We start from the raw sequence: 92,396 nt of genomic DNA, 5'->3' as shown, positions 1-92,396 counted from the left end.
ATAAATCCAACCATAGTATCGAGCTTAAACTCTAAAATTACAATTTATAAAATACTGAGAATACTGGAGAAAACGCGAGTTTTCACTTTGTTTATTGAGGGAGTTCTTTACACAATTCCCACAAATATTACACTCTGCACTCGAATCCATTGTCCGAGGAAATTGGAACATCGGACATCCTTCCGCTTTGTCGCTCCCCTTAAAGCACGCTTGTGTTTTACAAGTCTTACATATATCTGGAGTACCTCTTAGTTCTAGTGCACCTGATCTTGAATAGTTTCCTGCTAGTCCTCCAAGAAAACAAAGAGTCTTACAAAAAGTTCTTCGTTCATAAAATACCGATGTCGCTACAACCATTGTTACTAACAATAGTAGCAGATAACCTGAACCTCTTGGAGACTCTACAATGCCCCAGACATGATCGCTATAAGTTATCGCAATAAAGAATAAATCAATTAGCCAGATTCCATACTTTCTTAAAAATTTTGGCATTGGCCGCTCGCTACCGACTAGTTTTCTTATAATATCACTAACTTTACCGAATGGGCATATAGCACACCAAAATCTCCCTGTAGCTATAAAAAGAATAGGAATTAACGGCCACCAGAGAACCCAAGTCATGGTTGTACCAAAGTTACCATGCGGACTTACTGTTCCTGCAACTAATTCAAATACAATGATAGAAAAGACAATTAACACTATCCATTGAAAAATACCTGGATACCACTTACTTTTCATGAATTTTTTTAGGATTGGTATAGATAATAAATTGAATGGAGTTTTTGGTACTGGATTATTTGGCATAGACATTTTTGTTTCCTCTCCTTCTAATCAATTTATTCCATATGCCAATGAGAATAAATGTGAGATTAATTAGGCCAAATATGGATAATACTAAATAATTCGGAGCACTTTCAGTAATTTCTTCAGATCCGTGCCCTTCCTCGGCCGCGTGGTCGTCTTCTTCTGTATTGTGACTATCTTCTTCCACAACTTGATCACTGTGTTCGGAACTATGATTGTTTTCTACTTCATTCCCCTCTTCTTGTTGATTATCTTCTGAACCTAAATTTTCATTAGTTTCTTCTTCATGACTAGCATGAGTCTGATTACTACTCTCCTCATCAGCACTTGTTTGAGTTGAAGGGTCATTATGGCTTTCTCCTTGACCTTCATCTGCAAAAGATAGTGAACTATTAAATAACAAAAAGAAGAAAATTACGATTGCTAAAACCCTCTGCATTACTTTCAACCTCCATTAAAATGTTCTTTAACATAATCACACTCTATAGTGGAGGTTTGCATATTCCATGATTTTTATTTGTATAAATTAAGAACAGATTTTCTAAAATGTGATAAACGTCATTTTTTAATTAAAAAAGAAAAACACGCTTCCAATATGAAAGAGTGTTTTCAGTACAATTTCTAAGGGGCCTATTTTAAGAATTAAATATAACATATCCTTGTTCAAAAAATATCCATATTTGAATGGAGTTTGTAACAAATTGGAGATTAATTCTTAATATTAATAGCCTAAACATTTTCTTTAAATTCCTTCATTTTCTGCACAGTTTCTGAACACTTACCTATTAAACTAAAACTACTTTTATTAATCATAAAAAAGTTGGTGAGCAAAAATGTTTTATAGACGTTTACTCAAAACTGGGCAAATAACAATTCCAAAAGAAATAGAAAAAGAACTTAACATCAAGGAAGGTCAATATCTATCATTATATAAAGAGCAAGGAAAAATTTTCATAGTTAAACACCACTCTAATCCCACATTGAACCAATGTATTTATAGGTACAGTCGAATCTCCTTACCCGTAGAATTACGTAGATTAACGGGATTCAACGATGGAATGCTACTTGCAGTGAATTTCTGCAAGAATGAACAAAAGATAATAATTGAGGGCTAGTATCCGTAGGAGCATTCTTATGAAGCTCATATAAAATATGATTTTTTTCAAAAATCATGGTCTGGAGGTGGATATTATTACTACGGTACTTGTTCTTGGGGATGTAAAGTTATTAGGTGAAGATAGTTATCTACTTCTACATGAATCAAACTTTCTTATTGTTCGAAATTCCCTTATAGATGCTAGTAGTCTTATTCAAAAAAAATCTCTAGACCTAATTATAGTACTTGGTCAAGGTCCGGTTAGTATATGCAAGAGTATTAGAAAAATCACAAATACACCTATAATTGTTGTTAGGTCGTTACTAGGTAGTAAAGAAGAAGGAATCCAATCCCTTAACTCGGGTGCCGATGATTATCTATATGGTAACGCTCATAAAGAGGAATTCTTCGCAAGAGTTGCAGCTGTATTAAGGCGCGCAGGGAATCACAAACCAATAATTGAAATCAACCAACTGGTCTGGAACAAACTATCATTTGAATTAAAATACAATAAAAGATAGTTCCACTTGCTCCAAAAGAGTTTAATATCATTGGTGTATTCTTAAAAAACCCTAATAAAGTCCTATCTAACGAAAACCTTATCCAGGAAGTATGGGGAAAGAATAAAAAAGTAAACTCAAGAACATTGCATTCTTACATTAGAACTATAAGGAAAAAAATGAGAACAGTTGAATATCCCATCGATTTACATTTGACCACCGTTTGGGGAATCGGCTATCGATGGGATTCGTTAGAAGAGATTTCTACTGTAAATAATGTTTATTAGTTTCTAAGCCTTTTACTTATATAATTTGAACTTTTTATGAAATACCACTTACAATTCACTAAATTATTGTCTTTCGGTGATTTAAATCGTTTAATTTCAAAAATTAGTACCATTTAATCAACAGTTTCTGCATTTTTTAATTTTAATATTATTCCTGTAAATCAAATTGGGGGATTCTATTATGAAAACAAAACTTGTTTTACCATTATTTTATTGTTGTTACTTCTTTTGCTGTCAGCATGTTCTACTACCAAAGAGGAAGCCTCTACTAGAAATAATAGTAAAAATAATATCTAAACCAGCACAACCTCAACTCTCACTGACAATGAATTTACTATTGTAGCTAAAGAGGCTATGCATGAATTAAATAATAATGTGTCAGTAGAGGCTTGGACATTCAATGGTTCTGTTCCCGGCTCTCAAATACGTGTTCAAGAAGGAGAACAAGTTAAAATACGACTTGAAATTGAGCTTCCTGATCCAGTAAGTATTCATTGACACGGAATCCCTGTGCCTAATACTATGGATGGAATTCCAGGGGTAACACAAAATGCCCTTCAACCAGGAGAATCTTTTATTTATGAATTTACAGTAACGGAACCTGGTACTTATATATACCATACTCATTAAGATGGGGTAAATCAGTTAGATAAGGGACTTTATGGTTCCTTTATCGTTGAACCAAAAATAAAATCATATGATCGTAATTATTAATAAATAAATCTTCAACAGATGATCACCCGATGCATTTACATGGACACTTCTTTCAAGTGCTTAGTAAAAATGGAAAACCATTAGAAGGTTCCCCTATTGTAAAAGATACTATAAACCTTAAACCTAGCGACGAATTTGTTGTTGCCTTTAAGAAGATAATCTAGAATCTAGGTAACTGGTTATTTCACTGTCACGATCTACACTATGCCACAGCAGGAATGGTGTAGATCGTTCAATATGACGATTTTAAATCAGAATTTGCTCCTGACCCGGATGCTAATAACTCACCGGAATAAACCTGATAATAAAAGAATGCGACAGTTTATTGCAGTCGCATTCTTTATTGTATCTAAATAATATGTCACTTACTTATTCGCTTAAATCACCTCTAAGCCATTTAAAAGATCTTAATGGAACACTATTAATATTTTCAAGTTTAAGTTCAATAAAAGATACATCACTATCCCACTTACCTTCCATCGTTAGAACCCCCTTCGTATGGTGACTATCAGCACTTATTGTTTCCCAAGTAAAATTGCTCACATTCTGTCTCTGACCAAAAGAAACCTTCGCAACTTTATCTAACTCATACTGTAACAAATCAACAGAATGTGTGTTCATCTCCACTTCAAATGCAATTCTCTCCTTTTCTTCTTCAATTAATGGAGTAACACTGATTGTTACTTCTCCTTGCGAATCAGATTTCTCTATATGATTAGTAACGTTTGTCTCAACCTCTGTTGTTTTACTCTCTTCCTGTTTTTCAACAATATCCTTAACATCCTTACCAACAGCAGAAACCACAGCAAAATAACTCGCAACGGCTATTATTCCAAATAACATAATCAAACTGGATACCCGTATCAACTTTTTCATATTTCCCACCTCTTTACCTTAATAGGTATAAAATCTCATAAAGATATGCAGAAACCTTAGAAAAACGTTGAATTATTTATGAATTTCTTTACGCATAACACTTAAAGTTTTTATTATTAATAAACTTCACGATACAGTTCTATTGGAATTATAAATAGTGAGAGGTAATTATATTTGTCTATCAAAAATGCATTTGAATACAGCTTTTGAGGTTTAAATATACATACTTTTTGATACATACTTTTCATTTCTTAGAGCGAAAACAGTCGGAGATATGGAAACATACAAAGGAAAAATATAGAATCAAGGTAACACAAACAAACTGGAACACATTTACCTTATTAAATCTATCAGTTATGGTATTCAAAATTAATGTCCGGAGGTAAATATGAAAGTAATTGAAATTCATCTCCATACTCCGGCCTCCTATGATTATTCCCTTATTGAAAGAAGAAACTATCCTTTTAGAGATTGCTAAGGGGAATTATGATGGAATTACTTATATAGAACAACTAAGGGGAAAAAACATACTTTTGAGTCATTCATCTATTACTTGGAATTGAAATTACATGTTCAGATAAAAATCATGTCGTTGGCATATTTAAAGATAGTTTCTATAAAGAGGTGCAAAAATTTATAGATAAATTTATCTATTCTATTAAAGATGGAACACTAGAAATAAGTTTAACGATAATTAACCAAATAGCCAATTGTTTTAGCCTTACCGAAAGAACATCATTTAGCTTCCGATACTTCTCCAATTAATCTTGCTGATATAGCTAATGAGCCGTTTATTTTAACTGGTAGAGATGCAAATCCAAGACATTATGATGGGATGATTAACAGTTGTTTTCAGGCAGGGTTTAGCCCAAAGATCGTACAAGAGACAAAAGAAATGTCTAGTGTTATATCTTTAGTTTCATCAGGAATTGTGTAGCGATAGTACCAACATCCATACAATTATTACTAAATAATGTGATTGTTTACCGTGAAATTGAGAATATAACGTTTAATACTACTACAGCTCTAGCATGGGAGAGTGGGAATAGATCACCACTTGTAAAGGCATTTATTGAATTAACAAAAAACAAAGTCATCCCGTTATTTAAATAATAGAAGACTGATCTTCCTAAAAAACTCGGTTTTCTTCAACAAAGAGGGCATTAATCCTTCTTGGACTATTAAGACAGGTTATCGTCTGATAGATACAGCTGCTGTTTATCAAAACGAGGAAGCTGTTGGCATAGCAATTAAAAGGAAGAAATAACATGTTTGGAAATGAAGTTTTGGTTTCTATAGCTAAAAAATCCGAGCCCAGGTGATTTTACGCTGGTTAACCCAAAGAGATGTAGTAGTGATTCCAATTAAAAAGGAGATGTATAAGGTAGACGTTAAGATTCAACCTTTATACACCTCCTCAACTGGTGCGGCTCCCCAAGTATCTATAACTATACCCCCTGTTTCAGCTAAAGCTCTGAATCCACGCTTTTTTCATGAAGCAAGCTTTTAACAATGCAAACCTCCTACTAACCAAGGCCGGTGTTGATAAGAACCAATGGGAATCTGGATGAGAGCCGTATTTCCTTCAGTATCCAATCTATACAGGTGATCACACAATTTCACATCATATCCGAGGAGAGGGTGCCCTCCTAATCCTAAAGCTGATGCAACGATGAGTAATCGTTGCACGAGCATACCTGCCTCCATCTGCTGGATACGATATCCTCTATATCCAAATGCATCTTTATCGTAATCCTTCTCTCCTGTAACATGAAAGCAGAGTGGGACTTGGAGTAAATTGACATTATCCATTGACATCCCGGATTGGAGCAGGAGTCGGTGATCCCCGGGTTGGACCTGTCTTAGTGCATGGACATGACGTTCATAGTGATATGCACCATCAGGGATCCCTTCTACATTATACATACAAACACTTAGAGTGACGCGTGGCTCATGGTTATGATACACAGCTTCCAAATCATTTCGATACGAAAAGGAGTCCGTCGTCTCCTGCAAGAGATAAGCTACTAACTGTTGACTGACTTTTCCCAACACGAAATCCAGGCTAGGAGAAAATCGATTTCGACTTGCAGTTGCCAAATCATATGACATCCACTCTGTTTCTGGCAGTGCTAACAGTTTACCTTCAGCTTTCACATTTTGCTTTTCCTTGACAAATTCAAACGAAGAAGGAGAATTTTGCATGGTTGCTTGATTTAATTTGGTTAACATAGGGAATTCTTTAACCTTCTTTGAGCGGACATAGTGATCAGGCTGAATCGCTTGGTATTCCCGGATCAGCTCTTCTGAGGATACCACTCTTTCCCTTTCACTCCCGTTTGCTGACCAAATGGTAGGTTCAACCGATAACGGGATGACCGCATAAACGCTTTCCTCTTTTTCCGATAAACCTAGCAAATGATTTACGGCCTGATCCAGATATTGAAAGTACACCCCTGATTCCCAGCTAAACCGTTTAGATACTTCCAAGAGCTGCCCCATCAATACACCCGCATCCAAACCCTGCAGTCGGTATGCAAAGTTATTATATTTGAAAAAATTTTTCCAAAACATCGTCGACACAAAAACCGTACTAAAACAAGAAGATACGTCACAGCGATAACCAAGAGCCCGGGTAATATATGAATCGAAATTACCTTCTCGCAGCAAGACCAAGCGGTGGTGTGCCACATCGTAATGGTAAACCCCGTGGGGCAAATCATCCATTTTCAGATATACGTATAATTCGTTTGGATACAACCCTCCACCCGACGGAGCAAATCTTCGGAACGATTGCATCATGTCTGTGTGGTTCTCTCCAGAACTTGATGAGAAAACAGATTGACTAAATTGAGTCAGCCCGAAGACATACCATAGAAAATGACTGATTTCACGAAGATCGGGCTTTACGGGAGGTTTAGAACCTTCAAGTGTCAACGGTACATTTAGAGATAATGGTACGACAGGCAAACCGCGGTATAGTTTATAGGCAAGTGGTCCATCCTCCCAATCCACCTCCCAATTCGGGATGCTTGCCTTCTCAATATCGAAATGTAAATTGTGCAAAAACTCATCACAATTCATAACAATCGCCTCCTAGTGACTGCTTATGGAAACGGATGAGGATGGGGATTAAGCTGTTCGGTCGTCAGCGGTTCCGTTGTATATCCCAATTCCATCGGGACCCTTAACACCCTCTCGAGTCCGGTTATTCGTGTAAGATGCTGTCCGAATGTCATTGGAAGCATTCCTGGAATCAGCACTTTTACACAATATAGGTTGTTTTGAAGCGTTTCCGATGTCGACTGATCCACCACAATCACATCGAGGTTTAATCGGCGAAATTCTTGAAGAAGTTCCAATAGATCATCGGTTAGATTTAAATGCTTACGTCTAGAACCATATTCCTCATCAAAGGTTCTTAATGGGCGATTGTCCTCTAACAAAAACTTTAGGCGCTCTTCGGCCTCCGGTAATCCATACAACATCCCATGATCGTCCATCTGTCTTACCAAGCTTGAGTCATGTAACATACGCACATACTCCGACTTGTTTTTCTCCAATTTCTCATCCAATGACAACATCATCCCAGCTAACTCGTGAACCGCCGTTTTTACCGCACGTACGGGGTCCAAATGAGCTCCAGCCGCACATATCAGATTCAAACCTGTTTTCTTTCTATTTTTTGCGATCGCTAAAATACTCGGAATTCCGTTCTCCATGGTCGAGTTATATAAATGTAAATCATAGCCGCCAACCGTTTGCATCCGGTCAATCATTAACAGAAGCTCTTGATCTGCCGTGGAGTATGGATCAAGACGCGGCAAAGGAAGCTGCGCATACCAAGTCATTAAGAACGAATCCCGCTCCACCACTTCCAAAATACCATAGAAAATAGCTTCTTCTAAACTACCTCCTAGCGCACATCCGTTGGAAGTCTCATAGACGAACCCTCGCGATTCGCAACCCAAACTGTAATAAGCCAGCAACTCTGGGACCAGTATCGGACGCTCCTGCAAAAATGAATATCCCCATACCCAATTGATCGGGCGATCGGGATCAAATTCTTCAAATGGAAAACCAGGCCTTTGGTACTGTTCTTTTTCGTGCACACCTACTTCAATCGGAAGGAGTGCCTGATTTTTCAACCGGTTATAACTATCATGGACCACGGTCCGTTTACCACGGGGCTGAAGTCCACAGTACCGCTCCAATCCTTCCAATATCGCCGTTAACTCACTTACCGCGTAGGAGTTGGTCCGACCCGCTGTTCCCTCATCTCCTTCGAACAAAGGCAGATTAACACTTACATCCGCAAAGGTATGAACAAGGTTGACATGTTTTTCATTTAAAAGCCCTGTACGAGGATCTAGATAGTCTTTCACTAAAACTGTACTCAGACTATCTAACGAACGGGTGCGGAAATGGTCACGGTTAAACTTCGGAGTATGTCTCAATGAAACACCTGCCATTTCGGGTGAATCGACTGGTATTGAACTGCAAACGGGACACGAAGGGACAGGTAGGAACTTATGCCAGGAACAATTCAAGGTTTTCAGATTGAGAAAACAGACTTTTTCTTCGGAGGCCGCCTCTTTTCCTTGTATGATTCTTTTTACCTCAGCTTCGATTATGTGTGCCAACTGTTGGAGTCCTGTACGTGATGCCCAAGCTTCCTGGTGTATTCCCCCATTTGATTCCAACCGCCTCTTTATCTCCCGCATGTCTCTACGGTCGTGTCCTGTCAAAAGACGTCTTGTCTCCACACATTGAGTGCAACCCGGGGTACCAGGCCGAACTAGAGGACCTATGATTCCTTCACCAAAAGAAACAAAACCTCGCAGCCATGGAGTGTTGATACGACGAAACATCTGTTCTGCTTGTTGATAAACAGAGGGATTCCAAACATCCTGCAGCACCAATGCCAAATCGATGGTGGCTGGTAGGATGCTCTCGAAATTAGATTTACGAACCACTAGGTATTGAGAGGACATTTCTTCACATATGAAGTCTGATAATATCCCTTCTCCGACCATTAACACAACGGCACTCACTTGAATCCCTCCTCTTCAACCAATACCCCGAATACCCCGACCAATTCCTGTTTAAGAAAAGGTTCCACATCAAGTTCATACACCTGAAGCTGCTTTCTGTTCCGTTCAAGGACTTTAATTGCTTCCTGGAGGTCCTCAGAACTAATCCTGTCTTCACACGTAAGAATTTCTATACTTTGCGGTTCTTTTTCATCCAAATATAATGAGGTAAATTCCAATGATCGCGGTGTTTCCGATTCTCCATGGTTTTGGCCTTTTGCAATTGCCTGCTGCAGCGCGTTTCGCAGTGCCAAGGATCTATTAATATCTACACTGCCATACCATCCGTCTCTTGTGCCAACCCACACAACCGGAAATCCCGACACATTCTCCCCTAAGGCAATGGTCGGTGCACCTTGCATAGTCGTTAGGGACTGTAAATAAAAACGGCAGCGTTGATCCTCCACCTTCCTGAACTTCACTATAGAAACGGAATAACTCGGCTCGAGGCTTTGTCGGATTAACTCCTCTTCCAAACATTTTTGCAGCCCCCGCCAAACCCCTTCCGCTAACATAACACCAGCAGCTATTTTCACTTGTGGAGGCAGTTCAAAGATGTCGGCCATTTTTGAGACATACATTTCAATTCCGGTCAGCCCTGCTTCTATTCGCGCTTCCTGATGTGTCAGTGCTGAACATACCCTCTCCTGCAATAGGTCAGTTGGTCCCTCGGTTAATGGATTAACCGCCTGAACCGAGCACTGCGATAATGGTAGCTGCTTTAAATCTCCTTCCTCCCATTTGTGAAAAATCCCTGATACCTTGGATGTTAGCTGATTAAAGTGAACCAGTAATGAACTCGGATCACGATTTTCTGTTCTCTGTTCCAGTCTTACATTGATATCCTCTACTAATCTAACAGACAGATGTCCAGTTACTAGTGGATGAGGAATGAACGGATGCCAGTTACCTTCAAGTGTTTCTAAATCTAGAAGAAAGAATCGTTCTTTCTGTTCCTTTTCAGACACACCTGTAACATGCTTATACAACTCAAATACAATCACATTGGCAAGCATGGATCCTGCTGTTAGAGAATATGCGGAAAATGGCTGCTCATTAGTGAGAGCTGTTTGGTGAAGACGGCGCCATGCAGACTCCCAACACCCCTCTGAATTTGGATGCACGAACGGTCCAGCTAACCCGACCTGTTCCAAGCAAATAGCAGGGAGAAACACCTTCTTTCCCTCCCTGCTAACCTTATGTAGAAGTCGTAGTTCCTCTACATCAGCCTTTTCTGAAACATACAAAATGTAATCAAACGGTTTCATCACTTCCTGCCAATCTCTTTCCTTGTTTTTGGTAAGCTCCTCTATCTCCACTTCATCGTCTGTTTTACGGGCACGCGCCACAAGTTCGTTCAACCGTCGTCTATTGGTCTGATCCGTATCCATTATCAGGATTTTGAACTTGGGATGTCCGGAAGTAAGTAACGAAGAAATCAACGAAATAAAAAATGGCCCTGATCCTACAGCCAACACATTCGACTGTCGATAGCATTGAAAACGGAACGCTCCTGAATCTATTAAGTTATCGACAAATTCGATTTGAGAAGCATGGTTTTTTATAACCTGTTCTGTCAATTGATGCGGACGTTCTTGGCTTACATCGCGAGCAAAACCGTTGCTTACTAGTGTTTCTGCAATTTCAAACACTCTGTCCCGGTATGGACCCGGTAATCCGGTTGTCAAATACTCCAAAGTGTGCTGGCCATTAAACATCGGCATTAACTTTTCAACCCACTTATCGATCATACTACCTTCCATTCGGAAGGAACTTACATTGTTCCGAAAAAACACACCGCTGTTGGGGTATGGGAGAAAAAACGTGTCCCTTTTTACTTTCAGACGCGCAGAAGGGGTTAAATTTGTCACTTTCTTTCCTCCTTAGGTCCTCATCATTAATTATCATCACTATTATCCTATGTACTGCAATTTGTCCCTTATGTTTATACTTATAGAGAAGAGCCCCTGCGACAATTGCAAGGGCTCTTCTCTATAAGTAACTGATTTTCCGTTTATCAAGTGAAAACTACCTTCCTCCGCAGCGTTGTCCTCCACCGCAACGATGTCCGCCGCCGCAATTATGACCGCCGCATCGATGCCCACCGCAATTAAAACAGTTAAAGCAACTGAAACAATTAAAACAATTAAAACAATTAAAACAGTTGCTAAAGCAACTAGAACAACGACCAAAACTACCCACACCTAGGATTAAACGGTCCTGATTACCATAGAATTGGTTAGGATCGTACGTCACTGGTTGGGAAGCTTGAAAATCACCGAGATTTAACGCTTGAAGTTCATTTTGAAAATCGTACATTTATTTAACCTCCTAAATAATTTAACCAAGGGCAGTTTCATTTTTTTAAAACGAGGTATGACAAAAGTACTTTAAATATAGGTGATTATAATGATTTCGAATCCTCCCCAACAAAATATGTACAATGGGTGGGTGTTGCTACTGATATAAAAGCCTATTTTGCTGATTTTTAGGAACTTCTCGAGTTACAAAAAGGGGTGCCTCCAAAAGTTTTTATTTTGGATCATTGGAGGATTTCATTAAGGGAGTTGAGCATGTTTCAGGCAAGCGCACGCCTGTTGAATATAACAAAACCCACAAAGAAAGAGTCTTTGTGGGTAAAACTTCGTATGTATCGCCACAAACAGGATTCTACTTAGTGCTGCTACCTTCCGGTCCTGACACATTTTCATAGCTCTGTCTTGGCTTGTTTATATAATAACAAATATTATGGTGAAGATAAATAACAAATAATGTTAACTCCCTCAGAGTTAAAATAGAAGTATTGTCTTTGTAAAATGATTAAAATCTACTATATGATTCTCTAAAATTTTCTGCAGTATTTCTAAATTAAGATCTTGATAATCATGAACAGCAATGTTCCTAAATCCAACCATAGCTTTCATTTTACTTGATAATGAAGATGATATAATATTCTCTTGCTCTAATAATGTAAAAGCATCACGACTGTTTTGCGGTAGACCAAGCTTTTTTTCAGCTACTATATGCATAGCAAGATCTATACTTGCTTCACATGCTCGTTGTAGGTTTAATACTATAGAGTCTTGTTTAGTAATATTTTTTAGATGCTCTGGGTTATTTCCATATTCTTCATGAATACGCTTAATACAGCGTTCAACAATATTTATTTTATTTAAAATGACATCATTTTTCATAGATTGACCCGCTTTCATCTATTTGTTTTAAGATGGGAGCTCTTTCCTCATTTAATTTGGCATACATCTTGAACGTTTTGAGTTCAAATTCTGCCTTTATATGTTCGTCTTCACAATATATTGTTCTTCCTGTATGAATAATCTGTGCTTGGAACACAGTACTTGCCTTTGATAGATCAATAAGATCAACTTCGATATTTATTGTTGAAGCTAATTCTTGTGCTATTAAAAATAGATCATACTTCTCTATTTCACTTTCTGATAGAAAAGCAATATCTATATCGCTATCCTTATTAGTTCTTCTTCCAGTCACTCTCGATCCGAAGAGAATGATTAGTACAGGAGCTATTTTATTGGATAAAAATTGGATTATTATATTTTCAATATGTTTTTCCAATCTTAAAGTCCTCCAGACTTCTTTTTTTCAATTATAGCAAATATTCCCTATAAAGTCTTATCGTTGATCTCTACAGTCCTATGAAAAATTGCAATAGCATCAAATGGTAAATTTCCTACCCTATATAAACGCTGAGGATCTACTTATATCCTAACCCTTCTTGTGTTATTTAATTTTCCTGACAGCTTCCATCGTTTAAATAATATAAAAGGCAAATAAAGCAATATACATAAAACGAGTGCAACTATCTCAAGTGAAATAATATACCAAGGCCATGGTCCAAGAAAATCAAGCAAAGATACAGTGTCAGGTTTTCTTGCAAGAAACATATAATTTGCTCCTGTTAATGCATTTACCGGGATCACAAACACCATTAGAACATTTAACCATAGCATCGTCCTTGCAACTGATGTCCAAGTCGGTCTAAAACTTTCTACTGCAGTCATAAAAAGCGCCGTTAACAAGATTCCCCCGTGTCCGATAAAAAAGTAAAAATACCAAAAATGCGGAAAAGCAACATCAAGCACTGGGGTTAATAACGCTTGCATCGCACCAAGGGTTCCTGCAAAAAAGACGAATTCATACAAGTAGAAATTACGAAAAAACAGCAGTAAGATCGATAAAAGTAGGGTTAATGTACATAGATGAAACGGAAGCGATTGCTCTGCTGTCCAATTGCCGGTAGTGATGTACCATAAATGTAAACCACCATGCAATAGGAGCATAAGCAATGCTAATCCGTAACGAAATTTACGGTTCCACCCGGGTTTACGTAAATGTGCTCGGAACCAAATGACTGTACCTAAGACCAATATAATAAACAAAAGCGCCACACCATGCTGGAGCGAATACATTTCAAATGGGTTGCCATAATGACCAAAGAATGTTTCCATAAGCCCCCTCCTATTTCACTAAGTAGTATACTTCCTTCCAAATATTAGTGATTTCGAGTTATATAATAATTCTTAACCAAATGTACTAAAAGCTTTTTGTTGTTGTTTTTCTTTTTTCTTTTTTCTTTTTTTATTTTCCCCACGTATCGTATCATGACCCAGGGACGTATCGTCTTAATCTTCACATACTATATCTACATATGTATCTGTTTCGTCTTAACTGTCTTTCTCATTAGAATATCTCTCTGCTTGTTTATAAAAGGATTCATATATATAGGCTAAAGATTTCTGGTTTTTAATGGACTGTGACACAAATTGAATGAGCGAGTGATCCTCAACTTCTTTTAATTCGGAATAAATAAAATCCATCACGGGTTTCCCACCTCTTTGGAGATTATATTTTCCCCAATTCTTAATGGCTAGTTCTCTAGTTTCAGGATTGTAACGAATCAATTGGTGAGGTACGGAGAATCGTTCCATTAATGAATGCACACTTTCGATGGAGTAGCCCAAATCAAAAGCCATTTGCTTTTTCGTAATTTTATAGATTCCAATTCGTGTCGTATCTGGATTGGTAATTAGATACAGGTAAAAGTATTTGTCCTCTGGCGTCATCTCCTCAGAGACAATCGGGTTCTTCCAAAAATCAGTTCGTACCATTCTATATTTTTCCATTTTAAACCACAGTCCTTTCATCTATTAAATTCCTCTCATAGATGATATATAGGGAAATGTGGCAAATGGTTAGGTATTTTTCAAAAAAAAATCTATTTATTTAATGACAGCGATATCAAAAAATGGAACCACGAAACCCCTGAACCTCTATTTAAGAGACTCAGGGGTTTCAATTTATATACTATTACTTAAAACCAACAATTTGATGTGGTACGTACGGCTCTTCTAAATAAGCAATTTCTTCAGGTGTCAACTTAATCAAAAGAGCAGCTACCGCATCTTCTAGGTGAGACAACTTCGTAGCACCAACGATTGGAGCGGTTACAGGCTCCTTCTGCAGTACCCAGGCAAGTGCGATATGTGCACGTGGAACTTCATGTTTCACGGCCAACTCTGCCACTCTTTCAACAATTAAACGATCTGTATCTTCATTGTAAAAAGTACTCTTCGTACTGCCTTTTTCAGATCGAACCGTTTTATCTTCCCAATTTCTAGTCAATTTCCCGCCTGCAAGCGGGCTCCACGGTATTACAGCGATCTTTTCTTCTTTACATAGCGGAAGCATCTCCCTTTCCTCTTCACGATACAAAAGGTTTAGTTGATTTTCCATGGATACAAAACGAGTCCATCCATTTTTTCCAGCTACATGTAACGCCTTTAAAAATTGCCATGCAAACATCGATGAAGCACCAATATATCTTACCTTCCCAGCCTTAACCACATCATGTAAAGCTTCCATCGTTTCCTCAATAGGGGTGTTATAATCCCAACGGTGAATTTGATATAGATCTACGTAGTCTGTTCCTAGTCTCTTAAGGCTATGATCAATCTCCCTCATAATTGCTTTTCGAGAAAGACCTTTACTATTAGGACCGTCAGACATCGGGAAATAAAGTTTGGTTGTGATAACTATTTCGTCCCGATTTGCATAATCCTTTAATACACGCCCAACAATTTCCTCGCTCGTTCCATTTGAATAATAGTTTGCTGTATCAAAAAAGTTAATTCCTAAAACAAGAGCTTTTTTAATAATGGGACGACTATTCTCTTCATTTAATGTCCAAGCAGGATATCCTTGATCCGGTTCACCAAAACTCATACATCCAAGACAAAGTCGAGACACATCCAAACCAGTATTTCCAAGTTTTACATAATCCATTTTATCTTCCTCACTTCCAAAATATCATCTAAGGGTTAAGACCAATTGTGGGTGCTACATCCTATTTTAAACAGCGGCATCAAGATCCCTATTTTTCTGTACCAACCTATTCACATAAAATCTAAAGACTACCAATGCACACCCTACAGACACGGCACTAACGATGAAAAGTACTGAATAACTTGTGTACTGCGATATCCATCCCATCATAATTGATCCAAGTCCAATACCTAGATCCGTTGCAGTAAGCAAAGAAGCATTAGCTATGGCTTTACGATCTGGACGAGCAAGACGTACGGTGGCTGCTTGTAAAGCAGGCGATGCCGAACCGAAACCTATCCCGTATAAAACAGCTGAAACGAGTATTCCAATTAACCCTTCCGCTAGACTCAAGGAGATGAGCGCTATAATTGTCATACCAAGAGCTGGAATAATCACAAACTTCTCTCCATGTTGGTCCGAAAGTTTTCCTGCAATAGGGCGACTAAGAACAAGAGTTGCAGCATACACCATAAAAAAGGCACCAGAATTAACGGCAAGAGAATTCGTATATAAAGGGACGAAAGCTGTAATCCCACCATAGGCAACATTTAAAAAGAAGACACAGATAGTAATAGGTAGGACTGATTTTTCAAAAAGCTCTATTTTTTGCATCCCCGTTTTCTTCGGTTGGAAAGGTATTTTAGCACCGAACATCAACAATAGCGCAACTACAGAAAGAACGACTGAGATGAAAAACAACGCTTGATAGGATATGTTTTGTGTAATCCATATTCCGCACATTGGCCCAATTGCCATGGCGAGGGTCATAGCTGTGCTGAACCAGCCCATTCCTTCCCCTCTTCGTGTAGAAGGTATGATATCTGTAATGGCGGTAAAAATGGCAGTGGTTGAAACGGCCCAACTAAATCCTTGTAAGATCCGTAGGCCTAGTAAAACAAAAACTCCACCAACCCAGCTATAGAAATACATAGCCAATGTAAAAATTAGAAGACCCCATAAAATAAATGGTCGCCTACCGTAACGATCTAATAGCCCTCCGATGATTGGTCTAAGAATAACAGCAGATAGCATAAACGCACCCACTACCAGACCCACCTGACTTTCACTTCCCCCAATGTGTTTAATAAACAGCGGCAGTGTTGGTAGAAGCATATAAAACCCAGTAAAAAGGAAAAGCATACTTACGGTCATTAAAATAAATGGCTTCGTCCATAATCGTTCCATGTTGTCATTCCCCCTAGATTACTAGTTAAATAGAAGCGACTGATTCTTCTCTCCTGAGTCTTCAATACAAAGCCATTATGAATCTTCACTTTATCACCTCTACTAATAGAAAAAGCAAAACCTTACCCTTTTTAAGGTAACGGTTTTGCCTGATTTATCAGTTACAACCCGTGTCTCATGTTTCCAATTATATATAATTGGAAAGCACTTTCAATTGTCAAAACAAAGGGGTTTGTAAATTAATAAACAAATGGTTGATTTTTGTTCAATATCTTTAAATAAATCATGTTACATTATTAGACATTTGTTTATAATTAAAGATAATTTATTAAAGTTGGTGAACATATAATGAGTAAAATCGATAGAAGAATACTTAAATCCCGAGAAGCTATTAAAAATGCAGTTATTCAATTAATGTCAGAAAAAAATTTTGATGATATTACAATTCAGGATATATCTGATAAGGCAAATGTAAGCCGAGGAACTATTTACCTTCATTATGTTGATAAATATGATCTATTGGAAAAACTAATTGAAGAACATATTAATAAGCTACGGGAGCTGTGCGAATCTGCATCTAATTTAGAATACGGAGAAGCAAATTTACCGTGGTTTAAATATCTAGGAAATAATTATTTGTTTTTTTCTACCATGTTAGCAAGTAAAGGGGCTCCTTCGTTTCGTAAGCAATTCATTGAATTCCTTATTGAGGAATTTACTGATGAAGTAGATGCTATAACTGGAGTAAATTCCGATGTAAATAAAGATATTATTCTACAATTTATTGTTACTTCATACGTAGGGATAGTAGAATGGTGGTTCAAAAATGGAATGCCGTATTCCCCGGAAGTGATGGCAGAACAAGTGGGAAAATTATTAGAACGAAATTTATAAGCAAACGATATAATAAAAACACTCGTGATCCCGCGTGGTTGACACTACCGCTGACATTAATAAGGATGCAAGATTTAACTTAAGCAAAAGAATGCCTTCACATTAGTGCCCCTTCAAACATGCTCTATTGTTTGTGAAATTCCTACATCCTATTTTTTTGTGCTACCATAAGGTAAATACCTAATAATGGAGTGGATCAATAAACATGTATAAATTGCTTGCAATTGATATCGATGGAACCTTAATCAATGATCGTAAAGAGGTAACAAAGGAAGTAAATGAGGCAATCCAAGCAGCTAAGCGAAAAGGAGTCAAAGTGGTCATTTGTACAGGGAGACCTATCGGAGGAGTTCATGGGTTCATAGAAGAGTTAGACCTTCATGACCAATATGTCGTGACATTTAATGGCGCACTCGTTCAACATTCCGAAACAAAGGAAGTGGCGTCAGAAATTTCTTTAACACATGATGACTTAATGACACTTTATGGAGTCAGTCAGGAACTCCATACATCCATGCATTTCTTTGATTCACAAAGAATATATACTCCCAATAAAGACATTAGTCCATTTACCGTTGTGGAATCATTTGTAAATGGTGTGCCTTTGCACTATCGTGAAATTGAAGAAATTCGATCAGACATCTTAATACCGAAAGTAATGTTTGTGGGAGAACCTGAGCGTTTAGAAAAAACGATAGCTACAATCCCAGCAACTCTTAAGGAAAAATATACGATGGTGCGCAGTGCTCCCTATTTTTATGAAATTTTACACCCAAGTGTAAGTAAAGGAAATGCCATAAAGCTTCTTGCTGATAAATTAGGTATATCTCGTGAAGAAGTCATCTGTATTGGAGATGGCGAGAATGATTTAACAATGATTGAGTATGCAGGTTGTGGCGTTGCAATGGGTAATGCCGAGGAAAGTGTCAAAGAAATCGCTCAATTTCATACACGATCCAACAATGAGCATGGAGTCGCCTATGCGATTGAACAATTAATATTAAATACATAATATAGAAAGGCTTTAATATAACGAAAACCCGCTTTTCCGAATAAGGATTAAGCGGGTTTTAATTGGTTTTACAAACTCAGTCCGTAGATGTAAGAGACGCCTGAACTTCTGGAGAGATTGTTGGAAAAGGATAGTTAATTTCTTCATCAAATTCCACCCAATCAAGATTTGCCATCATGAGCAAGTAGCGTTTGCCGCTTGTTGGATCACTTATGATGATATGGTCACGACCAGCTGTTTCTACTCGCCCGTGGTAAACCATCGCGTTCCATTTGCTATTACCTTGGTAAGTAAAGTAAAAAGTTCCAATTTTACCTTTGTTATAGCGTATTATATTTTCGATAAATGATTCCTCCACCGCTCCTGCCACAAGCTGCTGTCCAGTCCCCATCGGAACCACTGGGACAGAATACGTTGGTCCAGAAGGCATGCCCGCCGGGAAGCCAGTAGGCATAGCCATAGCCGCTGGGAAGCCAGCAGGTTGTGTGCCACTTTCCCTGGTCATAGAAGAAGGATAAAAACTAGAATAGTAGTTCATGGGATAATAATTAAAATCTTGACAAGACATAAAAAATCAACTCCTAAAAATTTTATCTATAAAACTCTGTGCAGTAACCCGGTACAGCGACATAGAAGCAATGATTTCGGTACGCAAAATCAAATTTCGTCATAGGTGATCTAGGCATAGTAGCGCCACAAGGTGCTCGAAACTTTTTCCCGGGACTTGGGTTATAAAACCACAAATTCATTCTGGCACGAGGTTCCCTATGTCCATGCAACAAATTCCTAGCTCTTTGGAGGTCTTCTTCACTGGGCCGTTGTGTATACAATGATCCATTTAAGACGGGTTCGAAATGAGGGACCCCAGTTCCAGGTATCGTTTGATAAATGGCATGCCTGATATTACGTAGGTTTTTGAAATCAGGAGCACAGTTGGCCTCAACTCGATTGGCCACAACCGTTCCCACCTTGTTCATGCCTTGAACACCTTCTCCAATCGCTTCAGCCAACATGAGCCTTGCCAACTCTTCCACGTCACGTGAATTATGCTTAATTCGTCTGCCCATTTTCTCACTCCTTCGGCTTATACAATTAATTTATTAACCGAAGCTGGGTTTGGTAGCTTGCCTATCTGCCTATATTTTATAAATTATAATTACCAACATAATCACTCACCAAATTATTCAAAAGAAAAAAACCTTATAATTAAGGCTTTTGCTCAGCAATATTTTATAATCTTATAAAATACTTTCTATATAATTTGCGGTAATAAAATGATAAATTCTGTTCCCTTATCTTGTACACTATTTACTTTTATTTTTCCTTTGAAAGACCGGATTATTTGAAAACTTACCATCATACCTAATCCTGTTCCCTTTTCCTTTAAGGAGTAAAACGGAGATCCAAGTCTGTCTATTTGTTTTTTTGTCATACCAATTCCTTGATCCTTAATGATAATCTTTATATATCCATCATCTGTTGGAGTACAGCTAACCCAAACCGTTCCCCCATTCGGCATAGACTCTACAGCATTTTTCAAAATATTAATCAACGACTGGTTCAGTTTTTGAGGATTAGCATAAATATAACAGTTAGTAAGAATATCCATTTTAACCACAACATTGTGATTTATGCTGTAACTTCGAATGATATTTACTACACGTTCTATCTGATACCCTACTTCGATTTTTTCAATGTTATTGATTGAGGGTTTTCCAAAGGATAAAAAATCATCAATAATTTCATTTGCACAATCTAATTCTTCAATTGATATTTTGATATAATTTTTCTTTAGGCAATTCGCCTTCGTTAAGAAGTTGTAAAAAACCACGTGTAACTTGCATTGGATTTCTGATTTCATGAGCAAAAACACTTGTTAACTCACTTATTACTCGTAATTTTTCCGTATTTTGCACCTCTAGACGAAGCTGGTGAATCTCCCTGATTGTTTCTATTAACATTGTGAAGAACCAAGTAACAACTACTACAAAAATAAGATGAACAATCTGTACTTTTAGATAATCATAGGAAAAACCTCTTAAAATACCGAAAATAGTAAGACCGATAAGACAGTAGTAAAAGGAAAGACCCACCGCAATATTAACCCTTTTGTCCTTTTTCGAACGTGAAAACCTTCTTTGAAAATAAAATATTACAGGAAGTGATAAAAATAAAACAAGAATCGTATTGTAAAATCCTATACTGATGCCAAAGGACAAGCGAAAAAGTACAATTAAGACAGATAAGAAGATTCCTGGCCAAAATCCACCATATAACGTCCCAATTAAATGAGGAATGATTCTTAACTCCAAACGAGCATTTTCACCAAAATCCACTGGAAAGGACATGCAAAATATAATTGATATTCCCCACAAAACAGTCATTATGATGTTTTTATTTTTAGCACTTTTTACCTTTTCTGTAATAAATGTATAGTAGATAAATATGGGTATTACCATAAGCGTGAGTTGAAACAAAAAATCTTTTATAATACTCATCTTTGTGACCTTTCTTATGTATAATCATTCTGAATTTGAGATATTTATATTATCATTATCGACCCATTTCCCCTAAAGTACAGTATTTCTGTAAAATTTTTATACAAAAACTAAAAAAAGGACATTAATCGTAATGATTAATGCCACTAATTACAAAGAATATTATATCAGCTAAATATCAGACTCTAACCGTTGTATAAACTCCTCCGCTGCACTGTATCCTTGCTGTTTCAGAAGCCAGTTATTTGCCGCTGCTTCAATTAGACCAGCCACATCCCGACCCGGTTGAAGCTGAATCTCTATATGGGGAATTTGTACTCCCATATATTCGGTGTATTTGGCTTCGTGATCCAACTCATTATTGAGTGAATTCTTCTGCCATTTTGTCAGTTCTATATCAAGTGCAATCCTCGTCTCATCTTGAAAAGCTTTTCTGCCATATAAGCGGACCACATTTAGAAGCCCGATACTCCGTAGAGCTAGGAACTCTTTTGTTTTTCCATCATGGGTTCCTAGAATCGTACGTGGACTGAGTTTTTTCAATACAACAATATCATCAGCCACAAGCCTGTGACCCCTACCAATCATCGTATGTGCCGTTTCGCTTTTACCGACACCTGAATTTCCCCGAAGTAAAATGCCCATTCCATATACATTGATACAAACCCCGTGTACTGCTATTGCTGGAGCTAATGCTTTTAGCATATAATCATCAAGATTTGTGATAAATTCAGAAGTAGGCTGAGGCTCATTTGTACATAACAACGGAATTCCCTCTTCAAGGCAATACTGAGTTAAATAAGTTAGCCCCTCCTGTCCAGCAGTAACGATAAAGCAGGGTGGATGGTATTTTACAATATTACCTATACGCATCTGACGTTCCTCTAAACTCAATTTGTGCAAATATGTAATTTCTTTTCTACCAAGAATTTGAACACGTTCCGTCGGAAAAAAATCAAAATGACCAACAAATTCCAAGCCGGGACGGTGGGATCTTGATTGTTTTATTTGTTGCTTTAATTTATTTTCCCCTGTTAGTATTTTTAATGAAAATTTTCGAACCAAATCTTCAACCGTTAAAATTTTCACATTCTATCTCCCTTTCATTCCTTAAATACGTTCTATGAAAGAATATATAATATTATATCAATGTATATATCCAAAGACTATCTAAAACACAAGTGACACTAATAGCTGTAAAAGAAAAAACCGTAGATTAAATCTACGGACATACCTACTTTTCCAATATTACTATCATTTGTTTACAGCCAGTATTTTGGGTATTGTCTCTTTGGAAATAGATTATTATATACCATGGAAACAAATACTAGTAAAAAGATGCCTATGAAAACTGGAATAAGATATCCCCATCCTGTTTCAAAGTTAATCGCAACTAGCGCACTAGCTGCTGCGGGTGGGTGAATGGTTTTTGTAATAGCCATTAAAATTAGTACAATAACTAAGGAAAGTATTATGATAAACAGACTCTTTCCAAATATACTCCATATGAGAATCCCCGTAACAGTGGAAAGTATGTACCCCCCAATTACTTGCCTCGGTTGAGATAAAGGACCGTTATGCGCCGCGAATACTAAAATACAACTTGCTCCTAAAGGACCTATTACCATAGAATAATTTGAGGAAAAAGCTAAAATACAAATGATACTAACAGCGAGAAAGACCCCTACAACACTTATGATAGAGTCTAAATAATCAAACTTAGACTCTTTTCTCGTTTCACCTTTTATTTTATTAAAGTAAACAATTAATCGTTCTAACGATGGATTTTTTATATGATCATTCGACTTTTGTAAAGTATTCATTGAATTCCCCTATACTATCTAAATTATCTAATAATATCATGTTTATATCTTTTAGGAATACTATGAATTTTTAAATACTTTTTTTAAAAATGTTAGCCCCATTGAAGAACATTACTATAATCTCAATTAGAATTAGTTTAAGAAGGCGGGGACATATTTACAAAAAAAAGCCAAGGATTTCTTCTCCTTGACTTTTTTTTGTAAATATGAACTTTTAGGTTATTTATCAGAAATGAAATCATATTTGTTATATTGAGGATTGTTCGTTAAATATTCTTCACTTCCACGTTGCTCTTCCGGTAATTCTCCTTCGATTATGTTACCGTCACCCATTAATGCATATAGCTCCATCAATGGTAATGACTGTTCTTGCTTTTGAAGCTTGCTTATTCTTCAGGTTTTACAGCATTCTCTTTAACACTAACATTCTGGTTACTAAAACCGCTCGGAAAAGGTTATTGATTAATAACGTAATAGATAAAATGAAAGAACTCCTAAAAATGTAAGAGTTCTTTCATGTTTAAATTAAATTGTCTATTATTTAAATCTCATTGAATACTCAGTATGGAAAGTATTTCCTGGTTCAAGCATATTATTACCAATCTTTTCACTAAAGTTCCCTGATGTATCATATGTATCGGCCACCCCGTACCAAGGCTCTATGCATACAAATGGTGCAATACTGCCATCTTCATCGATATATTTTGACCAAATTCCAACAAACGGAAAATTTTCAAACATAACTTCTACACCATGACTGGATTTATTTGATACCAATGTAATCTTGTCAATATTGCTGAATACGAGAGCGTCATGCGCAAATAATGAATTCGTTAATGGCAGCATTTCAATATCATTAACACTCCCTTTCTCGTGAAGCAAAGAGTTCTGCAACTCATATTCCATTACACTCTTATCTTCAGCAGGAGTAAAGTGTAGACGGTAATCCTCAATGGTTTCATTTTCTAATAGAGGAATCTTAAATGCAGGATGAGCACCAATAGAAAAATGCATTTCCTTCTCATTTTCATTCACAATTTCCCAATGTACAATCAGTGAGTCGTCCTCAAGCATATACCGGATAATCGCTTTAAACTCATAAGGATACACCTCTCTAAAACGTCCAGCCGATTCAAAAATAAACGTAGCATTTGTTGCTGTCTGCTCTAGTACATTAAATTCAACGTCACGTAAAAAACCATGTTGTGACATCTTATACGTTTGACCATCGATTTGATATTGATCATCTTTTAATCGTCCTACGATCGGAAACAATACTGGAGACACTCTTCCCCAGTATTTGTTGTCCCCTGTCCACATATAATCTAGTCCATTTTTCTTATGCTTTACTTTACGCACTTCTGCTCCATGACTGTCTATATCTACCTTCAACCATTCATTTTCAACAGTAATCATATTCTCATTCCCTCTTCTTTCTAGTCTGATATGTATAAATTCTATACTAAAAGACTCACTCCCAAAAAGAAAGGCTTAGTGATTTGATACCAATAATAATTTTTCCCTAAACAGAACAGATGTTTTGTAGTAGAATATACAAAGTGTTTTGATTTACTACATAATAGATTTATAGAGGTGGAAGAATTGAATGGTACATTGCATGCAGCAGTAGGTTCAGCAACAGGATTTGTCGTCGCAAATTCATTACAAACATCACCGACTGCAACACTTTTGTTAGTCGGTTTGGGAGGAATTTCAGGTTTAATCCCAGACCTGGATATTGACGGAAAGCTTCGTGGTAAAATTACCCTTTCACATAAAGTGATTCGGCTATCTGCTCTAATCATTGGAATAATGATGGTTATCTATAGTTTCTTTGAGAAGTCAGAGATTGAGAGATGGTTAGGAGTAGGTATCGGTTTAATGATCATGTTGATCTCATCATTAATTAGGCAAAAACATATGTTAACTATTACTGGAATAGCTGTATTTGTAGGTGGATTTTCTATAGAGGAGCTTTGGGTCATTTTATTGGGTATTTATATTATGATAGCATCTGTATCTTCGCATCGAAGCTATACCCATTCATTAGTTGGAGTGGCTTTCTTTGGCTTTATTGCTTCCCTTTTTGAGTCCTCAATTAGAATTGAGGGAGTGTTCTATGCTTGTCTAGGCGGTTACATTAGTCATTTGATTGGAGACTTAAAATTACTTCCGTTTAATAAACGAGGAGTAAAGATGTTTTTACCACTTTCATCCAAGGAAATATAAATCCGCACTTTGGCAATAATATGAAGGAAAAAAAACGCCGATCACCAAAATAAGGTAATCGGCTAGTTTTCTATTACTTTTAATAAACTCAGGTACGGTTGATTAATAGGCTGTCAGTGCCTCTTCTGTTGGTCTTTCACCTCTTTGCAATTCATTAAGACTTAGACCAAAATCTAGTTGTAGATGGGGGTAATCTTCGAATCCATTCCAATCTCCTCCCCATTCAAATCCAAGTTCCTTAGCCCTTTCAACCACTTCCATCCAATCTGCCGATCCATTTCCATTTCCATCAAACTCCATATCCCAAATAACCTGTCCTGCTTCTGTCTTTAGAGCAAAGTCGACTGCAAGTCCAAAATTATGAAGTGACTCTCCACCCTTTGCATACGTAACAATACTACCTGCTGTCGTACGACCTTGTTCATAGAGTCCATTTTGTTCCTCCACACTGCGGAAGCCATCCGTAATAACGACCGTAATTCCTTGATCCGCCATATTTTGAATGAGCTGATTTGTCCGTTCTTCTACTACTGGATGAAGAGTGGTTGGTAATGGGACATCTTCTTTTTTTATATATTGGTAGTATATAATAATTGCAATCAGAATCATGCAAATGAACATCCAAAAACTTTTCATGGCTGCCTTTCCTTTCAAAAAGTAGATCATACAGTATATAGACGTTCGAGAGTATGAATAGTTTCATTTTTTCATAGAAATTAAAAATCGACAAGAGGGTGACTTCACCCTCTTGTTTTACCCATTCAGCCTTGTCATCACATCTGAGATTGTAAAATCTACTACGATAGTGCCATCGCTATAATCGCTGTCAGTGAATAAACCATTCGTTTCCGTTCCTGTTGAAGAACCTCCTGAATATAATGTATAGCTAGAATCTTTTGCTAAGTCCGGTGAACTAATATATAGGGACTGATAATCTTTTTCTGGTGCAAATGTGGCGATCGTGTTTCCTTCACTATCTTCTAGATGTACCATTGTTCCTGCCGCCTGCGTTTCTGGATATGTCATCATAATTGAATATTGACCAGACGTCTCGGAGCTAGTTTGTGTTTTCGTACTTCCAGCTGCTACTAATACTCCTCCCGTTATTTCAAACGTCTCCACATAGTCTATTTGACCATTTCCATCATCCGTTGGTCCATTCACAACAACTGTACCATCCGTCATAACAAATGATCCGTTGGAATCCAGTCCATCTCCCAGTGAATTTACAGATACATATCCGCCTGTAATCTGAATAAGATGATCCTCTGTAGTACTTTCCACCATGTTCTCTCCTGAGGAGTCAGCTCCACCACCCACATTTAGTCCATCATCAGCAGAAGTAATGTCGATTGTACCACCCGCAATCGCAACAATTTTACTTTCGATTCCTTCATAAGTCTTTGTAATTGTAAGATTTCCACCTTTAGTTACTACCGAAGAATCGGCGTGAATCCCATCATCTCCGGATGCGATTGTAAGTTCCCCAGCTTCGAATAAAACACTATTGCCACTGTGAATGGCATCATCATATGAATCAATCGTAAATGTTCCTCCACCAATTGCAAGCTCTGTTGTTGCCTTCAGACCTTTTGAGCTCGTTGTTTCTGTAGTGGTTGTGGAGTCATCGGAGTGTCCTCCACTAGCAAACTCATTTATTCCAATTGTTTCAGGACTTCCACCACCCGTTGCAATGGTATAATCTCCATCTAATACATACAGGGAAGTTTGAGCTTGGATCCCGTCATTGTCTGCTACAATGTTATATGTTCCACCTTCAAGGGCAATATTTCCTTTTTCAGCATCTTCATCATTTGTTGATTTGATTCCATCACCGCCGGCTGTAAGTGTCAAATTCCCATCTTGAACAGCTACTAAGTCTCGTCCAACAATCGCATCATCTTCAGCCGTAACCTCAATATTGCCACCTGTAATTCTTAATTCATCTTTTCCAATTATTCCATCATTAAAGTTCGCCTCTACATAAAGCTTACCATCACCATTAATGGTTAAATGATCTTTACTAAAAATAGCTGAATTGGGTTCCTCTTCTTCTGTATCATCGTATACATATTGCGTTCCATCAGAAATTGTATTCTCTGTCCCCTCCGGTAACGATATCACCGTCTTTTCAGCATCCTTCACATAAATGGGAGCGGAAGTACTGCTATGAATGTCTACTCCATTTAAGACAAGTCGAACGGTACTTTTATCCTCCGCTTCCACAATGATTTGACCATCATCTAATGTTCCACTTAGAACATAGACCCCACCCGTACGGATGTAAATCGTACTTTCAGACACAACCACAGCTCCTGCTCCTTCATAGGAGGCTGTTGTCCCATTTAATTGAATATACGTTGGGTCCTCATCTTTCCACTCTGTATAAAGATCATCATCGCTGTATGTAGCTAGCTCACTTACAACTGTTTGTATATTCCCATCACCAATCGTACTTAATGTGTCAATATTTACTCCAGATGCGGTACTAGTTGATGTTGAAGTAACTGACTCCTCACTATTGCTACAAGCAAATAACAAGGTTGCACATACCAATGGTGCCATCCACTTTGTAAATCTATTATTTTTTTTCATTATTCGGCTCCTTTTTTTCTTGTTGAGCCTATTATGTTATATCAACCTTAACAAAACCTTAAAGATAGAAAGTTTATGTAAAAAAACAGGACAGTTTAATTCACTGTCCCGGCTTATTTCATATATCGATATTCTCGCAAACTATTCAAAATAGATATTTCCTGTAATAACTCTTCTCCCACATTTGTTTCTCTTACCTTTTTTCTTTCGAGCTCTTTATCTACCAATCTTTTTACTGATAGAACATCTGTTCCATTACATAGAACATCTTGTTTTGAATTAAATTGCTTATGAGCCACCAGCTGCATACCGTACGAATTATATAATAACGTGTAACCCGCTATCCCTGTTGTTGATTGATACGCTTTGGAAAATCCTCCATCTATGACAAGCATTTTACCATTTGCTTTAATTGGATTTTCTCCTTCGATTTCTTTTACTGGTGTATGGCCATTGATAATATGACCTTGATCGGGATTCAGACCAAACTCGGCTAGAATTTTACGGCATATGTCCTCGTTTTCACGTAAATAGTAGTATGGGTTCTTTTTCTCTTTATGGGTTTCCTTATCTTTAATGAAGTATCGCTCAAAGGTTGTCATGGCTCTTTTTCCAAAGAGAGAGGAGTACTCTCCTGTCCATAAATACCAGACCATATCTGTCGCCAGATCATCTGTCTCTTCAGGATTTGCAAAAGAATGACGTAAATAATGTTCAAATTTATCCAGTAATTCCCGACCAGCATAGGTTTTATTCTCAATCACCATTTTCTCCATATGTCCTTCTTCATCTAAAGGAATACAGCCATGGATTAATAAGTTTCCGTTATATCTCAAATAAAGACTGCCTTTTTTCATTAGAAAATTCATATGTCTTGCTAACTTTTCCGAATGCTGGACAGAAAATAACAGTCTTTCGATCACTTGAGCTTCTTCCTCTAATAATTGATCGGGTTGTTCTGGATTCACTGTAGCAAAGCAGCTGTTTTCCAGTTGGTATGTTTTCCCATGGATGGTAATTTCATTTCTGTCATAATCAATTTTCTCGAGCAAAAGTCTCTCTGACATATTAAAGTTCGGGCGTCTCTTTATGATCGGCATCTCTAGTTTAAACTGAATCATGGAAATGGCTTGATGAATTTTTGTAATTTGTAGTCGTTCATGTTCTGATAGTTTCTTATCTGAATGTACCTTTGGTCTAAAAGCGGGATTGTCATTATAGTATTTCTCCGCCAGATTAAGAAGCGGTCTAAGATTGATTCCATAAACATCTTCAATAATATCCAAATTATCATACCGAGCACAGATACGTATAATATTAGCGAGACAAACCTTTGAACCAGCGAATGCACCTAGCCATAGAACATCATGATTTCCCCATTGAATATCAACAGAATGATAATTGATGAGAGTTTCCATAATTTTATCTGGTTCAGGTCCACGGTCATAAATATCCCCAACTACATGAAGATGGTCAACTACCAATCTTTGAGTAGTATAAGCTAGACCAATTATGAGCTTTTCTGCCTGACCTAAGGAAGTAATTTGTTGAACAATCTTCGTATAATATTGTTCCTTATTGTTGGAATCATCTGCTTTATAAAGTAATTCTTCAATTATGTAAACAAACTGATTGGGCAATGCTTTACGTAATTTCGAACGTGTATATTTGGATGAGGCATATGATATGAGCTTTATCATACGATAGATGATGACTATATACCATTGGTTAACTTCTTGATCACTTCTAAAAGTATTTTTAACTAACTGTAATTTTTCTTCTGGATAATATATTAATGTAGCAAACTCATTCATTTCTTTTTCAGTTAAAACATCTTGAAACAGGTCTTTTATTTTTTCCTTTACATTTCCCGATCCATTTCTTAATACATGCTGAAAAGCTTGATACTCCCCATGCAAATCACTAACAAAATGTTCTGTTCCCTTTGGAAGATTAAGGATCGCTTCTAAATTAATAATTTCCGTTACTACTTTTTCTTCACAATCATATTTTTGGGCCAGTAAATCTAGGTATTTTGGATTCAAGGTATGTATCCCCTTTCATTGTTCACCACTATTTTACACTTTAATAGATTTAGAGGAAATACTATATTTCAAAGTCAACTATATTCTTCAATAAAAAAGCAGTGATCTCCCTATAGGATCCACTGCTTTCAAGTCACTATTTTTTATGGAAGATACTTCATTTTTTCCTGTATAGACGTTCTTTCTTTTGGTTGACTAATCTCTTCTGGATAACCAATGCCAAATACCCCGATACAATCGTACCCATCTGGAATACCCATGATTTCACGGTTTTTAGCTGCATTCCCCATGGAAGACCAGAAAGTCCCTACGCCTTCTGCCCAAGCAGCTAAATTTACGTTCTGAACAAAACAAGCGGTGGCAAGAACATTTTCATATGTCTCTATTTCCGTGGATCCATGTTTGGATAGAACGGCTAGTACAACAGGTGCATGACAAAAATTTGTTTTATGGTTTAATTTTGTTCTTGTTTCTGACCCAATCATATACACTTCCCATGGCTGAGTCATTTTATGATTTGGAGCCATCGTTCCTGCTTCTAACCATTTGTTGATTTGTTCCGGTTCAACCATATCTGGTTTAAAATTTTTGATATTTCGTCTAGAATATATAGTTTCTAAAATATTCAATGTAGTTCCTCCCCTTTGTTCTGTTCATTAACTTACACGTTTAAACTGACTGGTATAAAGCTCATAATAAAATCCTTTTTTCTCCACTAATTCATTATGAGTCCCTTGTTCGATAATCTCACCTCCATTAATAACTAAAATTTGATTCGCTTCACGAATGGTGCTCAAACGATGAGCAATGACAAAACTCGTGCGATCTTTCATTAATTGTTTCATCGCTTCTTGAATATGCATTTCGGTGCGTGTATCAATACTGCTTGTTGCTTCATCTAGAATTAATATCGATGGATTTGCTAAAATCGCTCGTGCAATCGTAAGCAATTGACGTTGTCCTTGGCTTAGGTTCGCACCCTCTGCCGTAAGAACTGTATCATATCCCATCGGTAGCTTTTGAATAAAGCTATCTGCGTTAGCTAGTTTAGCGGCTTCTTCAATTTCTTCATCAGTTGCCTTTAATCTACCATATCGGATATTTTCTCGGATCGTATCTGAAAAGACATAGGCATCTTGAAGAACGATCCCTAATTTCCGGCGCAGACTATCCTTACTGATCTCTTGAATATTTGTCCCATCAATAGTTATTTTTCCATGATTGATTTCATAGAATCTGGTTAATAGATTCACAATGGTAGTTTTTCCAGCTCCCGTTGGTCCTACTAAAGCGATAGTTTCTCCTGGTCTTGCTTTTAAGGATAAACCTTTTATTACGGGTAACTCTTTCTTGTATCCAAATGAGACATCATCAAAAATGACTTCTCCTGTCATGTTTGTTATTTCTTTGGAAGATTGATCATTTTCAAACTCCGTTACTTCATCTAGTATTTCAAAAACTCGTTCTGCACCTGCTACCGCTGATTGAAGCATATTAAATTGGTTCGCCAATTGATTAATGGGATCACTAAATTGTCTAGAATACGTAAGAAAACTCACAACGACACCAACTGTAATGGCTTGCTCATAGGCCATCCAGCCTCCTGCTGCAGCAATGATAGCAAAGCTTATATTTCTCATCACATTCATGACCGGTCCCACTAGACCGGAATAGATTTGCGCTTGAATGGATGAGTCACGTAATTTCTCATTAATTTGTTGAAATTCCTCTTTCACTTTTTCCTCACGGTGAAAGACTTTGACAACTTTTTGTCCGGAAATCGTTTCTTCAATATAGCCGTTCAATTCACCTAAATATTGTTGTTGGCTTTTAAAGAATGTTCGAGTAAATTTGGCTATTTTAGAGGTTAAAAACACAACTATGGGAATCGTTATGAAACTTACGAACGTAAGCCAAATATTTAAATGAATCATAAAAGCTAGAGCACCAATTAATGTTACTACACTAGAGATAAGAGATGTGAAGCTTTGATTTAATGTATTCGTAATGTTTTCCATATCGTTCGTTGTCCGGCTCATTATTTCCCCGTGGCTTCGACTGTCAAAATAACGTAAAGGCAATTTTTGGAGGTGAGAGAATAAATCTTTACGCATATCAAGCACCGTATATTGAGAAACAGACGCCATAAAAAACGATTGAAGCCATGTTGCTAGAGAACTAAAAACATAGATACCTAGAAGGGCGAAACATAGCCACAACAACCCATTATAGTCTTTTGGTATGATAAAACGGTCAATGGAGAGTCCTATGAGATAAGGTGCCATTAGATTAAAGGCTGAACTAAGAATGGTGAGAATAACGACAAGAATCAGACCCTTTCTTTGCTTACCAATATATGACCAAATTCTCCGTAACGTTTTCTTAGTATCATATGCTCGTTGGACAGGCATGTTCCCTCGAAATGCCCCTGGCCCTCCACCCATTCCCATTTGCGGTCCCATTGGTGGTCTCATTTGGGGGTTTCTCTGTTCAGCCATATACGACCTCCTCCTTCCCTAATTGAGATCGATAAATTTCCTGATATACTTCACTCTGACACATTAATTCTTGATGAGTTCCTTCCGCCACAATCTTCCCATCATCGAGGACAAGAATTTTATCTGCTTCTAATACAGAGGAAATTCGTTGAGCAATCAGAAAAGTAGTGCTTTCTTCCATAAGTTCCTTGATTGCTTTCTGTATTCGAGACTCGGTCCCTAAATCAACCGCACTCGTGCTATCATCAAGAATTAATATAGACGGACGAATTAAAAGTGCTCTTGCAATAGAAATTCTCTGTTTCTGACCACCGGAAAGATTAACCCCTCTTTGTCCAAGAATCGTATCATAACCGTCTGGCATACTCATGATAAAATCATGTGCACAGGCCGCTTTTGCCGCTTTCTCCACATCCTCTTGAGTTGCATATGGCATTCCATAACAAATATTGTCTCGAATGGTTCCACTAAACAAAATGGTTTGCTGCAAAACCACACCCATTTGCGTTCGAAGATGTTCTAATGACATATTACGAATATCCTTGCCATCAATGAGCACTCGTCCTGCAGTTACATCGTATAACCTAGGAATTAAACTTACCAATGTGGATTTACCTGAGCCTGTGGCACCTAAGACCGCAACCGTCTGACCAGCCTCTACCAAAAAGGTAATATCCTTCAACACGGTTTCCTTCGATCGATCAGAATAACCAAAAGAAACGTGATCAAACTTGACTTCACCTCTAGTAATGACATGGGATACAGCACCCTTATGGTCAGTTAGATCGGAATCGGTGTTGAGAACTTCTTGTACACGGTCGGCTGACACCTTTGCACGAGAGATATTCATCATGATCATTCCAATCATCATGATGGCTGATAAGACCTGCGTCACGTAGTTAATGAAGGCAATCAGGTCTCCAATTTGGAGGGATCCATTCCAGGTCTGTCCAGCTCCAAACCACAGAATAATGACTAAGCTAACATTTAGAATGATCATCATGACAGGCATGTTTAATGAAACAAGCCGAGTCGCTCTCACAGCCATATCGGTATAATCCGTGTTTGTACGACTGAAACGAGTATTCTCATAATCAGTACGAACAAATGCCTTCACCACACGAATCCCCATTAAGTTTTCTTGCAGAACGCTATTCACCTTATCTAACTTTTCTTGAACAGTCGAGTATAGTGGGAACGCGTAACGGATCAGTAAAAACAAAACGACTAATAAAATAGGAATCGTTAGAACAAATATAATCGCCAGTTTTACACTTATAGTAAAAACCATAATAACACTACCAATGGTCAATAGCGGCGACCGGATACTTCTAAGGGCCATTAAAACAAACATTTGTAATTGAACCATATCGTTTGTCAACCGTGTAATTAAGGATCCACCTTCAAATTGATCCAAATTCTTAAACGAAAATGTTTGAACCTTATCAAATACATCCTTTCTTACATCAGCAGCAAAGTTCACCGACGCTTTACTGGCAAATACCGTACAGCCTACGCCACCAAGTAGACCAAATAAAGCCACAAGAATCATGAGACTACCTGTCTTTAATATGAATTCTAAATCATTGTTAAAGACGCCATGATTCACAATCTCCGCCATCAGTTTCGGCTGAAGCAAATCCATAGATACTTCAATAATCATAAATAACGGTGCCAATATGGTTGCTTTCCAATAGGGCTTTAAATATTTCATTAACTTTCTCATAAAACACCTCTCTCTAACAAGGCAAAAAAAATGATACAAGAATACTACGTTGAGTTGGTCGATTTCATTTTATATTATATAGCGAACCTAACTATTTAACCGGCTTAAAGCCGAATAAAACCTGCTAGTCTTCTTTCCTACAGTGTGAACCATGTGGCTTGAGATTCGCTGTCATTTTCATCATAATTTCAACCAGCGTGTTCTGTTCCTCCTGGGTTAGCTGATTAAAGGGACCAGCCAGCATCTCCATTCTGGAATGTTTTATTTTAGAAATCATTTCTTTTCCAGCCTCAGTTAATTTTACGATGCGTGTTCTTGCATCATTTTTATCCGGTTCACGGTAAACCGTCCCAGCTAACTCTAATCGATCAATCATTTGAGACATGGAACTCGAACGAACTTCTAGCCGATCCGCAAGCTGACCGATTGTACATCCATCTTGTTTGGCTAGAAAACGTAAAATCATCCACTGTGTCTTCGTAATCTCGGTTCCTTCTTGATTATTCCTTTGACTCCTCTTCATGTGTCGACCAATTGCTTGAACACTATCTACAAATTGCTCTAATTGTTTTTCCTCTGATTCCATTATTTAGTCACCTCATATTTAAATAATATAGCGACCCTAAATATCTGTCAATAAAAACGCTTGCTACACCTCCTTAGGTACACGAAAATGGCGTAACACTTTTGACTTGAAGATATTTTCTCATAAACTCTTCTACTTAAAATAATTGTCGTTTGTTATAACATCTTTGAATGCTTTCTAGAAGTGAAGACGGTACTGCTTTGCTTTCTATTAAAGGATAGAATTCATATTCATAAGCGGATAATTTCCTGCTAATGTATATTGTGGAGGCTTTGAAAGCAGATATAAGCGGAGATATTCCGACTAACTGCTCTAAATAAGACAAAATCCAAAGATTTGGATCATATAAACGGAAAAGCTCCCTTTATTTTTAGGGAAATATGGGTATTTCCCTAGTTAAGCGGAATTTCACCGTTTATTTTTCAAACAAACAAAACCGGAACATTTGTCCCGGCGTTCCTTACTATTCTAGTGCTGCTTTTACTTCTTCCGTCATTGCTTGTGTAGATGTAATACCGTTCCCAGCAATATACCAGTTAACTGCATCTAGGTATATAATCTTTCCATTTTTATAAGCGTTTGTTTTCTTGACTAGCTCGTTTTCGATTGTTTCTTTCGCTCCTACTTCTCCACCGACAGCTGCAGAGCGGTCAATAACAAAAATTACATCTGGATTTTTCTCGAGAATGTATTCAAACGTTATGCTTTGACCGTGCTGAGAGACCTCTATATTTTCATCTACTGCCTTAAAGCCAAACACATCATGAACGAATCCGTATCGTGAACCTGGTCCATACGCACTTACTTTTCCTTCGTTAGCTAATAATATCAGTGCTTTACTATCCAATGCTGATGCTTTTTTATTTACCTCATCAATACTTGCTTGTAGCTCTTCCATTTTAGTTTCTAAAATATCCTCTTTTTCAAACAGTTCAGCTACAAGGTTGAAGTTTTCTTCAAGAGAAGTAATGTAATTCGCATAATCAACATCAACAAAAATTGTTGGGGCAATCTCAGCAAATTGATCATATAACTCAGCTTGTCTTCCTGAAATAAAAATCACATCTGGCTGTAATTCATGGATGGCTTCAAAGTCAGGTTCTTTTAAACTACCTACATTTGTATATTCGGAACCTTTATACTTTTCTAGACTTTCAGGTACAATGGCTTGCGGAAGTCCGGCTACCTCTACACCTAATGCATCTAATGCATCTAATATCCCAAAGTCAAAAACAACTACTTTCTCTGGATTTTTCTCAAGTGTTACTTCTCCGTATTCATGTGTGAACGTAACTTCCTTTAATTCTTCTTCTTTTTTCTCTTCTGTACTTCCACTTGTACTCGCTTCCTCCGAACTGCCACACGCAGCTAGTAAAAACAGCATGGTGAAAATAAGAGAAAATAAACCTAATTTTTTCATTTTTTCTTGTCTCCTTTTATGTATTGATAATGATTATCATTTTCACATTTACAATCTTATATTGATAAACAAATAATGTCAACAGTAATTGAGAATGTTTTTCAACTAGATTTATTTTTAAATAAAAAAAATAGGACTGCCCTAATGCAGTCCACTCCACAAAGGATGGATAAGTCATAATTCTGATTTAGAGAATTCCTCCTTCAACAATGAATACATATATAAATCATCAAATTTCCCGCGAGTATATTCATATTTTCTCAGTAATCCTTCTCTAATAAATCCCTGTTTCTCCACTAATCTTTGGGATAATAGGTTAGGAGGTTCAATTAAAGCTTCTATCCTTTGAAATCCAAATTGTTGAAAACCATAGGAGATGATCGCTTTTAATGCCTCGCCTGCTATTCCTTTTCCCCAGTAATCTCTACTCAATTCAAATCCAATCTTTGTACGGAAATGTTGAGAAGCAAAGTTATGAAAACCACAACTACCTATAATTATTCCTTTTTCTTTTAACGTAATTCCCCATCTTAATCCAGTATGGTTTTTTTCAAGGGATTGATACCATGATATCTCGTCCAATGCCTCATTGATGGTTTTAAAGGGTTCCAATCCATAATATTTCATTACTTCTTTATCAGAAAGGTAGCTAAATATATCGCTCGCATCGTCTTTTGTCATTTTTCTCAATACTAATCTATCCGTTTCAAGATTTGGAAATGTATGAATGTCTATAGACATAGTTCCCCACCCTTATCAGTTATTTCTTTTCATCATTATACCATTTTTAGACAAAACGAATCATGGTTCAAAATTGACAGAAATACCTGTTTTCCCTATAATAAAATTATAAATTTCATACTTCCTAAAGGGGAGTAGCTTTTACAACAAGGTCGTCATTACGGAGCAGCTGGCTCTCGGCTTTGTTGGCAACTACTGTTGTTAGCAAGACCTTTACCAATTTATTTTGGTAAAGGTCTTTTTGTTTTTCATCTAACAAATCAAGGGAAAGGAAGAAAAAAAATATGAACCTTTTCACGAAGGAAATGCCCCATTATATTAAAAGAGAAATCGAACTCATGCAGGAAAAACTTTCTCCCTTAATGAAGAAGGTATCTAGATATGCGTTATGGACCATGCCCTTAATTTGGGTATCACTATTCAATCTTGGTTATACATTATTTTTCGGCGAGATTACTCAGGAAACCATTCCAACCATCCTCATCTACGCCATAATTGGTGCACTTGGATTCGCTTTATTTCGGGAGCTAAGATTCCATCAAAAAGAAATTCAGAAGCAAAGTTCGGCATATATTATTGATCGAATTAACAATAGTGAAGTTGCCACTGATTACCATAAGAAAGAATATATTACTCTTATAAAAGAACAGCCAAACGCTCATGCGATTAACCATTTTATTCAATTCTTAATGGAAGAAAATCAGAGAAAGCATATGCTTCAATAATAAATAAACACCCTGGAGATATGGATCTTCAGGGTGTTTAAATTATTAAGATGCATCCTCAAACTGACTATTATATAAATTCGCATAAAATCCATTTTTCAAAAGCAGTTCTTGATGCTTCCCACTTTCAATAATGTCTCCATCCTTCATTACAAGAATTAAGTCTGCATTTTTAATTGTTGAAAGTCTGTGTGCAATAACAAATGAAGTTTTGCCCACAGTCAGCTTATCCATTGCCTCTTGAATCAATAATTCTGTACGTGTATCAACAGAACTTGTTGCTTCATCGAGTATCAGCAACGGAGCATCCTCAACCATGGCACGAGCGATGGTAATTAACTGTTTTTGTCCCGCAGAAAGATTCGCTTTATCATCAAGTACTGTGTCATACCCATTAGGAAGGGTTGTAATAAAGTGATGTAAACCTACTGCTTTGCAGGCTTCCTCTACCTGATCAATAGAAACTCCTTTTCGAGAGTAAACAATATTTTCTCGTATCGTTCCTTCAAACAACCATGTATCTTGAAGTACCATACAGAATAGTTCATGGATATTTTGTCGTGTGAGGTTTCTTGTTGGAACACCGTCGATTAAGATTTCCCCACTGTTCACTTCATAAAAACGCATCAATAGATTAATCAAAGTGGTCTTCCCTGCACCTGTAGGGCCGACAATTGCCACTTTTCGCCCTGCATTTGCCTTTGCTGAAAAGTCCTTAATAACCATTTTATCTTGATTATAACCAAAGCTAACATGCTTAAACTCCACATCACCTTTTGCACTTTCCAGTCTTAGTGTCTTTCCACCTTCATTTGCCAGTTCTTCTTCTCCAAGAAATTCAAATACACGTTCACTCGCAGCAGTTGTGGACTGAAGATTTGTGGCTGCTTGTGCAAGCTGTGATAGTGGCTGCGTGAAGAGACGAATGTAAATCATAAAGGCAACAATCACCCCAAATGAGATACTACCATTAACGGCAAGCACAGCTCCGACTATACACACCACCACATATCCGAAGTTCCCGACAAACATCATGAGCGGCATCATTAGACCAGACATGAATTGAGATTTCCATGCGCTATTGTATAGGCGTGTGTTAATTTCACGGAACGTTTCCTTGGCTTCTTTCTCTCCGTTATATACTTTCACTACATGATGTCCCGTATAAATTTCTTCAATATGACCATTCAATTTCCCTAGCTCTTTTTGCTGCTGGGCAAAGTATTTTTGAGATTTTGAAATGATGAACGTCATGAGCGCAAACCCTAAAATGGTAGAAAGTACAGCTGAAAGAGCCATAATCCAGTTCGTGTAAAACATCATAATCAGTGACCCAACAAACATGGTAATAGCTGAGACCAATGTACTTAAACTCTGATTCATCGTTTGTCCAATCATGTCAACATCATTAGTTACACGGCTAAGGACATCTCCTGTACTTGTTGAGTCAAAATACTTTAGTGGTAATCTATTGATTTTCGTTGAAATCTCTGCACGTAATTTTTTTGACACTTTCTGAGTGACAGTGGCCATAATATACCCTTGGATGTAGTTGAATATAAACGATAACCCATAGAGAAAAGCAAGAATCGTTGCGATTTTAACCACAGCATCAAGATCAATTTTGGTCATCAAGCCCTCTGTAATGAAATCTGTAATTTGACTAAGCAGTTCTGGTCCAACGATATTGAAAAGTGAACCTAGCATAGCAAGGACTAAGGCAACAGAAATAATAGGTATATATGCTTTACAATACGATATGAGCTGTTTTAAGGAGGCTTTATTGATCCCATTTGAAGGGGGTGGTCCCCCATGTTGAGGATGTTTCATGGCATTAGTTTTATGATTTTTCTTACCCAATTTCAAGCTCCTCCTTTGACAATTGAGAATAAGCAATTTCTTGATATACTTCGCAATTGATCATAAGCTCTAGATGCGTTCCCATGCCGACGACTTCCCCATCGTCTAAAACAACAATTCGGTCTGCATCTTTAATGGTACCTATTCGTTGTGCCACAATGATCGCTGTGGCATCCTTAATTTCTTTTTTCAATAACGAACGCAATATTCTATCAGTCTTATAATCTAATGCAGAAAATGAATCATCGAACAAATAAATTTCAGGTTGTTTGAAAATCGCACGTGCGATAGATAATCTTTGTTTCTGTCCTCCAGAAATATTTGTACCACCCTGAGCAATCTCACCTTCGTACAGATTTTCCATTTTTTCAACAAATTCTGTTGCTTGTGCAATTTCTATCGCTTTTTTAATACCTGTTTCTTCGGATACGTTGTCTATGTTGTGACCGTAAGCTACATTGGAAGACACGGTCCCTCTGAATAAAACAGCTTTTTGAGATATATACCCGAGCTTATCGTGTAATGCTTCCTGAGAATAAGTTTTCACGTTCACTCCATTAATGAAAATTTCTCCCTCCGTTGCATCATAAAATCGCGGGATCAAATTTACTAATGAAGTTTTCCCACTACCGGTTGACCCAATAATGGCCAACGTTTCTCCTTTATGTGCGGTGAAGCTGACGTTACGAAGGATATAGTCTTTTGCGTCTGGGTATTTAAAACTAACATTTCGGAATTCAATTTCTCCAGAAAGACCTTCCTTACCCTCGGTCAAATTTCCATCTATAATTTTTGCCTTTGTATTTAGTACTTCGTTAATACGTTTAGCAGAGACCGATGCCCGAGGAAGCATAATAAACACAAACGAAAGCATCATAAAGGCCATGATTACCTGCACCGCATATGACGAGAATACAACCATATCTGAGAACAAGGATAGTCGATCAGGTACAGCAGCCTGGTTGATTAAAAATGCTCCAATCCAATAAATGACTAGACCGAGACCAGACATGATTAATCCCATCGTTGGCATCAAAATTGCCATCACTCGGCTTGTAAATAAATTCGTATTCGTAAGATCATTGTTCGCTTGGTCAAACTTTTCTTCCTGATAGGCTCCAGCATTATAGGCATGAACGACCCGAATGCCAGACAAATGTTCTCTTGTTACTCGGTTTAAATTGTCCGTTAAGCTTTGAATCACTTTAAACTTTGGCAAAGCGACAATAATAATGACGGCTAGCATGACAATGAGAAACAATACGGCAAAACCAGTAGCAGCTGTCCATTGCCAGCTCTTCCCCATGATTTTAAGAACTGCCCAAACTGCTAAAATGGGAGCTTTGACTAAGACTTGAAGTCCAGTTGCAATTAGTAGCTGAATTTGTGTAATATCATTGGTTGAGCGTGTAATCAAACTCGAGGTGGAAAAACCATTGATTTCTTCCATCGAGAAAGACATCGTCTTGTCAAATACCATTCCACGAAGACGAACAGAAAATCCCGCTGCAACTTTTGCGGCAAAAAAGCCAGTAATCATAGCAGCGATCATACTGCCTACTGCACATAGAATCATGTATCCTCCCTGAACGAGAACCTCACTCATCTTACTTCCTTCTGTTTGTACGAGCATGGTAATTTCATACATATAGTCAGGGAGTTTTAAATCAAGCCAAACCTGTGCGACAATAAACACCAAGCTGCACATAATTAATGACCAGTCTTTTCCCTGAAGATGCTTAAAAATTTTTAACATTCATTTACCCCCTTACCATACATTTCTCTAAAAACCTAATAGTGTTAGATACTTTATTAATTAAAAGCAGACGTATATTATGTGCCTGCATCGTTGATTACTCATTTTCAATGGTAATGTCGGTTATTCTTTTCAAGATACGAACAAATTCTTTCGCATCATGTTCCCCAAGTTTTTCAAGTGTTTGCTCAATCATCGATAACGCCTCTTTGCGTTCCTCTTCCATAAAATGAATTCCCTCTTCAGTAATCGTGACAATGACAACGCGTTTATCATTAGCATCTCTGCTGCGTTCAATAAATCCTTTTTTGGTTAAGCTATTGAGTGCGGACGCCACACGAGGAGTAGTTAGATATAATGCCTCACTAAGTTCACCTGAAGTAGCACTGCTCTTTGCAAACGTAAGGAATCCTAATATTTTCTTTTCTCCATGCGAAATATCTTCCACTTTTTTCTGAAATGGCATCTTAGCTGTTCTCGTCATATTACGTAACAGCTCTTCCGCCAACTCTTTATAATCCATCATAAGCTCCCTTCTAATTTATCTAACCCTATTAGATAAATTACTCCTGTTCGACCTCTATTGTCAAGTGAAATAGAAAAACTACCAAGAAATATTTAGTAGTTTTCCTATCAATCTATAAATAATCCGTCCACACAGCATCATACGATTAAACTATTATCTTACCTTTTGAAATAAAGTATTCCTGTAATTTTTCTGAATGAATATTATACGAAATGACCTTTTTCTTGAACTGTTTGACCACATCAATTGAATTCTTATCATGATAAAGGTATAGTCTCACATCGTTTTTCCCCATTTTCGCTTCAATAATGATGTGTTTTCCATCTTTATCTGGTGGTAAATATGAATGTTCTGTTCCTGGATAAATATAATATTTTTCCATAAAGATCACTTCATTAAAGTCCTTAATAAATACCATCTTCTCTCCATGATCTAAAGAATTTTCATCTATAGTGACAGAAACCTTTTGATCATCAAGCTTCGAGTGAGTTGCAAACTTGCTCATAATCCATTCAACTGCTCCTAGTGGAAGTACGGTTGGTAATACTTTAACTAAACTTATAAGAATTAAAAACAAAATAGTCCAGACCATATTTATCATCTCCGTAGTTATTTACAAATAACAATTTTTCGATGTTATTTTTTATATTTGAATAATAACATAAAACCAATTATTATTAACCAGATACCTACTAGCCACTTTACTAAATGAAATTAACCACTTACTTGTAAGCCACTAGGAACAAAAAAAACTTAACATTATTAAAAAGTTGCATATATAGCAATAAGGCTGTTTACAACCCAATTACATACTCATATAATTCCTAACATCACCTACTTGATTTTTACCTAAAAATGAAAACGCTATCAACAAAAAAAAAAAAGAGGAGGAATGAGTATGCAATTTATTAAGGTGTTAAACAAAAGTTATATTAATGGTGAATGGGCGGAAGGTGAAAGCACACGAACCTATGATATTTTAAATCCCTACGACCGTTCTGTAGTCACATCTGTTAGATTGGCAACAAGTGAACAGCTTGATGAAACATTTAAGATAGCAAGGGTGGCTCAAAAAGAATGGGCTAAATCGACAGTGGAAGAACGTAGAACAGTTCTCCAACGGGCTATCGACTATTTAACTGTGAACAAAGAAGAAGTTGTAAATACAATCATCCGTGAAACTGGTGGGACAATATTAAAGGCCAATGTTGAACATCACTTAGCCATTGATTTTTTAAAGGAAGCCATTATCTATTGTGATGAAATATATAAAATTAAAGAAATCCCGGGTTCCCCAGAAAAGTTAAATCATGTGTATAAGCTTCCTCTCGGGGTGATCTCTTCTATTACTCCTTTTAACTTTCCATTAAACCTTTCGATGAGAGCGATCGCTCCTGCCATTGCATTAGGCAATAGTATTGTTCATAAACCCGATATCCAAGTTGGGCTTTCTGGAGGTTCAATTATTGCAAAAGCCTTTGAGCATGCTGGTCTTCCAAAAGGTGTTCTGAATGTCATATTGACGGATATTGAAGAAATTGGTGATGGGATGTTAACTAATCCAAACTTGGATTTGATCTGTTTTACCGGTTCTTCTACTGTCGGAAGATATATTGGCGGAATTGCCGGTCAAAACTTGAAGCGTGTTGCACTTGAATTAGGAGGGAACAGCCCATTGGTTGTGCTCTCAGATGCTGATATAAACCAAGCGGTTAATGCTGCGATATTCGGTAAATTTATCCACCAAGGTCAAATCTGTATGATTGTTAACCGAATTATTGTACACCAAGATAAATATGATGAATTTGTTGAAAAATTTGTTGCTAGGGCAAAAGAACTTCCCTATGGAAATCCAAGTGATCCTCAAACAATCATCGGTCCACTCATTAATGAACACCAAATAACAAAGGCTCTTCAATATATTGAAGAGGCAAAACAGGAAGGTGCTACGGTCGCTTTAGAAGGAAAAAGAGTTGGAAATGTGCTGACACCATATGTATTCACAAACGTAAAAAATTCTAGCAAACTAGCACAAACTGAACTATTTGCTCCGATTGCTTCTATTATTAATGCAAAGACAGATAATGAAGCCATAGAAATCGCTAACGACACTGCTTACGGATTAAGCTCATCCATTTTCACAAGTGACTTAGCGCGTGGCGAGGAACTAGCTCTTCAAATTGATTCTGGAATGACCCACGTAAACGATCAAACGGTAAATGATGCACCAAATATTCCATTCGGCGGCAATAAGGCAAGCGGTTTAGGGAGATTTGGTAACCCATGGGTTGTCGAAGAATTTACTGTGACAAAATGGATCTCCGTGCAGACAACTGATAGAAAATATCCGTTCTAATATTTATAAATACAATCCACAATAACTAAAAAGGAGTAGAATATTTTCGTCTCTACTCCCTTCACTTATAATCAATTGAATTATTATTAACTGCATCAGCATCTTGGTATATATCTCTATAGAACTTGAACCAATTAACACTCGTACTCTAGGAACATCAACTTTCATAGAATGCTTACCCTTGGGAAACGCTTACTATTTAAAGGTCTGCATCACTTAATATCCCCTTCAGGAATGAAGCAATATTTCTCGCTTGGTTATACAAAAGTCGCTCGGCATTGTTCATGCATTCCTCAAGAGAGATTGGGCCCACTGTTATGGAATGGCAGCTCATAAAATAGTCACGCAGTTTCTCATGTCCTTCGCCCAAGCTTCCAGAAAGCAAGATTGTTTTGACACCTTCTTCATTTGCCAAATTCGCTATATAGATAGGTACTTTTCCAAATAGTGTTTGAAAATCACTTTGTCCTTCTCCCGTAATAACAAAATCTGAATTCTTTATGGAATGTCTTAAATTCGTTACTTCGGCAACAATTCTCGAACCAGATTTCATTATTCCATTTAGCATGAGAAAGGCAAAACCTAACCCACCTGCAGCACCAGCACCATCTATGTGTTTTAATTCCGCACCTAATTGATTTTCAACAAGAAGTGCATATTGTTTCATGGCTTGATCAAACTCTTCCAGTTTGTCGCTTTCGATCCCTTTTTGTGGACCAAAAACATAGGAGGCACCATTCTTTCCACATAATGGGTTGGTAACATCGTTCGCAATCATAAACTTGCATTCTTTTAAGAGGGGATGTAATGAAGATAAATCCACCCTTTTCACATGAAAAATGGATTCTCCAACTGGTGGCAGCGTCTCCCCATCGTTATTAAAGAATGTTGCACCAAGAGCTTGAAGCATTCCCATGCCACCATCGTTAGTTGAGCTTCCCCCAAGTCCTACAATAAATTCTCGATATCCATCCTCCATGGCATGTAAAATCACTTCGCCAATTCCGTATGTAGTTGTCTGCTTTGGGTTACGCTCCTGTATGGGGACCATTGGCAATCCTGAAATAGCCGCTACTTCAATGACAGCTGTTTTTCCATCTCCTAAAACACCAAATTCTGTTTCTATTGATTGTTGTAATGGCCCTCTTGCTTGGACCTTAACTCGCTTCCCTTTAGTTGCAAAAACGAGAGTTTCTAGTGTACCTTCACCTCCGTCAGCCATTGGAATGATTTCTACATCTAGATCTGGTAGTTCCCTACTAAAGGCATCCTTGATAATTGTCCCCACTTGAAGGGCTGATAAGCTGCCTTTATAGGAATCTGGAGCTACTAGAATTTTCATATTCCCACCTTTTTCTCTGAATATTAGAACAATATATCATAGTTTCTGAAAATTCCCAATATTATTCATTAGTTTAATTAGCTCAATAAACAACAAAGTAACTACCTAATAGTAGCTACTTTGTCTAGTCCTTATAAAATGATTACTTATACTCTTGCATTTGATTGAGCCACTTCAGTGTACAGTTCTACAACACGTGCCCCAACCTCTGAAGTAGAAGCATAACCACCCAAATCTGGAGTAAGTATAGAACCCTCTACTAGCGTTTGCTCCATGGAATGAAGGATCTGCTTGCCAATATCCTCGAAACCAAAGAAGTCAAACATTTGACTGGCAGACCAAATAGCTGCTAGAGGGTTTGCTATTCCCTTTCCAGCAATGTCTGGTGCTGATCCATGAATTGGTTCAAACATGGAAGGGTACTTTCTTTCAGGATTAATATTAGCTCCAGCGGCCAATCCTAATCCCCCTGCCAGTGCCGCTCCCAAATCGGTTAGTATATCACCGAATAAGTTCGAAGTTACTACTACTTCAAATCTCTTTGGATCCTTAATCATAAACATGGCTGCTGCATCCACTAAATAGGAGTAGGTTTTAACATTTGGGTATTCCTTACCCACTTCCTCAACCACTTGATCCCAGAAAACCATTGAATAGTTCAGGGCATTTCCTTTACTAATACTAGTTAAAGTCTTTCCTTCTCTAGATGCTGTTTCAAATGCATAACGAATAATTCGCTCGGTACCTACTCTTGAAAAGACACCTGTCTGAAGAACCACTTCCTGAGGCTTTCCTTTGAAAAGCCAGTCTCCAGCTCCTGCATACTCTCCCTCACTATTCTCTCGAATAAAGAGCATATCAATCGTATCTTTACTTCCTCCGACTATGGGACAAGGTGCACCGTTTAAAAGAGTAATAGGGCGAATATTTACGTATTGATCAAACTCTTTACGGATTCTTAAAAGGAGGTCCCAAAGTGAAATATGATCTGGAACACCTGGATAGCCAACTGCCCCAAGGTAGATAGCATCAAAGCTTTTCAGCTGCTCGATCCCGTCCTCATCCATCATCCTCCCGTGCTTTAAATAATATTCGCATCCCCATGAGAAATGTGTAAACTGGAATTTCATTCGTCCGTCCAGTTCAGCGATTCGATTCATCAGTTTGATTCCTTCATTAATCACTTCAGGACCGATTCCATCACCTGGGATGACGGCAATCTTAAAGGTTTTCATTTTAACCAACCCTCCTAAAATACTTTTAGACTATTAATCTTCGAGGTTTACTACAACGGTTACTGTTTCAACAAGTTCCTGAATGGCGTAAGCTGGACCTTCCTTGCCATTCCCACTTTCTTTTACTCCTCCATATGGCATCTGATCTGTCCGGAAACAACAGGTATCGTTGATTACAACTCCACCAACCTCAAGAAGGTATGGAATTTTATAAGAAAGACTTAAGTCAGATGTGTAAATACCGGCTTGAAGACCATATTTTGAATCATTCACCCATTCAATTGCTTCTTCAAGAGTATCGTATGAAGTTACAGTTACTACTGGGGCAAACACTTCCTCGTCTGACACTTTCATTCCCTTTTTTATATTTGTAATGACTGTCGGATAATAAATACTTCCCTCACGCTTTCCACCTGTTAATATTTCAGCACCCGCTGACGCCGCTTCCTCTACCCACTGCTCAATTCGTTCCGCTTCTTTTACACTAATCATGGGACCAACAACGGTTTCTGGGTCAAGAGGATCTCCTACCTTTAAGCGAGACACTTCGCTCAAAAATAGTTCAAGAAACTTTTCCTTTACTGGGTTTTGAACAAATATTCTCTGTACTGAAATACAAATTTGTCCAGCATGCGCAAATGCCATCTTAGCAAGTTTTGCGGCTGCTTTCGAAATGTCCGCATCTCCATGAACAATCGTAGCAGAGTTTGAACCTAGCTCTAATGTCGCTTTTCTTAAACCAATGGTTTTTTGTATATGTTTTCCTACTGCAGGTGATCCGGTAAATGTATAATGTGTAATTCTTTCATCGTTTAAAAGTTGTTCCCCTACAGTTCCACCGCTTCCTATTACACAGTGTAAGAAACCTTTAGGAACACCGGCTTGTTCTAACAATTCACATAGTTTAATAGCAATAGTGGCTGTGTCGGATGCCGGCTTTAGAATTACTGGATTACCTGCTGCTAAAGCTGGTGCTACTTTGTGCACCACTAGATTCAGTGGGAAATTGAATGGTGTAATCGCGGCGACTACCCCAACCGGCTTTTTTATTGTATATAGAAAGCGGCCCTGTACATTGTAGTTCGGTATGATTTCTCCGACTAGCTTTTTGGCTTCATCTGCAGCGATCTGTAGGGTAGAGGCTGAACGTCTCACTTCTGCCTTTGCGTCAGTAATCGGCTTTCCCCCTTCCTTCGCGATAATCTCTGCTAAAGCATCAACATCCTGTAACAATAGTTCAGCAGTTTTCATCAATACTTGGTAGCGGAAATCGGCTGGAAACTGCGTATATTTATGTGCATAGACCGCTGCTTCGACTGCCTGATTTACGCTTAATTCATCAGCTATACAAATTTCAGAAAATAGCTCACCCGTGAATTTGTTATACACTTTGTGTGTGTTTGACGTTTCGACCCATTTACCATCTATAAAAAGTTTTTCCGTTACAATACTCGTTTGCATGCTTTCCAGTCCCCTCTGATTTATTTATTTTTGTTTCTTCTTTAGTGCTTCTTTCACAACTTTAACGATATGTCCTTCAGAAAGCCCATACTTTTCAAGCAAATCGTCATTATTTGCAGATTCAGAGTTTACATCCTTCACACCTACACGTAACATCGGAACTGGAAATTCTTCAACTAGTACCTCTGCCACAGCACTTCCTAGTCCACCATAAATACTATGTTCTTCAGCGGTTACAATAACTCCAGTGCACTCTGCTGCTTTAACGATTGCTTCAGTATCCAAAGGTTTGATCGTAGGCATATGAACAACCGCAACTGAAATCCCTTCGGCTTCTAGTTGTTTCGCAGCCACTAATGAACGACTAGTTTGTGTTCCTGTTGAAATAATCGTTATATCTTTTCCATCTTTTAAGGTAGCAGCTTTCCCGAATTCAAACTGATACTTACCATCAACAATTACAGGATACGGATCACGTGCGATTCGTATATAGACAGGACCTTCGTACTTATGTGCAAACTCCATCATTTGCTTCATTTCAATGGCATCTGCGGGAGCAAGAACAACCATATTGGCAAGAGAGCGGAAGATCGCAATATCTTCAAGTGACTGGTGTGTTTTTCCTGTAACTCCCGTTAATAAACCGCTATAAGCACCAATCATTTTCACATCTAGCTTCGGCTGTGCAATTTGAACTTGTATTTGATCAATTGCCCGTTTGGACAAGAAGGCAGCAAATGTACATGCCCAAGGCTGTAAACCCGTTGTCGCAAGTCCAGCAGCAACACTCATCATATTCTGTTCAGCAATTCCCATTTGTAGAAACTTCTTTGGATTGCCATTAGCCACTGTATCTAATTTGGTAGAGTTCGCTAAGTCACCATCAATCGCATACACTCGACTGGACTCCAAGGAAAATTTAAGTAGTGTATCGCCAAACACATCCCTCATTGATACATTTTTTTGTGGAACTACACTTTTCATTACAATGCCCCCATTTCGAGTTCTTTTTTCGCCTGATTTAGCTCATCATCTGTCGGAATACGCGAATGCCATAGATATTGGTTTTCCATAAATGAAACACCCTTGCCTTTTACTGTGTTTGCAATGATCATAACTGGTTTTGTCTTAACTATTCTCGCTTCATTGAATGCATTCTCTATTTCCTCTTGGTTATGGCCGTCAATTTCAATCACGTGCCATCCAAAGGATTCCCATCTATCTTTTGGGTCATGGATAGGGCTCTTTCTAGACTTCTCTTCTCCACTCCAACCAAATTGCTGCAGCTTATTATAATCAAGGATGCCAACTAAATTATCTAGTTCATATTTAGAAGCAATATCCGCAGCCTCCCATACTTGCCCTTCTTGAGATTCTCCATCTCCAATCATGCAGTACGTTCGGTATCTTTTACCTTGAAGCTTCGCCCCTAACGCAATTCCAACAGCCGCAGAGATTCCCTGACCTAAAGAACCAGTAGACATGTCAAGACCAGGTAGAGTGTTCATATCTGGATGAGCCTGCAAACGGGAATTTAATGAATCAAAGGTTTGGAGTTCTTCTACTGGTAAATAGCCTCTCAATGCCAAAACTGCATAAAGGCCAATCGCTGAATGTCCCTTAGACAATACAAATCGATCTCTTTCCTCATTTCTTGGATCATCAGGATCGATATTCATTTCATGAAAATATAAATTGGTTAAAATATCGGTTGCTGACATCGGACCTCCGATATGACCCGCCCCTGCATGATGAACGGTCTCAATTATCAGTTTCCTAGCCTCAGATGCTTTTTCTTTTAGTAACATTATTTTTTCCTTACTTAACGACGAATTCATAAAAAAATCCTCCTTTAGTTCCATTTGTATTATTTAGTTAAGCGCTTTACCAAAATGGTGAAAAATAAACAAGATAAGAAGATGAACTTATCTTGCTTTTTCAATCAAACAATTCTTGCTATTTTAAAAGAGAAGGCAGCCAAGTAGAAAGTGGTGGGAAGAAAGAAATCACTAGCACGTCTACGATTAAAATAAAGATCAATGGAATGACTGCTTTGGCAATTCTTACAATCGATAACTTCGTTAGCTGTGAAACCACGAATAAATCAATGCCAACTGGTGGTGTTACTAGACCAATTGCTAAGTTACACACCATTATGACCCCAAAGTGAACAGGATCAATTCCTAAATTTACTGCAGTACCTAGTAATAATGGCACAAAAATTAGGATTGCCGCTCCCCCCTCTAGGAACATACCAGCCACAAATAAAATGATATTAACGATAATTAAAAAGATATATTTATTTGTTATGACATCTGAGATAGAACTATAAATCATACCCGGTACACCATTCATTTCAATAAAGAACCCAAATAATCCTGCCGTTCCAATGACTATCATAATAACGGAACTGCTTATAGCGGATTTCTTTAATGTATCAGCCACTTGTAATATGCTTAGGTCTCGGTAAACGAAATAACCAACTACAAATGAATAAACAACAGCTACAACTGAAGCTTCCGTTGGAGTGAAAATACCCGAATAAATCCCACCTAGTACGATTATTGGCATCAATAATGCTAAAATTGATTCTTTGAAAGACTTTAATACATCCGGAAAACCTTTTCTCTCTTCCCCTTTATAACCATTCCGATTGGCAATAATATACGCACTTACAAGTAGAGAGAAAGTGATCAATAACCCCGGGAGAATTCCTGCAATAAACAGATCTCCAATTGAGACCTCTGCAGCCACTCCGTACAGGATCATAGCAATACTTGGTGGAATAATGATTCCCAATGCTCCGGAAACGGCTTGATTTGCTGCTGCATACTCAATTTTATAACCTCTGGCCACCATGGCTGGAATCAGTATGGATCCAATAGCAGCTGTAGTTGCTGCTCCCGAACCTGAAATAGCCGCAAAAAACATGGATGTCACGATTGCCACCATGGCTAAGCCACCGGTAAAATGGCCAACAAGTGAGCTAGCAAAATTAACAAGCCTCTTTGACATACTCCCGGCACCCATTAAATTTCCAGCAAGGATAAAGAAAGGAATGGCCATCAAAGGAAAGGAATTCATAGAAACAAATATCCTTTGAGGAACAATTTCTAAAGGCAGTGTATCATGCAGCCACACTCCTAATACCGTAGACAACCCTAAAGAAAATGCCACTGGTACACTTAAGAAAATAAACACAAATAGTGAAATAAAAAATACTGGTAACATCCCATCACTCCTTTCTTCCTATAAACTGTTCTAAAATACATGTTATTGTATTTAACAGAAGCAGTAGCCCTCCAAGAGGTAAGGAAAGGTAAATAAAGAACATTGAAATTCCTGTTCCAGGAGCAATTTGATTTCCAAAACTTTGTGCTACCTTCCACCCATAGAACATTAAAACGATATAAAAGAAAGTCGATATGAAATGCACTAAAATAGTTAGCCATTTTTTAGCTTTTCCTTTTAATACTTCTGGAAGAATTTCCACAGATATTAACTCGTTATCTCTAAGAGCTAAGGAAGAGCCAATTAAAATCATTAAGATCATCAGAAACCGCGATAATTCCTCAGACCAAGCTAAGGAAGAACCTACTACATATCGTGCGATGACCTGCCAGAAGATAATGATTGTCATAAATGCTAATATACAAGCTAAGGCATAGCCAAAAAATTTGTTCAGCTTATCGATCGTTCGAATATACATTCCGCTTATGCTCTTCATTTTTTCAACTCCTTAAGGGAGGACAATATTTCACCGTTCATATTGCCCTCAAGAGGATACTAATACTTAAAATTCTTTACTTTTTCAATCATTCCCTCACCAATCTTAGGTGCCCATTTCTTATATACAGAATCGGTCTTTGCTTTAAACGATTCCTTGTCAGGTTCTGTCAACTCCAACCCCTGTTCTTTAAGGAAATCAGCTGCTTCACTAACTTTGGCATCGTTCGCTTGTCTTCCAATTGGTTCTGCGTGCTCAGCTGCCTTAATAACAGCCTCTTGTTGCTCTGGTGTAAGACTATCAAACGTTTTCTTACTAATAGAAATCGGACCTGGGGCGTAACGGTCTTCTAATAATGCAACATGACTTTGGACTTCAAAAATCTTTGATGTTTGAATGGTTGCTAAAGAGTTAGAATGCCCATCAATAACCCCTTGTTGTAATCCAGTAAACACCTCAGTCCATGCCATAGGTGTAGCGTCCGCTCCATATGCTTTCCATGCATCAATCTGTAACTCATTTTCCTGCACACGAACTTTTAATCCCTTTACGTCGTCCACAGTCTTAATAGGTTTATTTGAAGATGTTGCAACAAAACCATTTTCAACCCAACCAAGTACTTTTACATTTGTTTCTGTTTCAAATTTTTGAGCAAGTTCATCCCCAATTTCACCATCTAACACAGCTCGTGCGTGTTCAAGATTGTCAAAAAGGAAAGGAAGATCAAACATATTAAATTCAGGAACCCAGTTACCCATTGGCCCAGCGGATTGAATGGCCATATCCAAGGAACCCATACCCATTAATTCAAACACTTCTCGTTCTCCACCAAGCGAGTTATTATAATGAATTTTTACGGTTAGTTGATCGTCCGTTAATTCTTCTAATTCATCTTTGAAAGCCTTTGCTGCCACATCAAACTTTGCTCCTTCTGGCTCAGGAATACTTAAATCAAATACGATTTGTTTATTTTCTGATGCATCAGCATTGGCAGACTGAGTTTCAGACCCACCCCCACATCCTGCTAACGTCATTGCTAGTACAGCTGCCAGTGTAGTCCCTTTTACCAGTTTCTTCATTTCTATTTCCCCCTTTAATTTTATAAGTAATCTCTATTGAAAAATTTACTCCTGTACCCTTGTGCCCATAATCTATCCAGTAAAAAATTAGTTTGGAAAAACAATTACCTTCAAGCTATTACTTCTATTAGCATAGGCTTGATACATAGCCTCGTTTATTTGTTCTAAAGAATATCGATCCGTAATAATTGGTTCGATTTGACTGCCTAAATCCTCTAATATATTAATTGCTAATGGATACGTATTGGTATATCGGTAAACAGAGAAAAGATCTATTTCCTTCTGCAGCATAAGTGTCACATTCAATGGGACTTCCTCTGTATTAGGAAATCCTATTGTTACTACAGAACCACCTCGCTTGACCATCTTGATAGAAGATTGCAAGGCTCTTACATTACCCGAAGTTTCAAAGACAAGGTCAGCTCCTAACCCTGAAGTTACTTGCATTATCTCTTTAATTGTATCTGTACTTGATATGTCAATGACTTGGGTAGCACCAAGCTTTTGAGCAGTCTCTAGTCGCAATGGCTCCATATCCGTTACAATAATCTCTTTTGCACCATAAGCTTTAGCAGCTACTACTGTCATTAACCCAACGGGCCCCATTCCTGTAATGACTACAGTTGATCCGGGTTTTAACTTTCCTCTATTGACTGCATGAATGGCTACCGAAAGAGGTTCTGCTAATGACGCATGCTCAAATGTAAGTGAATCTGGAATAGGAAATAGAAAATCTTCAGGATGCTTTAAAAACTGAACAAATGCTCCTTTTACTGGCGGTGTAGATAAAAACTTTACATCCGCGCAGAGATTATACCTACCTTCCTTACACCACGAACAGGACATACAAGCAACACCTGGTTCAACAGCAACACGGTCGCCTATTTTAAATCGGGTAACTTTGTCTCCTGTTGCAACGACAATTCCAGCACACTCATGTCCTTGAATATGAGGATAGGTAACTAGTCGATTTCCAATCCTACCGTGAGCATAGTAGTGGACATCCGATCCGCAAATCCCTACTGCCATCACCTTGACTAGCACTTCTCTTCCAGAGACGGAAGGTACCTCCTCTTGATCCACACTCACTTCCAATGGTTTTTGAAGATAAGCTACATTCATTTTTTTAGGTATAGCCAGGTCGAGATTATCTGAAGACTCTACTTTTATGCTAGGCATCCCAATTCTCCTCCTTTATTCCTGTTAAGCCCTAAGATAAATAGTATTAATCATGGCTAAGTAATACTTTTCCGCAACTCTTATCCTCACATAATTGGAATGCATCTTCCCATTCAGACAGTAAAAGCTTATGAGTAATAATTGGGGTTAGGTTAACCTTTTTCTGATCTAAAATTTGTATTACACGATCCCATGTCTTCATCGAATGTGCAAGCGATCCATAAACTTTGATTTGCTTATATAGAATTAAATCAAAATCTAAAGTAATCTCTTTACCAGCTATGCCGACTTGAATATGTTTTCCTAACTTTTTTAGCGCTTTCAAACAGCTCTTGATGGATGGACCAGCACCTGCACACTCAACTGTTACATCTACTCCTAAACTATTGGTCTCTTCCTCAATAACTCTGTCAAGATTCTGTTCATCAATATTGACAACAACATCAGCACCTAGTTCTTCTGCAATCTTCAAACGTAAGGAATCGGAGGATGTCCCTGCTACAATCACTTTGCATCCTTTAACTACTAGAAGTGATAAGCAAATCAATCCTATTGGGCCTGGTCCAGATAATAACACGGTATCACCAACGTGAATCGTAGTTAATTCTTCAATGGCTTGCACCGCACACGCAAGTGGTTCTGACATCGCAGCTTCCTCAAGACTCACATGGTCAGGTAACTTGTAAATCATGTCTTCCCGAACAACAGCATACTTCGTGAAACTTCCGTCCACACCGTGTCCCATACCTCTTCGATTAGAGCAAAACATATAATGCCCAGTTTTACAATATTGGCAAGACCCACAGGTTAAAGCAGTAGAACCAAGAACAGTGACTCGATCACCTACATTTACCTTGGTAATGTTGGTACCTACCTCGGAAACAATCCCAGAAAACTCATGGCCCATAATAACAGGGGGATAGTTTTTAAATGTTTCGTGGTAGATATGAAGATCCGTTCCACATATACCGGTGTATTTCACCTCAACCTTAACTTTATCAGCAGGACATGATGGATCGTTGATGTCTAATAATGAAACATTCCCTACGCCTGCTTTCACTTTTACTAATGCTTTCAAAATGATCCGCTCCTTCCTTTTGTCATAGAAAGCGCTTACTCTAATATTAAAAAAAATATTATTATCATGCTGTTATGTATCAATGCTAGAACAACTATGTAAAGCGCTTACTTTTAGAGTCAAAATAAAGTGCTTTATTCTATTAGTTTATTAAGCTAACGAAGTCACTTATTTTAGTTAAGCGCTTTATCATTTTCTCATTGGTTAAATTGTATTCAATACCTTTTAAAAAATCAACTGTTTTATTAAAAAATTTTGAATATTTTATACTATTATATTGCTATACCATTGGCTTACTACAATGGTGCCGTTGAGTTTCTTTCTACAAGCGAAGGTAATAATGTTAAACGCATTACCTCCTTTTTTTCGCCGTTGATCATGGATATAATTAAATCCAAAACCTCTTTACCCATGTTCTGAATCGGTTGTGCAATGGTAGTTAGTGGTGGTTCCACAATAGTTGCAATAAGTGTATTATCAAACCCCATAATAGAAACGTCGTCAGGAACACTTTTTCCTAGTTCTTTTACAGCCTGGATAGCACCAATCGCCAATAAATCATTGCAAGCAAAAATAGCAGTAGGAACATCATCAACTGTAAGATATTTAAGTGCCATTTTCTTACCTGGCTCCACATGGCTCGGACCATCAATATATTCAAAGTTACTCATAAACTCAATGTTTTTCTCTTCTAATGCCTGCTTAAACCCACGAAGTCTTTCCCTATTACTCCATACATCCCTAGCAATAACAGCTATCTTTTGATGTCCAAGCTTTATTAAATGAGAAGCGGCCAAATATCCACCCATAAAATCGTCTAGGGCAACTGTATTAATTGAGAACATTGGGAAGTCTCTAGCAACAATCGCTACAGGTACTTTTTCCTTCACCATTTCTTCCACTTTTTCTAAGTTTTCAAAACCCGAAGCTAAAATAAATCCATCCACATTCTTTCTTTTAAGCAGATTAAGGTACTTGTTCTCTTTCTCTGGCAAATAATCTGTGCTACAGATCACTAAATTATATCCAAACTCATGAGCACGGTCCTCAATGCTTCGTGCAAGCTCAGAAAAAAATGGATTTGCTAAATCAGGAATAAGAAGTCCAATTGTTTTTGTTTGTTTCCCCATTAAAGCAGAAGCCATCATATTGGGTTGATAATCCAACCTCTTCATCACTTCTTCTACTTTTCTTTTTGTTTTTTCTCCTATTCTCCCTGTATTGTTAATTACTTTAGAGACAGTTGCGATTGATACGTTTGCCTCCCTGGCAACATCATATATAGTTACTTTCATCTTTCCACTCCTAATTTAAATCTGAGATGCACTAATTTATTTAGTTAAGCGCTTACTTAATTTTATATAAATTAGCAATTATTGCAAGAGATTTTTTTATAAACAAGCAAATTGTTATTTCAAACAACCAAAAGAGAGGAAGTACTTCGACTCCCTCTCTCACATTCTATTCCTTCTTCTCTTTAATCTTCAAAGCAGCCAAACTAGCAAAATCATGCACTATAGTTGCAGCTAATAAAGCGGTGATTTGTGTTTGATCATACTGAGGTAGCACCTCTACTACATCAAATCCAATATAGTTGAATCCAGTAAGTGATCGAATCATTTGTAATGTTTCTCTACTACTGAAACCACCTACCTCTAACGTACCTGTCCCTGGTGCACAAGAGGGGTCAACAAAGTCGATATCAAAGGTTAAAAAGACGGGAGTATCACCAATGACATTCCGCATTTTTGTAAGCACGCTCTCAAACCCCGTTTGTTCTAGATCGTGAGTAGTTATGACGTTATACCCTAATTCATAGCTTTCTTGAACGTCGCCAGGATGGTTGAGCGTACCTCTTATCCCGATTTGAAAGACCTTGGACGGATCAACCAAACCTTCCTCATGTGCACGTATAAAAGGAGAGCCATGCCAATACTTTTCTTCGTAATACGTATCCCAAGTATCCGTGTGGGAATCAAAGTGAATCAATGCTACGGGTCCATGGACTTTTGCTGCGGCACGTAAACTTGCAAGAGTAATTGAATGGTCTCCTCCTAGTCCAATGGGGATGACCCCCTTTTCCATAAGTCCCTTAACTGCTTCTTCCATAAGTTCGTAGCTTTTATGAATATTATGAGGGATGACAGAAACGTCTCCGATATCAATAGCATTTGTTTCCTCAAAAGGATACACCTTGTGAATCGGATGGTACGGAAATAAAGTCATCGATGCTTGTCGGATGGCCTGCGGAGCAAAACGCGCTCCTACCCGAAAGGAAGCGGCTGTATCAAAAGGCATGCCAATTATAGCTAGTTTGGCATTCTCTCTTTGTTCGGGTAGTCTCACAAAAGACCCTGTTGTACAAAATTCAGGTTTGACCTCGGGCGATAATGGATATTTCATTTTTTATTTTCCTCCTGAAATTTATTTTGAATGGTTTAGTCACACTCAAAATTAAATTCATTGAAAGGAGTACTGGAATCAAAAAATGTAACATGTTCATTTTATCGCCTCAACTTTCTGTTAAACAATATGAATGACTGTCATTCATTTTTGTGCCTAAAAAATAAAATGACTCAAATTTATTTTTAATAATCTGAATATAAGTGAAAAGCAAAAAAATATCAAGTGAATATCTCCACCTTTTTACCAATTAAGAAGGGGAGTTATTTATTCCGTGTAGGTGCATGGTGTTCTTCTCGCACCCCTTCTATTTCATAAAAAACCTTACATCTTAATTAACGTAGTTGGCTCAAGTTCTTCCATTTCATTAAATTCGATATTACTAACTTTTTTAGTAAACATTCTCGTAAGATATATTAGGTATAAAAGCCCAAAAGCAAGCCATGTCGCACCAAGAATAATAGAGCTCTTTTCAAGATTTAACCACAAAACGAAAATGGCTCCCGCACCTAGCAAAGGCATAATGACATATGAAAACAAACCCTTTACTGTTTTGTACCGTTTATTCTTAAAGGCATAATGGGCAATGACTGATATATTTACAAATGTAAAAGCAATTAAAGCTCCAAAATTAATAAATGAAGCAGCAGTTGCAAGGCTGAAAAAAATCGCCGATAGAGAAGCTATTCCTACTATAATAATGTTTAAAGCTGGCGTTCTAAGCTTGGGATGTACATATCCAAAAATTCTCTCAGGTAGGATCTTATCTCTCCCCATAACATATAACAGTCTCGATACGCTCGCATGTGAAGCAATACCAGACGAAAGTGTGCCAGCTATTCCCCCAGCAATAAAGACAATCTGGAATATAGATCCTCCGATCGAGGCAGCAATTTCTGGAGATGATGCTTCTAGGTCAGTAAAGTCTTGAGGATTAGGAAAAACGAGCTGAATAAAATATGAGGTGACAATAAACATCAATCCACCTAGTAACGCAGTAAGAAAAATGGCCTTTGGAATGGTCTTTTTTGAGTGGGGTGTCTCTTCGGCTAGCATTGCCACCGCATCAAAACCTAAGTATGAAAAACACATTAACGTCGCCCCGGCAATAAGAAGAGATGAATCTAACCCTTGTTCAAAAAATGGCTGAATGGAGAATGCTTGTGCTACACCGCCGTCACTTAATAAATATTTAATAGCGACTCCAATAAACAATAAAATAATCGTTCCTTGAAGAATAACTAAGAAAGTATTAAAATTTGCCGTTGAATTGATACTCATTAAGTTAAAGAAGGTCACCACGATAACAAATCCTGCCACCCATATCCACTCAGGTACCGCTGGAAAGATAGAAGATAAATAGATTTGAAAAATAAGGGCATTGACCATTGGTAAAAATAAATAGTCCATTAGCGCTGCCCATCCTACTAAAAAGCCTAAATGTGGATTTATTGACTTTTGAGTGTACGTATAAGCAGATCCAGCGGTTGGATAAACTTGAATCATCTGTTTATAACTAAGTGCCGTTAACAACATTGCAACCAAGGCGAGGATATATGCTGTTGGAACATGACCCGCTGTAGCTTCGGAAGCAATACCAAAGGTATCGAAAACAACCATTGGTGTCATATACCCAATACCCATTAACACAATATGCGATAGCTTAAGTGATCTTCTTAATTCAATTCTTTCAGCCGGCATGTATCTTCCCCCAAACGAATATTTTTTAAATATTTAGATAACTGAAAACATGTGCTCTTCTTTACATGTTGAAAATTAATAACCTCCCTCCCTTATTACTCACAATGACTGAACGTCATTCATATTACTGCAAATTCAGAAACCTTATTAGTTAATATACTTAGACTTTTCTATTCTTTCCACTTCTTCGTTAGACTATCTCACATAACTTTAATGTAATCGCTTTCATTTTAAACTATCTTATTTCATGATGGAAGAGAATGCAAGATATTTTTTAATGTAACTAAAAAACGACAAACACAGTGTGTTGTTTGTCGTTTTTGATAGAATCATTTCCTCATTTTATTGATAATGACCTCTCTAGAAATCGGAATAGTTCTTCTTTCGAGTCTTCTAATACCATGTTTTGATCTTTAGCTATGTAGAAACGCTCAGCTGCATTTTCGACAAGATTAATAATCATCTTTGATGTCCACTCTACATGAAAACTACTAATAATTTCTTCATGGACAATCGCATGCTGTAGTATATCCTCAAACCATTGATAATACGGAGTATAAATCGTTTCCCATGTTTCTAGGGAATACTCTAATGCAAGACCCGAATAGCAAAGAACAAGCACATCTTTGTATTCATCCGTTATACGATACGTTTCGTCAATAAACACCTTTATTTTATCCCAAAAAGTTGTCGTATCTACTACTCTCTTTTTTATATTGCTGAGGGAATACATAAGTAAGTTTTCAGCAATGGCTGGAATTAGAGCATTTTTTGACCGAAAATAGAGATAAAAAGTACCCTGTGCAACGCCAGCTTTCTTTACAATATCGGAAATAGATGTTTTGTCTAGACCTTTTTCAGAGATAACTTCAATGGCAGCTTGTAAAATTTTATCATATTTTTCATTGGTGTGACTCATCATTACCACCTCAAATGAATGAACTCCATTCATTTTACTATATATCATGAGTTACGAGCAAATGAACATCATTTATAAATTGGATAACCAACAAATTTAAAATCTTTCCCAATTTGGGTAATCGATGAATCTGAAAGTTCCACAGCATCCTTCATTTTTTCTACACCGCTCCCTCCCAGGAACGATGGAGACAAACTCCCACCGATTAACTTTGGAGCCATATAGAGAACAACCTTGTCTATCAACTGTTTTTCAAAGAAAGACGCATTAATTCCTCCTCCACCTTCAATTAGTAGAGAAGATACTAGCTTTTCACCTAATATACTTACCACTTCGTTAGGGTCTACTTGTTTTTTTCCAGAGGTATGAAATACAGTAATTCCCATACCCTCTAATATTTGTTTCTTATCGTTATCGTAGGTGTCACTAGTGAAAATCCATGTTTCTGCCTTGTGATCAGTTACAACCTTTGAATCAAGTGGAAGTTTTAAAGTGGAATCCATAATCACTCGAATTGGATTCCTTCCATTAGGAATACGAGCAGTTAGTTCCGGATCATCCTTAATCACTGTATTTACTCCTACTAATATAGCCATATGTTGATTTCTAAGGTGGTGAACGTCTTCTCTAGCCTCTGCTGAAGTTATCCATTTGCTATCTGAAGTGTGAGTGGCTATCTTTCCATCAAGTGTAATACCAGACTTTAATGTGACAAACGGCTTTTTCTGAACAATAAATTTATTAAACACTTCGTTCATTTGTTGAGATTTTTCCATTCCTACCCCAACAACTACTTCAATACCTGCATCTTTAAGGATTTTCACACCGTTACCTGAAACAACAGGATTTGGATCAAGGGTCGCGATGACTACCTTCTTAATACCTGCTTCTACAATCGCAACTGCACAAGGACCCGTTCTCCCGTGATGAGAACAAGGTTCAAGGGTAACATAGATCGTTCCCCCTCTCGCCTGATCACCAGCCATACGTATGGCGTGAATTTCGGCATGTGGTTCGCCCGCTTTTAAATGCGCCCCAATTCCTACTACCCGATTATTATTAACGATGACAGACCCGACTAATGGATTTGGATCCGTCTGTCCTTTCATAGCCAAGGCATTATTTAATGCCAAGTCCATATAAAATTCATCGTTAGTCATTTGGACAACTCCCTTCTTCTTCTAAATGGCCTGATCGCTTGATTTTTGTTTGAAGATAATTTTCATTGTATTCGGATATATCTCCCCACAATGGTTTTCTATCTGAGACTGTTAACCCCGCATTTTTTAATGCTTCAAGCTTTTTCGGATTATTTGTCATAAGGGTAACTGGTTTTGAGCGAAGCGCCTTTAGTACTTGAATTGCATCTGAATAATTCCTAGAATCATCTACAAAACCGAGACTTTCGTTTGCATCGACTGTATCGTAGCCATTTTCCTGGAGAATATAGGCCATTGCTTTACTAAATAAACCAATCCCTCTTCCTTCATGGTTAGCTAGGTAAAATAATGCACCTGTTCCATGGTCAACGATCATTTTCATCGATTGTTTTAATTGATATCCACAATCACATCTCTTACTTCCGAAAATATCACCCGTGTGACAGATGGAATGCATTCGAATAATAGCATCTTCTCCATAAGAAAAATCTCCATATGCTAGAACGCTGGATTGTTGTAGTTCGGCTAAATTAACAGAAGATAATTTATTGATGATTTTTTCGAAGTCTTCTGTTACTTCATCACAATTTAACCAACAATACCATTGAAAAACAACTGTTTCACCGTAAAGGTTAACAGGTAGTTTGATAGGACCAACTAAATAAATTGCTCCTTTGCCTGTTTTAATTAATTGAATTTTATCTTCTAAAACAGAAAGAACTTTTGAATCAAATTTTGTCTGTGTCAAAAAGGTAACCCCTTTTCATTATTATTTTCACTTCTACTTACTTGTTTCTCTCCTAACGATTGGAGCTATCTTTGTAGCTAATATCTCGATCCCTTCCGCTACTTTTTCGAACGGTAACCCACCAATATCAATTTGTGCTATAAAGCGCTGATGGCCAAAAAGCTCATGTTGACGGAGTATTTTTTCTACGATTTGCTGCGGACTACCTACAAAAAGGGCTGTATCGGGATCTGTTAATTGATCAAATTCGTCTCTTGATAATTTTCCTGTTTTCCCTAATTGCTGATTGACGTATGACTTGTATACAGAATAATAAGGGTAAAATTCATCTCTTGCTTTTTGGCTGGTACTTGCAAAATACCCATGCCCAGTAACTCCTACTCTTAATTTATCCGATGAGTGTCCTGCCTTACTACCAGCTTGTCGGTATAAATCAACTAATGGCTTAAACTTCATCGAATCTCCACTTAAAATAGCTACAGCCATGCCTACCCCAAGCATACCCGCACGTTCAGCACTTTCTGGTGAACCACCAACACCAACCCAAATGGGTAGATTATCTTGCAGGGGTCTTGGAGCAATTTCCGCGTTCATTAAGGGAGATCGAAATTGACCATTCCATGTGATCTTCTTTTGTTGATTTAATTGTAAAAATAGATCCATGTTTTCTAAAAACAATTCATTATATTCATTAATATCAAAACCGAAGAGAGGGAACGACTCTAAAAAAGCCCCTCGTCCAGCAATGATTTCTGCACGTCCATTAGAGAGTAGATCCAATGTTGCAAAATCCTCAAACAAACGAACAGGGTCAACGGTACTTAGAACAGTAGTTGCACTCGTTAATTTGATATTTTTGGTTAGTTGAGCCATTGCAGACAGTACAACTGGCGTAGAAGATATTGCGTAATCTAAACGGTGATGCTCACCAACCCCAAAAACATCAAGCCCCGCTTCATCAGCAAGCTTTGATGCATCCAGTATTTCCTTCAATCTTTGACCTGGACTAATCACTTTTCCCGTATGAGGATCTGGTACAATATCACCAAGTGTATAAAGACCAATTTCTATCCCTGAGTTTTTCACATGCATTACCATATTCTCCTCATTAATTATCACTTAGTTACTTTATGTAAGTAACTATAATATCACAATAAACTGGTGTCAAGTAAGTTTTCCTTTTGTATATTACTTGATAATGTTACCTTAAAGATATTATTCCAATCTTAGAGCTTTTGTCTCCTAAAAAAATATATTAAAAAGAGCTATTCGAATGTTCGAATAGCTGCTCTCTTACTATTAGTATACATCACGCTGGTATCGACCCTGCTTTTTTAAATCATTTAAATAGCTTTCAGCCTCTTCACGTGAAATCGAACCTTCTGTTTCAATAATTGTGATTAGTGCTTCATGCACATCTTTAGCCATATAGGTCTTGTCTCCACAAACGTAGAAGAATCCACCTTTTTCTAGCCACTCATAAATTTCCTTACTATTTTCAAGCATTTTGTGTTGTACATACACCTTTTGCTCTGTATCGCGAGAGAACGCAGTCTCTAATTTTGTTAAAGAACCTTCCTTTACATAGCCCTCTAACTCTTCTTTGTATAAGAAATCTGTTGCCGAATGCTGGTCTCCAAAGAACAACCAAGATCTACCTTCTGCTTTACCCACTGCACGTTCTTGAATGAATGAACGGAACGGTGCAATCCCTGTTCCTGGTCCAACCATAATAATATCTGCTTCGCTGGATTCAGGTAGATTAAAGTGCTTGTTTTGTTGAATAAATACAGGAATTGTATCCCCTTCTTCAAGACGTTCTGAACATTGTACTGAACAGACTCCCTTACGATCACGCCCGTGAGCTGTATATCGTACAGCACCAATCGTTAAATGTACTTGCCCAGGATGAGCAACAAAGCTGCTTGCGATAGAATACAGACGTGGTGGCAATTTTCTTAAAAGAGATACAATTTCTTGTGCGGTCCCATTCCAAGGTCCAAAGTCGTGTAACAGATCAAGTAAGTCTCGACCATCCACATATTCCTTGAGTTCACCAATATTTTCAGCTGCTACAAGCACTTTTAACTGTTCGTTCTCAGTTAGTCCAGCAGCTTGTTGTAAAATCTTCTTTGTTAATAAAGTAATTTCAAAGTGAGTGGATAATGCTTCTTTCAGTGGTAGTGTTGTACCAGCTTTATCAATGATTACAGGCGTTTCTGCATCCCACTTCATTTCTTCAAGAATAGAAGCAACTAAATCAGGATCATTTTGTGGAAAAATCCCAAGGCAATCTCCCGGTACGTATGAAAGGCCAGAAGCTTCTAATGACAACTCTATATGTCTTGTTTCTTTATTAGAATCAGAGCCATTTAAATTAATATTTTTAAGGACCTTTGCTTGAAAGGGATTTGTTCTAGAATAAGCCATAGTCTCTTCCTTTTTTTGTTCTGAAATATTTTCTGCAGTACGTTGCATGTTCGCCACCTCACAAATTTGTATAACAATATTATTATAACATTTTTTAATTTTTCAGAAACTTATTTTTTATTGATTCATAATTCCATATGTATTGTAATATTTACTCTATACAGATTACAAGTATGAAAGTTATAAGAAGAACCTCTCTAATATGAAAGGCTCTCTTAGTTTTCACTTCATTTAAGCTCTTTTAATTTTCGTGTCAGTTCATTAAATCTGCTATCTAGTTCATTATATGCTAGATCTTTAGGGGTCATAAAGCTTAGTTTTCCTAGAACTTCTTGTCTCTCGGTTTCAAGTTTTAATCGCAATTCGTCTAGATTACTTGTTTTTTGTGATACGCTCCTAAGTTGCTTTTGGATCGTCATTTTATTTATAACAAGTTTTGTATTCGTAGTCTTAGCCAAGAAATATCGGTCGTGAGAAACAATGATTAATGTACCATTATACTCTGCTAAAGTCCTTTCCAGCTGCTCTCGGGAAGGTAAGTCGAGATGATTGGTTGGTTCATCCAATATGAGCACATCTTTTTCTTCTAAGATATATCCCATCAGTTTACACTTTACCCGTTCTCCCATGCTCATATTTTGAATCGGTTCTTTCCATTGAGAAGCTGTAAAACCTAAATGTTTCATGAGATTTTGAACTTTTCCTCTTGCATCAAAGGTTTCTTTGTAAAAAAGATCCTCTGGTGTTTTTTCTAATGGTAAATCAAACACTTCTTGCGTCAAATAACCAATTGTTGCTGTAGGAGAAATCCATACATCTCCTTCTGACGGTACTTGACCAAGTATGATTTTTAACAATGTTGTTTTACCACTTCCATTCGGACCAGTAATGGCGATCTTCTCCCCGTGGAGAAGTGTAAAATTGACGTTGTTAAATAGCACTCGACTTTCAAAATTCTTTGACAATTCCTTTACTTCTAGAAACCGTTTCCCAACCTTGTTATGATTTTCAATCGTAAAACGAACATCATACTCTGGTTCCACCCGCTCGACTTTCGCTTTTTCTAACTCTTTTTCAAGACGCTTTCGTTTGGACTTTACTTGGGCATCCATGCGTTTTGCTTTTACACGATAAAATTCTTTAAATCCTTCCTTTTTCGTGGACTGAGAATGTGCTTTCTGTGACCAAGAAGTGAGCTCATTCATTTGTGCTTCCATTTGCTCGACCATTTTTTGTTGCTTCTCATACTCTCGCTGCTGCGATAGTCTTTTCTGTTCGCGAGCTAACATATAACTTGAATAATTACCTTTCTGTTCAAAAACTTTAGTCCCTTCAATAGCCCAAATTTTTGTAGCTACTTTATCTAAAAAATACCGATCATGAGAAACAAGAATAATCGAACCTTTATAATTTTTTATTTGCTCAATCAAAAGCTGTGTACCCTGTTCATCTAAATGATTGGTAGGTTCATCCAATAACAAAAGGTCAGATTCTTTTGAAAAGCCATGAGCTAATCGAAGCTTTAGCCTTTCTCCTCCACTTAGATTAGAAAAATCAGTGTGTGTTGGCACCAACCATTTTTTATAAAAAACCGGTGACCCTTCCTCCACAGAAAAGACTTCCGTTTCTTGTTCAACTAAAGTCATTTTTACATTTCTTTCTACCCACTGAATACTTCCTTTAGTGGGAGCTAAATGATTGTATATAACATGTAGGAGGGATGATTTCCCAGCTCCATTTTTTCCAATAATCCCTATAACATCTCCTTTATGAACATGAACATTTACATCTTTAAAAAGGGTCATACCATCTATTTCATAGCTAACATCTTTACATTTAAAAAGTTCTCTCATCTTTTCATCCCCTTGATTTACAGGGAGAATAAAAAAATCCTCCCAGTTAAATTGGAAGGATTAGTCGATTCATACCATAGTCAAATAAAGCTTTTCCGTAAAAAAGCTAAGAAACGTATAGATAATGGGCAGACTAATCCTATTTTTGTGATTTGAAATATGAAATTTCAATCGTTATAAAATAAGATTAGTTCTTCATCGTTCACCCATCATCCCTTTCAATTTGGTAACATTAGTATAACATAGCTTCCTCTTAATGGTAAATAATTGTTCTGGAATTACTCCGTATAATGACGGTTTCCTTCTCCATCCATTTCCCAATGAGAGAACCAGTTTTCCCATAGTTCCCACACTTCTGACACAATGAAGTTATGGGCTCTATCCTTTGTCTGAGTATATTTGTACATCGGTGTTTCATTGTTATCGTACCAAGTATAAGTCGTATATCTGTCCTTTGTTGTAACAATAGCATCACTCAGTTCACCAAGTTCGTTTCTATCCAACCAGTATTTCACAGTAGTATTTGTTTGCCCTGGTATCTTGTGGTCCCAACTCCAAATATCATATTCACCAAAGAGCAGATAAAACGGTACTTTATCATTTTTCCCTTCAATAGGTCTTAAAAGCGGACCTGAAGTTGAACCAAAAGCAGCAAAATATTCGGGCATGACAGCACTCGCATAGTTCGTGAACATTGAGCCAAGAGATTGACCGGTTAAATATCGCTTCCCAGGATCAATGTTGTAATCTTTGTCAATTTGCTTAACTATTTCCTCAAGGAAGACAAAATCATCTTGCTTATTGGTTGCGTAGTTAACATTCCATGTTACTTCTGTTGATGAATTGTATTGTTCACTAGGCATAACAAGCATAAATCCGTGTTTATCTGCTACCTCCCACCAATGGCTCGCGTCAAAGAATACTCGTGCCGTTTGCGTGTTTCCTGCAAGTACGAAGACTACCGGAATGTTTTCCTCAGGTGCAGAATCCGGGACATAGACTAAATACTCGCGAGTATATCCATCCAAATTCATTTCCTTGATTTCAACACCCATTTTTTCATAATCAGGTCTTACACCTAGAACATTGCCATTAACGGTTGTATTATCATAGCGAGTATAGTATGAAAGGAAATTATAAATTTTCTTGGTGAAACCCGTTTTATATACTCCGTTTCCGCCTTGATCAAGAACTGCCACTTTAGAGCGTACATCGCTGTAAGAAGTGACAATACTATCGGAATCTTCTTTTTGCATATAAACGGTACTTCCCATCAATCCCTCTATTGATCCTTTCTCTCCCATTGCAACTGTGTCGTTAGCACCCTTCCAGTATTCGACTAAGTTTTCTACGGAACTTGGGTGATCATTTACAAACCAAGTAGGAACAGGAACCTCAGAGTAAGAAATCTCTCTATTTTCAGCAGAAGTCTTTTCTCCTGTTTCCCGAATAAATTCTGAATCAAGATCTTCTGTTTCTACAAAAACGGAGCTAATGACAAAGAGTGGATTTTGCATCGCCCAAGCCTGAAGTGCTGTTCCTCCTTCTCCATATCCGGCTAAATAAAAGACACCGAAAGTATTGTAATACTTCGTATCTTTTAATACCTTTACTGCTTCATTAATATAGGCAAGTTCTTCTTCCACACTTCCCCAACCATTCACACCAGGCTCTAGTATGAACAATCCTTCTGATTTCTTATCCGCAATATCCAGCCATCCGCTTTTGTGAAGGAACTCTTCAGTCGTCATACCATCTGGAGCAGCTATGACCGTAAAGTAATCTCTGACAGTTGTTTCAGGCGCTACATATATTTTTACCGTACGCGTCTTATCCCCGACAGTAACATTTCGAGTAAAGTATCCGTTTAATGGCAACTTGTTACCTAATGTAATATCAATAGCTGGTTTATCCATTCCATCCAAGGATATTGCTTCTCGTTCAAATGGATTCTTACTATTTATTGATGCTGCAGAAACTGGCATGAGAATACTTAGTAGCAGTATTGAAATCACCATCAAAAACATGATTTTTTTACCACTCATCATATTTCACTCCTAACCTATTTAGTCTCGTAGGAACCAATACCATATCTATGGGTATTGGTTCCTACAAACTCATTTAATATTTTTCTACTGTGAAGGTATAGGTACTAGTTGTTACTTTGTCTGGTGCTACTATATCAATTTTAATAACGGAGCCATTTTCAACAGAAACCTTATTAGATGAACGATAATCTACTTTTTTGCCGTTAATTCTGATTGACTTTACTTTTGTAGACATGGTTGTAGGAATAACGGTTATTTCATCATTAGCCTCAGGGACTTTAATTGTATAGTCATAAGACCAAGGATCAAATTTATTTGGCAATGAATTACTAACGGTCATAGTTTCACCAGCCCATGAAAACGGTTTAGAGTCCGGTGCAAATTGTACGGTTTTACCGACCAGTTCCCCGCCTTCAAATTCAATATTAGAAAGGACAGAATATTTCAAGTAACCGCCCTCACCATTGTAATTAATAGGAGCTGATGTTAGATACTCGGTATTGTCCCCTTTTATTCCAGGTAGTTTTATAGCAATCCAGTTGGTTCCATCCTTCCACATGTCACCAATAATTGTTGTTCTGCTATTTGGAGCATCATTATTGCCACGTAGAGTTGGAGAAGTACCTGCTTCTCCTTTATCAATTACTTGTTGTACGGCAGATTCATATAACCCAAGGTGACTAGGTTGTAGGGATGATTCGTCGTGACCTGTAAAAATCTTGGTAATCTTGCCCCCATCTTTTTTCAAGTTTGAATATGTTTGTTGAACCAGTGAGAGGAATAGATCTGTACGAACTCCAGACACATTCACGTTATCTGCAGAACCTGCTCGGGTACAGCCGTAAATATCAGAAGCGAATACTAAACCATTTTTCTTGTCCTGAAGGATAATATCACTGTGATCGTGCCCAGGCAAAGCGTATACATATAGTTCACTTCCGCCTATGTCAATCACATCACCCTCGTCAACATTCTTTACTTTTGCCTGATGTTCGCTATTGTTTAGGACTTGAACCCCAATGGCTGCCCATCCTCTTTCATTCACATAGACATCATGATCGTCTATAAAGTTTGGTACCTGTGCCATATGATCTCCATGAGCGTGCCCAACAACTACCGAGTAAGGTTTTCTAGAAATATTTTGATCAATATATTCTTTTAGATTCTTAACATCGTATCTAGTTTGTAATGCATCGAATAAAATTCCCTTATCCTGCCCTTCTATATACCAAGCCATCGGTCGAACAGACTCTGCATCATTGTAGATTTGGTATATGGCCGGACTAGTACTCGTACCTTCCTGAATAAGAGTATGCTGAAAATCAGCAACGGCCGGACGATAGAGTTTCCAAGTGAAAGTTTGCACTGGACTTGTGAGCATGCCATCCTTTACAGCAATAGCCTTGTATACCACTGTTCGCTCAGGTAATTGACTATTACTTAACATTTCATTTATATGACCTTTTGACTCTACTGAATAAATTTGACTTGATGTAGTTGGAGTTGAACCGTCAGTTGTGTAATAGATGGTTGCACCTGGAGTAGGAGTATAAAGTTTAACGTATCTTCTTGGGGCAAGTGTATTTTGTTTTGGAAGTGCTTGGACTGGAGTGACCATCGTGCTAGTAATCTTTTCAAATATTCGATTTACCTCAGATCTTTTAATAGGCTCATTAGGCTTAAATAGCTTTGCTGTTTTACCAGTCATATATCCTAATTCTACTAAGGCATTGACGCTTCCTCTAGCCTCTGAACTTATCGTTTCATAGTCTGTAAATGGTGCAGCCTGATTTGACTCTTCAAGTTTAAAAGCATCTACAAGTATTACAGCCGCTTCTTCACGAGAGATTTCGCTTTTGGGATTAAAATTACCCGAAGCGTCAGCGCTTATAAGACCTTCCTCATAAGCGGCCTCAATCTGTTTCCCAAATGGATCTGTCGTTTTTACGTCATTAAATTGTTTAAGTGGTGCTTTCCAAATATCGTTGTAATCACTAGGGTGAGGCCAAGCGAAATAGTTAGAAATTTTACCGATAAATTCTGCTTTTGTAATGTTATCTCCACTTGCAGCAGATGCAAAGGGAGAGCCTGGTACTAACATGACGACCATAATCAAGGCTAAGAAAATCTTAAATTGTTTCTTTAGTTTAGACATCATCTTCCTCCTCATGTTTACCTTTTAAGTACATTACTGAATTGTTCCCTGTTACTCCCTAACACCACCCTTGTAACGTTAGCAATGGTGTAAATAGGATAGTTAAGTATGGAAAGCTTTGTAGCTTCCTTTAGATTTGTATGCGCTTTCAAGATTATCTACATTTAACATCACTTCCTCTCAATTAATGGCAGAGGTATAATAGATAAAATAAAGAGGCCACTCAAAAGTCACAATTTATTGTTTCTACGAGTCTGCCTCTTTATCTATCTAACGATCTTATTTTTCTAGCTCTGGATCAAAAAATTCACCAAATAACTCTGCATCAGAAGGTTTATCTTCTGGAATTGGTTTCGACACCCACGTATAGTTCATATAATGTTTAAGATTCACGTTCTCTGAGATGATATTTCCTCCCCATGTTCCACAACCAAGGCTTGATGTCATTGGCATACCATTCGTAAACGAACCCGCATTTGCTTTTGACTGGGGTTGGCGAACCATAATCCGGCTCACTGGTGCCGCTAGTCCTAGGCGATGAATATGATCATCGTTAAACGAGTATATACCACATGAATGTCCTTTTCCTCCCACTTCATAAATAGCTCTCATCATATCAAGTGCATGTTCAAACTCACCTTCATATTTATACACCGCTAACAAGGTGGTTAATTTTTCACCCGAAAAAGGGTATTCTTTTCCGATTTTGTCGCCTATTACAATGATGAATTTTCGGTCTTCTGGAATCGAAAAGCCCGCTTCTTTAGCTAATTGTTGCGGAGCAACAGCGACCGTGTTAGGAAGACGATGCCCCTCTGCATCCCACATAACAGAACGAAGGCTAGCTTTTTCGTCATCATTTGTTAAGTAGCCACCCACCTTCACCAATTCTTCTAGCAACGCCTCATATACTTTGTCACTAATAATTAAATTTCCATCTGCTGAACAACCGGAACCAAAGTCTGATGTTTTACTTTGCATGGTGTTTAGTGCTGCTTCCTTCACATCAGCTGTATCATCTATGATCATCGTTGAGTTACCGGCACCTACACCGTAAGCCGGTGTCCCTGAACTATACGCACTTTTGACCATATCTTTCCCACCCGTAGCAAGGACTAGATCTGCCCTTGACATGAGTGCCTTTGTCATCGGTATATTAACTAATGTTAAGCACTGAAGAAGATCTGCTGGTGCTCCTTCCCTCTCAAGCGCTTCCCTCATGAGCCTAACAGTTTCAAACGTTGTTTTTTTCGAACGAGGATGCGGTGAAAAGATAACGGCATCTCTTGCCTTAATTGCATAAATAGCCGTACCAGCTGGGGTTAAATCAGGATTCGTTGTTGGCACAATCGAACCGATAATACCTACAGGCTTCGCATATTTAACAATTCCTTTTTCAGGTATTTCCTCAATTGCACCCACACTTTTTTGGCGGAGGGCATCTCGTAAAATCCCTCGAATTTTCATTCGTTTCCCCATTCGACTCACACGGTCACCTAGCTTACTTTCCTCAATTCCCATATCAACTAATTCAGTAAAAGTTTTTTTATTGGATACTGCCCATGCGACTGCCTGGCATAAGCGATCCAGCTTTTCCTGACTATATGACTCAATGATATCCATTGCCTTTTTTGCTTTCTCAAACGCGAGATCTAATTCCTTTAGTTGTTCTTCCGTGAGTTCGGTTGGTTTTTTTACTGCATTGGTAGACAATAACATTACCTCCTACAAATTTGATAGCTTAGTAGATCGATCTTATTTCCGCTTAGCAAAATCATTGAATCCCTTGATTATTTAGACAGATACGTGGTGTACACTTTTCCCAGGAGAATAGATGTCCATGATGTTCCAATGTCCATCGGTAGGTACTGGGTTATTCAGCATCGCTACGTCAATTACGACTGGCTTATTCGCTTTAATGGCATTTTCTAAGGCTGGTTTGAATTCTCCTGCAGACTGAACCTTGATCCCTTCCACCCCGTAAGCTCTAGCAATTGCTGCATAATCTGGAGAGTAAGGTTCTCCATCTTTTTGGAAGACAGTCCCTAAAGTCGTACCAAAATGAGCCTTTTGTAGACCTGCGATCGTGCCAAATGCAAAATTATTCATAATGACCCAAACAACCGGGATATTTTCCTCTGCTGCTGTTGCTAATACAGCTGGATTTTGACCAAAACCACCGTCACCCACTAATGAAACAACTATTCGATTTGGTGCCGCAATCTTTGCACCAAGTGCAGCTGGTGCTCCAAATCCCATCGTAGCGTATCCTCCAGGAGTAAGAATGGACCCAGCCTCATAAATAGGGAACTGCTGACCTACTCCATTTTTATTCCACCCAACATCCGTTGTAATAAGAGCATCTTTAGGGAGGACTTGACGTACTTCGTCAACAATTCGTTGTGGCATCATTGGGAATGATTCATCTTCAATAAACTTTCGATTGCTTTCCTTAAACTCTTTGCGATATCTCTCAATCTCTTCTTTTAATGTATCAAGAGAGTCACGTTGTACCCCGTATGGGAACATTTCTTCCGCTACTCGATTTAATACGGTTAATGATTGTTTTAAATCGGCGACTACACCAATTTCAACTGGGTAGTTCCTTCCAATTTCGCTCGGATCAATATCTATTTGTATTAATTTCGTTGGAGGGAAGTTGAACGTGTATTCCGGTTCCCATGAACTACTATCTGCCTCGGCGAAGCGAGTTCCTAAACCAAAGACGTAATCTGCGGACTTGCATTTGTCATTTATAAATTTAGTTCCCCAAAATCCAGTCATCCCTAGTGTCAACGGATGATCATCAGAAACTGCACCTTTCCCCATTAAGGAATGGGCTACAGGCATGTTCAATCGATCTACTAGTTCTCTAAGCTGATCTGCTGCATCAGCTAATAAGATCCCTCCACCTACATAAAAGATCGGACTTTTTGCTTCAGCTAGCGTTTGGATGATTTTCTTTGCTGTTTCGTTGTCAATTGATGGCTTATGAAGATTCTTTGCATTCAGCTTTTGCTTTTCAAAGTAAGAGGTTTCTAATTCTTTTGAAAAAATGTCCATTGGGACGGAGATTAACACAGGTCCAGGATTTCCGCTTTCAGCTAATTGAAAGGCTTTTTCTAAAATCTCAGGAAAGAGATGTGCACTATCGACCCTCCAAGCTCTCTTGACAAAAGGACGATAGATTTCATATTGAGTTGCATCACCATGTAAATTTACTTCTTGATGCGGATGCTTTCCATAGTAATGAGTTGGTACATCGCCTGCAATAACAACCAATGGTATCGAATCCAAAGCTGCATTCGCCACTCCCGTTGCTGCGTTTGTGAGTCCTGGACCTAAGTGGCTTAAAAGAACGGCTGCTTTTTTCTTTATCCTCGCATAGCCATCAGCCATATGCGCGGCAATTTGCTCATGTCTAACATTCACAAACTTAATTTTGCTATTCTCTAAGGCAGAAAGTACGGCAATATTTGTATGACCACAAAGTCCAAAAATATGTTCAATGCCTCTTTCTTCAAGATAATTTACTAATTGATATGATATTAACTGTTTCATATATGGCCTCCTTTAAAATCTAATAATATTTTGCCGCACTGACCTGAGATGGCGTAAATATATGCCTTTTTAAACTCTTTTAGAGGGAAAATATTAGAAATAATTGGCTTTACATCAAAATCATCATTAAGAAGATAGTCTACACACTTAGAAAAATCTTCAGGAAAATTATAAATAATTGATCCATGAATCGTAATTTCATTTCTAACAATTTGTACAATTGGCAGGGTTGCTTCGGGAGTTAGACCTATTAAAATGACGGATCCGCCTTGTTTAACCACTCGGACCGCTTGTTCAACAGCCTGTTTAACTCCAGCGGCTTCAATGACAACATCAAACTTTTCGTCCTTCACTTCATGAGCTAAAACGGTATTAACCCCAAAAGCTGCTTTTACTTTTTCTAGCTTTGATTGGTAAATATCTATCGCGGTCACCTTCGCTCCAAGGAAGTTAGCTAAAGCGATTGAAAGCATTCCCTCCGTGCCACAACCAATGACTCCTACAGTTGTACCTTTTGTAATAAATGCTTTTTCAAAAGCATGGGTGATAACGGCGAATGGTTCAATTAACACTGCTTTTTCATCTTGTAATTCCTCAGGAATTGGAAGGACATACTTTGATGAAATGATAATCTTTTCTGAAAATATCCCATCCACATTGACTCCAAGAGATTCCTTAAAAGAACAAATATTTCGATAACCTCTTTGACAATTCTCACATTCGCCACAAAAAGTATTAGGTGTAACAACAACCTTTGTTCCAGTGGTAAGATCGACCTTTTCACCGACCTCAATCACTCTCCCAACTAACTCGTGACCAGGTCGAACCGGGTACTTCGCGTGACCAATCTTTCCCTTATAAACACCAATATCAGATCCACAGATACCGCCATAAATGAGTTTAATTCTAACTTCGTTTTCTTTAAGAGGGGATTCAACTGGAAATTCTTTTAGTTCTAGTTCCCCGGGGTTTTTCAAATGTAATCCCCACATAAATAACCACCACCCAAATAATTAGATCGATCTAAAATAAAGAAAGCGTTAACATAATAGTACCTTTTGTTCCAAAGAATAGCAATCAAATATTTCCTATATTACTGAAAATATAAATTAATCAGAAAACTAAAGTCCGATTTTTTTACGTAACGATTTCTCTTCGGTTGCATGAATAGAAAGAAACTCTTTTGCAGTTTCTAAACAGCGTCGCGCATACTCTTCATAACCTAACTCTTTTACTCGTTTAATATTTGGCATTTCAATCGAGCATGGTGTATTCACTGGTATACTGTTTACGATACCAGCAATATCGATTCCCCCTTCGCCAACATAGAGACGTTCCTCCCTAAGGATCCGCTTCATTTCATCAACCGATGTTGGTGCTTGAGAAGGGGCATCGCATAGGTGGAAGTAACGAAAGTAAGAACTAGGAATATTTTGGAGGTCCTCTAGTTGATCTCCTGACCGGTGAAAATGGTGCGTATCGATCATAATTCCCGCATTAGATCGATTTGCCGAATAAAGAATATCTAACGTATCTGCAAGAGTCCTGACACTTGCTATGGGTACAAATTCAAGTTCCACTGTTAGATCAAATTGCTTAGCAAGATCACAGACTTCGCCAAACTTCTCAATCGCATCATTCCGGTTATCTGTCCAAATACTGCTTAGAACATGGCGTCCACCTAACTCTGCAGCAACTTCAAAAGCCGGCAAGTAGTTTAAAGGATTCATTCCATCAAAAATTCTAGCTAACTCAATATCCAGTAACCTCAAACCTGTGTCTGCAAGTGCTGCCTTTGTATCTCTCATCATCTGTTTATTGTTTGCAAGGTCATAATTCGGCTCTCCTGGTAACCCCATATAAATCGGCCGAAGACTCACAAAATCATAACCCACTCTAGATGCAATATGAATGATTTCAGCTGGAGTACAATTAAGTGCAGTAAGGTGTGCAATTGAAAATGTTCTTGTCATCATTTTCCTCCCCAACATAAAAGACTAATCTCATAACCCAGTTAATTTTCTATTTTCCGTTGACTCGTTACCTTTGTGTGTAGATGAGAAGATGGCCCCGCTTTCAACATATAGCTTTCACTGTCGCATCCTAGCTTCTGTTTTACAGCCTTTGCCGTGTGGATAACCTTATTTAGATCCATTCCCGTCTCCACCCCCATTTCATGAAAAGCATAAACTAGATCCTCGGTCGCGACATTTCCTGTTGCTCCAGGTAAATATGGGCATCCTCCGAGTCCGGCTATCGAACTATCAAAATGAACAATTCCCTGCTGCAACGCACTAACCGCATTTGCAATCGCAAGACCTCTTGTATTATGAAGGTGCAAAGTAAATAAAATATCGGGAAAAGTATTACGTAAATGGCCAATCATTTCATATACTTGCTTTGGATTTGCGGCACCAGTGGAATCCGCCAATGAAATTTCTTTGACACCCATAGATTCGTATCGATATACAATTTGATTTATTCTTTCCTGAGGAACTTTCCCCTCAAACGGGCATCCAAAGGCTACGGATATAGACCCTCCCACCTCTATCCCTTTTTTTTGTGCTAATTCAATAATCGGATAAAAACCATTCTGAGCTTCTTCCGTTCTACAATTGGCATTAGAGATACTATGTGAGTCAGTGGCAGATAACATGAGTTTTATCTTGTTTATGCCTGCCTCAATGGCTCTTTCTGCTCCTTTTACGTTTGGTACTAATGCTCTAAATTTAATATTTTTTAAGTCATTACATGAACTGACAACCTCTGTAGCATCCTTTAATTGAGGTATTGCCTTTGGATGAACAAACGACGTAATCTCGATTGTAGTAACCCCTGTTTCTGCTAACGATCGAATGATTGAAACTTTTTCTTCTGTAGGAATCCATTGATATATAGCTTGGAATCCGTCACGAGGAGCAACCTCGCAAATATAAGCCCTTGAAGGTAGTGCGAATTCGGTTAGGTTGTTCATACGTACACTCCTTTACTTAATAGTTCTTACTGTACAAAAACTGAAAAAGAGTAATTATATCGATCTAATAAAATATTAAAAAAATATGTTACGCCAGATCCCCACCTTTTAACCATGGTAACAGCAATAAAGAAAGCGTTACCATAATAATACATGATTTCCGGTTGTTTGCATATATATTTACCAGAATTTTCTCAATAATTTAAAAAAGAATGGACGTTGATGAGGAGGTTTAGTATTATTTAGTAAGTGGTAGATCGTTCTAATAATAAAGGGGTTAGCAAATTCTATGAGATTTTATATATATTTAATACTTATTATTTTGTATATTGCATCCAACTTCACATCCAGCTCTGTGCTCCCTTTTATTATTGGTATGGTAGCTATCATTGGATTAATCGTCTCTTTTTTTCATGCCTCGGGAATGTATCTGTATTCTGGATTAGTCTTTCTGTCTCTAGGAGTTTGTTTATATTTCATCAACATCATAACAAATGATCTTCCCTGGTTTCATCTATTTTTGCATTTCGAGTCAATGCTAGGAATGCTCTCCCTTTTTTTGGTTCTCCCCTTTATTAATACTCTGATTCGAGTCGGTAAATATGATAAATATTTGAATGTCTTACTTCAGCAAGGCATTAAGAACGTAAGTAAACTATATAGAAGGAGTTTTCTTGTTTGCCATCTTTTAGGGCTATTTTTAAATATTGCTACCATTCCAATCCTAAGAAACTCCATGAAAAAAACTCTTCAGCAAATTCCAAAAAAAAGCCAAGAAAAATTTTATACACAGAACCTATTACGTGCATATGCGCTTTGTCTTATATGGAATCCACTAGAAGTTATGGTTGTGACATCTCTAGACATTACTAATACCGATTATTTTAAATTTTTCCCAATAATTATTTCAATCGTTCTATTGTTTATCCTGATTGATTGGCTTCTGTCTCATTTTAAATATTCACGAACTAGATTAGAAGTCGAAAACAACGATCAGATAAATCTGGTCAAAACGGTTAAAAAAATAATTGAATTAATTCTATTGCTCCTGGTCCTTGTATTAGTTGTTACGATAGTTCAACGGATCCTTGATAAAGGCTTTCTTTTTTCTATGGTATTAGTGATCATACCCATTTCCTTTCTATGGGCATCCTTCGTTGGTATCTGGAAAAGGTATAGTAAAGTCGCCGTTTCACAATGGATAGAAAGAACAAAAGGACTTTCCAATTATTATTTTATGTTTTTAAGTGCAGGATTCTTGGTAGGAATGATTTCGAAATCTACGTTAATTTATTTTTTGCAGACATTATTTGTAGATACTTCAGAACATAGATTATTGCTTTACTTAGTAATTGGTGGATATTTTCTTGTATTATCTCTTATCGGTTTTCATCCTCTGGTGTCACTTACACTTTTAGCAACTTTGCTACATCCACTTTTACCGAGCATTTCATCCGTATCATTGGCTGTTGTTCTGATTACTTGTAGTCTAGCATCCGTCATGTATAGTCCTTTTAACTTATCGGTATCACTATTAGCTGATCAGTTAAAACTAAATTCTTATCGAATGGGTATATGGAATATTTTATTCGCGATTTCATTTATGATTATCTGTATACTTATCGCCTATCAACTGAGCTTTATCATTTAAAAAAGGGAGCCCATAGGCTCCCTTTTTTGTTAAAACAAGCAATCACGAAGATTTTCTTACTACTAATTCAGGCTGCAAGATAATTCGCTGGTTTTCACGATCTTGATTGACAATTCTTTGGTGAAGCAGAATCGCCGCCTGTGAGCCTATAAGTCTAGCATATGAAGATACGGTTGTTAATGGAGGATTATATAATGGTGCCTCATTATTATTATCGAAACCAACAACAGCGAGATCTTGCCCTGGTTTTAATCCCGCATCATTTAATCCAAGCATGACGCCATGTGCGACTAAGTCATTAAAACAGAAGGCAGCCGTAGGTGGATTCGCCTGGAATAACACCTTGCGAATGGCTCCCATTCCGCCTTCTCTAGTAACAAGACTTTCTACAATAAGTGTCTCATCGATATCTAAACCCGCTTGTTTTAACGCACTACAATAGCCATTCCGCCTTTCCTTCCAAGCAGTTGAATGGGAAGTTCCGCCAAGAAAAGCAATTCTTCTATGGCCTCTATGAATTAGGTGGTTTACAGCCATTTGAGCTCCCACTTCGTAGTCAATTCCTACATAATCACAGGAAACGTTTTCAATCTCCCTCACCGCTAAAACAAGTGGGATATCGATCGACTTCACCCGTTCAATACTATTTTTAGAGCTTTCTGAAACAGGACATAAAATGATCCCACCAACCCGATGTTCGAGCATTCTTGATATAAGCTGTTCCTGTTTCACATCTGAATCAAAAGTAGTACCTAGGAATACCGTATAACCTGCTTCCTCTAAAGAATGATGAACACCTCTAAGTAATTCTGCGTAAAACGGATTCGCGATGTCGGTAATAATTAATCCAACTGTTGAAGAAGACTGTGAACGCATATTGGCAGCAACTCTGTCATACACGTAGCCTAGCTCATGCATTGAATTCAGTACCTTCTGTTTTGTCTTTTCTGCAATTTTAGAACTGCCACGAACAATTAATGATGCTGTCGCCCGGGAAACGCCAGCATGATTTGCTACATCTTGCAGAGTTACTCTTTTTTTATGCGTCATCTTTAATCACCAGCTCACCAAAAATAATTTAGTTTCTATGTCTGTATCTTAAATACTACAGTTAATCAATTAATATACTATTACTATGTAGTATATAAGTATTAGTGTCAACTTTGTTATTCCATAAACTCAACTAAAAATAATGACACTTGTGGTATATAAGTTAAAATAAGAAGTGAAATAACCATTGCAACGAAAAATGGCATAACCGCTTTCGCTAGTGCTTCAATTGAAATCCCTGAAACTCCAGACCCCACAAATAAATTTACGCCTAGCGGAGGAGTAATAAATCCTATAGCCAAATTAACAACCATTATTAAACCAAAGTGAATAGGGTCTACTCCAATATTCATTGCTACAGGTAATAAAAGTGGCGTTAAAATAATAATAGCAGCAACCGTGTCCATAAAACATCCTACTATTAAAAGTAAGATATTGATTAACAATAGAATAATAATCGGGTTACTAGAAATAGAAAGTAATCCCTCTGTAATTTGACTCGGAATTTGTTCGACCGTAAGTATTCGGCCGAATGCAGTTGCTGTTCCAACAATTAGCATAATCGTTGCTGTTGTAATTCCACTATCGATCAGCATTCGAGGTATATCTCTAATTTTAAGTTCTCGATACAAGAATATCCCAGCGATAAACCCGTATACAACGGCAATTCCAGCTGCTTCAGTTGGAGTGAAAACCCCTCCATAAATTCCCCCTAATATAATAATAGGGACTAATAGTGCCCATTTTGCATCCCAAGTAGCTTTCAAGAATTCTCTAAAAGTACTTTTTCCAATTCCTTTGTATCCTTGTTTTCGGGAATAAATATACGTCCAAATCATTAAGGCGACACCGACTAATATCCCTGGTAAGATTCCAGAGATAAACAACTTCCCTATTGATTGACTTCCAACTACTCCGTACATAACCATGGGAATACTTGGAGGTATGATTACGCCTATAGAACCCGCAGCACAGACAACTGCTGTTGCAAATTTCTTATCGTATCCTTGTTTAATCATTGCGGGTATCATGATTCCCCCAACAGCAGCAACAGTTGCAGGTCCTGATCCTGAAATGGCTGCAAAAAACATACAAGTAATAATTGCTGCTATAGCAATACCACCTGTTTTGTCTCCAACAATTGTATTAGCAACTTTAAATAATCTATCAGATAGCCCCCCCTTCCCCATAATCTCCCCCGCTAGAATAAAAAAGGGAACAGCTAATAGAGGGAATGAATCAATTGAAGTGATTAAACCTTGTGCCAAATATTCTAACGGCATAGAACCCGTATATAAAATGGTCACTAATGTTGATAATCCGATTGAAATACCAATCGGCACCGTAAGTATTAAAAATAGAGCAAGACTGCCAAATAAGACAAGTGCTGTCATCTTTTTCCCCTCCGTTTCATTTACATTTTAAAAATAACAACAGAGCAGTTATTACTGTGAAGCTTCTTTCCCAATAAGAATTTTCACCTGTTGGATAATTTGCTGAATCAAACGAATACCTGTTAATCCCATTCCAATTGGTCCAGCTAAGTAAACAAAACCAACTGGCAAACTAAGAGCAGGTGACAACTGTCCCCATGTAAGGAGCTTCATTGTAATTTGGTATCCATAAATCATTCCAAAAAGAGCAAATGCCAAAAATAATAAATTCCCTACTATCCTCAAGGCAGCTTGTGATTTCCCCTTTAGGGCTAAATAAAGCACATCCACACTCATATGCTTTTGTTTTTTCACTCCATAGCTGATCCCTAAGTACACTAGCCAAATAAAGCAGTACCTAGCTAACTCCTCTGACCAAGGTAATGAATCCTGCAGAACATATCTCATAAATACCTGCACCGAAATAACAAATACCATTACAAAGGAAAAAATTCCTATAAATAACTCTTCAAAATGCTCGTCAAGCCAGTGTAATATTTTCATATTCCATTCACCTCTTTCTAAAGGTAGAATACTCTTTTTAAATGTTTTATTTATTTATTTATTTATGTATACGGGAGATAAGATGAAAGCTTAAGGGGATTTTCCCCCTTAAGCTCGGTTTAACTTATTTTTTCAATTTGTTTATTTCTGCTAATAATTCGTCTACAAAATCCTCTCCAATACTAGCAGAATACTTCTCAAATACTGGTTTAACTTTTTCTAGGAACGCTTCCTTTTCTTCGTCTGTAATATCAGTAACCGTCATACCATTTTCAGTTAGGAATTTATATCCATCTTCATCTTCTTTTTGGTTTAACTCTCTTTGATGATCTCTAGCTTCATCAGCGGCTTCTTGTACTGCCTTCTTTTCCTCATCGCTTAATGTATTCCAGAAATCTTTGCTAATTAAGAATGGACTTGCATTATATACATGGCCAGTCTTCGATAAGTATTTTTGTACTTCATAAAATTTATTTGCTGTAACATTTCCTACTGGATTTTCTTGACCGTCAACGACCCCTTGCTGTAATCCTGCGAATAATTCTGTGAACGCCATAGGAGTTGGGTTTGCACCTAATTCAGACCAAATATCCATATGGAGGTCATTTTCAAGAGTTCTAATCTTCAATCCTTTTACATCATCTGGTGTTTTTACTTCCTTTACACCATTCGTTAAATGTCTAAAACCATTCTCCCAATAGTTTAATCCAATTACATTCTGACTCTCCAATTCTGCTAATAAATCAGTTCCAATCTTTCCATCTAACACTTCATAGGCTACTTCAGAATTCGGAAATAAGAACGGTAAGTCAAATACGTTAAACTTAGGAACAAACTGAGCAATTGGTCCTGTTGACATTGTAGTTCCTTGAATGGATCCGAATTGTAACGATTCAAAAACTTCACGATCCCCACCTAGTTGACCGTTTGGATATACTTCTACTTTGATGGATCCATTTGTCTTACTTTCTACTAATTCTCCAAACTTCACTAACCCTTTTGTAAGTGATCGATCTTCTGAAGTTACGACTGCTAATTTCATTAATTTCTCACTCGTCTTAACATCGGAATCCTTTGGTTCCTCATTATTCTCATTATTTGTAGATTGTTGTGAACACGCACCTAGAAACATTAAACATAAGACGAATAATAATGATAAAACTCTTTTCATTTCTCATTCACTCCTTATTGATAGTTTTAGAAACTAAACATTTAAACACTTAAAAAAGATAACGCTTTCAAAAAATCACAATAACTTACCTCTGACCCCTCTTTGACCGTGTGAACAATTATAAAAGTTTAACAAATCAGAATGCGCTTTCATTAATGAGATCGATTTAATTACTTTTATCGTTAACTAGATCTCCCCTCTCCTACCTACTTGATCTAACTTTAAGGATATAAACGGAAGGAATTAAATCGATCTAATTTATATCCATAATTTCTCTGTGTTTATAGTATATAACAGATAAATTGAGTAAAACAACTATTTTTTTAAAAGATTCTCAATTGTTTGTAAATTCAAACGGTACTAATTCCTATTAAAACAAAGCATGGTCACGCATTTTTCTACTGTTTATAGGAATTCAATACATATTTTTATTCATTACTTAAACCTAGAATCCTATCTATTTTATTATATCGATCTAATTTTTATTAAATTCAATAAAAAATAAAGGCTTGGTAAAAGCCTTTATTTTCCCATCTCTTCTCTATATATCTCTACTCGGCTCTTACCTTTCAATTTTGCCTTATAAAGCGCCTTATCCGCATTTGATAAAATGTTTTGTACAGTATTTCCGTCCTTCGGGAAGACGGCTACTCCCAATGATGATGTAACTTCCACCACCCTGCCATTTAGCATCCAAGGTTCCCTTAATGAATCGCATAACATATACGCGATAGGAACAATGTAATGGTCACTTGGTAGGTTCGGGACTATGGCGATAAACTCATCTCCTCCATTACGTATAATTGGATCCGTGATACGAAGATTTGATTGAAGCCGTTTCACGAATTGTATAAGTAATTGATCCCCTATCTCATGCCCCATCGTATCATTTACATGTTTGAATGAGTCGATATCAAAGTAAATTAACCCAACCTTTGTTCCACTTATTTCAGAGTCTAATAGTATATTGGGTAATTTTTCCATCAGAAAGCGTCTATTATAAACACCTGTTAGTGCATCTTGGTAAGCAAGCTTTTCTAAGTATGACTCATTGTTTTTTCGATCAGTAATGTCTCGAGCTGCTATAATAACATGATCAAATTCTCCATTTTTCTTAAAAACACATGAACAAATGGATTCATACCATATATAATTCCCATCGGCTCTTTGTAATCGACTCTCAATTTTATTTTTTAGGATACTACTATCTACCATATCTTCAATCATTTGATTAATTCTCCGCGCATCATCAGGATGCATATTGGGAAGCAATGGTTTACCAATAAATTCATCAGCTGTGAAACCAAGGATATGCTCAAAAGAAGGAGATAAGTATAGAACGTTTCCTTCTTCATTAACCGTAATAATAATATCCTTCATATTCTCAGCAATCAATCGGTATGTCCGCTCACTTTCCTGAAGTTGAGCCTCTGCTTTTTTTCGTTCGGTTATGTTTCTACTGACAATGACCATATGATGACGTTCTCCAGATTCTTCAAAGAAAGGAGTTTTGATCACCTCCCATACTTGACCCAAAATCGTTTTCTCAATTTTTAAAGCTGAACCTTTTATCCAAGCCTGCTCATCAGTCCTTGTGTTATATTCAAAAGACTCTCTAAATTTTGGTTGTAATTCAGCTAACTCCAAGTCTGTTTTTCCTCGATAGTCGATTCCCTCGAGCTCATATGCTTCCAAAACTTGTAGGTTTGTGACTATCCACCTACCAAATCCGTCCTTTACAACGATAAACTCCTGTATCATATCAATTAAAAAACGCACTTGTTTTTCATTTTCCGATAAAGTAAGTAGGTCCTCCGTTAGAATTGCCTGCGCATCAAATAACGAGAATGGATTCGTGTTACTCATTTCATTTCACCCTTCTCTTATAAACAATCATTAGTATTTTTTAGTTATATATCCATTTTAGTATAAAAGCCCTACAAAAAGTATAGGAAAAAATTTCTTTTTGGTGAGATGAAATAAAGAACCATTCGTTAGGTTTACACCGTACAAATGGTTCTTAGATTTCTCAACTATTTACTTACATTTGTTAGCTCCAATATTCCTTCTCTCGGGATTACCTTAAATGCATCAGCTAAAGATTGTAGTTGTTCGTCAGATATCGTTTGTTTCTTACCGCCTTGTGAACAAACGATTGTGTATACTTCAGCTGCTTTTTCAGCGGTTTCGATTAATCCGAACGTTTCGTCAATTGTCGTTCCTGCTCCAAATACTCCATGGTGTGGCCATAGTACAAGTCTTGCATTTTCCATTTTCACAGCTGTCTCTTCACCAATCGCATCTGTTCCAGGTACCATCCATGGAATAATAGACACACCATCTGGGAAAACAACAATACATTCTGTACACATTTCCCAAAGAGTTTTTGTAAAGTCTTTTTCCTTGAGACTGTGAGTAAAAGTCATAGCTAACAAATGAGTCGCATGGCAGTGCATGATCACACGATGATTTGGGTCTACAGCTAAGCGTTTCATATGGTTCATCAAGTGTGTCGGTAATTCACTTGTTGCTACTCCTCCACCTTCAAAGCCCCAAAGAATGTCGTAATGTCTACCATCCTCAGAAATTCGAATTAATCCGAGGTTAACAGCTGGGTCATTTGTTACATTTTTAAAATATTTGCCTGAACCAGTTACAATAAAATATCTTCCAGCAAGAGAAGAGGCGTCAAAATTCATCGGTATTGTACGGACCTCTATATTTCCATCTAAGTAAGGATATACTTCTTCCATTGTTAACAAATAACTAATGTTTCCACCATTTCTTTCGTCCCATCCTAGACGGTATAAATTAGCTGTTGCTTCCTTCATTTCCTTAACAAATTTAGATTGTAAAATATCTTTATTCATTACACTCACCTGATCCCGGTTTTTGTTTTTGTTTGTTTATACCATAATAATACACTCAAACAAAAGATAAATCAACAAAACAAAATAATATATATTTGTTTATTTTTGTTTTGTTCATAATTCTGTCAAAAACACATACAAAAACAATCAACAGGGGTGCTCCCACTCCGTTTAGTATTTTTTCAATTCCTTAATAATCTCATTAATACGTTTTTCCACTTCATAAAGGTTCTTCTGCATGCGTTCACGCCGACCAGTCAAGACCTGCAATTCCTGTTTTAACTCTTCTGTTTTACTCATAATTTCCCCTCCAGAAATGAAATAACATGACCGTTTTATTATGTGATTACCCAAGAAACTTATTAATTTGATTTATATTCTGCCTGATGCTCACAATTTTGATCACACAAAAGATGGAATTAAACAATAATAAATTGGGAAACTTAGAGTTGGAGGAGGTGGTACATATGCCAAGAGTTGGAGTTGAGGAATCATTATCGAATATCACTAGTGCTCTTCGTGAAAAAGGATACGATGTTGTTGAGCTTAAGCAGGAATCTGATGTACAAGGCTGTGAATGCTGTGTAGTTACAGGGATTGACTCAAACGTAATGGGGATGTCTGATACTAGTATTCAAGGGCCTGTAATTGAAGCAAACGGTCTTTCTGCTGATGAGGTATGTCGTCAGGTTGAACAAAGAATGGGAAAATAAGTAGTCAATAATAGAAATCGGTTGGGAAAACCCAACCGATTTTATAATTGAACAGCTTGTTTTTTAAATAATGGGGATACGGCATTTGTTTCATCTACATGGATAAAACAATCGTACCTGTCTGAAACTCTAGTTGGAACATAATTCCCTAAATGCTCTACTTCAGGATTGTATACTACACCGATCGCACGATGTCCAATGACATCATTAAACAACTCTCTGTTATTATTATCAAACAATAAGTACTTATTATAAGAACCTGCTTCATGGAGAATATACTCCCAGCTTCCCTTTCTAGCATTCGGAACCGGAAGCTCCTCAACCTTGCCACCCCACTCGCGAGCCCCAATAACTGTTCCACGGTGTGTACCAAATCCGACTGCATACACACGATTTCCGTACTTCTCTCGTAGCAATTGGCCTACATTTACTAATCCTTCCTCCGCCATGTCTGTCGCACGAGCATCTCCTAAGTGAGTATTATGTTCCCACACCACACATTTCGCCTTTTTTTGATGAGATGCTATGATTTTCTCTAGAGCTGCTACCATATGGCCATCTCGTATATTCCAGTCCTCTGGTCCACTTTTTGCCATAGCCCGGTAATATCTCTCAGCATTTAACATCACCAAACTGTTTATGTCTATATTTAAGCCTTGCTCGTTTTTCCCATCATATTTGTGCTTATTTTGTTGAAGGGTTACTAAAACATTTAACACTTCCTCTGTACAACCTTCACCATAAAAGGCGGCAGACACGGCATAGTCTTCTGCTTTACGGTTAAATGGTTCAAAGCATTCGAAAGCCTTTTTCGCAGGATCCACAAGAGAAGGTGACACTTTTTCAAGCTGGTAAATGATTTCATCCATCGACTCCCAAAGACTATACACATCAATTCCATAGAAACCAACTTGGGAATGAGTCCTTGTGTTATGCTGCTTTAACCAAGTGATAAAATCCATAACTTCTTCATTTGCCCACATCCAAGTTGGCCAGCGGTTAAAATGAGAAAAGGCATTTTTTACTTCCCCATCACGATAGCCCTTAACATACTCATTAACCGTAAAACAAGAGGGCCAATCTCCCTCGACAGCAACAAAGGAAAAGCCCTTTTCTTCTATTAATTTCTTTGTAATTTCAGCTCGAATTTTATAAAATTCACTGGTACCGTGGGTAGCCTCCCCTAATAAAACAAAGTCAGCTTCCCCAGCTACCTCCACTATTTCGAATAAATCATCATAGGTGTCAAAACGAACAGAGTGATTTTGTATATCTTTAATTCTTTTATCATTAATACGCATATGTCCCCTCCTAATCATCACTTTATTTTTTCCATACAGAAGATGAACAAAGTATGGAAATACCTGCAGAACACATTTGGGCATAAACAATTAAAAATTGTCAAAGCCTATTAAAAAAAGGAGATGATATGGTTGAAAAAAAATAACGAATACTTAACCAATGCAGTCAGTCAAAATCAAGTGACCATCCAAAATGGGGGGGATTACCCTAATTTGAAAAATATCCCTGGTGATTCGGTTGATGAGCACAAAGATCAAGAAGTAGCAAACCAAATCATTACGGGAGATGAAATCAAACAGCAAAACGAAAACTTATAAAAAGCACCCCATAAGGGTGCCTTAGCAAACAGATCAGCCCATGCCTGGCTGGTGGCTTTTTAATTGCTTGTTAATTAGATCGTCTCTCTCTCCCCCATCTGCTAGCTCTTCTGAAAATGTATGGGTGTCTGCACCCTTCTGTCCAACAAGCTTAGATGTACGAATGGTTTTAGGAGAAAGATTATTATTTGGTGCCGCTTGTTCGTTCCAGTCACTCACTTTTCATACCTCCTTACATTTTTTGTACATCTTAGGTTTCTGCGTTACACTAAAACTATGCATAAAAAATAGAAAGTGGTGTGAAAGGATGACAATTCAAGAAATTGAACTAAAGATTTCAGAACTAAAAGTGGAATATGTACAAATTCAAAACGATATTGAAAAGCTTGAATCATTTAATCAATCTGTTGAAAAACTAGAAGGAAAGCTTCAGGAAATTGAGAAGGAATTAGCGTATTATCATTCGATGGAGAAATAAGAGTAAAGTGGCTCATTTAAAGCCACTTTGAATTCTGATTTTAGTTTACATAATATAATTACTGTTAACCAATAAAAAAGAAACGAGCAGCATTCGCTGCCCGTTTCTTTTTAACGACGGTGTTGGACTAGGTCAATGACCCCTAAAACGACATGTGCTAAGCCGAAACCAAAAACCGTATTCGCAACCATTTTGTTTGCTCCACGTTTTTGTTTCAGTGCATACCCAGTGGCAGTCACAGCAGAACCTAATGCAGTTGGAATTAAACCTTCGCGTATATTCATCGCTTGAATCCCTCCACACATCGTTATTGGGTGTTGTAACACCCTCCTTATTTTGCTCTTAGGTTGGGTTGTTATGCTAGCTTCTTTATTTGATCCACCCATTGAAAAATTTATCATATCCTTTTTTCATTACAGTACTTGAGAATGCACTAAACGCATAGTCTCGATTGGCCATTGATGTCTGAATAGCAGAATTTAATGCCATATTTACTAGCTCAAACCAATTTTGCTCATTACCAGCAAAAGAATGTGGTGCACTAATATGGTTATAGCAAGGATGTTCAGGCTTTACAACAATCTTGCCCATAGCTAGTGCCTCGGTTAGCGGCATGGCAAATGTGTCAAACTTTGAGCTGCTCCAATAGACTTTGGAAGAATTCATCAAAGCAAAAACTTCATCTTGTGAAAGTGCAAATTGTAGTTTCACGTTTGAAGGAATATCATATTTTTTCATACTTTCCCTATAACGCTCACCCCCAAAGACCATGTACACTTCCGTTTGAGGGTTTTGTTTTGCATATTCAATCACTAGATCTGGACGCCTATTTTCTTCATCTCTTCCAATCCAAAGGAGACGATTGTTAACTACTTGGGAAGGGTCATAATATTTAGTTGCCATCTCCTCATTAAAGCCAATCGGTATGACTGTCACATCGTGAACACCAAAATTTCTCGCCATTTCCCCTTTTAAAAATTCAGTTTGAACAATAGCCTTGTCCACAATGGAGTAAAACGGCTTCATCATTTCATAACCTGTTAAAGCTGGATCTGGGAAGCTATGTGGAAATAAAACACTATTCTTTAAGAACATATTTAAAAAAGTAAAACCAGAGACCGTGTAAATCACATGGTCTATTTTTTGAGAATAGATTTGGTCTAAGACGATATCATAATTGACAAGATCTCCTTTTTCATGTTCATAACCTGGAAGCCAATCATATCCACTTACATGTCTTTCAGGAGAAATAAATACAATTTCTATTCCAAGCTCACTTGAGATTGATTTTAAACGTTCTGCAAATATTCGAGGACCTTGTGCCTCGCTAAACTGTATCTTTCTCATAACTAACCCGACTTTTGTCATACACTTCATCCCCAATATTTAATTCAATAAAATGATTTTAACATATTTACAAAGCAAATTATTTTGATAACAAGCAATTACTTGCTAAAATACAACTGTTCATTATTTAGGAAAACGAAAGAAGATGATAGATATGATTGAAAATAAAAACATTCCTCTGTCTGTATTGGATTTAGTTCCCATTGTACAAGGAGGATCTGCTTCACAAGCATTGCGTAATTCTGCCTCTCTTGCTCAGCATGTAGAATCATTAGGTTACCACCGCTATTGGCTAGCAGAGCATCACAATATGCCAGGGATAGCAAGTGCAGCGACCTCTGTCGTTATCTCTCATGTGGCTGGCCATACGTCAACGATCCGTGTTGGTTCAGGTGGAATCATGCTCCCTAACCATGCTCCCCTTGTTATTGCAGAACAGTTTGGTACTCTTGAAGCTTTGTTTCCTGGCCGAATTGATTTAGGACTTGGCCGTGCTCCTGGAACCGACCAAATAACGGCTCATGCATTAAGAAGAGAGAGAAGAAGTGATGGCAACGATTTTCCTGAGCAGCTCGAGGAATTACAATCCTACTTCATACCGAGTGATGATAAAAGGGTTCGTGCCTTTCCTGGTGAAGGTCAAACCGTTCCTATTTGGCTACTTGGTTCAAGCGGTTTTAGTGCGCAACTTGCTGGACAACTAGGGCTACCTTTCGCCTTTGCTAGCCATTTTTCACCTTTATACACTTTACCTGCTTTGCAATTATACCGCCAACATTTCCGTCCATCTGAAGTGTTAGACAAACCATACGCTATGGTTGCGGCAAATGTCGTTGCTGCAGATACTGGTGAAGAAGCAAAAAGACTAGCAACCAGCATGCAACAGCAATTTCTTAATCTAATTAGAGGTAACCCTGGTCAGCTTCCACCACCTGTTGAAAACATGGATGAGATTTGGAGTCCGTATGAAAAGGCAACTCTACTGCAGCAGTTTGGTGAACCAATTGTCGGGGACCGTGACACGGTAAAAGCAAAACTCGAGGACTTTTTACATGACACACAAGCAGACGAGTTAATGATTCATACGCAAATTTTCGACCATGAAACAAGACTGAAGTCATACGAGATTGTTGCAGATGCTTTAAGAAAATAATAGAAAGGAGTAGCTATTCAAAAAGCTACTCCTTTCTACTATTGTAGATGCTTCGGCACATCATATTCATGTGATTTGTTTTTAACCTCTTTGAACAAGTCACTATTGTTTGGTAAAGGATCCTGCTTTGGAACACTTGTATCTAATAGCATAAATGCCTCCAACAAAGTCTTTATCGTTTGTACGTCTTGTTTTAGAGATTCAAACTGTTTTGTTGTAACTGGTTGTGCTGATGTTTTTAAAATGAATGCAACTCTTCCATTTGGCTCTAATGTTGCCCACTCTACATCTGAAATCTTATTTACACTTGATTGTCTTAATGCCATTTCAAGCTGATCAACAGTCATACGTAGCTTTCTCAGGGCTTTTTCATTTAATTGACCTTTTTCTATTAGTATCTTTGATTTACCGGTAATAAATTTTTCAATTTTGTCTGATTTAATCTGCAAAAATTCTATTACCACAAGAGTTAAGACAAGTACTCCTCCAACTGCAAAGGTAACAAAAAGACCTCTTCCAGTGACTGGTTGTATCAATAGTGACCCAAGCCCAATCATTATCACTGTCTGAGCAAGTGTCATCTGCGAAATGGATTTCCTACCCGCAACGCGAAGGAGTAACGTGCCAACAATTACAATTAATATGGCGTGCCATACCCAATCAAACTGCAATACTTTTCCTCCTAGGTGATGTAATTTATGGGTATAGTGTTCCAGTCACTCACTCTTTTCATTCAAATGTTTCCCTTTTCGAGTACATAAACTTCAACATTGAAAAAGCAGCAAGTCTTGAAGTCATCTCACGAACATCCTTTGATGGGTCAACTTCAACAATATCCATAGCCTTTACCTTTGGATGAGCAGAAGCTATTTCAATAGAAGATAGTAACTCTCTACTCGTAAAACCCCCGGGACCGATAGCTGGACAGCCTGGAGCAAAGGCTTGATCCACAACATCCATATCAACAGACAAGTATAGATAATCTACTTCTTTCTCTAAACGTGTCAATTCATTTATTAGAATCGCAGCTAATCCTATTTTTTCTATATCACTCATTGTGTAAACATGTATCCCTTTTTCTCTTGTGTATTCACGATAAACCTTTGAATTAGAAAAATCTCTTATTCCAATTTGAACAAGGTCATCTCC

General features: G+C 37.6%; 84 protein-coding genes, 1 other RNA gene and 3 pseudogenes (1 of these 88 only partly in view). 15 read left to right on the top strand and 73 right to left on the bottom strand.

Going from position 1 to position 92,396, the window contains the following annotated elements; all coding sequences use genetic code 11:
- Positions 1 to 24: 24 nt before the first annotated feature.
- Both ACQ5H4_RS03165 and ACQ5H4_RS03160 read right to left on the bottom strand, forming a co-directional pair.
- Positions 25 to 810, bottom strand: coding sequence for a 4Fe-4S binding protein (locus ACQ5H4_RS03165; RefSeq protein ID WP_430773528.1), 786 nt, complete (start codon positions 808 to 810; stop codon positions 25 to 27).
- A complete protein-coding gene (locus ACQ5H4_RS03160) occupies positions 794 to 1,243 on the bottom strand; it encodes a hypothetical protein (RefSeq protein ID WP_430773527.1) in 450 nt (149 codons plus the stop codon). Before ACQ5H4_RS03160 ends, ACQ5H4_RS03165 begins: the two co-directional genes overlap by 17 nt.
- Before the next feature lie 394 nt (positions 1,244 to 1,637).
- Here ACQ5H4_RS03160 and ACQ5H4_RS03155 point away from each other — a divergent pair, with 394 nt between their 5' ends.
- The 3 genes and pseudogenes from ACQ5H4_RS03155 to ACQ5H4_RS03145 all read left to right on the top strand — a co-directional run bounded on the left by ACQ5H4_RS03155 (position 1,638) and on the right by ACQ5H4_RS03145 (position 3,697).
- Positions 1,638 to 1,919 (top strand): AbrB/MazE/SpoVT family DNA-binding domain-containing protein, encoded by a 282-nt coding sequence (locus ACQ5H4_RS03155; RefSeq protein WP_430773526.1) that lies wholly within the window; start codon positions 1,638 to 1,640, stop codon positions 1,917 to 1,919.
- A gap of 498 nt (positions 1,920 to 2,417) precedes the next feature.
- The gene (locus ACQ5H4_RS03150) at positions 2,418 to 2,687 is read left to right on the top strand and encodes a winged helix-turn-helix domain-containing protein (RefSeq protein ID WP_430773553.1); all 270 of its coding nucleotides are present in this window, start codon (positions 2,418 to 2,420) and stop codon (positions 2,685 to 2,687) included.
- 165 nt (positions 2,688 to 2,852) lie between these two features.
- Positions 2,853 to 3,697 (top strand): annotated as a pseudogene (locus tag ACQ5H4_RS03145) (multicopper oxidase domain-containing protein).
- 73 nt (positions 3,698 to 3,770) lie between these two features.
- On the opposite strand, the gene ACQ5H4_RS03140 reads toward ACQ5H4_RS03145, so the two are convergent.
- Positions 3,771 to 4,277, bottom strand: a complete 507-nt coding sequence (locus tag ACQ5H4_RS03140; protein WP_430773525.1) for a hypothetical protein — start codon at positions 4,275 to 4,277, stop codon at positions 3,771 to 3,773.
- 709 nt (positions 4,278 to 4,986) lie between these two features.
- Between ACQ5H4_RS03140 and ACQ5H4_RS03135 the strand changes: the two genes are divergently transcribed.
- Entirely contained in the window at positions 4,987 to 5,214 is a 228-nt protein-coding gene (locus ACQ5H4_RS03135; protein ID WP_430773552.1) for a LysR family substrate-binding domain-containing protein, read from the top strand.
- Positions 5,215 to 5,457: 243 nt separating this feature from the next.
- Positions 5,458 to 5,535, top strand: a pseudogene (locus ACQ5H4_RS03130) (aldo/keto reductase); the annotation flags it as partial.
- A gap of 248 nt (positions 5,536 to 5,783) precedes the next feature.
- On the opposite strand, the gene ACQ5H4_RS03125 reads toward ACQ5H4_RS03130, so the two are convergent.
- The 11 genes from ACQ5H4_RS03125 to ACQ5H4_RS03075 all read right to left on the bottom strand — a co-directional run bounded on the left by ACQ5H4_RS03125 (position 5,784) and on the right by ACQ5H4_RS03075 (position 16,915).
- Positions 5,784 to 7,361 (bottom strand): SagB family peptide dehydrogenase, encoded by a 1,578-nt coding sequence (locus tag ACQ5H4_RS03125; RefSeq protein ID WP_430773524.1) that lies wholly within the window; start codon positions 7,359 to 7,361, stop codon positions 5,784 to 5,786.
- Between the two features lie 23 nt (positions 7,362 to 7,384).
- Positions 7,385 to 9,331: a TOMM precursor leader peptide-binding protein gene (locus tag ACQ5H4_RS03120; protein WP_430773522.1), complete on the bottom strand. Its 1,947-nt coding sequence runs from the start codon at positions 9,329 to 9,331 to the stop codon at positions 7,385 to 7,387.
- A complete protein-coding gene (locus tag ACQ5H4_RS03115) occupies positions 9,328 to 11,241 on the bottom strand; it encodes a putative thiazole-containing bacteriocin maturation protein (RefSeq protein WP_430773521.1) in 1,914 nt (637 codons plus the stop codon). Before ACQ5H4_RS03115 ends, ACQ5H4_RS03120 begins: the two co-directional genes overlap by 4 nt.
- Positions 11,242 to 11,398: 157 nt before the next feature.
- Entirely contained in the window at positions 11,399 to 11,689 is a 291-nt protein-coding gene (locus ACQ5H4_RS03110; RefSeq protein ID WP_430773520.1) for a heterocycloanthracin/sonorensin family bacteriocin, read from the bottom strand.
- 330 nt (positions 11,690 to 12,019) lie between these two features.
- Positions 12,020 to 12,098: signal recognition particle sRNA small type (gene ffs, locus ACQ5H4_RS03105), an RNA gene on the bottom strand.
- A gap of 61 nt (positions 12,099 to 12,159) precedes the next feature.
- Positions 12,160 to 12,564: a type VII toxin-antitoxin system HepT family RNase toxin gene (gene hepT, locus ACQ5H4_RS03100; protein WP_430773519.1), complete on the bottom strand. Its 405-nt coding sequence runs from the start codon at positions 12,562 to 12,564 to the stop codon at positions 12,160 to 12,162.
- Positions 12,554 to 12,961 (bottom strand): type VII toxin-antitoxin system MntA family adenylyltransferase antitoxin, encoded by a 408-nt coding sequence (gene mntA, locus ACQ5H4_RS03095; protein WP_430773518.1) that lies wholly within the window; start codon positions 12,959 to 12,961, stop codon positions 12,554 to 12,556. Before mntA ends, hepT begins: the two co-directional genes overlap by 11 nt.
- A gap of 143 nt (positions 12,962 to 13,104) precedes the next feature.
- Positions 13,105 to 13,854: a YwaF family protein gene (locus ACQ5H4_RS03090; RefSeq protein ID WP_430773517.1), complete on the bottom strand. Its 750-nt coding sequence runs from the start codon at positions 13,852 to 13,854 to the stop codon at positions 13,105 to 13,107.
- Between the two features lie 216 nt (positions 13,855 to 14,070).
- A complete protein-coding gene (locus ACQ5H4_RS03085; protein ID WP_430773516.1) occupies positions 14,071 to 14,550 on the bottom strand; it encodes a hypothetical protein in 480 nt (159 codons plus the stop codon).
- A 163-nt stretch (positions 14,551 to 14,713) separates the two neighbouring features.
- Positions 14,714 to 15,688 (bottom strand): aldo/keto reductase, encoded by a 975-nt coding sequence (locus ACQ5H4_RS03080; protein WP_430773515.1) that lies wholly within the window; start codon positions 15,686 to 15,688, stop codon positions 14,714 to 14,716.
- A 66-nt stretch (positions 15,689 to 15,754) separates the two neighbouring features.
- Positions 15,755 to 16,915, bottom strand: coding sequence for an MFS transporter (locus tag ACQ5H4_RS03075; protein ID WP_430773514.1), 1,161 nt, complete (start codon positions 16,913 to 16,915; stop codon positions 15,755 to 15,757).
- A gap of 348 nt (positions 16,916 to 17,263) precedes the next feature.
- Between ACQ5H4_RS03075 and ACQ5H4_RS03070 the strand changes: the two genes are divergently transcribed.
- Both ACQ5H4_RS03070 and yidA read left to right on the top strand, forming a co-directional pair.
- Positions 17,264 to 17,809 (top strand): TetR/AcrR family transcriptional regulator, encoded by a 546-nt coding sequence (locus tag ACQ5H4_RS03070; RefSeq protein ID WP_430773513.1) that lies wholly within the window; start codon positions 17,264 to 17,266, stop codon positions 17,807 to 17,809.
- A gap of 205 nt (positions 17,810 to 18,014) precedes the next feature.
- A complete protein-coding gene (yidA, locus tag ACQ5H4_RS03065) occupies positions 18,015 to 18,821 on the top strand; it encodes a sugar-phosphatase (protein WP_430773512.1) in 807 nt (268 codons plus the stop codon).
- Positions 18,822 to 18,897: 76 nt separating this feature from the next.
- Here the strand turns inward: yidA and gerQ are convergent, their stop codons facing one another.
- The 7 genes from gerQ to ACQ5H4_RS03030 form a co-directional block, all read right to left on the bottom strand.
- Positions 18,898 to 19,389, bottom strand: a complete 492-nt coding sequence (gerQ, locus tag ACQ5H4_RS03060; RefSeq protein ID WP_430773511.1) for a spore coat protein GerQ — start codon at positions 19,387 to 19,389, stop codon at positions 18,898 to 18,900.
- A gap of 22 nt (positions 19,390 to 19,411) precedes the next feature.
- Positions 19,412 to 19,888, bottom strand: a complete 477-nt coding sequence (locus ACQ5H4_RS03055; protein WP_119708566.1) for a cell wall hydrolase — start codon at positions 19,886 to 19,888, stop codon at positions 19,412 to 19,414.
- 185 nt (positions 19,889 to 20,073) lie between these two features.
- A complete protein-coding gene (locus ACQ5H4_RS03050; protein WP_430773510.1) occupies positions 20,074 to 20,430 on the bottom strand; it encodes an ATP-binding protein in 357 nt (118 codons plus the stop codon).
- Positions 20,431 to 20,584: 154 nt separating this feature from the next.
- Positions 20,585 to 21,319, bottom strand: a complete 735-nt coding sequence (locus tag ACQ5H4_RS03045; RefSeq protein ID WP_430773509.1) for a LytS/YhcK type 5TM receptor domain-containing protein — start codon at positions 21,317 to 21,319, stop codon at positions 20,585 to 20,587.
- Positions 21,320 to 21,490: 171 nt separating this feature from the next.
- Positions 21,491 to 22,408 carry an HPr(Ser) kinase/phosphatase gene (hprK, locus tag ACQ5H4_RS03040; protein ID WP_430773508.1) on the bottom strand — a complete coding sequence of 306 codons (918 nt, stop codon included), beginning with the start codon at positions 22,406 to 22,408 and terminating at the stop codon, positions 21,491 to 21,493.
- Between the two features lie 173 nt (positions 22,409 to 22,581).
- Positions 22,582 to 23,142, bottom strand: a complete 561-nt coding sequence (locus tag ACQ5H4_RS03035) for an HPP family protein (protein WP_430773507.1) — start codon at positions 23,140 to 23,142, stop codon at positions 22,582 to 22,584.
- A gap of 537 nt (positions 23,143 to 23,679) precedes the next feature.
- Complete coding sequence (locus ACQ5H4_RS03030; protein ID WP_430773506.1) at positions 23,680 to 24,558, bottom strand: aldose 1-epimerase family protein; 879 nt, start codon at positions 24,556 to 24,558, stop codon at positions 23,680 to 23,682.
- 186 nt (positions 24,559 to 24,744) lie between these two features.
- Here ACQ5H4_RS03030 and ACQ5H4_RS03025 point away from each other — a divergent pair, with 186 nt between their 5' ends.
- Positions 24,745 to 25,371 carry a metal-dependent hydrolase gene (locus tag ACQ5H4_RS03025; protein WP_430773505.1) on the top strand — a complete coding sequence of 209 codons (627 nt, stop codon included), beginning with the start codon at positions 24,745 to 24,747 and terminating at the stop codon, positions 25,369 to 25,371.
- 102 nt (positions 25,372 to 25,473) lie between these two features.
- Here ACQ5H4_RS03025 and ACQ5H4_RS03020 read toward each other — a convergent pair whose 3' ends face one another.
- The 9 genes from ACQ5H4_RS03020 to ACQ5H4_RS02980 all read right to left on the bottom strand — a co-directional run bounded on the left by ACQ5H4_RS03020 (position 25,474) and on the right by ACQ5H4_RS02980 (position 36,982).
- Positions 25,474 to 25,980 (bottom strand): M15 family metallopeptidase, encoded by a 507-nt coding sequence (locus tag ACQ5H4_RS03020; protein ID WP_430773551.1) that lies wholly within the window; start codon positions 25,978 to 25,980, stop codon positions 25,474 to 25,476.
- 144 nt (positions 25,981 to 26,124) lie between these two features.
- Positions 26,125 to 27,966, bottom strand: a complete 1,842-nt coding sequence (locus tag ACQ5H4_RS03015; RefSeq protein ID WP_430773504.1) for a carbohydrate-binding domain-containing protein — start codon at positions 27,964 to 27,966, stop codon at positions 26,125 to 26,127.
- A 113-nt stretch (positions 27,967 to 28,079) separates the two neighbouring features.
- Positions 28,080 to 30,011, bottom strand: a complete 1,932-nt coding sequence (fbp, locus tag ACQ5H4_RS03010) for a fructose-1,6-bisphosphatase (RefSeq protein ID WP_430773503.1) — start codon at positions 30,009 to 30,011, stop codon at positions 28,080 to 28,082.
- 143 nt (positions 30,012 to 30,154) lie between these two features.
- Positions 30,155 to 30,640 carry a nitroreductase family protein gene (locus ACQ5H4_RS03005; protein ID WP_430773502.1) on the bottom strand — a complete coding sequence of 162 codons (486 nt, stop codon included), beginning with the start codon at positions 30,638 to 30,640 and terminating at the stop codon, positions 30,155 to 30,157.
- A gap of 27 nt (positions 30,641 to 30,667) precedes the next feature.
- Positions 30,668 to 32,509: an ABC transporter ATP-binding protein gene (locus ACQ5H4_RS03000; protein WP_430773501.1), complete on the bottom strand. Its 1,842-nt coding sequence runs from the start codon at positions 32,507 to 32,509 to the stop codon at positions 30,668 to 30,670.
- On the bottom strand, positions 32,502 to 34,235 hold the full coding sequence (locus ACQ5H4_RS02995; RefSeq protein WP_430773500.1) for an ABC transporter ATP-binding protein: 1,734 nt from the start codon (positions 34,233 to 34,235) through the stop codon (positions 32,502 to 32,504). The genes ACQ5H4_RS03000 and ACQ5H4_RS02995 overlap by 8 nt, the downstream gene beginning before the upstream one ends.
- Before the next feature lie 124 nt (positions 34,236 to 34,359).
- Entirely contained in the window at positions 34,360 to 34,821 is a 462-nt protein-coding gene (locus tag ACQ5H4_RS02990; protein ID WP_430773499.1) for a MarR family winged helix-turn-helix transcriptional regulator, read from the bottom strand.
- A 463-nt stretch (positions 34,822 to 35,284) separates the two neighbouring features.
- Complete coding sequence (locus ACQ5H4_RS02985) at positions 35,285 to 36,241, bottom strand: siderophore ABC transporter substrate-binding protein (protein ID WP_430773498.1); 957 nt, start codon at positions 36,239 to 36,241, stop codon at positions 35,285 to 35,287.
- Positions 36,242 to 36,415: 174 nt separating this feature from the next.
- Positions 36,416 to 36,982, bottom strand: coding sequence for a GNAT family N-acetyltransferase (locus ACQ5H4_RS02980; protein ID WP_430773497.1), 567 nt, complete (start codon positions 36,980 to 36,982; stop codon positions 36,416 to 36,418).
- Positions 36,983 to 37,266: 284 nt separating this feature from the next.
- On the opposite strand from ACQ5H4_RS02980, the gene ACQ5H4_RS02975 reads away from it, so the two are divergent.
- Complete coding sequence (locus ACQ5H4_RS02975; RefSeq protein ID WP_430773496.1) at positions 37,267 to 37,707, top strand: DUF5392 family protein; 441 nt, start codon at positions 37,267 to 37,269, stop codon at positions 37,705 to 37,707.
- A gap of 45 nt (positions 37,708 to 37,752) precedes the next feature.
- On the opposite strand, the gene ACQ5H4_RS02970 is transcribed toward ACQ5H4_RS02975, so the two are convergent.
- From ACQ5H4_RS02970 to ACQ5H4_RS02955, 4 genes are all read right to left on the bottom strand, one after another.
- Positions 37,753 to 39,537: an ABC transporter ATP-binding protein gene (locus ACQ5H4_RS02970; protein WP_430773550.1), complete on the bottom strand. Its 1,785-nt coding sequence runs from the start codon at positions 39,535 to 39,537 to the stop codon at positions 37,753 to 37,755.
- Positions 39,538 to 39,559: 22 nt separating this feature from the next.
- Complete coding sequence (locus tag ACQ5H4_RS02965) at positions 39,560 to 41,323, bottom strand: ABC transporter ATP-binding protein (protein WP_430773495.1); 1,764 nt, start codon at positions 41,321 to 41,323, stop codon at positions 39,560 to 39,562.
- Positions 41,324 to 41,420: 97 nt separating this feature from the next.
- Entirely contained in the window at positions 41,421 to 41,849 is a 429-nt protein-coding gene (locus ACQ5H4_RS02960; RefSeq protein ID WP_430773493.1) for a MarR family winged helix-turn-helix transcriptional regulator, read from the bottom strand.
- A gap of 145 nt (positions 41,850 to 41,994) precedes the next feature.
- Positions 41,995 to 42,441 (bottom strand): YfmQ family protein, encoded by a 447-nt coding sequence (locus ACQ5H4_RS02955; RefSeq protein ID WP_430773492.1) that lies wholly within the window; start codon positions 42,439 to 42,441, stop codon positions 41,995 to 41,997.
- Positions 42,442 to 42,747: 306 nt separating this feature from the next.
- Between ACQ5H4_RS02955 and ACQ5H4_RS02950 the strand changes: the two genes are divergently transcribed.
- Entirely contained in the window at positions 42,748 to 44,205 is a 1,458-nt protein-coding gene (locus ACQ5H4_RS02950; protein WP_430773491.1) for an aldehyde dehydrogenase family protein, read from the top strand.
- A 199-nt stretch (positions 44,206 to 44,404) separates the two neighbouring features.
- On the opposite strand, the gene ACQ5H4_RS02945 is transcribed toward ACQ5H4_RS02950, so the two are convergent.
- The 26 genes and pseudogenes from ACQ5H4_RS02945 to ACQ5H4_RS02820 form a co-directional block, all read right to left on the bottom strand.
- Positions 44,405 to 45,547, bottom strand: a complete 1,143-nt coding sequence (locus tag ACQ5H4_RS02945; RefSeq protein WP_430773490.1) for a glycerate kinase — start codon at positions 45,545 to 45,547, stop codon at positions 44,405 to 44,407.
- A gap of 146 nt (positions 45,548 to 45,693) precedes the next feature.
- Entirely contained in the window at positions 45,694 to 46,782 is a 1,089-nt protein-coding gene (locus ACQ5H4_RS02940) for a tartrate dehydrogenase (RefSeq protein WP_430773489.1), read from the bottom strand.
- Between the two features lie 33 nt (positions 46,783 to 46,815).
- Positions 46,816 to 48,243 (bottom strand): aldehyde dehydrogenase family protein, encoded by a 1,428-nt coding sequence (locus ACQ5H4_RS02935; RefSeq protein ID WP_430773488.1) that lies wholly within the window; start codon positions 48,241 to 48,243, stop codon positions 46,816 to 46,818.
- Positions 48,244 to 48,267: 24 nt separating this feature from the next.
- The gene (locus tag ACQ5H4_RS02930; RefSeq protein ID WP_430773487.1) at positions 48,268 to 49,227 is read right to left on the bottom strand and encodes a transketolase family protein; all 960 of its coding nucleotides are present in this window, start codon (positions 49,225 to 49,227) and stop codon (positions 48,268 to 48,270) included.
- Positions 49,227 to 50,081, bottom strand: coding sequence for a transketolase (locus tag ACQ5H4_RS02925; protein ID WP_430773486.1), 855 nt, complete (start codon positions 50,079 to 50,081; stop codon positions 49,227 to 49,229). Before ACQ5H4_RS02925 ends, ACQ5H4_RS02930 begins: the two co-directional genes overlap by 1 nt.
- A 118-nt stretch (positions 50,082 to 50,199) precedes the next feature.
- Positions 50,200 to 51,474 carry a TRAP transporter large permease gene (locus tag ACQ5H4_RS02920; RefSeq protein ID WP_430773484.1) on the bottom strand — a complete coding sequence of 425 codons (1,275 nt, stop codon included), beginning with the start codon at positions 51,472 to 51,474 and terminating at the stop codon, positions 50,200 to 50,202.
- Positions 51,475 to 51,478: 4 nt separating this feature from the next.
- On the bottom strand, positions 51,479 to 51,970 hold the full coding sequence (locus ACQ5H4_RS02915) for a TRAP transporter small permease (RefSeq protein ID WP_430773483.1): 492 nt from the start codon (positions 51,968 to 51,970) through the stop codon (positions 51,479 to 51,481).
- Between the two features lie 59 nt (positions 51,971 to 52,029).
- The gene (locus ACQ5H4_RS02910) at positions 52,030 to 53,049 is read right to left on the bottom strand and encodes a TRAP transporter substrate-binding protein (RefSeq protein WP_430773482.1); all 1,020 of its coding nucleotides are present in this window, start codon (positions 53,047 to 53,049) and stop codon (positions 52,030 to 52,032) included.
- Positions 53,050 to 53,136: 87 nt separating this feature from the next.
- A complete protein-coding gene (locus ACQ5H4_RS02905) occupies positions 53,137 to 54,228 on the bottom strand; it encodes an NAD(P)-dependent alcohol dehydrogenase (RefSeq protein WP_430773481.1) in 1,092 nt (363 codons plus the stop codon).
- Between the two features lie 46 nt (positions 54,229 to 54,274).
- On the bottom strand, positions 54,275 to 55,306 hold the full coding sequence (locus tag ACQ5H4_RS02900) for a zinc-dependent alcohol dehydrogenase (RefSeq protein WP_430773480.1): 1,032 nt from the start codon (positions 55,304 to 55,306) through the stop codon (positions 54,275 to 54,277).
- 296 nt (positions 55,307 to 55,602) lie between these two features.
- Positions 55,603 to 56,601, bottom strand: a complete 999-nt coding sequence (locus tag ACQ5H4_RS02895; RefSeq protein ID WP_430773479.1) for a LacI family DNA-binding transcriptional regulator — start codon at positions 56,599 to 56,601, stop codon at positions 55,603 to 55,605.
- Between the two features lie 166 nt (positions 56,602 to 56,767).
- Entirely contained in the window at positions 56,768 to 57,709 is a 942-nt protein-coding gene (speB, locus tag ACQ5H4_RS02890; RefSeq protein ID WP_430773478.1) for an agmatinase, read from the bottom strand.
- Positions 57,710 to 58,033: 324 nt separating this feature from the next.
- Entirely contained in the window at positions 58,034 to 59,410 is a 1,377-nt protein-coding gene (locus tag ACQ5H4_RS02885) for an APC family permease (protein WP_430773477.1), read from the bottom strand.
- A 337-nt stretch (positions 59,411 to 59,747) separates the two neighbouring features.
- A complete protein-coding gene (locus ACQ5H4_RS02880; RefSeq protein ID WP_430773549.1) occupies positions 59,748 to 60,332 on the bottom strand; it encodes a TetR/AcrR family transcriptional regulator in 585 nt (194 codons plus the stop codon).
- Between the two features lie 65 nt (positions 60,333 to 60,397).
- Positions 60,398 to 61,489 (bottom strand): bifunctional diaminohydroxyphosphoribosylaminopyrimidine deaminase/5-amino-6-(5-phosphoribosylamino)uracil reductase RibD, encoded by a 1,092-nt coding sequence (gene ribD / locus ACQ5H4_RS02875; protein ID WP_430773476.1) that lies wholly within the window; start codon positions 61,487 to 61,489, stop codon positions 60,398 to 60,400.
- Positions 61,482 to 62,237: a GTP cyclohydrolase II gene (locus ACQ5H4_RS02870; protein ID WP_430773475.1), complete on the bottom strand. Its 756-nt coding sequence runs from the start codon at positions 62,235 to 62,237 to the stop codon at positions 61,482 to 61,484. The genes ribD and ACQ5H4_RS02870 overlap by 8 nt, the downstream gene beginning before the upstream one ends.
- Positions 62,238 to 62,270: 33 nt before the next feature.
- Positions 62,271 to 63,329 carry an LLM class flavin-dependent oxidoreductase gene (locus tag ACQ5H4_RS02865; RefSeq protein WP_430773474.1) on the bottom strand — a complete coding sequence of 353 codons (1,059 nt, stop codon included), beginning with the start codon at positions 63,327 to 63,329 and terminating at the stop codon, positions 62,271 to 62,273.
- 207 nt (positions 63,330 to 63,536) lie between these two features.
- Positions 63,537 to 64,724 (bottom strand): annotated as a pseudogene (locus ACQ5H4_RS02860) (sulfite reductase subunit alpha); the annotation flags it as partial.
- A gap of 170 nt (positions 64,725 to 64,894) precedes the next feature.
- Positions 64,895 to 66,520, bottom strand: coding sequence for a ribosomal protection-like ABC-F family protein (gene abc-f / locus ACQ5H4_RS02855; protein ID WP_430773472.1), 1,626 nt, complete (start codon positions 66,518 to 66,520; stop codon positions 64,895 to 64,897).
- Positions 66,521 to 66,798: 278 nt separating this feature from the next.
- On the bottom strand, positions 66,799 to 68,565 hold the full coding sequence (locus ACQ5H4_RS02850; RefSeq protein ID WP_430773471.1) for a CE1 family esterase: 1,767 nt from the start codon (positions 68,563 to 68,565) through the stop codon (positions 66,799 to 66,801).
- 76 nt (positions 68,566 to 68,641) lie between these two features.
- Positions 68,642 to 70,723, bottom strand: coding sequence for an S-layer homology domain-containing protein (locus tag ACQ5H4_RS02845; RefSeq protein WP_430773470.1), 2,082 nt, complete (start codon positions 70,721 to 70,723; stop codon positions 68,642 to 68,644).
- A gap of 279 nt (positions 70,724 to 71,002) precedes the next feature.
- Positions 71,003 to 72,436 (bottom strand): aldehyde dehydrogenase family protein, encoded by a 1,434-nt coding sequence (locus ACQ5H4_RS02840; protein WP_430773469.1) that lies wholly within the window; start codon positions 72,434 to 72,436, stop codon positions 71,003 to 71,005.
- An 81-nt stretch (positions 72,437 to 72,517) separates the two neighbouring features.
- Entirely contained in the window at positions 72,518 to 74,284 is a 1,767-nt protein-coding gene (locus ACQ5H4_RS02835; protein ID WP_430773467.1) for a thiamine pyrophosphate-binding protein, read from the bottom strand.
- Positions 74,281 to 75,276: a zinc-dependent alcohol dehydrogenase gene (locus tag ACQ5H4_RS02830; protein WP_430773465.1), complete on the bottom strand. Its 996-nt coding sequence runs from the start codon at positions 75,274 to 75,276 to the stop codon at positions 74,281 to 74,283. The genes ACQ5H4_RS02835 and ACQ5H4_RS02830 overlap by 4 nt, the downstream gene beginning before the upstream one ends.
- Before the next feature lie 129 nt (positions 75,277 to 75,405).
- Complete coding sequence (locus ACQ5H4_RS02825) at positions 75,406 to 76,257, bottom strand: sugar phosphate isomerase/epimerase family protein (protein WP_430773464.1); 852 nt, start codon at positions 76,255 to 76,257, stop codon at positions 75,406 to 75,408.
- Between the two features lie 41 nt (positions 76,258 to 76,298).
- Positions 76,299 to 77,258 carry a hydroxymethylglutaryl-CoA lyase gene (locus ACQ5H4_RS02820; RefSeq protein WP_430773462.1) on the bottom strand — a complete coding sequence of 320 codons (960 nt, stop codon included), beginning with the start codon at positions 77,256 to 77,258 and terminating at the stop codon, positions 76,299 to 76,301.
- 289 nt (positions 77,259 to 77,547) lie between these two features.
- On the opposite strand from ACQ5H4_RS02820, the gene ACQ5H4_RS02815 reads away from it, so the two are divergent.
- Positions 77,548 to 78,909: a hypothetical protein gene (locus ACQ5H4_RS02815; RefSeq protein ID WP_430773461.1), complete on the top strand. Its 1,362-nt coding sequence runs from the start codon at positions 77,548 to 77,550 to the stop codon at positions 78,907 to 78,909.
- A 42-nt stretch (positions 78,910 to 78,951) separates the two neighbouring features.
- Here the strand turns inward: ACQ5H4_RS02815 and ACQ5H4_RS02810 are convergent, their stop codons facing one another.
- The 7 genes from ACQ5H4_RS02810 to ACQ5H4_RS02780 form a co-directional block, all read right to left on the bottom strand.
- The gene (locus tag ACQ5H4_RS02810) at positions 78,952 to 79,959 is read right to left on the bottom strand and encodes a LacI family DNA-binding transcriptional regulator (protein WP_430773460.1); all 1,008 of its coding nucleotides are present in this window, start codon (positions 79,957 to 79,959) and stop codon (positions 78,952 to 78,954) included.
- Positions 79,960 to 80,075: 116 nt separating this feature from the next.
- Positions 80,076 to 81,353: a TRAP transporter large permease gene (locus ACQ5H4_RS02805; protein ID WP_430773459.1), complete on the bottom strand. Its 1,278-nt coding sequence runs from the start codon at positions 81,351 to 81,353 to the stop codon at positions 80,076 to 80,078.
- 51 nt (positions 81,354 to 81,404) lie between these two features.
- The gene (locus ACQ5H4_RS02800; protein WP_430773458.1) at positions 81,405 to 81,896 is read right to left on the bottom strand and encodes a TRAP transporter small permease; all 492 of its coding nucleotides are present in this window, start codon (positions 81,894 to 81,896) and stop codon (positions 81,405 to 81,407) included.
- A gap of 124 nt (positions 81,897 to 82,020) precedes the next feature.
- Positions 82,021 to 83,067, bottom strand: coding sequence for a TRAP transporter substrate-binding protein (locus tag ACQ5H4_RS02795; protein ID WP_430773457.1), 1,047 nt, complete (start codon positions 83,065 to 83,067; stop codon positions 82,021 to 82,023).
- A 522-nt stretch (positions 83,068 to 83,589) separates the two neighbouring features.
- On the bottom strand, positions 83,590 to 84,933 hold the full coding sequence (locus ACQ5H4_RS02790) for a diguanylate cyclase (RefSeq protein WP_430773456.1): 1,344 nt from the start codon (positions 84,931 to 84,933) through the stop codon (positions 83,590 to 83,592).
- Positions 84,934 to 85,100: 167 nt separating this feature from the next.
- Positions 85,101 to 85,937, bottom strand: a complete 837-nt coding sequence (gene rhaD, locus ACQ5H4_RS02785) for a rhamnulose-1-phosphate aldolase (RefSeq protein ID WP_430773455.1) — start codon at positions 85,935 to 85,937, stop codon at positions 85,101 to 85,103.
- A 171-nt stretch (positions 85,938 to 86,108) separates the two neighbouring features.
- Positions 86,109 to 86,237: a hypothetical protein gene (locus ACQ5H4_RS02780; RefSeq protein ID WP_430773454.1), complete on the bottom strand. Its 129-nt coding sequence runs from the start codon at positions 86,235 to 86,237 to the stop codon at positions 86,109 to 86,111.
- 167 nt (positions 86,238 to 86,404) lie between these two features.
- On the opposite strand from ACQ5H4_RS02780, the gene ACQ5H4_RS02775 reads away from it, so the two are divergent.
- Complete coding sequence (locus ACQ5H4_RS02775) at positions 86,405 to 86,650, top strand: YkuS family protein (protein ID WP_430773453.1); 246 nt, start codon at positions 86,405 to 86,407, stop codon at positions 86,648 to 86,650.
- 41 nt (positions 86,651 to 86,691) lie between these two features.
- Here the strand turns inward: ACQ5H4_RS02775 and ACQ5H4_RS02770 are convergent, their stop codons facing one another.
- The gene (locus tag ACQ5H4_RS02770; protein ID WP_430773452.1) at positions 86,692 to 87,951 is read right to left on the bottom strand and encodes an erythromycin esterase family protein; all 1,260 of its coding nucleotides are present in this window, start codon (positions 87,949 to 87,951) and stop codon (positions 86,692 to 86,694) included.
- 132 nt (positions 87,952 to 88,083) lie between these two features.
- On the opposite strand from ACQ5H4_RS02770, the gene ACQ5H4_RS02765 reads away from it, so the two are divergent.
- Positions 88,084 to 88,269, top strand: coding sequence for a hypothetical protein (locus ACQ5H4_RS02765; RefSeq protein WP_430773450.1), 186 nt, complete (start codon positions 88,084 to 88,086; stop codon positions 88,267 to 88,269).
- 33 nt (positions 88,270 to 88,302) lie between these two features.
- Here ACQ5H4_RS02765 and ACQ5H4_RS02760 read toward each other — a convergent pair whose 3' ends face one another.
- Positions 88,303 to 88,488: a hypothetical protein gene (locus ACQ5H4_RS02760; RefSeq protein WP_430773449.1), complete on the bottom strand. Its 186-nt coding sequence runs from the start codon at positions 88,486 to 88,488 to the stop codon at positions 88,303 to 88,305.
- Between the two features lie 88 nt (positions 88,489 to 88,576).
- Here ACQ5H4_RS02760 and ACQ5H4_RS02755 point away from each other — a divergent pair, with 88 nt between their 5' ends.
- On the top strand, positions 88,577 to 88,747 hold the full coding sequence (locus tag ACQ5H4_RS02755) for an SE1832 family protein (protein ID WP_430773448.1): 171 nt from the start codon (positions 88,577 to 88,579) through the stop codon (positions 88,745 to 88,747).
- A 110-nt stretch (positions 88,748 to 88,857) separates the two neighbouring features.
- On the opposite strand, the gene ACQ5H4_RS02750 is transcribed toward ACQ5H4_RS02755, so the two are convergent.
- Both ACQ5H4_RS02750 and ACQ5H4_RS02745 read right to left on the bottom strand, forming a co-directional pair.
- On the bottom strand, positions 88,858 to 89,031 hold the full coding sequence (locus ACQ5H4_RS02750) for an asparagine synthase (RefSeq protein WP_119708622.1): 174 nt from the start codon (positions 89,029 to 89,031) through the stop codon (positions 88,858 to 88,860).
- A gap of 85 nt (positions 89,032 to 89,116) precedes the next feature.
- Positions 89,117 to 90,115 carry a glycosyltransferase gene (locus ACQ5H4_RS02745; protein WP_430773447.1) on the bottom strand — a complete coding sequence of 333 codons (999 nt, stop codon included), beginning with the start codon at positions 90,113 to 90,115 and terminating at the stop codon, positions 89,117 to 89,119.
- Positions 90,116 to 90,248: 133 nt separating this feature from the next.
- Here ACQ5H4_RS02745 and ACQ5H4_RS02740 point away from each other — a divergent pair, with 133 nt between their 5' ends.
- Positions 90,249 to 91,247, top strand: a complete 999-nt coding sequence (locus ACQ5H4_RS02740) for an LLM class flavin-dependent oxidoreductase (RefSeq protein ID WP_430773446.1) — start codon at positions 90,249 to 90,251, stop codon at positions 91,245 to 91,247.
- A 38-nt stretch (positions 91,248 to 91,285) separates the two neighbouring features.
- Here ACQ5H4_RS02740 and ACQ5H4_RS02735 read toward each other — a convergent pair whose 3' ends face one another.
- On the bottom strand, positions 91,286 to 91,918 hold the full coding sequence (locus ACQ5H4_RS02735) for a DUF421 domain-containing protein (RefSeq protein ID WP_430773445.1): 633 nt from the start codon (positions 91,916 to 91,918) through the stop codon (positions 91,286 to 91,288).
- Between the two features lie 58 nt (positions 91,919 to 91,976).
- Positions 91,977 to 92,396: the 3' portion of a formimidoylglutamase gene (gene hutG, locus ACQ5H4_RS02730; RefSeq protein ID WP_430773444.1), read on the bottom strand. 537 nt of this gene lie beyond the right edge of the window; 420 of the gene's 957 nt are visible here — the last part of the coding sequence; its start codon lies beyond the right edge, outside the window — the gene reads right to left on this strand; the stop codon is at positions 91,977 to 91,979.

The organism is Bacillus coreaensis, from assembly GCF_050586445.1.
Lineage (GTDB): Bacteria > Bacillota > Bacilli > Bacillales > Cytobacillaceae > Robertmurraya_A > Robertmurraya_A coreaensis.
Note: the sequence above shows the minus strand (reverse complement) of the source record. Positions and strands in the feature narration are given on the sequence as shown.

Excerpts from the sequence above, each read along its gene's own strand:
- ACQ5H4_RS03110 (WP_430773520.1), bottom strand. The coding sequence starts at position 11,689 with ATGTACGATTTTCAAAATGAACTTCAAGCGTTAAATCTCGGTGATTTT.
- ACQ5H4_RS02830 (WP_430773465.1), bottom strand. The coding sequence starts at position 75,276 with ATGTGGGGATTACATTTGAAAAACCCCGGGGAACTAGAACTAAAAGAA.
- ACQ5H4_RS03055 (WP_119708566.1), bottom strand. The coding sequence starts at position 19,888 with ATGGGCAGACGAATTAAGCATAATTCACGTGACGTGGAAGAGTTGGCA.
- ACQ5H4_RS02810 (WP_430773460.1), bottom strand. The coding sequence starts at position 79,959 with ATGACGCATAAAAAAAGAGTAACTCTGCAAGATGTAGCAAATCATGCT.
- ACQ5H4_RS02845 (WP_430773470.1), bottom strand. The coding sequence starts at position 70,723 with ATGTCTAAACTAAAGAAACAATTTAAGATTTTCTTAGCCTTGATTATG.
- ACQ5H4_RS02835 (WP_430773467.1), bottom strand. The coding sequence starts at position 74,284 with ATGAAACAGTTAATATCATATCAATTAGTAAATTATCTTGAAGAAAGA.
- ACQ5H4_RS02955 (WP_430773492.1), bottom strand. The coding sequence starts at position 42,441 with ATGGTCTGGACTATTTTGTTTTTAATTCTTATAAGTTTAGTTAAAGTA.
- gerQ (WP_430773511.1), bottom strand. The coding sequence starts at position 19,389 with ATGTCTTGTCAAGATTTTAATTATTATCCCATGAACTACTATTCTAGT.
- ACQ5H4_RS02745 (WP_430773447.1), bottom strand. The coding sequence starts at position 90,115 with ATGACAAAAGTCGGGTTAGTTATGAGAAAGATACAGTTTAGCGAGGCA.
- ACQ5H4_RS02865 (WP_430773474.1), bottom strand. The coding sequence starts at position 63,329 with ATGCATGTGAAAAACTCAGGGATAGAAATTGGTCTTTATACACTTGGT.
- speB (WP_430773478.1), bottom strand. The coding sequence starts at position 57,709 with ATGAAATATCCATTATCGCCCGAGGTCAAACCTGAATTTTGTACAACA.
- ACQ5H4_RS02800 (WP_430773458.1), bottom strand. The coding sequence starts at position 81,896 with ATGAAAATATTACACTGGCTTGACGAGCATTTTGAAGAGTTATTTATA.
- ACQ5H4_RS02975 (WP_430773496.1), top strand. The coding sequence starts at position 37,267 with ATGAACCTTTTCACGAAGGAAATGCCCCATTATATTAAAAGAGAAATC.
- ACQ5H4_RS03140 (WP_430773525.1), bottom strand. The coding sequence starts at position 4,277 with ATGAAAAAGTTGATACGGGTATCCAGTTTGATTATGTTATTTGGAATA.
- ACQ5H4_RS02985 (WP_430773498.1), bottom strand. The coding sequence starts at position 36,241 with ATGAAAAAATTAGGTTTATTTTCTCTTATTTTCACCATGCTGTTTTTA.
- ACQ5H4_RS03090 (WP_430773517.1), bottom strand. The coding sequence starts at position 13,854 with ATGGAAACATTCTTTGGTCATTATGGCAACCCATTTGAAATGTATTCG.
- ACQ5H4_RS03045 (WP_430773509.1), bottom strand. The coding sequence starts at position 21,319 with ATGAGTATTATAAAAGATTTTTTGTTTCAACTCACGCTTATGGTAATA.
- ACQ5H4_RS02820 (WP_430773462.1), bottom strand. The coding sequence starts at position 77,258 with ATGAACAACCTAACCGAATTCGCACTACCTTCAAGGGCTTATATTTGC.
- ribD (WP_430773476.1), bottom strand. The coding sequence starts at position 61,489 with ATGACTAACGATGAATTTTATATGGACTTGGCATTAAATAATGCCTTG.
- ACQ5H4_RS02945 (WP_430773490.1), bottom strand. The coding sequence starts at position 45,547 with ATGAAAATTCTAGTAGCTCCAGATTCCTATAAAGGCAGCTTATCAGCC.
- ACQ5H4_RS03165 (WP_430773528.1), bottom strand. The coding sequence starts at position 810 with ATGTCTATGCCAAATAATCCAGTACCAAAAACTCCATTCAATTTATTA.
- ACQ5H4_RS02770 (WP_430773452.1), bottom strand. The coding sequence starts at position 87,951 with ATGCGTATTAATGATAAAAGAATTAAAGATATACAAAATCACTCTGTT.
- ACQ5H4_RS02815 (WP_430773461.1), top strand. The coding sequence starts at position 77,548 with ATGAGATTTTATATATATTTAATACTTATTATTTTGTATATTGCATCC.
- ACQ5H4_RS03035 (WP_430773507.1), bottom strand. The coding sequence starts at position 23,142 with ATGAATACTTTACAAAAGTCGAATGATCATATAAAAAATCCATCGTTA.
- abc-f (WP_430773472.1), bottom strand. The coding sequence starts at position 66,520 with ATGAGAGAACTTTTTAAATGTAAAGATGTTAGCTATGAAATAGATGGT.
- ACQ5H4_RS02750 (WP_119708622.1), bottom strand. The coding sequence starts at position 89,031 with ATGAATATACGCGAAGGTTTAATTCCAACTGCATTAGGTTCTGCTGTG.
- ACQ5H4_RS02850 (WP_430773471.1), bottom strand. The coding sequence starts at position 68,565 with ATGAGTGGTAAAAAAATCATGTTTTTGATGGTGATTTCAATACTGCTA.
- ACQ5H4_RS03050 (WP_430773510.1), bottom strand. The coding sequence starts at position 20,430 with ATGGATATTCTTACTAACTGTTATATTTATGCTAATCCTCAAAAACTG.
- ACQ5H4_RS02995 (WP_430773500.1), bottom strand. The coding sequence starts at position 34,235 with ATGAGAAAGTTAATGAAATATTTAAAGCCCTATTGGAAAGCAACCATA.
- ACQ5H4_RS03015 (WP_430773504.1), bottom strand. The coding sequence starts at position 27,966 with ATGAAAAAAAATAATAGATTTACAAAGTGGATGGCACCATTGGTATGT.
- ACQ5H4_RS02925 (WP_430773486.1), bottom strand. The coding sequence starts at position 50,081 with ATGAATTCGTCGTTAAGTAAGGAAAAAATAATGTTACTAAAAGAAAAA.
- ACQ5H4_RS02880 (WP_430773549.1), bottom strand. The coding sequence starts at position 60,332 with ATGATGAGTCACACCAATGAAAAATATGATAAAATTTTACAAGCTGCC.
- ACQ5H4_RS03160 (WP_430773527.1), bottom strand. The coding sequence starts at position 1,243 with ATGCAGAGGGTTTTAGCAATCGTAATTTTCTTCTTTTTGTTATTTAAT.
- ACQ5H4_RS03075 (WP_430773514.1), bottom strand. The coding sequence starts at position 16,915 with ATGGAACGATTATGGACGAAGCCATTTATTTTAATGACCGTAAGTATG.
- ACQ5H4_RS02940 (WP_430773489.1), bottom strand. The coding sequence starts at position 46,782 with ATGAAAACCTTTAAGATTGCCGTCATCCCAGGTGATGGAATCGGTCCT.
- ACQ5H4_RS03030 (WP_430773506.1), bottom strand. The coding sequence starts at position 24,558 with ATGATTACTGTTGAAAATGAATGGTTGAAGGTAGATATAGACAGTCAT.
- ACQ5H4_RS02935 (WP_430773488.1), bottom strand. The coding sequence starts at position 48,243 with ATGCAAACGAGTATTGTAACGGAAAAACTTTTTATAGATGGTAAATGG.
- ACQ5H4_RS02930 (WP_430773487.1), bottom strand. The coding sequence starts at position 49,227 with ATGAAAAGTGTAGTTCCACAAAAAAATGTATCAATGAGGGATGTGTTT.
- ACQ5H4_RS02780 (WP_430773454.1), bottom strand. The coding sequence starts at position 86,237 with ATGAGTAAAACAGAAGAGTTAAAACAGGAATTGCAGGTCTTGACTGGT.
- ACQ5H4_RS02795 (WP_430773457.1), bottom strand. The coding sequence starts at position 83,067 with ATGAAAAGAGTTTTATCATTATTATTCGTCTTATGTTTAATGTTTCTA.
- ACQ5H4_RS02790 (WP_430773456.1), bottom strand. The coding sequence starts at position 84,933 with ATGAGTAACACGAATCCATTCTCGTTATTTGATGCGCAGGCAATTCTA.
- ACQ5H4_RS02950 (WP_430773491.1), top strand. The coding sequence starts at position 42,748 with ATGCAATTTATTAAGGTGTTAAACAAAAGTTATATTAATGGTGAATGG.
- ACQ5H4_RS02980 (WP_430773497.1), bottom strand. The coding sequence starts at position 36,982 with ATGTCTATAGACATTCATACATTTCCAAATCTTGAAACGGATAGATTA.
- ACQ5H4_RS03080 (WP_430773515.1), bottom strand. The coding sequence starts at position 15,688 with ATGGATTATGTAAAACTTGGAAATACTGGTTTGGATGTGTCTCGACTT.
- ACQ5H4_RS03020 (WP_430773551.1), bottom strand. The coding sequence starts at position 25,980 with ATGATTCTGATTGCAATTATTATATACTACCAATATATAAAAAAAGAA.
- ACQ5H4_RS02965 (WP_430773495.1), bottom strand. The coding sequence starts at position 41,323 with ATGTTAAAAATTTTTAAGCATCTTCAGGGAAAAGACTGGTCATTAATT.
- ACQ5H4_RS02905 (WP_430773481.1), bottom strand. The coding sequence starts at position 54,228 with ATGCCTAGCATAAAAGTAGAGTCTTCAGATAATCTCGACCTGGCTATA.
- ACQ5H4_RS03000 (WP_430773501.1), bottom strand. The coding sequence starts at position 32,509 with ATGGCTGAACAGAGAAACCCCCAAATGAGACCACCAATGGGACCGCAA.
- ACQ5H4_RS02915 (WP_430773483.1), bottom strand. The coding sequence starts at position 51,970 with ATGAAGAGCATAAGCGGAATGTATATTCGAACGATCGATAAGCTGAAC.
- ACQ5H4_RS02805 (WP_430773459.1), bottom strand. The coding sequence starts at position 81,353 with ATGACAGCACTTGTCTTATTTGGCAGTCTTGCTCTATTTTTAATACTT.
- ACQ5H4_RS03125 (WP_430773524.1), bottom strand. The coding sequence starts at position 7,361 with ATGAATTGTGATGAGTTTTTGCACAATTTACATTTCGATATTGAGAAG.
- ACQ5H4_RS02895 (WP_430773479.1), bottom strand. The coding sequence starts at position 56,601 with ATGAAAGTAACTATATATGATGTTGCCAGGGAGGCAAACGTATCAATC.
- ACQ5H4_RS02755 (WP_430773448.1), top strand. The coding sequence starts at position 88,577 with ATGACAATTCAAGAAATTGAACTAAAGATTTCAGAACTAAAAGTGGAA.
- rhaD (WP_430773455.1), bottom strand. The coding sequence starts at position 85,937 with ATGAATAAAGATATTTTACAATCTAAATTTGTTAAGGAAATGAAGGAA.
- ACQ5H4_RS02910 (WP_430773482.1), bottom strand. The coding sequence starts at position 53,049 with ATGAAGAAACTGGTAAAAGGGACTACACTGGCAGCTGTACTAGCAATG.
- ACQ5H4_RS02990 (WP_430773499.1), bottom strand. The coding sequence starts at position 34,821 with ATGGAATCAGAGGAAAAACAATTAGAGCAATTTGTAGATAGTGTTCAA.
- ACQ5H4_RS02920 (WP_430773484.1), bottom strand. The coding sequence starts at position 51,474 with ATGTTACCAGTATTTTTTATTTCACTATTTGTGTTTATTTTCTTAAGT.
- ACQ5H4_RS03070 (WP_430773513.1), top strand. The coding sequence starts at position 17,264 with ATGAGTAAAATCGATAGAAGAATACTTAAATCCCGAGAAGCTATTAAA.
- ACQ5H4_RS03155 (WP_430773526.1), top strand. The coding sequence starts at position 1,638 with ATGTTTTATAGACGTTTACTCAAAACTGGGCAAATAACAATTCCAAAA.
- ACQ5H4_RS02960 (WP_430773493.1), bottom strand. The coding sequence starts at position 41,849 with ATGATGGATTATAAAGAGTTGGCGGAAGAGCTGTTACGTAATATGACG.
- ACQ5H4_RS02825 (WP_430773464.1), bottom strand. The coding sequence starts at position 76,257 with ATGACAAGAACATTTTCAATTGCACACCTTACTGCACTTAATTGTACT.
- ACQ5H4_RS02775 (WP_430773453.1), top strand. The coding sequence starts at position 86,405 with ATGCCAAGAGTTGGAGTTGAGGAATCATTATCGAATATCACTAGTGCT.
- ACQ5H4_RS03085 (WP_430773516.1), bottom strand. The coding sequence starts at position 14,550 with ATGAAAGGACTGTGGTTTAAAATGGAAAAATATAGAATGGTACGAACT.
- ACQ5H4_RS02885 (WP_430773477.1), bottom strand. The coding sequence starts at position 59,410 with ATGCCGGCTGAAAGAATTGAATTAAGAAGATCACTTAAGCTATCGCAT.
- ACQ5H4_RS02970 (WP_430773550.1), bottom strand. The coding sequence starts at position 39,537 with ATGAAACATCCTCAACATGGGGGACCACCCCCTTCAAATGGGATCAAT.
- hepT (WP_430773519.1), bottom strand. The coding sequence starts at position 12,564 with ATGAAAAATGATGTCATTTTAAATAAAATAAATATTGTTGAACGCTGT.
- ACQ5H4_RS02740 (WP_430773446.1), top strand. The coding sequence starts at position 90,249 with ATGATTGAAAATAAAAACATTCCTCTGTCTGTATTGGATTTAGTTCCC.
- yidA (WP_430773512.1), top strand. The coding sequence starts at position 18,015 with ATGTATAAATTGCTTGCAATTGATATCGATGGAACCTTAATCAATGAT.